109 protein-coding genes (1 of these 109 cut by a window edge) are annotated in these 113,107 nt (G+C 67.0%); 78 read left to right on the top strand and 31 right to left on the bottom strand.

The window, feature by feature from the left end; genetic code table 11:
- The 12 genes from dnaA to HEP74_RS00060 all read left to right on the top strand — a co-directional run bounded on the left by dnaA (window position 1) and on the right by HEP74_RS00060 (window position 13,257).
- A complete protein-coding gene (gene dnaA, locus HEP74_RS00005; protein WP_179570243.1) occupies window positions 1-1,341 on the top strand; it encodes a chromosomal replication initiator protein DnaA in 1,341 nt (446 codons plus the stop codon).
- Between the two features lie 324 nt (window positions 1,342-1,665).
- Entirely contained in the window at window positions 1,666-2,766 is a 1,101-nt protein-coding gene (gene dnaN / locus HEP74_RS00010) for a DNA polymerase III subunit beta (protein WP_179570245.1), read from the top strand.
- A 363-nt stretch (window positions 2,767-3,129) separates the two neighbouring features.
- Window positions 3,130-4,230 carry a DNA replication/repair protein RecF gene (gene recF / locus HEP74_RS00015; protein ID WP_185814641.1) on the top strand — a complete coding sequence of 367 codons (1,101 nt, stop codon included), beginning with the start codon at window positions 3,130-3,132 and terminating at the stop codon, window positions 4,228-4,230.
- 113 nt (window positions 4,231-4,343) lie between these two features.
- Complete coding sequence (gene gyrB / locus HEP74_RS00020) at window positions 4,344-6,791, top strand: DNA topoisomerase (ATP-hydrolyzing) subunit B (RefSeq protein ID WP_185814642.1); 2,448 nt, start codon at window positions 4,344-4,346, stop codon at window positions 6,789-6,791.
- 78 nt (window positions 6,792-6,869) lie between these two features.
- Entirely contained in the window at window positions 6,870-7,724 is an 855-nt protein-coding gene (locus HEP74_RS00025) for a CPBP family intramembrane glutamic endopeptidase (protein WP_524540758.1), read from the top strand.
- A gap of 67 nt (window positions 7,725-7,791) precedes the next feature.
- Window positions 7,792-8,598, top strand: a complete 807-nt coding sequence (locus HEP74_RS00030; protein ID WP_185814643.1) for a M48 family metallopeptidase — start codon at window positions 7,792-7,794, stop codon at window positions 8,596-8,598.
- Between the two features lie 157 nt (window positions 8,599-8,755).
- Window positions 8,756-9,949 (top strand): tetratricopeptide repeat protein, encoded by a 1,194-nt coding sequence (locus HEP74_RS00035; protein WP_185814644.1) that lies wholly within the window; start codon window positions 8,756-8,758, stop codon window positions 9,947-9,949.
- Between the two features lie 151 nt (window positions 9,950-10,100).
- Window positions 10,101-10,730 (top strand): energy transducer TonB, encoded by a 630-nt coding sequence (locus HEP74_RS00040; protein ID WP_185814645.1) that lies wholly within the window; start codon window positions 10,101-10,103, stop codon window positions 10,728-10,730.
- Between the two features lie 93 nt (window positions 10,731-10,823).
- On the top strand, window positions 10,824-11,588 hold the full coding sequence (exbB, locus tag HEP74_RS00045) for a TonB-system energizer ExbB (RefSeq protein ID WP_179570259.1): 765 nt from the start codon (window positions 10,824-10,826) through the stop codon (window positions 11,586-11,588).
- Window positions 11,589-11,630: 42 nt separating this feature from the next.
- A complete protein-coding gene (locus HEP74_RS00050) occupies window positions 11,631-12,056 on the top strand; it encodes an ExbD/TolR family protein (protein ID WP_184414452.1) in 426 nt (141 codons plus the stop codon).
- 3 nt (window positions 12,057-12,059) lie between these two features.
- On the top strand, window positions 12,060-12,473 hold the full coding sequence (locus HEP74_RS00055; protein ID WP_003470010.1) for an ExbD/TolR family protein: 414 nt from the start codon (window positions 12,060-12,062) through the stop codon (window positions 12,471-12,473).
- Between the two features lie 376 nt (window positions 12,474-12,849).
- Window positions 12,850-13,257 (top strand): ExbD/TolR family protein, encoded by a 408-nt coding sequence (locus tag HEP74_RS00060; RefSeq protein WP_179570263.1) that lies wholly within the window; start codon window positions 12,850-12,852, stop codon window positions 13,255-13,257.
- Window positions 13,258-13,762: 505 nt separating this feature from the next.
- Here the strand turns inward: HEP74_RS00060 and HEP74_RS00065 are convergent.
- From HEP74_RS00065 to cls, 3 genes are all read right to left on the bottom strand, one after another.
- On the bottom strand, window positions 13,763-14,515 hold the full coding sequence (locus HEP74_RS00065) for a pyridoxine 5'-phosphate synthase (RefSeq protein WP_185814646.1): 753 nt from the start codon (window positions 14,513-14,515) through the stop codon (window positions 13,763-13,765).
- A 13-nt stretch (window positions 14,516-14,528) separates the two neighbouring features.
- A complete protein-coding gene (locus HEP74_RS00070) occupies window positions 14,529-14,798 on the bottom strand; it encodes a hypothetical protein (protein ID WP_003470016.1) in 270 nt (89 codons plus the stop codon).
- Between the two features lie 208 nt (window positions 14,799-15,006).
- On the bottom strand, window positions 15,007-16,479 hold the full coding sequence (gene cls, locus HEP74_RS00075; protein ID WP_185814647.1) for a cardiolipin synthase: 1,473 nt from the start codon (window positions 16,477-16,479) through the stop codon (window positions 15,007-15,009).
- Window positions 16,480-16,587: 108 nt separating this feature from the next.
- On the opposite strand from cls, the gene HEP74_RS00080 reads away from it, so the two are divergent.
- The gene (locus tag HEP74_RS00080) at window positions 16,588-17,673 is read left to right on the top strand and encodes a PA0069 family radical SAM protein (protein ID WP_185814648.1); all 1,086 of its coding nucleotides are present in this window, start codon (window positions 16,588-16,590) and stop codon (window positions 17,671-17,673) included.
- Between the two features lie 209 nt (window positions 17,674-17,882).
- Here HEP74_RS00080 and HEP74_RS00085 read toward each other — a convergent pair whose 3' ends face one another.
- Complete coding sequence (locus HEP74_RS00085) at window positions 17,883-18,590, bottom strand: 2OG-Fe(II) oxygenase (protein WP_185814649.1); 708 nt, start codon at window positions 18,588-18,590, stop codon at window positions 17,883-17,885.
- A 103-nt stretch (window positions 18,591-18,693) separates the two neighbouring features.
- Between HEP74_RS00085 and HEP74_RS00090 the strand changes: the two genes are divergently transcribed.
- Window positions 18,694-18,951: a nucleoside 2-deoxyribosyltransferase gene (locus tag HEP74_RS00090; protein WP_185814650.1), complete on the top strand. Its 258-nt coding sequence runs from the start codon at window positions 18,694-18,696 to the stop codon at window positions 18,949-18,951.
- Between the two features lie 24 nt (window positions 18,952-18,975).
- On the opposite strand, the gene HEP74_RS21800 is transcribed toward HEP74_RS00090, so the two are convergent.
- The 6 genes from HEP74_RS21800 to HEP74_RS00120 form a co-directional block, all read right to left on the bottom strand.
- Entirely contained in the window at window positions 18,976-19,542 is a 567-nt protein-coding gene (locus tag HEP74_RS21800) for a hypothetical protein (protein WP_255427828.1), read from the bottom strand.
- An 83-nt stretch (window positions 19,543-19,625) separates the two neighbouring features.
- Window positions 19,626-20,258, bottom strand: coding sequence for a LysE family translocator (locus tag HEP74_RS00100; protein ID WP_185814651.1), 633 nt, complete (start codon window positions 20,256-20,258; stop codon window positions 19,626-19,628).
- A 193-nt stretch (window positions 20,259-20,451) separates the two neighbouring features.
- Complete coding sequence (locus tag HEP74_RS00105) at window positions 20,452-20,844, bottom strand: hypothetical protein (protein ID WP_185814652.1); 393 nt, start codon at window positions 20,842-20,844, stop codon at window positions 20,452-20,454.
- A 135-nt stretch (window positions 20,845-20,979) separates the two neighbouring features.
- Complete coding sequence (locus HEP74_RS00110) at window positions 20,980-21,405, bottom strand: hypothetical protein (RefSeq protein WP_185814653.1); 426 nt, start codon at window positions 21,403-21,405, stop codon at window positions 20,980-20,982.
- Window positions 21,406-21,586: 181 nt separating this feature from the next.
- Window positions 21,587-22,603 (bottom strand): class 1 fructose-bisphosphatase, encoded by a 1,017-nt coding sequence (locus HEP74_RS00115; protein ID WP_185814654.1) that lies wholly within the window; start codon window positions 22,601-22,603, stop codon window positions 21,587-21,589.
- Window positions 22,604-22,847: 244 nt separating this feature from the next.
- Window positions 22,848-24,050 (bottom strand): amino acid aminotransferase, encoded by a 1,203-nt coding sequence (locus HEP74_RS00120; RefSeq protein WP_179570288.1) that lies wholly within the window; start codon window positions 24,048-24,050, stop codon window positions 22,848-22,850.
- Between the two features lie 415 nt (window positions 24,051-24,465).
- Between HEP74_RS00120 and HEP74_RS00125 the strand changes: the two genes are divergently transcribed.
- The 4 genes from HEP74_RS00125 to HEP74_RS00140 all read left to right on the top strand — a co-directional run bounded on the left by HEP74_RS00125 (window position 24,466) and on the right by HEP74_RS00140 (window position 28,522).
- The gene (locus HEP74_RS00125; RefSeq protein ID WP_185814655.1) at window positions 24,466-26,592 is read left to right on the top strand and encodes a TonB-dependent receptor family protein; all 2,127 of its coding nucleotides are present in this window, start codon (window positions 24,466-24,468) and stop codon (window positions 26,590-26,592) included.
- A gap of 156 nt (window positions 26,593-26,748) precedes the next feature.
- Window positions 26,749-27,096 (top strand): hypothetical protein, encoded by a 348-nt coding sequence (locus HEP74_RS00130; RefSeq protein ID WP_185814656.1) that lies wholly within the window; start codon window positions 26,749-26,751, stop codon window positions 27,094-27,096.
- A 280-nt stretch (window positions 27,097-27,376) separates the two neighbouring features.
- Window positions 27,377-27,874 carry a hypothetical protein gene (locus HEP74_RS00135; protein WP_185814657.1) on the top strand — a complete coding sequence of 166 codons (498 nt, stop codon included), beginning with the start codon at window positions 27,377-27,379 and terminating at the stop codon, window positions 27,872-27,874.
- A gap of 258 nt (window positions 27,875-28,132) precedes the next feature.
- A complete protein-coding gene (locus HEP74_RS00140; RefSeq protein WP_185814658.1) occupies window positions 28,133-28,522 on the top strand; it encodes a hypothetical protein in 390 nt (129 codons plus the stop codon).
- A gap of 268 nt (window positions 28,523-28,790) precedes the next feature.
- On the opposite strand, the gene HEP74_RS00145 is transcribed toward HEP74_RS00140, so the two are convergent.
- The gene (locus tag HEP74_RS00145) at window positions 28,791-30,731 is read right to left on the bottom strand and encodes a sigma-54-dependent Fis family transcriptional regulator (RefSeq protein ID WP_185814659.1); all 1,941 of its coding nucleotides are present in this window, start codon (window positions 30,729-30,731) and stop codon (window positions 28,791-28,793) included.
- Window positions 30,732-30,975: 244 nt separating this feature from the next.
- Here HEP74_RS00145 and adh point away from each other — a divergent pair, with 244 nt between their 5' ends.
- The 3 genes from adh (at window position 30,976) to HEP74_RS00160 (ending at window position 34,063) form a co-directional block, all read left to right on the top strand.
- Window positions 30,976-32,505 carry an aldehyde dehydrogenase gene (gene adh, locus HEP74_RS00150; RefSeq protein ID WP_185814660.1) on the top strand — a complete coding sequence of 510 codons (1,530 nt, stop codon included), beginning with the start codon at window positions 30,976-30,978 and terminating at the stop codon, window positions 32,503-32,505.
- 134 nt (window positions 32,506-32,639) lie between these two features.
- On the top strand, window positions 32,640-33,668 hold the full coding sequence (adhP, locus tag HEP74_RS00155) for an alcohol dehydrogenase AdhP (protein ID WP_185814661.1): 1,029 nt from the start codon (window positions 32,640-32,642) through the stop codon (window positions 33,666-33,668).
- The gene (locus HEP74_RS00160; RefSeq protein ID WP_185814662.1) at window positions 33,668-34,063 is read left to right on the top strand and encodes a DUF779 domain-containing protein; all 396 of its coding nucleotides are present in this window, start codon (window positions 33,668-33,670) and stop codon (window positions 34,061-34,063) included. Before adhP ends, HEP74_RS00160 begins: the two co-directional genes overlap by 1 nt.
- A gap of 106 nt (window positions 34,064-34,169) precedes the next feature.
- On the opposite strand, the gene HEP74_RS00165 is transcribed toward HEP74_RS00160, so the two are convergent.
- Window positions 34,170-34,466: a hypothetical protein gene (locus HEP74_RS00165; protein ID WP_185814663.1), complete on the bottom strand. Its 297-nt coding sequence runs from the start codon at window positions 34,464-34,466 to the stop codon at window positions 34,170-34,172.
- Between the two features lie 165 nt (window positions 34,467-34,631).
- Between HEP74_RS00165 and HEP74_RS00170 the strand changes: the two genes are divergently transcribed.
- The 4 genes from HEP74_RS00170 (at window position 34,632) to HEP74_RS00185 (ending at window position 39,688) form a co-directional block, all read left to right on the top strand.
- Window positions 34,632-35,030, top strand: coding sequence for a hypothetical protein (locus HEP74_RS00170; protein ID WP_185814664.1), 399 nt, complete (start codon window positions 34,632-34,634; stop codon window positions 35,028-35,030).
- Window positions 35,030-36,004 (top strand): non-homologous end joining protein Ku, encoded by a 975-nt coding sequence (gene ku / locus HEP74_RS00175; protein WP_185814665.1) that lies wholly within the window; start codon window positions 35,030-35,032, stop codon window positions 36,002-36,004. Before HEP74_RS00170 ends, ku begins: the two co-directional genes overlap by 1 nt.
- Window positions 36,005-36,010: 6 nt before the next feature.
- Window positions 36,011-38,755 (top strand): DNA ligase D, encoded by a 2,745-nt coding sequence (ligD, locus tag HEP74_RS00180; RefSeq protein WP_185814666.1) that lies wholly within the window; start codon window positions 36,011-36,013, stop codon window positions 38,753-38,755.
- 120 nt (window positions 38,756-38,875) lie between these two features.
- Window positions 38,876-39,688 (top strand): hypothetical protein, encoded by an 813-nt coding sequence (locus HEP74_RS00185; RefSeq protein ID WP_185814667.1) that lies wholly within the window; start codon window positions 38,876-38,878, stop codon window positions 39,686-39,688.
- Window positions 39,689-39,736: 48 nt separating this feature from the next.
- Here HEP74_RS00185 and dld read toward each other — a convergent pair whose 3' ends face one another.
- The 5 genes from dld to HEP74_RS00210 are packed head-to-tail and all read right to left on the bottom strand — an operon-like array spanning window position 39,737 to window position 44,628.
- Entirely contained in the window at window positions 39,737-41,455 is a 1,719-nt protein-coding gene (dld, locus tag HEP74_RS00190; protein WP_185814668.1) for a D-lactate dehydrogenase, read from the bottom strand.
- 13 nt (window positions 41,456-41,468) lie between these two features.
- Entirely contained in the window at window positions 41,469-42,629 is a 1,161-nt protein-coding gene (gene lldD, locus HEP74_RS00195; protein ID WP_185814669.1) for an FMN-dependent L-lactate dehydrogenase LldD, read from the bottom strand.
- An 11-nt stretch (window positions 42,630-42,640) separates the two neighbouring features.
- A complete protein-coding gene (gene lldR, locus HEP74_RS00200; protein ID WP_255427829.1) occupies window positions 42,641-43,492 on the bottom strand; it encodes a transcriptional regulator LldR in 852 nt (283 codons plus the stop codon).
- Window positions 43,493-43,550: 58 nt separating this feature from the next.
- Window positions 43,551-44,036, bottom strand: coding sequence for a DUF2214 family protein (locus tag HEP74_RS00205; RefSeq protein ID WP_185814670.1), 486 nt, complete (start codon window positions 44,034-44,036; stop codon window positions 43,551-43,553).
- A gap of 10 nt (window positions 44,037-44,046) precedes the next feature.
- Window positions 44,047-44,628, bottom strand: a complete 582-nt coding sequence (locus tag HEP74_RS00210) for a methyltransferase family protein (RefSeq protein ID WP_185816427.1) — start codon at window positions 44,626-44,628, stop codon at window positions 44,047-44,049.
- 209 nt (window positions 44,629-44,837) lie between these two features.
- Between HEP74_RS00210 and HEP74_RS00215 the strand changes: the two genes are divergently transcribed.
- The 3 genes from HEP74_RS00215 (at window position 44,838) to fabV (ending at window position 48,107) form a co-directional block, all read left to right on the top strand.
- Window positions 44,838-45,938, top strand: a complete 1,101-nt coding sequence (locus tag HEP74_RS00215) for a sensor histidine kinase (RefSeq protein ID WP_185814671.1) — start codon at window positions 44,838-44,840, stop codon at window positions 45,936-45,938.
- Entirely contained in the window at window positions 45,935-46,567 is a 633-nt protein-coding gene (locus HEP74_RS00220; RefSeq protein ID WP_185814672.1) for a response regulator, read from the top strand. Before HEP74_RS00215 ends, HEP74_RS00220 begins: the two co-directional genes overlap by 4 nt.
- Before the next feature lie 334 nt (window positions 46,568-46,901).
- On the top strand, window positions 46,902-48,107 hold the full coding sequence (gene fabV, locus HEP74_RS00225; RefSeq protein WP_185814673.1) for an enoyl-ACP reductase FabV: 1,206 nt from the start codon (window positions 46,902-46,904) through the stop codon (window positions 48,105-48,107).
- A gap of 719 nt (window positions 48,108-48,826) precedes the next feature.
- Here the strand turns inward: fabV and HEP74_RS00230 are convergent.
- Window positions 48,827-49,849 (bottom strand): sugar kinase, encoded by a 1,023-nt coding sequence (locus HEP74_RS00230; protein WP_185814674.1) that lies wholly within the window; start codon window positions 49,847-49,849, stop codon window positions 48,827-48,829.
- 299 nt (window positions 49,850-50,148) lie between these two features.
- On the opposite strand from HEP74_RS00230, the gene HEP74_RS00235 reads away from it, so the two are divergent.
- From HEP74_RS00235 to HEP74_RS00285, 11 genes are all read left to right on the top strand, one after another.
- Window positions 50,149-52,920 carry a TonB-dependent receptor gene (locus HEP74_RS00235; RefSeq protein ID WP_185814675.1) on the top strand — a complete coding sequence of 924 codons (2,772 nt, stop codon included), beginning with the start codon at window positions 50,149-50,151 and terminating at the stop codon, window positions 52,918-52,920.
- A 132-nt stretch (window positions 52,921-53,052) separates the two neighbouring features.
- Entirely contained in the window at window positions 53,053-57,045 is a 3,993-nt protein-coding gene (locus tag HEP74_RS00240) for a LamG-like jellyroll fold domain-containing protein (RefSeq protein ID WP_255427830.1), read from the top strand.
- A gap of 242 nt (window positions 57,046-57,287) precedes the next feature.
- A complete protein-coding gene (locus tag HEP74_RS00245; RefSeq protein ID WP_185814676.1) occupies window positions 57,288-58,052 on the top strand; it encodes an AbiU2 domain-containing protein in 765 nt (254 codons plus the stop codon).
- A gap of 18 nt (window positions 58,053-58,070) precedes the next feature.
- The gene (locus tag HEP74_RS00250) at window positions 58,071-58,664 is read left to right on the top strand and encodes a hypothetical protein (RefSeq protein WP_185814677.1); all 594 of its coding nucleotides are present in this window, start codon (window positions 58,071-58,073) and stop codon (window positions 58,662-58,664) included.
- 631 nt (window positions 58,665-59,295) lie between these two features.
- Window positions 59,296-59,850 (top strand): hypothetical protein, encoded by a 555-nt coding sequence (locus HEP74_RS00255; RefSeq protein WP_221893145.1) that lies wholly within the window; start codon window positions 59,296-59,298, stop codon window positions 59,848-59,850.
- Window positions 59,851-60,496: 646 nt separating this feature from the next.
- Window positions 60,497-61,066: a hypothetical protein gene (locus HEP74_RS00260; RefSeq protein WP_185814679.1), complete on the top strand. Its 570-nt coding sequence runs from the start codon at window positions 60,497-60,499 to the stop codon at window positions 61,064-61,066.
- 94 nt (window positions 61,067-61,160) lie between these two features.
- Entirely contained in the window at window positions 61,161-61,613 is a 453-nt protein-coding gene (locus HEP74_RS00265; RefSeq protein WP_185814680.1) for a hypothetical protein, read from the top strand.
- Window positions 61,614-61,944: 331 nt separating this feature from the next.
- Window positions 61,945-62,379 carry a hypothetical protein gene (locus tag HEP74_RS00270; RefSeq protein ID WP_185814681.1) on the top strand — a complete coding sequence of 145 codons (435 nt, stop codon included), beginning with the start codon at window positions 61,945-61,947 and terminating at the stop codon, window positions 62,377-62,379.
- A 296-nt stretch (window positions 62,380-62,675) separates the two neighbouring features.
- A complete protein-coding gene (locus HEP74_RS00275) occupies window positions 62,676-62,966 on the top strand; it encodes a hypothetical protein (protein ID WP_185814682.1) in 291 nt (96 codons plus the stop codon).
- 909 nt (window positions 62,967-63,875) lie between these two features.
- Window positions 63,876-64,124: a SymE family type I addiction module toxin gene (locus HEP74_RS00280; RefSeq protein ID WP_343203495.1), complete on the top strand. Its 249-nt coding sequence runs from the start codon at window positions 63,876-63,878 to the stop codon at window positions 64,122-64,124.
- 152 nt (window positions 64,125-64,276) lie between these two features.
- A complete protein-coding gene (locus HEP74_RS00285) occupies window positions 64,277-64,720 on the top strand; it encodes a lysozyme inhibitor LprI family protein (RefSeq protein WP_185814684.1) in 444 nt (147 codons plus the stop codon).
- A 69-nt stretch (window positions 64,721-64,789) separates the two neighbouring features.
- Here the strand turns inward: HEP74_RS00285 and HEP74_RS00290 are convergent, their stop codons facing one another.
- Together HEP74_RS00290 and HEP74_RS00295 are read right to left on the bottom strand one after the other, a co-directional pair.
- Window positions 64,790-64,969 carry a hypothetical protein gene (locus HEP74_RS00290; RefSeq protein WP_221893146.1) on the bottom strand — a complete coding sequence of 60 codons (180 nt, stop codon included), beginning with the start codon at window positions 64,967-64,969 and terminating at the stop codon, window positions 64,790-64,792.
- Window positions 64,970-64,987: 18 nt separating this feature from the next.
- Window positions 64,988-65,416: a Dabb family protein gene (locus HEP74_RS00295; protein ID WP_185814686.1), complete on the bottom strand. Its 429-nt coding sequence runs from the start codon at window positions 65,414-65,416 to the stop codon at window positions 64,988-64,990.
- Window positions 65,417-65,571: 155 nt separating this feature from the next.
- Here HEP74_RS00295 and HEP74_RS00300 point away from each other — a divergent pair, with 155 nt between their 5' ends.
- The 4 genes from HEP74_RS00300 to HEP74_RS00315 all read left to right on the top strand — a co-directional run bounded on the left by HEP74_RS00300 (window position 65,572) and on the right by HEP74_RS00315 (window position 67,589).
- Entirely contained in the window at window positions 65,572-65,817 is a 246-nt protein-coding gene (locus HEP74_RS00300; RefSeq protein WP_185814687.1) for a hypothetical protein, read from the top strand.
- A 116-nt stretch (window positions 65,818-65,933) separates the two neighbouring features.
- A complete protein-coding gene (locus tag HEP74_RS00305) occupies window positions 65,934-66,332 on the top strand; it encodes a DUF4431 domain-containing protein (RefSeq protein WP_185814688.1) in 399 nt (132 codons plus the stop codon).
- A 176-nt stretch (window positions 66,333-66,508) separates the two neighbouring features.
- Window positions 66,509-66,919 (top strand): pentapeptide repeat-containing protein, encoded by a 411-nt coding sequence (locus HEP74_RS00310; protein WP_185814689.1) that lies wholly within the window; start codon window positions 66,509-66,511, stop codon window positions 66,917-66,919.
- A 283-nt stretch (window positions 66,920-67,202) separates the two neighbouring features.
- On the top strand, window positions 67,203-67,589 hold the full coding sequence (locus HEP74_RS00315; RefSeq protein ID WP_185814690.1) for a hypothetical protein: 387 nt from the start codon (window positions 67,203-67,205) through the stop codon (window positions 67,587-67,589).
- Between the two features lie 47 nt (window positions 67,590-67,636).
- Here the strand turns inward: HEP74_RS00315 and HEP74_RS00320 are convergent, their stop codons facing one another.
- Window positions 67,637-68,317, bottom strand: coding sequence for a hypothetical protein (locus HEP74_RS00320; RefSeq protein ID WP_185814691.1), 681 nt, complete (start codon window positions 68,315-68,317; stop codon window positions 67,637-67,639).
- A gap of 215 nt (window positions 68,318-68,532) precedes the next feature.
- On the opposite strand from HEP74_RS00320, the gene HEP74_RS00325 reads away from it, so the two are divergent.
- The 7 genes from HEP74_RS00325 (at window position 68,533) to HEP74_RS00355 (ending at window position 72,573) form a co-directional block, all read left to right on the top strand.
- Complete coding sequence (locus tag HEP74_RS00325; protein WP_185814692.1) at window positions 68,533-69,045, top strand: hypothetical protein; 513 nt, start codon at window positions 68,533-68,535, stop codon at window positions 69,043-69,045.
- Window positions 69,046-69,110: 65 nt separating this feature from the next.
- The gene (locus tag HEP74_RS00330) at window positions 69,111-69,548 is read left to right on the top strand and encodes a hypothetical protein (RefSeq protein WP_185816764.1); all 438 of its coding nucleotides are present in this window, start codon (window positions 69,111-69,113) and stop codon (window positions 69,546-69,548) included.
- Window positions 69,545-69,940: a VOC family protein gene (locus HEP74_RS00335; RefSeq protein ID WP_185814693.1), complete on the top strand. Its 396-nt coding sequence runs from the start codon at window positions 69,545-69,547 to the stop codon at window positions 69,938-69,940. Before HEP74_RS00330 ends, HEP74_RS00335 begins: the two co-directional genes overlap by 4 nt.
- A gap of 260 nt (window positions 69,941-70,200) precedes the next feature.
- Window positions 70,201-70,596 carry a hypothetical protein gene (locus HEP74_RS00340; protein ID WP_185814694.1) on the top strand — a complete coding sequence of 132 codons (396 nt, stop codon included), beginning with the start codon at window positions 70,201-70,203 and terminating at the stop codon, window positions 70,594-70,596.
- 231 nt (window positions 70,597-70,827) lie between these two features.
- The gene (locus HEP74_RS00345; protein WP_185814695.1) at window positions 70,828-71,109 is read left to right on the top strand and encodes a hypothetical protein; all 282 of its coding nucleotides are present in this window, start codon (window positions 70,828-70,830) and stop codon (window positions 71,107-71,109) included.
- 485 nt (window positions 71,110-71,594) lie between these two features.
- Window positions 71,595-71,999 (top strand): Na+:solute symporter, encoded by a 405-nt coding sequence (locus HEP74_RS00350; RefSeq protein ID WP_185814696.1) that lies wholly within the window; start codon window positions 71,595-71,597, stop codon window positions 71,997-71,999.
- A gap of 163 nt (window positions 72,000-72,162) precedes the next feature.
- Window positions 72,163-72,573: a hypothetical protein gene (locus tag HEP74_RS00355; RefSeq protein WP_185814697.1), complete on the top strand. Its 411-nt coding sequence runs from the start codon at window positions 72,163-72,165 to the stop codon at window positions 72,571-72,573.
- 86 nt (window positions 72,574-72,659) lie between these two features.
- On the opposite strand, the gene HEP74_RS00360 is transcribed toward HEP74_RS00355, so the two are convergent.
- Window positions 72,660-73,421 (bottom strand): OBAP family protein, encoded by a 762-nt coding sequence (locus HEP74_RS00360; RefSeq protein WP_185814698.1) that lies wholly within the window; start codon window positions 73,419-73,421, stop codon window positions 72,660-72,662.
- A 296-nt stretch (window positions 73,422-73,717) separates the two neighbouring features.
- Between HEP74_RS00360 and HEP74_RS00365 the strand changes: the two genes are divergently transcribed.
- The 7 genes from HEP74_RS00365 to HEP74_RS00395 all read left to right on the top strand — a co-directional run bounded on the left by HEP74_RS00365 (window position 73,718) and on the right by HEP74_RS00395 (window position 82,901).
- A complete protein-coding gene (locus HEP74_RS00365) occupies window positions 73,718-76,111 on the top strand; it encodes a TonB-dependent receptor (protein ID WP_524540811.1) in 2,394 nt (797 codons plus the stop codon).
- Between the two features lie 358 nt (window positions 76,112-76,469).
- Window positions 76,470-78,752 carry a TonB-dependent receptor gene (locus tag HEP74_RS00370; protein WP_255427831.1) on the top strand — a complete coding sequence of 761 codons (2,283 nt, stop codon included), beginning with the start codon at window positions 76,470-76,472 and terminating at the stop codon, window positions 78,750-78,752.
- A 6-nt stretch (window positions 78,753-78,758) separates the two neighbouring features.
- The gene (locus HEP74_RS00375; RefSeq protein WP_185814701.1) at window positions 78,759-79,055 is read left to right on the top strand and encodes a hypothetical protein; all 297 of its coding nucleotides are present in this window, start codon (window positions 78,759-78,761) and stop codon (window positions 79,053-79,055) included.
- Window positions 79,045-79,317 carry a hypothetical protein gene (locus tag HEP74_RS00380; protein WP_185814702.1) on the top strand — a complete coding sequence of 91 codons (273 nt, stop codon included), beginning with the start codon at window positions 79,045-79,047 and terminating at the stop codon, window positions 79,315-79,317. The genes HEP74_RS00375 and HEP74_RS00380 overlap by 11 nt, the downstream gene beginning before the upstream one ends.
- Window positions 79,314-80,861 carry a PepSY-associated TM helix domain-containing protein gene (locus HEP74_RS00385; protein ID WP_185814703.1) on the top strand — a complete coding sequence of 516 codons (1,548 nt, stop codon included), beginning with the start codon at window positions 79,314-79,316 and terminating at the stop codon, window positions 80,859-80,861. Before HEP74_RS00380 ends, HEP74_RS00385 begins: the two co-directional genes overlap by 4 nt.
- A 270-nt stretch (window positions 80,862-81,131) precedes the next feature.
- Window positions 81,132-82,313 (top strand): GGDEF domain-containing protein, encoded by a 1,182-nt coding sequence (locus tag HEP74_RS00390; protein ID WP_185814704.1) that lies wholly within the window; start codon window positions 81,132-81,134, stop codon window positions 82,311-82,313.
- 60 nt (window positions 82,314-82,373) lie between these two features.
- Complete coding sequence (locus HEP74_RS00395; RefSeq protein WP_185814705.1) at window positions 82,374-82,901, top strand: hypothetical protein; 528 nt, start codon at window positions 82,374-82,376, stop codon at window positions 82,899-82,901.
- 36 nt (window positions 82,902-82,937) lie between these two features.
- On the opposite strand, the gene HEP74_RS00400 is transcribed toward HEP74_RS00395, so the two are convergent.
- Both HEP74_RS00400 and HEP74_RS00405 read right to left on the bottom strand, forming a co-directional pair.
- Window positions 82,938-84,593 (bottom strand): carboxylesterase/lipase family protein, encoded by a 1,656-nt coding sequence (locus HEP74_RS00400; RefSeq protein WP_255427832.1) that lies wholly within the window; start codon window positions 84,591-84,593, stop codon window positions 82,938-82,940.
- Between the two features lie 187 nt (window positions 84,594-84,780).
- Window positions 84,781-85,833, bottom strand: coding sequence for an alpha/beta hydrolase (locus HEP74_RS00405; RefSeq protein ID WP_524540812.1), 1,053 nt, complete (start codon window positions 85,831-85,833; stop codon window positions 84,781-84,783).
- Between the two features lie 355 nt (window positions 85,834-86,188).
- Here HEP74_RS00405 and HEP74_RS00410 point away from each other — a divergent pair, with 355 nt between their 5' ends.
- The 11 genes from HEP74_RS00410 to HEP74_RS00460 all read left to right on the top strand — a co-directional run bounded on the left by HEP74_RS00410 (window position 86,189) and on the right by HEP74_RS00460 (window position 98,245).
- A complete protein-coding gene (locus HEP74_RS00410) occupies window positions 86,189-87,013 on the top strand; it encodes a 2-keto-4-pentenoate hydratase (RefSeq protein WP_185814706.1) in 825 nt (274 codons plus the stop codon).
- 36 nt (window positions 87,014-87,049) lie between these two features.
- A complete protein-coding gene (locus tag HEP74_RS00415) occupies window positions 87,050-88,042 on the top strand; it encodes a TRAP transporter substrate-binding protein (RefSeq protein ID WP_185814707.1) in 993 nt (330 codons plus the stop codon).
- A gap of 10 nt (window positions 88,043-88,052) precedes the next feature.
- The gene (locus tag HEP74_RS00420; protein WP_185814708.1) at window positions 88,053-88,571 is read left to right on the top strand and encodes a TRAP transporter small permease; all 519 of its coding nucleotides are present in this window, start codon (window positions 88,053-88,055) and stop codon (window positions 88,569-88,571) included.
- 3 nt (window positions 88,572-88,574) lie between these two features.
- Window positions 88,575-89,858, top strand: coding sequence for a TRAP transporter large permease (locus tag HEP74_RS00425; RefSeq protein WP_185814709.1), 1,284 nt, complete (start codon window positions 88,575-88,577; stop codon window positions 89,856-89,858).
- Between the two features lie 49 nt (window positions 89,859-89,907).
- Window positions 89,908-91,491 (top strand): family 43 glycosylhydrolase, encoded by a 1,584-nt coding sequence (locus tag HEP74_RS00430; RefSeq protein ID WP_185814710.1) that lies wholly within the window; start codon window positions 89,908-89,910, stop codon window positions 91,489-91,491.
- Between the two features lie 47 nt (window positions 91,492-91,538).
- Window positions 91,539-92,597, top strand: a complete 1,059-nt coding sequence (locus tag HEP74_RS00435; RefSeq protein WP_185816431.1) for a LacI family DNA-binding transcriptional regulator — start codon at window positions 91,539-91,541, stop codon at window positions 92,595-92,597.
- A 531-nt stretch (window positions 92,598-93,128) separates the two neighbouring features.
- Window positions 93,129-93,983, top strand: coding sequence for a 5-dehydro-4-deoxy-D-glucuronate isomerase (kduI, locus tag HEP74_RS00440; protein ID WP_185814711.1), 855 nt, complete (start codon window positions 93,129-93,131; stop codon window positions 93,981-93,983).
- 65 nt (window positions 93,984-94,048) lie between these two features.
- Window positions 94,049-94,804, top strand: a complete 756-nt coding sequence (kduD, locus tag HEP74_RS00445) for a 2-dehydro-3-deoxy-D-gluconate 5-dehydrogenase KduD (protein ID WP_179570402.1) — start codon at window positions 94,049-94,051, stop codon at window positions 94,802-94,804.
- Between the two features lie 164 nt (window positions 94,805-94,968).
- Window positions 94,969-95,625, top strand: coding sequence for an RpiB/LacA/LacB family sugar-phosphate isomerase (locus HEP74_RS00450; RefSeq protein WP_185814712.1), 657 nt, complete (start codon window positions 94,969-94,971; stop codon window positions 95,623-95,625).
- Window positions 95,626-95,774: 149 nt separating this feature from the next.
- Window positions 95,775-96,878: a GDSL-type esterase/lipase family protein gene (locus HEP74_RS00455; RefSeq protein WP_185814713.1), complete on the top strand. Its 1,104-nt coding sequence runs from the start codon at window positions 95,775-95,777 to the stop codon at window positions 96,876-96,878.
- Window positions 96,879-97,042: 164 nt separating this feature from the next.
- On the top strand, window positions 97,043-98,245 hold the full coding sequence (locus HEP74_RS00460) for a Fic family protein (protein WP_185814714.1): 1,203 nt from the start codon (window positions 97,043-97,045) through the stop codon (window positions 98,243-98,245).
- Between the two features lie 29 nt (window positions 98,246-98,274).
- Here HEP74_RS00460 and phhA read toward each other — a convergent pair whose 3' ends face one another.
- The gene (gene phhA / locus HEP74_RS00465) at window positions 98,275-99,165 is read right to left on the bottom strand and encodes a phenylalanine 4-monooxygenase (RefSeq protein ID WP_185814715.1); all 891 of its coding nucleotides are present in this window, start codon (window positions 99,163-99,165) and stop codon (window positions 98,275-98,277) included.
- Between the two features lie 127 nt (window positions 99,166-99,292).
- Between phhA and HEP74_RS00470 the strand changes: the two genes are divergently transcribed.
- The 3 genes from HEP74_RS00470 (at window position 99,293) to HEP74_RS00480 (ending at window position 102,344) form a co-directional block, all read left to right on the top strand.
- Window positions 99,293-99,772: an Lrp/AsnC family transcriptional regulator gene (locus HEP74_RS00470; protein WP_185814716.1), complete on the top strand. Its 480-nt coding sequence runs from the start codon at window positions 99,293-99,295 to the stop codon at window positions 99,770-99,772.
- Between the two features lie 362 nt (window positions 99,773-100,134).
- Complete coding sequence (locus tag HEP74_RS00475; protein WP_185814717.1) at window positions 100,135-100,992, top strand: hypothetical protein; 858 nt, start codon at window positions 100,135-100,137, stop codon at window positions 100,990-100,992.
- 20 nt (window positions 100,993-101,012) lie between these two features.
- On the top strand, window positions 101,013-102,344 hold the full coding sequence (locus tag HEP74_RS00480; RefSeq protein ID WP_255427833.1) for an XVIPCD domain-containing protein: 1,332 nt from the start codon (window positions 101,013-101,015) through the stop codon (window positions 102,342-102,344).
- A gap of 312 nt (window positions 102,345-102,656) precedes the next feature.
- On the opposite strand, the gene HEP74_RS00485 is transcribed toward HEP74_RS00480, so the two are convergent.
- From HEP74_RS00485 to HEP74_RS00495, 3 genes are all read right to left on the bottom strand, one after another.
- On the bottom strand, window positions 102,657-103,685 hold the full coding sequence (locus HEP74_RS00485; RefSeq protein WP_185814718.1) for a patatin-like phospholipase family protein: 1,029 nt from the start codon (window positions 103,683-103,685) through the stop codon (window positions 102,657-102,659).
- Between the two features lie 122 nt (window positions 103,686-103,807).
- Window positions 103,808-104,449, bottom strand: coding sequence for an NrsF family protein (locus tag HEP74_RS00490; protein WP_185814719.1), 642 nt, complete (start codon window positions 104,447-104,449; stop codon window positions 103,808-103,810).
- Entirely contained in the window at window positions 104,446-105,009 is a 564-nt protein-coding gene (locus HEP74_RS00495; protein WP_185814720.1) for a sigma-70 family RNA polymerase sigma factor, read from the bottom strand. Before HEP74_RS00495 ends, HEP74_RS00490 begins: the two co-directional genes overlap by 4 nt.
- Window positions 105,010-105,493: 484 nt before the next feature.
- Here HEP74_RS00495 and bufA1 point away from each other — a divergent pair, with 484 nt between their 5' ends.
- From bufA1 to HEP74_RS00530, 7 genes are all read left to right on the top strand, one after another.
- Window positions 105,494-105,781 carry a BufA1 family periplasmic bufferin-type metallophore gene (bufA1, locus tag HEP74_RS00500; protein ID WP_185814721.1) on the top strand — a complete coding sequence of 96 codons (288 nt, stop codon included), beginning with the start codon at window positions 105,494-105,496 and terminating at the stop codon, window positions 105,779-105,781.
- 16 nt (window positions 105,782-105,797) lie between these two features.
- Window positions 105,798-106,640, top strand: coding sequence for an MNIO family bufferin maturase (bufB, locus tag HEP74_RS00505; RefSeq protein ID WP_221893147.1), 843 nt, complete (start codon window positions 105,798-105,800; stop codon window positions 106,638-106,640).
- Window positions 106,637-107,398 (top strand): HvfC/BufC N-terminal domain-containing protein, encoded by a 762-nt coding sequence (locus tag HEP74_RS00510; protein ID WP_185814723.1) that lies wholly within the window; start codon window positions 106,637-106,639, stop codon window positions 107,396-107,398. Before bufB (HEP74_RS00505) ends, HEP74_RS00510 begins: the two co-directional genes overlap by 4 nt.
- On the top strand, window positions 107,395-107,853 hold the full coding sequence (locus HEP74_RS00515; RefSeq protein ID WP_185814724.1) for a DoxX family protein: 459 nt from the start codon (window positions 107,395-107,397) through the stop codon (window positions 107,851-107,853). Before HEP74_RS00510 ends, HEP74_RS00515 begins: the two co-directional genes overlap by 4 nt.
- Before the next feature lie 86 nt (window positions 107,854-107,939).
- Entirely contained in the window at window positions 107,940-108,215 is a 276-nt protein-coding gene (gene bufA2, locus HEP74_RS00520; RefSeq protein ID WP_185814725.1) for a BufA2 family periplasmic bufferin-type metallophore, read from the top strand.
- A 66-nt stretch (window positions 108,216-108,281) separates the two neighbouring features.
- A complete protein-coding gene (bufB, locus tag HEP74_RS00525) occupies window positions 108,282-109,115 on the top strand; it encodes an MNIO family bufferin maturase (protein WP_185814726.1) in 834 nt (277 codons plus the stop codon).
- A complete protein-coding gene (locus tag HEP74_RS00530; RefSeq protein WP_185814727.1) occupies window positions 109,112-109,849 on the top strand; it encodes an HvfC/BufC N-terminal domain-containing protein in 738 nt (245 codons plus the stop codon). The genes bufB (HEP74_RS00525) and HEP74_RS00530 overlap by 4 nt, the downstream gene beginning before the upstream one ends.
- Before the next feature lie 31 nt (window positions 109,850-109,880).
- Here the strand turns inward: HEP74_RS00530 and HEP74_RS00535 are convergent, their stop codons facing one another.
- The 3 genes from HEP74_RS00535 to HEP74_RS00545 all read right to left on the bottom strand — a co-directional run.
- Window positions 109,881-110,897 (bottom strand): TIGR00266 family protein, encoded by a 1,017-nt coding sequence (locus HEP74_RS00535; protein WP_185814728.1) that lies wholly within the window; start codon window positions 110,895-110,897, stop codon window positions 109,881-109,883.
- Window positions 110,898-111,159: 262 nt separating this feature from the next.
- Window positions 111,160-112,017 carry an acid phosphatase gene (locus tag HEP74_RS00540; RefSeq protein WP_185814729.1) on the bottom strand — a complete coding sequence of 286 codons (858 nt, stop codon included), beginning with the start codon at window positions 112,015-112,017 and terminating at the stop codon, window positions 111,160-111,162.
- Window positions 112,018-112,499: 482 nt separating this feature from the next.
- On the bottom strand, window positions 112,500-113,107 hold the 3' portion of the coding sequence (locus tag HEP74_RS00545) for a rhomboid family intramembrane serine protease (RefSeq protein ID WP_185814730.1). Its footprint extends 178 nt past the window's final position; the window shows 608 of its 786 coding nt (coding positions 179-786); its start codon lies off the right edge, out of view; its stop codon occupies window positions 112,500-112,502.

The raw sequence follows: 113,107 nt of genomic DNA on the forward strand, positions 1-113,107 counted from the left end.
ATGGATGCTTGGCCCCGTTGCCTGGAACGTCTGGAAGCTGAATTTCCAGCCGAGGACGTTCACACCTGGTTGAAACCGCTGCAAGCCGAACAGCGCCATGACAACAGCATGGTCCTGTACGCCCCGAACGCCTTCATCGTCGAACAGGTGCGCGAGCGCTATCTGGCGCGGATCCGCGAGCTGATGACCTATTTCGCCGGCAGCGGCGAAGTGGCGTTGCAGGTCGGCTCGCGTCCGCGCGCGCCGGAGCCGGTGGCCCCGGTCGCCAGCGATGCGGCCGCCGCGCGCACGCCGCCGGCGCCGTTGCTGGAACCGTTCGCCGGCAACCTCGATTCGCACTACACCTTCGCCAACTTCGTCGAAGGCCGCAGCAACCAGCTCGGCCTGGCCGCGGCCACGCAGGCGGCGCAGAAGCCCGGCGACCGCGCGCACAACCCGCTGCTGCTGTACGGCAGCACCGGCCTGGGCAAGACCCACCTGATGTTCGCCGCCGGCAACGCGATGCGCGAGCAGAACCCCAACGCGCGGGTCATGTACCTGCGCTCGGAACAGTTCTTCAGCGCGATGATCCGCGCGCTGCAGGACAAGACCATGGACCAGTTCAAGCGCCAGTTCCAGCAGGTGGACGCGCTGCTGATCGACGATATCCAGTTCTTCGCCGGCAAGGACCGCACCCAGGAAGAGTTCTTCCACACCTTCAACGCGCTGTTCGACGGCCGCCAGCAGATCATCCTGACCTGCGACCGCTACCCGCGCGAGGTCGAAGGCCTGGAGCCGCGGCTGAAGTCGCGCCTGGCCTGGGGCCTGTCGGTGGCGATCGACCCGCCCGATTTCGAGACCCGCGCGGCGATCGTGCTGGCCAAGGCGCGCGAGCGCGGCGCCGAGATCCCCGACGACGTGGCGTTCCTGATCGCCAAGAAGATGCGCTCCAACGTGCGCGACCTGGAAGGCGCGCTCAACACGCTGGCCGCCCGCGCCAACTTCACCGGCCGCGCGATCACCACCGAGTTCGCCCAGGAGACGCTGCGCGACCTGCTGCGCGCGCAGCAGCAGGCGATCGGCATCCCCAACATCCAGAAGACCGTGGCCGACTACTACGGCCTGCAGATCAAGGACCTGTTGTCCAAGCGCCGCACCCGCTCGCTGGCGCGGCCGCGGCAGGTGGCGATGGCGCTGACCAAGGAACTGACCGAACACAGCCTGCCGGAGATCGGCGATGCGTTCGCCGGCCGCGACCACACCACCGTGCTGCACGCCTGCCGGCAGATCAAGCACCTGATGGAGACCGACGGCAAGTTGCGCGAGGACTGGGACAAGCTGATCCGCAAGCTGAGCGAGTAGCGGGCCGGCACCGCGCCGGAAAGGCGCGGATCGGCACCCTCGCGAGCGCTCCGGTGCGGCATGCCGGACGCGACGGATAAATCGGTGCATGACTTCGCGACAAATCCGGTAGAAACTGTGGATAAAGTGCAGCGCGGCGGCGCCGGCAAAACTATCCACAGGTTTCCCCACCCCTACAGGGGTAGTAATACCCGGGATTGAAGGGCCGAAAAACCCTTTGAATCCAGATAGTTAAGCTACCTTTGCACCGAAAATCGCTCTACCATCACCACCAAGCTTTTGATTTATTCCATATCTTTTTAAAGCATAGGGGCACGGAACCACATGCGTTTCACACTGCAGCGCGAAGCCTTCCTCAAGCCATTGGCGCAAGTCGTCAATGTGGTCGAACGCCGCCAGACCTTGCCGGTTCTGGCCAACTTCCTGGTGCAGGTGCACGACGGGCAACTGTCGCTGACCGGTACCGACCTGGAAGTGGAAATGGTGTCGCGTATCGCGGTCGACGACGCGCAGGACGGCGAAACCACGATTCCGGCACGCAAGCTGTTCGAGATCATTCGGGCGCTGCCCGACGGCAGCAAGATCACCGTCTCGCAAACCGGCGACAAGATCACCGTGCAGGCCGGGCGTAGCCGCTTCACCCTGGCCACGCTGCCGGCCAACGATTTCCCGTCGGTCGACGAAGTGGAAGCCACCGAGCGGGTGCTGGTGCCGGAAGCGGCGCTGAAGGAACTGATCGAGCGTACCGCGTTCGCGATGGCCCAGCAGGACGTGCGCTATTACCTCAACGGCCTGCTGTTCGACCTGCGCGATCAGACTCTGCGCTGCGTGGCCACCGATGGCCATCGCCTGGCGCTGTGCGAGACCGAACTGGAAAACGCCGGCGGCGCCAAGCGCCAGATCATCGTGCCGCGCAAGGGCGTGACCGAGCTGCAGCGCCTGCTGGAAGGCGGCGATCGCGAGGTCGAGCTGGAAGTGGGCCGCAGCCACGTGCGGGTCAAACGCGACGATGTCACCTTCACCTCGAAGCTGATCGACGGCCGTTTCCCGGATTACGAAGCGGTGATCCCGATCGGTGCCGACCGCGAGGTCAAGCTGGATCGCGAGGCCCTGCGCGCCGCGCTGCAGCGTGCTGCGATCCTGTCCAACGAGAAGTACCGTGGCGTGCGCGTGGAAGTCTCGCCGGGCCAGCTGAAGATCAGCGCGCACAATCCCGAGCAGGAAGAAGCACAGGAAGAGATCGAGGCCGACACCAAGGTCAGCGACCTGGCGATCGGCTTCAACGTGAACTACCTGCTCGACGCGCTGTCTGCGCTTCGCGAGGAGTTCATCGTGATCCAGCTGCGCGACGCCAACTCTTCCGCGCTGGTACGCGAGGCCAGCAGCGCCCGCTCCCGCCATGTGGTGATGCCGCTGCGTCTCTGACGGCGATCAAAACATCGTGTTCCACGTGGAACACAGTTGAGAAACCCGGCCTTCGCGCCGGGTTTTCTTTTGCACGAGGCTCGCAGGCGCTTCCGAGCCCACGAAGCCTCCTGTGGGAGCGACTTCATTCGCGACGGGCCTAACCCCTGGCGATTGATGTCTTCCCGAGACGCACTGGGGTTCCCTGGATCGCCTCGCAGGAGCAGCTACACGCCCGCACCACCAACCGCATCGAACCCAATCCCCATTCCCCCAGCTGCACTCGCGACAGGACGTTCGCAGCCGCTTTGGGTATGCTGCCGCCCTACCCTGATGAGCCGACCCGCGTGCGCCCGGTGCGAGCGCCTCGCCCCGATTCCGCGTATGCACGTCTCCCGCCTCGATCTTCATCACCTGCGCCGCTTTGCCGCGTTGGAACTGGCGCCTGCGCCCGGCTTGAACCTGATCACCGGCGACAACGGGGCCGGCAAGACCACCATCCTCGAGGCCATGCACCTGATGGCCTACGGCCGCAGTTTCCGCGGGCGGGTGCGCGATGGCCTGGTCAGCCAAGGCCAGGACGCGCTGGACGTGTTCGTCGAATGGCAGGAACGCGGCCCGGAACCGCAGCAGCCACGCCGCCGCCGCGCCGGGCTGCGCCATAGCGGCCAGGACTGGCGTGGCCGGCTCGATGGCGAGGACGTGGCCTACCTGGGCACGCTCTGCGCCGCGCTGGCGGTGGTCACCTTCGAGCCAGGCAGCCATGTGCTGGTCAGCGGCGGTGGCGAACCGCGCCGCCGCTTCATCGATTGGGGCCTGTTCCACGTGGAACCTGACTTCCTGGCACTGTGGCGCCGCTACGCGCGGGCGCTCAAGCAGCGCAACGCCTTGCTGAAAAGCGGCGGCGGCGGCGCGGCTCTGGATGCCTGGGACCACGAGCTGGCCGAGGCCGGCGAACCGCTCACCTCGCGCCGCGAGCAGTATCTGGAGCGTCTGCTGCAGCGCCTGTTGGCGCTGGGTCCGGAGCTGGCGCCAGCACTGGGCATCCAGCACCTGCAGTTCGCACCGGGGTGGCGCCGCCACGAGGTGCCGCTGGCCGATGCGCTGTTGCTCAACCGCGAGCGCGACCGCCAGTACGGCTATACCTCGGTGGGGCCGCATCGCGCCGACTGGAGCCTGGAGTTCGCGACCATCCCCGGCCGCGACGCGCTGTCGCGCGGCCAGGCCAAGCTCACCGCCCTGGCTTGCCTGCTGGCCCAGGCCGAGGACTATGCCGAGCAACGCGGCGAGTGGCCGGTGATCGCCCTGGACGATCTGGCCTCGGAACTGGACCAGCACCACCAGCGGCGCGTGCTGCAGCGGCTGCAGGCCGGGCCGGCGCAGGTGTTCGTCACCGCGACGGAAACCCCACAGGCGCTGGCCGACATGGCGTTGCCGATTGCGCGGTTCCACGTGGAACATGGGCAGGCCGTGGCCCGTTCCTAGCCGCCGCGGGGCGGGAGGGCCGGGGCTGCTATAATTCGCCGCAATCCCCTATCCATCGGCGCGACCGGGCTCCTGCCCGCCGTCGTCCGACTCGTGGAGCCTACGGCAAGCGCATGACCGAAGAACAGAATCCGCCAACCTCGCCCGCCAACACCACCTACGACTCCAGCAAAATCACCGTGCTGCGTGGGCTGGAAGCGGTCCGCAAGCGTCCCGGCATGTACATCGGCGACGTGCACGACGGTACCGGCCTGCACCACATGGTGTTCGAGGTCGTCGACAACTCCATCGACGAAGCGCTAGCCGGCCATGCCGACAACGTGCTGGTCAAGATCATGGTCGATGGCTCGGTGCAGGTGTCCGACAACGGTCGCGGCATCCCGGTCGACATCCACAAGGAAGAAGGCGTGTCCGCGGCCGAGGTGATCCTCACCGTGCTGCATGCCGGCGGCAAGTTCGACGACAACAGCTACAAGGTTTCCGGCGGCCTGCACGGCGTCGGCGTGTCGGTGGTCAACGCCCTGTCCGAGCACCTGTGGCTGGACGTGTGGCGCGACGGCCACCACTACCAGCAGGAATACAAGCTGGGCGAGCCGCAATACCCGCTCAAGCAGCTGGAAGCGTCCGACAAGCGCGGCACCACGCTGCGCTTCAAGCCGGCGGTGGAGATCTTCAGCGACGTCGAGTTCCACTACGACATCCTGGCGCGGCGCCTGCGCGAGCTGTCCTTCCTCAACTCCGGGGTCAAGATCACCCTGCAGGACGAGCGCGGCGAAGGCCGCCAGGACGTGTTCGAGTACGAAGGCGGCATCCGCAGCTTCGTCGAGCACCTGGCGCAGCTGAAGACCCCGCTGCATCCGAACGTGATCTCGGTGACCGGCGAGCAGAACGGCATCGTGGTGGACGTGGCCCTGCAATGGACCGACGCCTACCAGGAAACGATGTTCTGCTTCACCAACAACATCCCGCAGAAGGACGGCGGCACCCATCTGGCCGGCTTCCGCGCCGCGTTGACCCGCACCCTGACCAATTACATCGAACAGAACGGCATCGCCAAGCAGGCCAAGATCACCCTGTCCGGCGACGACATGCGCGAAGGCATGATCGCGGTGCTGTCGGTCAAGGTGCCGGACCCGAGCTTCTCGTCGCAGACCAAGGAGAAATTGGTCAGTTCCGAGGTCAAGCCGGCCGTTGAGAACACGTTCGGCGCCCGTTTGCAGGAATTCCTGCAGGAAAACCCCAGCGAAGCCAAGGCCATCGCCGGCAAGATCGTCGATGCCGCGCGCGCCCGCGAGGCTGCGCGCAAGGCGCGCGACCTGACCCGGCGCAAGGGCGCGCTGGACATTGCCGGCCTGCCCGGCAAGCTGGCCGACTGCCAGGAGAAGGATCCGGCGCTGTCCGAACTGTTCATCGTCGAGGGCGATTCGGCCGGCGGCTCGGCCAAGCAGGGCCGCAACCGCAAGAACCAGGCGGTGCTGCCGCTGCGCGGCAAGATCCTCAACGTGGAACGCGCGCGCTTCGACCGCATGCTGGCCTCCGACCAGGTCGGCACGCTGATCACCGCGCTGGGCACCGGCATTGGCCGCGACGAATACAACCCGGACAAGCTGCGCTACCACCGCATCATCATCATGACCGACGCCGACGTCGACGGCGCGCACATCCGCACCCTGCTGCTGACGTTCTTCTACCGGCAGATGCCGGAGCTGATCGAGCGCGGCTACATCTACATCGGCCTGCCGCCGCTGTACCGGCTCAAACAGGGCAAGCAGGAGCTGTACCTGAAGGACGACAACGCGCTCAACGCCTACCTGGCCAACAGTGCGGTCGAAGGGGCGGCGCTGATTCCGGCCGCCGACGAGCCGCCGATCACCGGCAGCGCGCTGGAGAAGCTGCTGCTGCTGTTCGCCAGCGCCAACGACGCGGTGGCGCGCAACGCGCACCGCTACGATCCGGCGCTGTTGACCGCGCTGATCGACCTGCCGCCGCTGGACGTGGCGCAGCTGGAGGCCGAGGGCGAGCAGCATCCGACCCTGGACGCGCTGCAGGCCGTGCTCAATCGCGGCAGCCTGGGCACCGCCCGCTATCAGCTGCGCTTCGAGCCGGGCAGCGAACAGCGTCCGGCGACCCTGATCGCGGTGCGCCGCCACATGGGCGAAGAGCTGACCCAGGTGCTGCCGATGGCGGTGTTCGAGAGCGGCGAGCTGCGCCCGCTGCGCGAAGTCGCGCTGGCGTTGAACGGGCTGGTCCGCGAAGGCGCGCAGATCGTGCGCGGCAACAAGACCCAGTCGATCAGCAGCTTCGCCCAAGCGCATGCCTGGCTGTTCGACGAGGCCAAGAAGGGCCGGCAGATCCAGCGCTTCAAGGGCCTGGGCGAAATGAATGCCGAGCAGCTGTGGGAAACCACGGTGAACCCGGATTCGCGCCGCCTGTTGCAGGTACGCATCGAGGATGCGGTGGCCGCCGACCAGATCTTCAGCACCTTGATGGGCGACGTGGTCGAGCCGCGCCGCGATTTCATCGAGGAAAACGCGCTGAAGGTCGCCAACCTCGACATCTGACGCGGCATCGCCGCCCCCGGCGCGCGCCGGGGGCCGGCCTCGTTCCGCTCCCCTAGCCTGCTCTCGCCCAGGATCGCGATGACCTCGCTGCCGTCGCACATGCCCGCACCGCCCCCGCTGACCAATGCCGCGCCGCCGCCGTCCGGCTGGGGCAAGCCGGTGCTCGGTTTCGTCCTCGACGTGCTGCTGGCCGCGGTCGTGTTGCTGGCCGTCAGCGTGCTGTCCGGCTTGGTCTGGGGCGTGATGCGCGGCTTCCAGGTCACCATGGAATTGCGCGCGCAGGGTATTCCCGCCGATCGGCTGGCCACCGCCGTCGCCTCCCAGATCGGCCAGCCCGGGGCGCTGGCGCAGCTGCTGATCGCCCTGGTCAGCACCCTGTCCGCGGCCTTGCTGCTGTACTTCCTGCGCCGCCCGGCCAACGCCGCCGAGCGCCGTGCCTCCTGGCAGGCAGCGCGCGTGCCGGCGACCTGGGGCTGGGTGCTGCTGGTCGCGGTGGCGGTATTCGTGGGCAGCAGCGTGCTGTCCAACCTCGGCGCGCAGCTGGGGATCAAGCCGGTGCCGACCAACCTGCCGCTGATGCGCGAAGCGATGACGCAGATGCCGCTGTTCCTGGTCGTGTTCGCGGTGCTGATCGCCCCGGCCTACGAGGAACTGCTGTTCCGCCGCGTGCTGTTCGGGCGCCTGTGGGATGCCGGCCGGCCGCGCCTGGGCATGGCGCTCAGCGGCGCCGCCTTCGCGCTGGTGCACGAATTGCCCGGCACCACCGGCAATGGCGTGGCCGAAACCCTGCAGCTATGGTTGGTCTACGGCAGCATGGGCGCCGCGTTCGCATGGCTGTACAAGCGCACCGGCACCTTGTGGGCGCCGATCGCCGCACACGGGCTGAACAATGCCGTCGCTGTAGCGGCTTTGTACTGGTTTGGCACAACTTGAAGATTTGTTTGACGAAAAGTTAAGACGTGTGCCACCACACTGCGATGCGTGTCATAGGGGGACCCGTATGAAGAGTGTTGTACTGGGGGCATCGATCGCGGTGCTGCTGACAGCGTGTGCGACCACCACCTCGCCGACCGGGCGTACCCAGGTCGTGGGTGGCGTATCGCAGCAGGAACTGGATCAGCTTGGCCTGAAGGCCTTTGCCGAGACCAAGGCCAAGGAGCCGATCGACAACGATCCGAAGCGCAACGCCTACGTGCGCTGCGTGGTCAACACGCTGGTCGCGCAATTGCCGCCGCAGTGGCGCGGCACGGCGTGGGAAACCGCGCTGTTCGACGACAAGGAACCCAACGCGTTCGCGCTGCCCGGCGGCAAGGTCGGCGTCAACAGCGGCATCTTCACCGTGGCCAAGAACCAGGATCAGCTGGCGGCGGTGCTCGGCCACGAGATCGGCCACGTGATCTCGCGCCACCACGAAGAACGCATCACTCGCCAGATGGGCACCCAGACCGGCCTCAGCGTGCTCGGCGCGCTGGCCGGCGCGCGCTACGGCAGCGCCGCGGCCGACACGGTGGGCCAAGTCGGCGGCATGACCGCGCAGGCCGCGTTCCTGCTGCCGGGTTCGCGCACCCAGGAAAGCGAGGCCGACGTGGTCGGCCAGCGGCTGATGGCGCAGGCCGGTTTCGACCCGGCGCAGGCGGTGGATCTGTGGAAGAACATGATGGCCGCCGGCGGCCAGCGCCCGCCGCAATGGCTGTCCACCCACCCCGATCCCAGCGCCCGCATCGGCGAACTGCAACGCGATGTCGCTACGCTTGAGCCGGTGTATGCGCAGGCGCGCAGTGCCGGGCGGACGCCGAAGTGCGGTTGAGCGCATTGGCGCCGCCGCGCATGGGCGTGCGCCGTGCATGGCAATGCGTCCTAAAAACGTTTTCACCGCGTATAGGTTTCTGTTAGTTTTGCTGGCTCGGCCCAGGATGGCCGCTCCGTCTTCCGTGCCGCTCAGGGCGGTTCCACCGAGGTGATCCATGAAATTCAGTATCCGCAAGCAAGCGCTGTTGTCCCTGGTGATCACTGCTGCCCTCGGCGGCGCGGTGGTGACCGACGCTGTCGCGCAGTCCGATCGCTCCGAGCAGCGCTCCTCGCGCAAGTCCAAGAACGAAAAGGCCGCGGTGATGTTCCCCAACGCCACCCGCCAGGAGCCGACCGGCAAGCCGTCGGCCAAGCTCGGCAGCAAGCTGCAGAAGCTGATCGACACCTACAACAAGGGCGAGGACTACGCCGGCGTGCGCACCCAGGCCGACGAGATCCTGGCCAATAGCGCGGCCAACGAATACGACAAGTCCATCGCCGCGCAGCTGGCCGCGCAGGCCGCTTACAACCTGGACGACAGCAAGGCCGCCAAGCAGTACCTGCAGCAGGCGATCCAGTTCAACGGCCTGGACAACAACGGCCACTTCCAGTCGATGCTGATGCTGGCGCAGCTGCAGTTGCAGGACGACGAAACCGCCGCCGGCCTGGCCTCGCTGGACAAGTTCCTGGCCGAGTCCAAGTCGACCCGCCCGGAAGACCTGATCCTCAAGGGCCAGGCGCTGTATCAGACCGAGCGCTACCAGGAGGCGATCCCGGTGCTGCAGCAGGCCATCGCCGCCTCGCCCGAGCCCAAGGACAGCTGGAACCAGCTGCTGATGGCGTCCTACGCCGCCGCCGGCCAGACCGGCGAAGCGGTCAAGGCCGCCGAGACGCTGGCGGCGAAGACGCCGAACGACAAGAAGGCCCAGCTCAACCTGGCCAGCATGTACATGCAGGCCGACCAGATGGACAAGGCCGCCGCGGTGATGGACAAGCTGCGTGCCGCCGGGCAGTTGACCGACGAGAAGGAGTACAAGCAGCTGTACTCGATCTACGCCAACACCGACAAGAAGGAAAAGGACGTCATCTCGGTCATCAACGAAGGCCTGCAGAAGGGCATCCTCAAGCCTGACTACCAGACCTATCTGGCGCTGGCGCAGTCGTATTACTACACCGACCAGGTGCCGCAGGCGATCGAGAACTGGCAGAAGGCCGCGCCGATGTCCAAGGACGGCGAAACCTATCTGAACCTGGCCAAGGTGCTGCACCAGGAAGGCCGCACTGCGGAAGCCAAGCAGGCCGCGCAGCAAGCGCTCGCCAAGGGCGTCAAGAAGCCGGAAGACGCCAAGAAGATCATCAATCTGAAGTAAAAAGCAAAAAAAGCCCCCGAAAACCAGTGCTTAAAGTAGTGCAGGTCACAGGGATTGGTATAAGCTTGGAGGTTCCTGCGGTGTCAAGCCGCCTGAACTGGGATTCAGATTCTTCGCGAATCCCGGCCCCCCTAAATCGAGTCATTGGCGCATGACGGAACAATTGGTCATCAATCGGCATTACGACAGAGATGAAGCTTCCGGCCTCAGCTGGCCGCGCATCATCGGTATTGCCTTCGTAATCGCGCTGCATCTGGCAGCGCTGATGTTGTTGCTGATTCCAGCCGTTGCGCCGAAGGCGGCAGCGGAGAAGGAACGCAACATCGTCGTCACCCTGGTCGACGCCCCGCCGCCGCCGCCGCCGGTCAAGAACCTGGCGCCGCCGAAGCCGACCCCGTTGCCGCCGCCGCCGGAAGCCCCGGTGATCGACGTGCCGGAGCCGCGTCCGAGCGACATCGCCACGCCGCCGTCGCCGCCGTCGCCGCCTGCCGCCGCAACCGACATCGGCGCCAGCGTCGATATCTCGTCGAAGAACATGAACCCGCCGAAGTACCCGCCGTCCGCATTCCGGTCGGGCGCGGAAGGCGAGGTGATCCTGATCATCGACGTCGACGCAAACGGTAACGTCACCAACGTCGCCGTCGAGAAATCCAGCCGCAACCGCGACCTGGACCGCGCCGCCATGGAAGCAGCGCGCAAATGGCGGTTCAACGCCGCTACCGCCAATGGACAGAAGACCGCCGGCCGCGTACGCGTTCCGGTCAACTTCGCGCTGAACTGATACAAAGGCAGCAGGCCGGCGCACCCGCCGGTCTGCAGGCCCTGTCTACTCTTTGCACCACCCTCATCACCACACACAACAAAGGTAAGCGTCATGCTGCAGGAAATTTTCATCGCCGCTGCTGCGGGGGGCAACAACGCATCGAACGCCCTGTCGCAGATGGGCTTCGAGCACCTGATCACCGAGATGACCTCCAAGCCGGGTGACTTCGCCGTCTCCTGGGTGGTGCTCATCACCCTTATCATCATGTCGGCGTCGTCCTGGTACTGGACCGTCATCAACATCTTCCGCGCCACCCGTCTGAAGGGCCAGGCCGACCGCGTCACCAGCCTGTTCTGGGACACCCCGAACGCGCAGGACGCCATCCGTGCGATGGAAGAGCAGCCGGCCAGCGAGCCGTTCTCGAAGATCGCGCTCGACGCCGCTCAGGCCGCTGCGCACCACCAGCGCGCCGAAGCCGGTGCCGGCACCGGCCTGGGCGAGACCCTGAGCCGTTCGGAGTTCGTCGACCGCGCCCTGCGTCAGGCCGTGACCCGCGAAAGCACCAAGCTGCAGTCGGGCATGACCCTGCTGGCCACCGTCGGTGCGACCGCGCCGTTCGTCGGTCTGCTGGGTACGGTGTGGGGCATCTACGGCGCGCTGATCAAGATCGGTGCCACCGGCTCCGCCTCGATCGACGCCGTTGCCGGCCCGGTGGGTGAAGCGCTGATCATGACCGCGATCGGTCTGTTCGTCGCGATCCCGGCCGTGTTCGCGTTCAACTTCTTCAGCAAGGTCAACAGCTCGACGATCGCCAAGTTCGATACGTTCGCCCACGACCTGCATGACTTCTTCGCCACTGGTTCGCGCGTTCGCTGATCCGCGGTCGAGTAGTCCACGCAACGATTAACGGAGCCCGTTATGGCTTTCAGTAGTGGTAACAGCGGCGGCCCCATGGCCGACATCAATGTCACGCCCCTCGTGGACGTGATGTTGGTGCTGCTGATCATCTTCATCATCACGGCACCGCTGATGTCCCACAAGGTCAAGGTGGAGCTGCCCCAAGCCAACCTGAAGCAGGATCCGGACAAGGACGAAAAACGTTCCAATCCGATCACGCTGGCGGTCAAGGAAGACGGGTCGCTGTACTGGAACGACGAGCCGATTTCCAAGGAAGCCCTGGAATCGCGTTTCTCCACCGCTGCCCAGCAGACTCCGCAGCCGCCGCTCAACCTGCGTGGCGACCGCACGACCAAGATGCGTACGATCAACGAGATCACCAAGATCGCGCAGGGTCAGGGCATGCTGGACGTCGGCTTCGTTGCGACCAAAGAGAAGGGGAACTGAGCCATGGCATTTAGCTCAGGAGGCGGCCGTGGTCCCATGGCCGACATCAACGTCACGCCGCTGGTCGACGTGATGCTGGTGCTGTTGATCATCTTCATCGTGACCGCGCCGATCATGACCTATCCGATCGACGTGGACCTGCCGCAGCGAGTGATCAACCCGCCGCCGCAGTTGCGCGACCCGCCGCCGCCGATCGATCTGCGTATCGATGCGTCGAACCAGCTCTTCTGGAACAACAGCCCGGTGGCTGTGACGGCGCTTCCGCAAATGATGGAAAACGAAGTACAGCGCGATCCGACCAACCAGCCGGAACTGCGCATCGATGCCAATCCGGATTCCGAATACGAAGTGATGGCCAAGGTGCTGGCCGCCGCCAAGAATTCGGACATGAAAAAGATCGGCTTCGTGCAGCAATAAGCTCTACCGCAACACCTCAGTCATGACGCGACTGCAACGCCACCGGCAACGGTGGCGTTTTTTTTGGAGCCGCCGGTCCGATGCAGCGAAGTCGAAGTCGAAGTCGGAGTCGGCGCCGCGGTGGTGTCGGTCTGCCGATGACGACGTTCGCGAAAAACTCGCCTCCGATTGCCATCGCTTTAGTGCGCGCAGGTCGTGTCCAACGGGCCAGCCTCCAGCGGGCAGCCGCCGCCGAAGCGGCGCCAAAGTGCGGTGCCGCCAGGCTCGGCGGATCACCTTGGCCTCTCCGCTGGTCGCCAGTTGCCCCTCGCAAACCACCGCGGCGCGGGTGTAGGCTGGAGACGCGACACCACAACCACAGGACAGGAGGCACGCCATGGCTTTCAGTACCGCAGGGAACCGGGGACCGTTGTCGGAAATCAATGTCACGCCGCTGGTCGATGTCATGTTGGTGCTGTTGATCATCTTCATCGTGACTGTGCCGCTGGTGACGCGGCCGATCACCATGAACCTGCCGCAGCGTGTCGACACGCCGCAGCGGCCGCTCGAGCCGCCGCCGCCGATCCAGTTGCGCCTGGACGCCAGCGGCCAGCTGTTCTGGAACGCCAGTCCGCTGCCGTTAGCCGAGCTGCAGCCGCGGCTGCAGGAGGCGATGGCGCAGGCCGCCGGCAACACTCCGGAGCTGCGCATCGAGGCCAACCCCGATGCCGAATACGAGGTGATGGCCAAGGTGCTGGCTGCGGCCAAGAACGCGCAGGTGGACCGCATCGGCTTCGTGCAGTGATGCGCTTTTTTTAGCGCAACAGCTCGGTCATGACGGACCGCAAACGCCACCGGCAACGGTGGCGTTTTTGTGTTGGCGCCGGTGCGAAAAACACCAAAGCCCGCAGACCTGCGTCGGTTTGCTGTGGCGTCGGTCGCGCCGATGTAGCTTCTCGAGAAGAGCCAGCCTTCGATCGCCACGGTGCAGCGCATGTGCAGTTCATATCAAGTGGACTGGCTTGTGAGTCGGCGCGCTCGCTTCTACCGCGTAGCGACGCTACCGCGGGCTGGCAATGTCACTTGTGGGAGCGACTTCAGTCGCGACGCGCGTTACCGAGAAGGCCTGCCGCGAATGCAGTCGACTCCTAAAGGTCGCTCGACGCAACTGGCATGTCGATTTTGAAACCGGTTGGCCATGCGATCGGTTCCGACGGCATCAGGTTCGGCCAACTCGGCCGCTGCCGATGGCCGCCTCTCCCCAGAAGACTCCCGCACAAGTTCCCGCCTCTGCTCGAAACGCAGACGGGCTAACGCGCAGCATCCAGAATTGCCAGATACGCCTTCACCGTGGCATCCAACCCGGCATACAACGCCTCGCCGATCAGCGCGTGCCCGATCGACACCTCCAGCACCTGCGGCACCGCGGCCAGGAATGCGCCGAGGTTGCCCTGGGCCAGGTCGTGGCCGGCATTGACGCCGAGTCCGGCTGCCTGCGCGCGGCCCGCGGCTGCGGCGAAGGCGGCGGCCGCGGCGGTGTCGCCGCGGTCGAACGCTTCGGCATACGGTCCGGTGTACAGCTCGATGCGGTCGGCACCGAGTTCGGCGGCGCGTGCCAGGTCGGGGTTGCCGGCATCGACGAACAGGCTGACCCGGCTGCCCAGCGCCTTCAGCTCGGCGATCAGCGGACGCAGCCGTTCGCTGTCGCGAGCGAAGTCGAAGCCGTGGTCGGAGGTCAGCTGGCCGTCGCCGTCGGGAACCAGGGTGGCCTGCGCCGGGCGCACCTGCGCGCACAGCGGGATCAGCCCCGGATAGCCCGGCCGCGGCGGTGCGAACGGATTGCCTTCGATGTTGAATTCCACGCCGCGCGCGCGGGTCAGCTCGGCCAGCGCCAGCACGTCCTCGGCATGGATGTGGCGCCGGTCCGGGCGCGGGTGCACGGTGATGCCGTGCGCGCCGGCGTCCAGGCATGCGCGTGCCGCTTCGAGCACGCTCGGCAGCTCACCGCCGCGCGAATTGCGCAGCACCGCGATCTTGTTGACGTTGACGCTGAGGCGGGTCATCGGCGGACGACGCTTACGAGGAGAGCGCGTCGTCGCTGGCCGCGGCGGCCGCCGCGCGGCGCGCCTCGGCCTGTTCGCGCAGCCGGCGCAGCTCGGCCGGATCGATCATCGGCGCGGCATCGCGTTGGCTGGCGTCGCCGATCTTGGCCACGTACCAGCCGCGCGCCCAGGCCAGCAGGAATCCCAGCGCCGCCAGCAAGGCCAGCACCAGCAACGACATGTGCGGCGTGGAGAACGCCAGGACGAAGGCAGCGAGCGCGAGCAGCAGAAAAAGCCAGTACATGACGATCTCCCCAAGGATGCGCGCAGTGTAGCGCCGCCCGGGTGACCGGTTCCACGGCGAACCACCGGAACGGGCGCCGCGCGGCCATCCAAGCCAGACCCGCACACGCATACGGCCGAGGCCCATTCGTCGCCCGGGAGTGGACGGGACGTACCCGTTCGGTGGCACATGCAACCACGGCGCGACCTGTCGGGGAGCGACGGCGTGCCTACAGCAGCGGGGAGGTCAGCCGCGCCATCGCCTCGGGCAACCGGTAGCGCCACAGCGAGCGCTTGCGATCGTCGCGCACCTGCACCGCATCGGCGATCTCGCGGCCGATCAATGCGGCCAGTTCCTGGGTCATCTGCCGGTCGCGGAACATTGCCGAAACTTCGAAATTGAGGCGGAAACTGCGGTTGTCGAAGTTGGCGCTGCCGACGATGCACAGCTCGTCGTCGACGATCAGCGCCTTGCTGTGCAGCATGCGCGGACCGTACTCGTAGATCTTGACCCCGGCCTGCAGCAATTCGTCGAAATACGAGCGCGCGGCCAGCGTCACCAGCCGCGAATCGCTGCGCTTGGGCACCAGCAGGCGCACGTCGAGCCCGCCCAGCGCGGCCGAGGTCAGCGCCATGCGCGCGGCCTCGCCCGGGACGAAATACGGCGTCACCAGCCACACCCGCCGCTGCGCCTCGTAGATCGCCGCCACCTGCATGCGGTGGATGCTCTCCCACGACGAATCCGGACCGGACACCAGCACCTGCGCCTGGATCGCGCCGTCGTCGCGGCCGGGCATGTCGTGCGGCCAGATCTGCGCCATGTCGAACGCGTCGCGGCCCTGCCGGGTGGCGTACAGCCAGTCCTCGACGAACACCAGCTGCAGGCTGCGCACCACGTGGCCCTCGCACCGCACGTGCAGATCGCGGTAGGCGTCGGGGCGCAGCGCCTCGTTCTCTTCGTCGGTGACGTTGATGCCGCCGGTGAAGCCGATGCGCCCGTCGATCACCACGATCTTGCGGTGCGTGCGCAGGTTCACCCACGGCCGCTTGAACTTGAACGGGCGCAGCAGTTGGGTGGGATGGAACCACGCCGCCTCGCCGCCGGCGTCCAGCAGCGGCTGCAGGAAGCGCTTGCGTACCTGCGAGGAGCCCACCGCGTCCAGCAGCAGGCGCACCTTGACCCCGGCGCGGGCGCGTTCGACCAGCGCGTCGCGGATACGCGTGCCGCTGCGATCGGGGTTGAAGATGTAGTACTCCAGGTGCACGTGGTGCTGCGCGGCGGCGATGTCGCGCACGATCGCGTCGTAGGTGGCGGCGCCGTCCACCAGCCATTGCGCGGCGGTCGCCGAACTGGGCGCCAGGCCGGTGGTGGCCTGGGCGATCTTGGCCAGCTCGGTGCAATCGGCGTCGGGCGGGCAGACGCTACTGTAGTGCTCCATGCCCGAGCGCGAACGGCCGCGGCGCAGGCGTTGCCGCTTCACCTTCTGCGGCCCGAGCAGGTAGTAGATGACGAAGCCCAGGTACGGCAGCGCGGCCAGCGACAGCACCCAGCTCAGCGTCGCCGCCGGCTCGCGTTTCTGCAGCACGATCCAGCCGCTCAGCCACAGGATGTACAGCAGATACGCGGCGGTGAGGTAGGCGCCGAAATGCGGGATGCCGGTCAGCCAGTCCCAGGTGTTCTGCAGGGTCGCGAATACGAACATCGGCGGATTCTACGGGGCCGGCGCGGCTCCTGCGCGTGGCGCTGAAAGATTCAGCGTCGTCCGGGCGGCGTCGCAGTGGCTGAGACCGTGGCGGCGTACCCTGCGCCGATGAGCACGGCCATCAAGGGACGCGGCGCCGGCAGCCACCTGCCCGGCCGCTTCGAACGCACCATCAGCCAGGCCGAGGACGACGGCTGGCATCCCGACGACAGCGAGGAATTCGCCGCGCCGCGGCTGCGCACCGAGGTGCGCGAGGAGACCGCGCGCAGCATCATCAGCCGCAACCAGTCGCCGGACGTGGGCTTCTCGCAGTCGGTCAATCCGTACCGCGGCTGCGAGCACGGCTGCAGTTACTGCTTCGCCCGGCCCAGCCACGCCTACCTGAACCTGTCGCCGGGGCTGGACTTCGAGACCCGCCTGTTCGCCAAGACCAACGCTCCGGAGCTGCTGCGCCGCGAATTGGCCAAGCCCGGCTACGTGCCCAGCCCGATCGCGCTGGGCATCAACACCGACGCCTACCAGCCGATCGAGCGCAAGCTGCAGCTGACCCGCCGGCTGATCGAAGTGCTGTGGGAAACACGCCATCCGTTCTCGCTGATCACCAAGAACGCGCTGGTCGAGCGCGACCTGGACCTGCTGGTGCCGCTGGCGCGCGAGAACCTGGTCAGCGTGCATTTCTCGGTGACCTCGCTGGACCCGCGCCTGTCGGCGCGGCTGGAGCCGCGCGCCTCGGCGCCGCATGCGCGGCTGCGCGCGATGCGCACGCTGCACGAGGCCGGGGTGCCGGTGGGGGTGATGGTGGCGCCGGTGATCCCGTGGATCAACGACCACGAACTGGAAGCGGTGCTGGAGGCGGCGCATGCCGCCGGCGCCGACTCCGCCGGCTACGTGCTGCTGCGCCTGCCGCACGAGGTCGCGTCGCTGTTCCGCGACTGGCTGCAGGCGCACCATCCCGACCGCGCCGCGCACGTGATGAGCACGGTGCAGCAGCTGCGCGGCGGCAAGGACTACGACGCCACCTTCGGCAAGCGCATGCGCGGCGAAGGCGTCTATGCCGACCTGCTGACGCGGCGCTTCGCGCTGGCGCACAAGCGCCTGGGCTATGCCGAACGCGGGCGCCCGACGCTGGACTGCAGCCGCTTCGTCAGGCCGCTGCCGCCACGTGCGCCTTCGCCGCAGGGGGAATTGTTTTGAAGCCGGGATTGGGGATTGGGGATTCGTAAGAGCGCGCAAGGCTTGCTGCACTACCCACTGACTTTGTCCAGAATCCCGGCCGTAAGGCGGCCGTGTTGACCGAAACAGATCCGGCTGGCGACGAGAACGTGCGCCAACCGCTGCCAAACGAAGGCCGACAGACGAACAGCCACCGCATCCCGCTTTTGCGAATCCCCAATCCCGAATCCCTAATCCCGGCCGTACAACGCCTGCGCCGACTGGAACAGGATCCAGCTGGTGGCGATGAACTTGTCGCCGCCCTGCGGGCGGTTGCCTCGGTGGGTGTGGGTGAACGCGGTCGGCGCGATCAGCAGGCTGCCGGCGCGCGGCGCGATCTTGCGCTGCTGGAACAGGAACTCGGTTTCGCCGTCCTGGAAATCGTCGTTGAGGTACAGCGTCCACAGCAGATGCCGGTGCAGCGTTTCGCCGCCGGGATCGCGCGGGTATAGCTCGCAGTGCCAGTATGGATAGCCGCCCTCGCCCGCGGCGTACCACTGCAGGTTGATCGCGCCGGGACGCAGGCAGGTGCGGGCCAGGTTGGACAGCGCCGCGTCGTCGAGCAGCGCGAAATCGTCGGCGCCGAGCCGGTGCGGTTGGCCGTCGGCGCCGGGCACCTGCAGCATCAGCGGCGAGATCAGCGCCTGCGGGTACTTGCGCAGATAGCCGAGCAGGCCGGCGAACACCGCCTGCTGCAGCCGCTGTTCCACGTCGCGCCACGGCTCCAGGCCGCTGATGCGCAGGTCGCGGCTATGCTTGAGCTCGGGGAACACGCCGCTGCCCACCTCGCCGGGCTGCAACTGCGCACTGCCGCGCAGGCGGCGCATGATCGCGGCGCAGTCCTCGCGGGACATGGCGTCGTCGAAGACCTCGATGAAATCGGCATTGGGTTCGGACATCGCGCGACCTTACCAGCGATCCCGCGGCATCGCAGCTGTGGCGTTGGCATCCCTCCATGTGCGCGCCGACAATGAGAGCCCCTCTGCCCACCTGCCCGTGCCGATGATCCGCACGCTGTATATCGCCTGCCCCGACGTGTTCCGCCCCGATGCCGCCGCCCGCGGCGAGGCCTTGAAGGCGCTGTGCCGCGAATTCGGATTCGAAGGCCTGTTCCCGCTGGACCAGGCGCTGCCAGTGCAGATCGCCGATCCCGCCGCGCAGGCGCGCTCGATCTATGAGGTGGTCCCGGCGCCGCTGGTGGTCGGCGACGCGCGGCGCGCGTTGGCGCGGTTGCGGGAGGATCTGGGCGTGGACGTATAGGGGCAGGCAGGCTGAAGCTATATTTCAATGCTGGGACGCAAGGAACGCGTCCATTTGCGCCCATTGCATTTGAGCGTAGACCTGATCCTTGAAGCGGATATCCGCATCCGCCAGAAAGTGCCAGACCAGCTCGGGAACCTGATTGGCAAGCTTGCTGTGCGCGCCCAGGTGCCGCGACAAGGCACCGCAACGCTGCTGAAGATCCCGTAATTCGGAAACGTCGACGGGGCGTATGGCCGCAAGCTCCCTGAGCGTTTCCAGAATTTCGTCCCATGCCATCGGTAAGTTCATCGTTTGTGACGCCCGATCATTCGAACCAGCCGCAACCGGCTTTTTCGAAGCGTTGCCACGAATCGAATAGCCGAGCAACACCAGCCACGCGATCAGGGCCAGCAGCGTCGGCAACTGGAACTTGCTCGACGTGCCGAGGGTGAAACTCCTCGCCGCAAAAAAGATGAGCACCCACAGCGCCAGGTTGGCGATCACGATCGGCCGGCGCGAACGGTGCCGGGTGAGCCAGGAAATGACGCTCGGCATCAGCGCGACCGGCGCCGTGGCGAAGAAGAACATGAGAAAGACCGTCTGGTTCATCGCAATGCTGCTCCCTGCCGCCCTTCAACCAGGCCATCGACGGTGGGTTGCGGCATCCTCTCCCGTCGCCGCGATCCTACCCGCTACTGCGGCCGGAAGCGCAACAGCACGATGCCGAACCCGATGAAGATGGTCCCGACGACGCGGTCGAACAGCCGACGTAGGCCGGGCCGGGACAGATAGCGGCGGATGCCGTGCCCGCCGATGCCGTAGACCGCGTACCAGAACAGTTCGCACGCGGCGAAGGTGGCCACCAGGATCGCGAATTGCGGCCACTGCGGCTGGGTCTTGTCGACGAACTGCGGCAGGAACGCGGCGGCGAACAGCAGCAGCTTGGGATTGCTCAATCCGATCGCCAGCCCGCCACGGAACAGCTGCAGCGGCGACAGCGACGCCGCCAGGGGCGGCGCGCCTTGCGGGTCCAACGGTGCTTCCCCGCTGCGCCAGGCGGCGATTCCCAGCCACAGCAGATAGCCCACGCCGGCGTAGCGCAGCACCTCGAACATGCGCGGTGACGCGTCCAGCACCGCGCCCAGGCCTGCCGCCGACGCCAGCAGCACCAGCACCACCGCCAGCAGGCAGCCGGCCATCGCCAGCAGGCTGCGGCGCACGCCGAAACGCACGCTGCGCGTCATCACGTGCAGCATGTTCGGCCCCGGCGTGCCCGACAACACGAACACCGTCAGCAGGAACATCCACCAGACATGCAGGCTCATGGCGTAGCGGCTCGCGGGAAATGGCATTGCATCGTAGCAACGGCGCGGTACGTCCGCCATGTGGGGAGCGCTGTCGTCCGCCCGCTCACGTAGCGGCGCACGATTTCCGGCTATGGATGTCGCTGTCAGGTCGGCGCACTGCGACAGCGAAGTCGGGACCGGTGGCGGTCGAACCGGCGCGCAGGCGGCGGCGTTAGAAGTAACCGCCCTCAGCATCGCGCCATATGTCGTAACCGTCCAGCTCTTCTGCGGTCACCGTGGACGGCTGCACGAATCGTGCTGCCCAACCGGAAAAAGAGGCAGTGGAGATCGGCAGGTGGCCCATGCCCATCGGGACGTTGTCCGGCCGGTCCACGCCGGCCATGTACAGGGTGGATTCGTCGATGCGCGCAGGAGGTTCCGGGTACACATTGCTGTAGACACGGACATGGACGCCATGCGCGTCCAGCTTGAGGATCTTGAGCGGCACGAACCGGCCGTTCTCCCGCTCCGTTACGTACAGACCACCCTCCTGCCACTGCACAGCATCGGCTGGCGAAGCGGCAACTGCCTTTCCAAACAGGAGCGCACGCAATCTTTCGAGCATGTGGTTTCCTTTGCTGGTGACGTTGAATTGATCAGAAATTTAGGTCCGACTGGATTGCGCTTGCGCCAGCGCACGAACCGTGTCTATCGACGTTGAACAGGCAAGGCGCGACGTAGTCTTGCTCGAATTCGTTGCTCAGGTCGCCATCCGAGGCGGTGCGAATGGCGCCAGCACGCTGGTTCCACAAGAATGACAGGCGGCATTCGGCATGAAAACCGCTTCCGCAGTAGTAATCGGCAGCGGCGACCTGCAGTGCACGCACAAGAACTCGCTCACCGAATTCCTGTTGCCAGCGCGAACATACCTCACGCCAAGATCATCGAACTCCACGACCCACCACTTCCGACCGCGGTCATACTGGGCCGTCCCGTGTCCCTCCAGATCTTCGTCATCGTCTGATCCATCGACGGCGATGAGTGGCATGCCTTCTTCAAGAATCAGGCCGGCATTCGCCAGGTCGCGAAGCGACCCGAACGTGTCCAGCACGACGGCGGTCCTTTGCCGATTCCTGACGCCGCGAACGAGTCCATTGAAATCGGCATAGATGCGGGTCGTCGACATACTTGCCTGCCAAATACGCGTTGGACCGCGCGAGTGCGGCCTACCGCCATCGTCGCCTCGCGGCAGTCTGCGCGTCAATCCAGAACCCCGCCGGCGACATGGCCGCATGTAAAACGACGACACCCGCGCGCAAGTGGGTGTCGTCGATCGCAGCCGGCGCGCCGACAGCGGGAAGCGGCGCTCAGCCCTGCGCCTGGTCGTGCTCCACGTGGTACCGCACCGCCTCAGCCACTTCATTCTTCGAGCCCAGGAACACCGGCACGCGCTGGTGCAGCTGTTCGGGTTGCAGGCCGAGGATACGTTCGCGGCCGGTGCTGGCGGCGCCGCCGGCCTGTTCGACCAGCAGGCCCATCGGGTTGGCTTCGTACATCAGGCGCAGCTTGCCGGCCTTGCCCGGGTCCTTCTTGTCCCACGGGTAGATGAAGATGCCGCCGCGGGTCAGGATGCGGTGCACGTCGGCGACCATGCTGGCGATCCAGCGCATGTTGAAGTTCTTGCCGCGCGCGCCTTCGCTGCCGGCGAGCAGGTCGGCCACGTAGTGCTGCATCGGCGCTTCCCAGTGGCGCTGGTTGGACATGTTGATCGCGAACTCGGCGGTGTCCTCGGGAATGCGCATGTCGGCCTGGGTCAGCAGGAAGCTGCCTTCCTCGCGTTCCAGGGTGAAGGCGTGGGTGCCGTGGCCCAGGGTCAGCACCAGCATCGTGCTGGGGCCGTAGATGCAGTAGCCGGCGGCGACCTGGGCGGTGCCCGGCTGCAGGAAGTGTTCGTCGCCGGGCTTGTCGGTGCCGGGTGGCGCGCGCAGCACCGAGAAGATGGTGCCGACGGAGACGTTGACGTCGATGTTGGAGCTGCCGTCCAGCGGGTCGAACAGCAGCAGGAAATCGCCGCTGGGATACTTGTCCGGCACCGGCTGGCTGTGGTCCATCTCTTCCGATGCGCACGCGGCCAGATGCCCGCCCCAGGCGTTGGCTTCGAGCAGGATGTCGTTGCTGAGCACGTCCAGCTTCTTCTGCGCCTCGCCCTGCACGTTGCCGGTGCCGGCGTCGCCGAGCACGCCGCCCAGGGCGCCCTTGCTGACCGCGATGGAGATGCGCTTGCAGGCGCGCGAGACGATGGTGATGAGCTGGCGCAGTTCCGGGCCGATGCGGCCGGCGTGCTGTTCTTCGATCAGGAAGCGGGTCAGCGAGGTTCGCGACATGGGCGCAGGCAGCCTTTCGTGGGGGAAGGCGCCTATTGTCGCGGCTGTTGCATGAGATTTCGATTAGCGGCAGAGCGATGGCGTGCAGAAGCGCCGCATCGCCAAGGACCGAGGGGAGGTTGGTGCGTGCGGAGGGTGCCATGCGTCGGGGCTGCAGCCTCTCCCACACCAGGCGGGCAATCGCAGGCACAAAAAAGCCGGAAGCGCGCGCGCTTCCGGCTTGGTGTTGCGGTACCGCGTGCGATCAGCCCTTGTGCACGGTGGCCACGGCCTGGGTCACGTAGTCCAGGTTGGCCTGGCTCAGCGCGGCCACGCAGATGCGGCCGGTACCGACGGCGTAGATGCCGAACTCTTCACGCAGCCGGTCCACCTGCGCCTTGCTCAGGCCCGAGTAGGAGAACATGCCGGCCTGCTGCTGGATGAAGCCGAACTCCGGCGCGCCGAGGGCGGCCAGCTTCTGCACCATGCCGGCGCGCAATGCGTGGATGCGCTCGCGCATCTCGGTCAGCTCCTGCTCCCACATCGCGCGCAGCTCGGGGCTGGTGAGCACGCCGGCCACCAGCGCAGCGCCGTGCGTGGACGGGCTGGAGTAGATGGTGCGGATGATGCGCTTGACCTGCGACTGCACCGCCTTGCTCTCGGCCGCGGTGGCCGACACCACCGACAGCGCGCCGACGCGCTCGCCGTACAGCGAGAACGACTTGGAGTACGAGCTGGCGACCACGTAGCTGTCCACGCCGGCTTCGGCCAGCAGGCGCACCGCGTAGGCGTCTTCGTCGATGCCCTTGTCGAAACCCTGGTAGGCGATGTCGACGAACGGGAACAGGTTGCGTTCCTTCAGCAACGCGGCGACCGTACGCCACTGCTCCTGGGTCAGGTCGGCGCCGGTCGGGTTGTGGCAGCAGGCATGCAGCAGCACCACGGTGCCCGGCGCGAGCTTGTTCAGGTCGGCGAGCATGCCGTCGAAGTTCAGGCCGTGCGTGGCCGCATCGAAATAGGTGTAGTCGACCACGTCGAAACCGGCGGCCGAGAACACCGCGCGGTGGTTCTCCCAGCTCGGGTTGCTGATGGCGATGGTCGAGGTGGACAGCAGCTTCTTCAGCAGGTCCGCTCCCACGCGCAGCGCACCGCTGCCGCCGATGGTCTGCGAGGTGGCGACGCGGCCGGCGGCCAGCAGCGGCGACTCGGCGCCGAACAGCAGCTTCTGCGTGGCCAGGTCGTACGCCGGCAGGCCGTCGATCGGCAGGTAGCCGCGCGGTTTGGCGTCCTGCGCCAGCTGCCGCTCGATCTGCTGGACGGCGCGCAGCAGCGGGATGCGGCCGCTCTCGTCGTAATAGATGCCCACGCCCAGGTTGACCTTGGTCGGGCGGGAATCGGCGTTGTAGGCCTCGGTCAGGCCCAGGATCGGGTCGCCTGGGACCTGTTCCACGTTTGCAAAGAAGGACACGGCGGTACTCGTTTGGTGGCGAAAGGTGGGGGCCGGGAGGGACCGGAGCCGGCACGGTCAAACACCCCATCCTAGCAAACGCAGGCCTTGCGTGGCGGGGCTTTGCGCCAGGGCGCGTCACCAATCCCCAAGCAGATCGCGCCGCTCGTGTGCGTGCACGCGGCAAGCAATAGAAGGCGTGGAGGATGGTTCCACCCGGGCGATGACGTAGCGCTGAGGGCGCACAAGAGCGGCCCTGCGGGTTGGGCCTGTCAGGCCGCCAGCCGGCGCCGCGCGGCTTGACCTGACCACCAGTCAGGCGCTGCGCCACGCAGCACCGGCTGGCGGCCTGACAGGCCCAACGCGACCTACTTGAGAATCGATGACAGGCCCCAGGCGGCGTGCGGCCGGGCGGCGCATGCGCGATGATGCGCGCATGCCCAATCGCCATCCCCTCGCCCTGCTCTGCGGCCTCTGCGCCGCGGGGCTGTCGCCCGTCGTCTGCGCCGCCGAGGCCGATGCCGATCCCGCCACCCTGCCGGTCGTGCAGGTGCAGGCCGCACGGGTCAGCGGGGTGGACGATTTCGACCTGCCCGCCTCGCTGACCGCGATCAGCGTCGGCGACAGCAACCGCACCGGCGTGCAGGTCGCCGAGGCCTTGGCCGGCGTGCCCGGGCTGCTGGCGCGCGACCGCCAGAACTATGCGCAGGACACCCAGCTGTCGATCCGCGGCTTCGGCGCGCGCTCGGCGTTCGGCGTGCGCGGCGTGCGCCTGCTGCTGGACGGCATCCCGGCGACGATGCCGGACGGCCAGGGCCAGCTGTCGCACTTCAACATGTTGGGCGCCGAGCGCATCGAGGTGCTGCGCGGCCCGTTCTCGGCGCTGTACGGCAACTCCTCCGGCGGCGTGGTGCAGTTGTGGAGCGCCGACGGCGCGCCCGACGATCCGTGGCGGCTGCGCAGCACCGTCGGCAGCAACGGCACGTATAGCGCCGGGGCGCAGCTGCAGGGCCAGCAAGGCGACGTCCACTACAACGTGGCGGCCACCCATTTCCGCACCGACGGCTACCGCGACCACAGCCAGGCGCGGCGCGAATCGGTCAACGCCAAGTTCGGGTTCGACCTGGCCCCCGGCCGGCGCCTGGACCTGGTGCTGAACTACCTGGACGCGCCGTGGGCGCAGGATCCGCTGGGCCTGACCCGCGCCCAGTTCCATGCCGATCCGCAGCAGGCCACCGCCGTGGCGACCCAGTTCGATACGCGCAAGTCCACCCGCCAGGCGCAGGCCGGGGCGATCTTCACCCAGCAAGTGGACCAGCAGACCTGGCGGCTGATGGGCTACGCCGGGCGCCGCGACGTGCAGCAGTACCTGGCGGTGCCGGTGGCGGTGCAGGCCAATCCGCTGCATGCCGGCGGGCTGATCGACCTGGACGGCGACTACGGCGGCGTGGACGCGCGCTGGGCGTGGCAGGGCGAGCTCGGCGGGCGCCCGTTCCAGCTCACCGTCGGCGCCAATGCCGACCGCCAGAAACAGCACCGCACCGGCTACGAAAACTTCGTCGGCAGCACGCTGGGGGTGAAGGGCCGGCTGCGCCGCGACCAGGAGGACCAGGTGCAGAACGTGGACCAGTTCACCCAGGCCTGGTGGCAGTTCAGCGAGCGCTGGTCGCTGCTGGCCGGCCTGCGCCACAGCCAGGTGCGCTTCCGCTCCGACGACGCCTACATCGTTGGCCGCAATCCGGACGACAGCGGCCGCACCGACTATTCGGCGACCACGCCGGTGGCCGGGGTGGTGTTCCGCGCCAGCGACGACCTGCGCTTCTACGCCTCGGCCGGCCGCGGCTTCGAGACGCCGACCTTCAACGAGCTGGGCTACCGCAACGACGGTGGCGCCGGGCTGGCGCTGGACCTGTCCGCGGCCAAGAGCGAGAACCTGGAACTGGGCGCGAAATGGCGCGACCAGGCCGGCGCCGCGTGGGAAGCGGCGCTGTTCCGCGCCAATACCGACGACGAACTGGCGGTGGCCAGCAACACCAACGGCCGCAGCACCTACCGCAACATCGGCCGCACCCGCCGCCAGGGCGCCGAGGCCAGCTATCTGCTGCCGCTGGGCGACACCGTGCAGTTGCAGCTGTCCTACACCTGGCTGCAGGCGACCGTGCGCCAGACCTACCTGACCTGCGCGAGCAGCGGCTGCGCCACGCCCACCGCGCAGGTGGCGGCCGGTTCGCGCCTGCCCGGGGTGCCGCGCCAGCAGTTCTTCGCGCGCTGGCAGTGGCAGCCGCGCGCGTGGCAGTTCGCGGTCGAAGCGGTAGCCGCCGGCGACACCGTGGCCAACGACCTGGCCACCGAAACCGCACCCGGCTACGCGCTGCTGAACCTGGAGGCCTCGCGCCGCTGGAGCACCGCGCACGGCGCGCTGCGCACCTTCGCGCGCATCGACAACGCGCTCGATCACGCCTACATCGGCTCGGTCATCGTCAACGACGGCAATGGCCGCTACTACGAGCCGGGACCGGATCGCGGCTACACGGTCGGGCTGCAGTGGGATTTCGCGCATTGAGGCGGCTGTCGAAGTAACCCGGCCTTTCCCATCGGGACCATGGTCCCTTTTCCTGAAGGGGTTCCGCGGGGGCGGATGTGGTGCGGACGAAGCCTTCTGCAACCGAACGTCGCAAGCGCTTGGCGCGTGCCTCCCGCACTCCCTCGCCCACGCTTTTTGGAGACGCTGATGAAAATCGCATTGCTGCTGGCGCTCGCCGCCCTCGCACCGGCCACCGCGCTGGCCGCTTCCGTCACCGGCACGCTGGTCGGCGGGGGCGGCGTCGACGACATGACCATCGTCGTGCGCGCGGCCAATGGCCAGGAAATCGAAGCGTATTGCGCGACCCGCTGCGGCGACTGGTTCGTCGCCGAGCCGGAGAGCGATGTGTTCGCGTTGAAGAAATCGGTCAAGGGCAAGCGGGTCGCGCTGGATTACGCGACCGAAGCCAACGGCGACCGCATCGCGGGCCCGGGTCCGGACGACCGGCTGCTGTTCGTGAAGAGCGTCCGCATCGTTCCGTGAGGCCGCGCTGGCGCGACGCGGCGCGTTGCGCATGGCCGTGCTGTGCAGGTATCCAGATGACGCAGTCGCGATGGTCTGCGCGCCAGCGCCAGCCGCGCCGCATCGCGCATGCTGTTTCACAAACGGCCGCTAGCGACGCTTAGACGTCAGCACCGATCGCGAACGGCGCTCCACGTGCGGGCAGGCGCATCCACGACCTGCATGCCGCGTGGAATGCCGTCGCGACGGGTGCCGCTGCATGGATGGTCCATGCAGGCGCCGACCTCGCCGAGGCGTTGCCGTGGAAGACAAACTCGATCGGTTGCTGGCCGATATCGCTCGCCTCAAGCAGACGCTCGAGGCGGACAAGACCCCGGCCGAGCGCCTCTTCTGGATCATGGAGAAGACGCTGGCGCCGCTGGCGATCGCGGTACTGGCGTTCTACGGCAATGCCGCCGCCGACAAGATTTCCGCAGGCCAGCTGGCGCTGGCCAGGCTCAGCGTGCAGGACAAGCAGAACGAGTTCGCGCGCACGCTGCAGAGCAAGTACGTCGAGCTGTTCTATGCGGACATCACCTCGGGCGATCCTGATCGGCAAGGCAATGCGCTGGGCCTGCTGCGGCTGATGGATCCGCAGCTGGCGCTGCAACTGGCGACGTTCGTCGTGTCCAATCCCGCCGCGTCGCCGGCGATCAAGGCGCAGGCCGAAGCCACCGGCCGGCAGATCCAGCGTGAGCGCAGGCGTGGCGCGCTGGCGCCGAACACGTCGCTGCCATCGGCGCCGACGCGGCATCCATGAGACAGGCGGCCCGCGTTCGGCATGCGCACGACGCGGTACCGCGGCTGCATCCGACCGGATCTTCGCCGCCGCGCGGTATGCGCAGTGGCGTGAGGAAAATCAGAAAAACCACGCGGATGTGTCTACAAAATACTGTGGAGGTGTCTACCAGCGACGGCTGGTTCGCTGGCGGCCGCGGCGGCGCCGGCAGTAGCGTACGGCTGGGTCTCGAAGGCCCATTCCTACTACCTCAATCGCTTCACAGCCGGAGATCGCAGCATGGACGAGAAAGCCGACAAGCCCATCCTGGCCGAGGGCGTCAGCGCGACGCTTTACCAGGGTACGTTCGTCGTCAACAACGGCACCGGGCAGACCATCACCAACGTCAGCGTCAAACACACCTGCGGAAATTTCGTCAACACGTCGGTTGCCGTGTCGCTGGCGCCGGGCGAGTCGGCCCCGCCGGTGATACTGCAGGCGCAGACCGGTTCCAACGACAACTGGAGCCTGTCGTTCCAGATGGGCAACGTCTCGCGCAGCCGCAGCAGCAAGCAATGCAACTACGAGACCGAGGATGCGCCGAACACCTGCGTCATCGCCCTGTACGACGACAGCTTCAGCGTGATCACGCCGAAGAGTTCGCCTTGCCTCAACAACGCCTACGATTGAGCGCAGCCGGTAGCGCGTCGCCATCGCAGGCGACGCGCTACCGATGCCGCCTTGCGTGCGGCAAGCGCGGACGACGGCAGATCCCACGCACGGCGTCACGCGTGCAACCCGCAGGCGATCCCTGTAGGAGCGGCTTCAGCCGCGACAGGCCTTACCGGGAATCCCTGTCGTCACCGAAGTCGCTTCTACACGGATCACTTCTACGAATCGGAATGCGCTAGTGCCGCAGCAATGCAGGCACACGTGCAGTGCCTGCACACGCGCCCGCTCAGTGCGCGCCGAGCCCGAGCCGGCGGTACAGCGTGCTGCGGCTGACGCCGAGCTGGCGCGCGGCGCGGGCGACGTTGCCGCCGCAGGCATCCAGCGCCTGGCGCATCGCCGCCAGGGCGAGGCTGTCCAGATCGGTCGCGTGCGGTGAGGCGCTGGCAGGCGCCGCTGGCAGTTCGCCGTGCGCTCCGCCCTGCCCTGGCACCGCATCGCCGCCGCCCGCGCGCATGCCGCGCGCCGCGCCGGGCAGATAGGCCGGCAACGCATCGACGTCCACCACGGCGCCAGCGTCGCTCAGCGCGACCAGCGTACGCAGACAGGCCACCAGTTGGCGCAGGTTGCCCGGCCACGGATAGACGCTCAGCGTGGCCAGCGCCGCGTCGGTCAGGCGCCGGCCTTGCCCTACCCGCGCCCACAATTCCTGTACCAAGGCATGCCGATCCGGATGCGCGCTCAGCGCCGGAATCTGCACGCTGTGATGGGCGATGCGGTAATACAGGTCGGGACGGAAACGCCGCTCGGCCATCGCCTCGTCCAGGTCGCGATGGGTGGCGCAGATCAGCGCGAAATCCAGCTTCACCGGCTTGCCGCCGCCCAGCGGCAGCAGCTCGCGTTCCTGCAGGACGCGCAGCAGCCGCGGCTGCAGCGCCGGCGGCATGTCGCCGATTTCGTCCAGGAACAGCACGCCGCCGTCGGCCTGGCGCAGCAGGCCCGGGCTGCCGTGTTTGCGCGCGCCGGTGAAGGCGCCGTCTTCGTAGCCGAACAGTTCGGCTTCGATCAGGCCTTCCGGCAGCGCCGCGCAGTTGACCGCGACGAACGGCTTGCCGGCGCGCGCGCTGCGCCGATGCAGTTCGCGCGCGAACACTTCCTTGCCGGTGCCGGTCTCGCCCTGCACCAGCACCGGCAATTGCGCATCGAGCACGCGTCGCGCGCGTTCCAGCGCCAGTTCCTGTGCGGCATCGAACAGCGGCGCATCGGCGCCGTGCTGCGCGCGCGTGGCCGCGGACACGGTGATCGGCGGCTGCTGCGAACGCCGCCGCGGCCGCGCGTCGCCGATGCTGTCGACACGCCCATGCAGGGCGCGGCCCTGCAGGTCGAACACGCTGCCCTGCTGGCGCAGCCGCGACAGCGGCTCTTCGAACAAGGCCGCGTACGGCGCGCGGCCCAGGTCGTGCCGCTCCAGCCCGAACAGGCGCAGGCCGGCCTGGTTGGCCGCGACCAGCTTGCCGTTGCGGAACGCGAGCAGGCCTTCGCGTGCGGTGCCGAGCAGCGCCGGATCGTGATGCACACGCAGCAGTTCGCACTCGGCGATGCCGTCGTCGAAATAGCGGTGCTCGATGCTGGCCACTGCCATCCGCGCCAGGCCCAGCGCGTGCATGTGCTGCACGCTGGCGTCGCCGGAAATGTCCAGCACGCCGGCCAGCTGGCCATAGGGATCGAAGATCGGTACCGCGGCGCAGCTGAGGATCTGGTGCGGCGCGAAGTAATGCTCGCCGCCACGCACTTCCACCGAGCGGCTCTCGACGATGGCGGTGCCGATCGCATTGGTGCCGACCTGGGTCTCGCTCCAGCATGCGCCCGGCATCAGCGCCACGCGCCCGGCCTTGTCGAGGAAGCCCGGGCTGCCTTCGGCGTCGAGGATCCAGCCGGCCTCGTCGGTCAGCAGCACGATGCTGCCGGTGGCGGCGGCATCGCCGGCCAGGCCTTCCAGTTCGGCGCGGGCCAGCCGCCACAGGCGCTCGTGCGCCTCGCGCAGTTCGCGCAGGCGCGGCGCGCTGACCGGCTCGATCGGCGGCGTGCCCTGCGCCGCCAGGCCCAGGCGCTGGCAGCGCTGCCACGACTGCAGGATGGTGTCGGGCACCTGGCCGACCGGGGCGCCGCCACGCTCGAAGAAGATCCGGCGGGCGTGGCCGAGCTGGTGCTGCGATTGCTGTTGCGCCATGACGGCTCCGCTGTCGCAAATTGCGACAGGTGTTGGGACAGGTGTTCCGATAAACACCACATCCGCCGCCGCCGCGCAATCGTCACGCGTGACGCGCTGCAACAGGAATGCTGGCGCCGCGTCGACGGGCTGCGGCGCGCGGCCATGACGCAGCGCAACAGCCAAAACCTGGCATCGCTCTTGCGGTTACCGCCTACCTGGATGGGCCTGTCCCATTCCTTTCCCACCGCCGCAGGAGACACCGATGAACGCCGTCACCACCGCCAAGCCGCATGCCACCGATCCGCAATCCATCTTCAAGTCGCGCTACGGCAATTTCATCGGCGGGCAATGGGTGGAACCCAAGAGCGGCCAGTACTTCGAAAACACAACGCCGATCACCGGCAAGGTATTCACCTCGGTGGCGCGCTCCAACGCGCAGGACATCGAGGCCGCGCTGGACGCGGCGCACGCGGCCAAGGACGCCTGGGGCAAGACCTCGGCCACCGAGCGCAGTAATGCATTGCTGAAGATCGCCGACCGCATCGAGCAAAATCTCGAGCTGCTGGCCTATGCCGAGACCTGGGACAACGGCAAGCCGCTGCGCGAGACGCTCAACGCCGACGTACCGCTGTGCGCCGACCACTTCCGCTACTTCGCCGGCGCCATCCGCGCGCAGGAAGGCGGCATCTCCGAGATCGACAGCGACACCATCGCCTACCACTTCCACGAACCGCTGGGCGTGGTCGGGCAGATCATCCCGTGGAACTTCCCGCTGCTGATGGCGTGCTGGAAGCTGGCGCCGGCGATCGCCGCCGGCAACTGCGTGGTGATGAAGCCGGCCGAGCAGACCCCGGCCTCGATCCTGGTGCTGATGGAAGTGATCGGCGACCTGCTGCCGCCGGGCGTGCTCAACGTGGTCAACGGCTTCGGCCTGGAAGCGGGCAAGCCGCTGGCCAGCAGCCCGCGCATCGCCAAGATCGCCTTCACCGGCGAGACCACCACCGGCCGGTTGATCATGCAGTACGCCAGCCAGAACCTGATCCCGGTGACGCTGGAGCTGGGCGGCAAGTCGCCGAACATCTTCTTCGCCGACGTGATGGCCGAGGACGACGATTTCCTGGACAAGGCGATCGAAGGCTTCGTGCTGTTCGCCTTCAACCAGGGCGAGGTATGTACTTGCCCATCGCGCGCGCTGATCCAGGAGTCGATCTACGACAGGTTCATGGAGAAGGCGCTCAAGCGCGTGGCCGCGATCAAGCAGGGCAATCCGCTGGATCCCAACACCATGGTCGGCGCGCAGGCCTCCAGCGAGCAGCTGGAGAAGATCCTGTCCTACATCGACATCGGCAAGCAGGAAGGCGCCGAGGTGCTGATCGGCGGCGAGCGCAACGCCCTCGACGGCGAGCTGGCCGGCGGCTTCTACGTCAAGCCGACCGTGTTCAAGGGTCACAACAAGATGCGCGTGTTCCAGGAGGAGATCTTCGGGCCGGTGGTGTCGGTGACCACGTTCAAGGACGAGGCCGACGCATTGGCGATCGCCAACGACACCTTGTACGGATTGGGCGCCGGCGTGTGGAGCCGCGATGCGTCGCGGCTGTACCGCATGGGCCGCGCGATCCAGGCCGGACGGGTGTGGACCAACTGCTACCACGCCTATCCGGCGCATGCCGCGTTCGGCGGCTACAAGCAGTCGGGCATCGGCCGCGAGAACCACAAGATGATGCTCGACCACTACCAGCAGACCAAGAACCTGCTGGTCAGCTACTCGCCGAAGGCGCTGGGCTTCTTCTGAGCGCGGCGCGGGGCAGGGCGGCGGCGCGCTTGCAGCCGCCGCCCCGCCGCCGCGTGGCCCGACTGATCTGGATCAAGGCACCCCGTCGCCGGACGCGCGATGGTGACGTCATCGTTTTCCACAGGAGCGTTTCGATGGACAAGACAATGAAGGCCGCGGTGGTACGCGAATTCGGCAAGCCGCTGACGATCGAGGAAGTGCAGGTGCCGCGGCCGCAGGCCGGCGACATCCTGGTCAAGATCGAGGCCTGCGGCGTGTGCCATACCGACCTGCACGCGGCCGAGGGCGACTGGCCGGTGAAGCCGAACCCGCCGTTCATTCCCGGCCACGAGGGCGTGGGTCATGTGGTCGCGGTCGGCGCCGGCGTGGACCACGTCAAGGAAGGCGACCGGGTCGGCATTCCGTGGCTGTATTCGGCCTGCGGGCATTGCGAGCACTGCCTGGGCGGCTGGGAGACGCTGTGCGAGGCGCAGCAGAATTCCGGCTACTCGGTCAACGGCGGTTTCGCCGAATACGCGCTGGCCAACGCCAACTACATCGGCCATCTGCCGAAGAACATCGGCTTCGTCGAGATCGCGCCAATCCTGTGCGCGGGCGTCACCGTGTACAAGGGCCTGAAGGTCACCGATACCAAGCCCGGCAACTGGGTGGTGATCTCCGGCATCGGCGGGCTCGGCCACATGGCAGTGCAATACGCCAAGGCGATGGGCCTGAACGTGGCCGCGGTGGACGTGGACGACGCCAAGCTGGCGCTGGCCAGGCGGCTGGGCGCCACGGTGACGGTGAACGCGCTGACCACCGACCCGGTGGCCTACCTGAAGAAGGAGATCGGCGGCGCGCACGGCGCGCTGGTCACCGCGGTGTCGCCGAAGGCGTTCGAGCAAGCGATCGGCATGGTCCGCCGCGGCGGCACGGTGTCGCTGAACGGGTTGCCGCCGGGCCAGTTCCCGCTGGACATCTTCGGCATGGTGCTCAACGGCGTGACCGTGCGCGGCTCCATCGTCGGCACGCGCCTGGACCTGCAGGAATCGCTGGAATTCGCCGAGCAGGGCAAGGTCGCCGCGACCGTGGCCACCGCCACGCTGGAGAACATCAACGAGGTGTTCGCGCGCATGCGCGCCGGCCAGATCGAAGGCCGCATCGTGCTGGACATGGCCGCCTGATGGACGCCGCCGCGCCCGAATCCGGCGTGCCGCTGCAGGTGCTGGCGACGTTGCCGGCGCTGCAGCTGATCGACACGTTGCGCGGGCGGCACGGGCCGGTGCTGTTCCACCAGTCGGGCGGCTGTTGCGACGGGTCCTCGCCGATGTGCTATCCGCAGGACGATTTCATCGTCGGCGACCGCGACGTGCAACTGGGCGAGATCGGCGGCGCGCCGTTCTACATCAGCGCCTCGCAGTTCGAATACTGGAAGCACACCCAGCTGATCATCGACGTGGTGCCCGGGCGCGGCGGCATGTTCTCGCTGGAGAACGGCGAGGGCGTGCGCTTCCTGGTGCGCTCGCGGCTGTTCGGCGACGCGGAGTATGCGGCGTTGCAGGCGGCGGGGAAGGTCTAGCGGAACGCACCGCCCCTTGTAGGAGCGGCTTCAGCCGCGACAGGCTGCATGAATCGACAGATCCTGTCGCGGCTGAAGCCGCTCCTACAGGGGCGATGGCGCTGGCCTACGGCGCCTTGGATGGCACGAACGGCGAGACCGGATCGCTGGCCGGGAAGGTCTCTTCCAGCGCCTCGTCCTGATTGGCGTCGGCATGGTGCTTGTGCGCGTGCTCCTCGCTGGCGCTATCTGCCGCGTTGCCGTCGGGCGCAGGGCGGTCCGCGCCGGTGCGCGGCTCGTGTTCGACGATGGTATCGGGGCGGTCGCCGGCGCCGCGGTCCTCGCGGTCCTGGGCGTCGCGCTTGCCGCGTTGTTCGCCGGGAACCGGGTCGTTGCGACGCAGCGGGTCGGTGGGTGTGGACATGGCCGATTCCTCCGGTTGGGGTTGGGAACGTGCGTACAGTGCAGCGCGATGGCGGTGAAGCCGCTGCGAATCGCAATGCGTCCACATCGCTGTCACGAACGCCTAACGGCGCCGGCGCTACTGCTGCCCATCCCCATGCCGCCGATGCCGCCCGGAGCTTCCGCCATGTGCCCCAGCGCCCGCCCCGATCCACTGTTGTTCAATGCCCATCTGGATCCGTTGCCGGCCACGCTGCCGCACGGTCCCGACGACACTGCAGGTCCGCGCCCGCACGACGCCGCGGACTACCGCCAATACAGCCTGGCCGACTATCGCCAGCGCCGCGATCGCCACGGCACCCCGTGGCGCGACCTGTGCCCGGCCTATGCGTTCGCGCTGCGCACCCATGCCGGCGGCTGGCCGCGCGCGCCCATGGCCGACACCGACGGCGAACTGGCCGCGCACTGGGAGCAGGTCCGCGGCGAATCGCAGCTGGACTGGGGCCAGGCACGGCCGGTGATCGAGGATGCGTGGCAGGCGCTGGACCATCTGCCGGCGCCGGCATTGCACCTGGAGGCGCACTGATGGCGCGTCCGATCTGGACCGGCACCCTGTCCTTCGGCCTGCTCAATGTGCCGGTGGCGCTGATGTCCGGCGAACGCCGCGTCGACCTGCACTTCCGCATGCTCGATGCGCGCGACAAGCGGCCGATCCGCTTCGAGCGGGTCAATGCCGACACCGGCGAAGAGGTGCCGTGGAAGGACATCGTCAAGGCCTTCGAATACAGCAAGGGCAACTACGTGGTGGTCGAGCAGAAGGACATCGCCTCGGCCGCGCCGGAAAGCCACGAGACGGTGGAGGTCGAGGCCTTCGTCGACGCCGCCGACATCGACCTGCGCTACTTCGAAAAGCCCTACGTGCTGGTGCCGGGCAAGAAGGCGGAGAAGGGCTACGTGCTGCTGCGCGAGACGCTGCGCGCCACCGGCAAGGTCGGCATCGCGCGGGTGGTGATCCGCACCCGCGAATACCTGTCGGCAGTGCTGCCGCAGGAAGACGCGCTGGTGCTGATCCTGCTGCGCTATCCGCAGGAACTGGTCGCGCTGGACGACTACACGCTGCCCAGCGGCAAGGCCGCCGACTACCGGATCAGCGCCAAGGAAACCGAGATGGCCGCACAGCTGATCGACTCGATGTCCGGCAAGTGGGACCCGGCGTCCTATCACGACGAATTCCGCGAGCGCCTGCAGGCGGTGATCCAGAAGCGGATCAAGGCGCAGGAAGGCACCGCGCAGGTGGACGACGAGGCCGACACGCCGCAGCGCGAGGATGCCGCCACCAACGTGGTCGATTTCATGTCGCTGCTGCAGAAGAGCCTGGACGCCAAGCGCCGCACTCCGGCGAAGAAGGCGGAGGCGCTGCCGGTCAGCAAGACCGCGAAGAAGCCGACCAGGAAAGCGGCGAAGAAGGCCGCCAAGCCCGCCGCGAAATCCGCGAGCAAGGCCAAGCCGGCGAAGAAGACCGCCGCAAGCAAGGCGCCGGCGCGGCGCAAGGCGGGGTAGGGCGCGATGACGCTGCGCGAGTACGCCCGCAAACGCCGCTTCGGCGCGACCCCGGAACCGGCCGACGACAGCGTCGCGGCGCCGTCGCGGCGGCCGATCTTCGTGGTGCAGCTGCACCACGCCAGCTCGCGCCACTACGATTTCCGCCTGGAAGCCGACGGCGTGCTGAAGAGTTGGGCGGTGCCGAAGGGGCCGTCGCTGCGGGTCGGCGAAAAGCGGCTGGCGGTGCAGGTGGAAGACCATCCGCTGTCCTATGCCGGCTTCGCCGGCGATATTCCCGAGGGCCATTACGGTGCCGGCCATGTCGATGTGTTCGACCACGGCACCTGGTCGTGCGACGGCGAACCGCTGGCCGCGATCGCCGCCGGCAAGCTGGATTTCGTGCTGCACGGCGAGCGCCTCAACGGCAACTGGAAACTGGTACGCACTGCGTTGCGCGGCAAGCAGCCGCAGTGGCTGCTGATCAAGCGCGACGACGCGTTCGCCGCCGATCGCGATGCCGACGACCTGCTGCAGGAGCCGGTCTCCGCGCCTGCGCCGAAGCGCGCGGCCAAGGCCGCCAAGCCCACCAAGGCCGGCAAGGCCTCCAAGCGTGCGCGCGATGCAGCCACGGCCAAGCCTGCCGCCGCTGGCGCTGCGGCTCCGTCGGCCGCGCGGCCGCGGCGCAGCGATGCGGCCTGGCGCAAGCGCGCGCTGGCGCTGGACGGTGCGCGCGATCGGCCGTGTCCGCCAGGCGAGCGCGCGCAGCTGACGCTGCTGCGCGACCGCGCGCCCGACGGCGCGCAATGGCTGCACGAGATCAAGTGGGACGGCTACCGCCTGCTCGCCGATCTCGATGCCGGCCAGGCGACGCTGCGCTCGCGCAACGACCAGGCCTGGACCGAGACCTTCCCCGAGGTCGCGCACGCGGTGCAGGCCTTGCCGGTGAGCGAGGCGCGGCTGGATGGCGAACTGGTGGTGCTCGATGCCGACGGCCGCAGCGATTTCTCCGCCTTGCAACGGGTCATCGAGGGAAGTTCCAAGCAGCCGCTGCGCTACCTGGTGTTCGACCTGCTCGGCGTGGCCGGCGTGGACCTGCGCGAGGTGCCGCTGCTGCAGCGCAAGCAACTGCTGCGCGCGCTGCTCGGCGACACGCCGGGCGTGCTGGCCTACAGCGACCATGTGCTCGGCCATGGCCCGGAGGTGTTCGCCGCGGCGGCGGCGAAGGGCTACGAAGGCGTGGTCAGCAAGCGCGCGGACGCACGCTATCACGGCGGCCGCGGCGGCGACTGGGTCAAGACCAAGCACGAGAACAGCGACGATTTCGTCATTGTCGGCTATACCGATCCCAAGGGCGCGCGCAGCGGCTTCGGTTCCTTGCTGCTGGCGCAGCGCAGCGATGGCGGCTTGCGCTATGTCGGCCGGGTCGGCACCGGTTTCGACGAATCGGGGCTGCGGCGCTTGCTTGCGCAGCTGCAGGCGCTGCACAGCGAGCAGGCGGTGGTGGACATTCCCGCGCATGCGCCATTCCCGCGGCGCAGCGTGCACTGGGTGCGGCCGCAACTGGTAGCCGAAGTCGCCTTCCGTGGCTGGGCCAAGGAAGGGTTGTTGCGCCAGGCCGCATTCAAGCGCCTGCGCGAGGACAAGCCGCTGCAGGATCTCGGTGGCGATCGTGCGCCGCCACCGGCGGCAGCCCCAGGCAGCCATGTCGTGGCGGCTCGCGCTGCGGCATCGGCGAAGAAGACCGCGCCGGCCGCGCGCGGGCCAGCCACGCCGGCGAAACGCAGCACATCCAAAGGCGATGCTACGAAAAACGGTGCCGCCAAGCGCAAACCGGCAACTGCCAAGTCCGCGCCGCGCGCAAGCACCGCGGCGCGGAAGGTCGCTTCCTCCGCCAGCGCCGACGCCGATGCCGCGGCGGTCGTCATCACCCACCCCGAACGCGTGGTGTACCCGGGCGCCGGCATCAGCAAGGGCGAGGTCGCCGAGTACTACCGTGCCATCGCACCATGGTTGCTGCAGGAAGTCGCCGGGCGTCCGCTGTCGTTGCTGCGCTGCCCCGATGGGGCCGGCGGCGAATGCTTCTTCCAGAAGCACAACAACCGCGCGCTCGGCGAGCATGTACACGCGATCGCACTGAAGCAGAAGAGCGGCACCGAGGACTACCTGTACATCGACGATCTCGCCGGCCTGCTGGAACTGGTGCAGATGAACACCCTGGAGCTGCATCCCTGGGGGTCGACCGTGGACGATCCCGAGCATCCCGACCGGCTGGTGTTCGACCTGGACCCGGGCGAGGGCGTGAGCTGGACGCAGATCAAGGCCGCGGCGCGCGAGATCCGCACCCGCCTGCGCGAGACCGGGCTGGAAAGCTTCGTGCGCTTGTCCGGTGGCAAGGGCCTGCACGTGGTGGTGCCGATCGTGCCTGGCGCGGATTGGGAGCAGGCCCGCGATTTCTGCGAAGCCTTCGCCCAGGCGCTGGCCGGCTCTGCGCCCGAGCGCTACGTGGCCACGATGAGCAAGGCCAAGCGCAATGGAGTGATCTTCGTCGATTGGCTGCGCAACGGCCGCGGCAACACCAGCGTGTGCTCGTGGTCGCTGCGCGCGCGCGAGCACGCCACCGTGGCGGTGCCGCTGCGCTGGGAGGAACTGGCGCGGATCGCCTCGCCGCAGGCGTTCCCGCTGGCCAAGGCGCTGCAGCGCGCCGCTCGCCTGCGCGAGCATCCGTGGAAGGAGATGGAGACGCTGCAGCAGCGGCTGCCCGGAAGCTGATTCCTCCGGCCCCGCGGCCTCCGCCGCGCAGCGCCCCGTGCCGCAGCGCGCCCTGGTCGGCAGCGTGCGGCGGCCATGCTAGGCTGCGCCGCTTCTGGATAGCGACGAAAGGATTCGACCATGCTGCGGATGCGACTGTGCGTTTTCGTGCTGGCCTGGCTGTGCGCCGTGCCGGCCTTCGCTGCGGACCGCCTCGATGCGGTGCTGAAGGCGATCCAGGGCAGCGCCACCGACGCCGAGCAGGTGCGTGCCGCGGTGCAGGCCTCGCCGTCGCTGCGCGGGCAACTGCTGCAGCTGGCCGATGCCGGTCAATTGCAGCGCATCCGCATCGTCGCCGAGCAGCCGCTGGTCAAGGACCATGCGTTCGCCGCCGCGGCGCTCGACAACGACCTGGTGCTGACCAGCGGGCTGCTGCAGCAGCTGCGCGACGCGCCACGCCCGCATGCGCTGCGCAGCGGCGACGTGGCCGCCGACAACCTGGTGTTCGTGCTCGCGCACCTGGCGGTGCACCTGTCGGTCAGCGAGCGCCAGGCCCAGTTCGATCGCGCGCTGGCCGAAAAGGTCGCCGCCGGCATGCGCGAAGCGCAGGCCAAGGGCACCGACTTCGACGCCACGCCGGTGGCGCAGGAGGCGCTGAACCACAACATGGCGATCGAGGCCAACGCCTACATCGCCGGCTGGAATGCGGTGGTCGACGCCGCGCAGCAGCAACAGCGCGGCACCGCCGACACCGCGCCGGGCGAAGCGCAGCGCGCCATGCTGCTCGGCCCGCTGATCCTGAGCCTGCGCTACGGCAAGGTGCTGGAGCGGGCGATGGACGGTGCCGAGGACAAGCGCGTGGTGCTCGGCGCCGATGGCATCCGCCCCGACGCCCGCAACGTGTACGCCATCGCCACTGCGCTGATGGACGGCGGCATGCTCGAGATCGAATGACCGCAGCGCGCGTCGGCGTCCGGGTGCGCGCGGTGCATACCGGCGCGCTCAGTCGTGATCGCCGCCGCAGGCGTGCCAGTGCTTGCCCTTCGGCGTCTGCCCGATCCCCGGATTGAAGCTGTTGGTCGGGTCCAGCGCGCGGTAGAACGCGGCCAGCGCCGGCTTGGCGCGGTATAGGTGGCCGACGTTGTGCTCGGCCGGATATTCGGCGCCGCGCCGGTCCAGCAGCGCCCACATCGCATGCTCGATCGCCAGCGGATCGTGGCCCTTGCGCACCAGGTAGTCCTGGTGGAACACGTGGCAGAAGAAGTGGCCGTAGTAGAGCTTGCTCAGCAGCGCGCGCTCCAGCTCCGGCGGCAGCGTCTCCCGCCAGTCGCGGTCGTTGCGGCGCAGCGCCACGTCCAGCGCCACGATGTCCTCGACCGTGTCGCGATGCACCTGACGGTAGCGCACCGCCGCGCCGGCCACGGCGAAGCGGTGCAGGAACGCCTTGCGGCCCTCGTCGGCGTCGCAGCGGAAATAGGCGCCGCGGTCGCTGCCGGCGAAGTGGTCGGCAAGGAACGCGTCGGTCGCGGCGGCGTCCTGCGCGGACACGCGCAGCAGCAGGTGGTGTTCGAAGCGGTCGCGGTAGGCGCGCAGGCGCGGTGGCAGGTGCTCGGGCAGCCGGTCGGTCAGCGCCTGCAATGCGCGGTCGGCCAAGCCGGGCAGGCCCAGCGCCTCGCACCAGCCGTCCACGCGGCTCTTCAGCGCGAACGCCTTGGGCACCGCGCCGGTGCCGAAGCGGTCGATCAGCAGGAAGGTGTCCTTGCCGTAGCGCGCGCCGATGTCGAACGCGTCGCGGTGCAGGTATTCGCCGCTGATCGGCGGTTGCGCGAAGGCGGTGAGCAGGCCGCGGCGCAGCGTGGTCAGGTCGTCGGTGGCGTTGCTGCCGATGTAGAAGACCGTGCTGTCCTCGCGCGGGAACGTGTCCAGCCGCACCGCGAACACGCACAGCCGCCCGGCCGAGCCGGAGGCCTCGTAGTGCCGCGCCGGGTCGGCGTTGAAGCGGGCCGGCGTGTCCGCGTCCACGTCGCGCACGTGCGTGGCGTAGTCCGGGTCGGAGGCGGCGAGGGCAGGGTCGTCGTGGATGTCGGCGGGGCCGTAGTCGCCGGCCTGCAGCCGGGTCAGGATCTGCTCGGGCGTATCGCCCAGCGCGATGCCGAGATGGTTCACCAGGCGCAACTGGCCGTCGGCGTCGAGCTGCGCGAACAGCGCCAGTTGGGTATAGGCCGGGCCGCGCCGCACCAGCGCGCCGCCGGAGTTGTTGCACACCCCGCCCAGCACCGAGGCGCCGATGCACGAGGAGCCGATCACCGAATGCGGCTCGCGCTGCAGCGGCTGCAGCTGCCGTTCCAGTGCATCCAGCGTGGCGCCGGGCAGGCAGACGACCTGGCGGCCGTCGTGCAGCAGTTGCACGCCACGCAGGCGCAGCGTGCTGACCAGCACGATCTGCCGGTCGTAGCCGTCGCCGTCCGGAGTGGAGCCGCCGGTGAGGCCGGTGTTGGCGGCCTGCACGATGACGATGCGTTCCGCGGCCACCACGGCCTGCAGCACGTTCCACAGTTCCAGCAGCGTGCCCGGCCGCGCCACCGCCAGCACCCGGCCCTCGCCGAAGCGGTAGCCCTTGCGGAAGCGCCGCGTGGCGCGGTCGCCGACCAGCACGTGGCCGCGGCCCACCGCGTCGCGCAGCTGGCGCAGCAGGCGTGCTTCGGCGAGCGGCGCGTGCATGCGCTCAGCGACCCTACGGCGACACGGTGCTTTCGCGGGTGACCCGCGCCAGCGAATCGCGCGAGATCGCCGCGATCGACTTGGCCCCGGTCAGCGTCATCGCTACCCGCATTTCCTTCTCCACCAGGGTCAGCAGGTTCTCCACCCCGGCCTGGCCGGCCGCGGCCAGCGCATACACGAAGGCGCGGCCCAGCAGCACTGCATCGGCGCCCAGCGCCAGCATGCGCACCACGTCCAGGCCGCTGCGGATGCCGGAGTCGGCCAGGATCTTCAGCTCGCCCTTCACCGCGTCGGCGATCGCCGGCAGTGCGCGCGCGCTGGACAGCACGCCGTCGAGCTGGCGCCCGCCATGGTTGGAGACCACGATGCCGTCGGCGCCGAAGCGCACCGCGTCGCGCGCATCGTCCGGGTCGAGGATGCCCTTGATGACCATCGGCCCGGTCCAGAACTCGCGGATCCACTCCAGGTCCTTCCACGAGATCGACGGGTCGAAGTTCGCGCCGAGCCAGCCGATGTAGTCGGCCAACCCGGTTGGGCTGCCGCGGTAGGCGGAGATGTTGCCCAGGTCGTGCGGCCGCCCCAGCAGGCCCACGTCCCAGGCCCAGCGCGGATGGGTCGCGGCCTGCAGCATGCGCCGCAGCGGCGCGTTCGGCCCGCTCATGCCCGAATGCGCATCGCGGTAGCGCGCGCCGGGCGTGGGCATGTCCACGGTGAACACCAGCGTGGTCACGCCGGCGGCCTTGGCCCGCTCCAGCGCGTTGCGCATGAAGCCGCGGTCCTTGAGCACGTACAGCTGGAACCACATCGGCCGGTCGATCGCCGGCGCCACTTCCTCGATCGGGCACACCGACACCGTGGACAGGGTGAACGGCACGCCCTTGGCCGCCGCCGCGCGTGCGGCCTGCACCTCGCCGCGGCGCGCGTACATGCCGGTCAGCCCGACCGGGGCCAGCGCCAGCGGCAGCGCCAGGCGCTCGCCGAACAGCTCGGTCTCCAGGCTCAGCGCGGCCATGTCGCGCAGCACCCGCTGGCGCAGCGCGATGTCGGCCAAGTCGGTCACGTTGCGCCGCAGCGTGTGCTCGGCGTAGGCGCCGCCGTCGATGTAGTGGAACAGGAACGGCGGTAGCCGCGCCTGGGCGGCAGCGCGGTAGTCGGAAGCGGCGGAAATGATCATCGGCGCGGTCGTCAGGGAGAGGAGGGGAGGCGCGAGGCGCGCGCGCGGCGCGCGTCGTCTTCGTCGAGGCTGCGCAGGGCGGTGTGCACGAAGGCCAGGTGCGCGTGTGCGGCGTCGCGCGCACGTTCCGGCTCGCCGGCCAGGATCGCGTCGCGTAGCGCGCGGTGCTGGGCCAGCAGCGGGGCGAAGGTGCGCGGCGACTGGAACAGCTTGTGCCGGCTCTGCGAGATGTTGGCCTGCAGCAGGTCGAACAGCCCGCGCATCACCTGCAGCAGCACGCGGTTGTGCGCGGCCTCGGCGATGGCCAGGTGGAAGTCGGCGTCGGCGCGCGCCTCGGCGGCCGCATCGCCCTGCGCATGCGCCTGCAGCATCGCCTCGAACGCAGCGGCGATGCGCGCGCGGTCGGCGTCGGTGGCGCGCAGCGCGGCATGCCAGGCGGTGGCGCCTTCCAGCGCGTGGCGGGTCTCCAGCACGTCGAAGCGGTATTCCGGATCGCCCTGCAACAGCGGCAGGAACGGTTGCAGCGGCGCCACCACCCGTTCCTCGGGCGTGTGCGGGCGCTGTACATAGGTGCCGCCGCCGGCGCGGGCGCGCAGCAGCCCCTGGCTGGCGAGCTGGGCGATCGCCTCGCGCAGCGCGGTGCGCGACACGCCCAGTTCCAGCGCCAGCGCGCGCTCGGCCGGCAGGCGCTGCTCCGGCTGCAGCCCGCGTTCTGCGATCAGCGCACGCAGTTGCGCGGCAACGCGATCGCTGAGGCGGCCGCCGCCGGGAGACGACGCGACAGTCGGCGGCGGCGACGCATCGTGCGGGTCGCGGCGTGCCGCTGATGGGGCTGCCGTCGCGGACGTTGAGAGATTGGTCATACCACTTTCTGCGACGACGCACTGGGACAGCCATTAGATCGCCCGGGATTCCGCCAAGTCAAATACGGATGACGTTCCCCGCATATTTTTGGTAATACCAATTACAGCGTTGCATAACGTGCCATCGTCGCGGCAGCACGAACAGCAGTGCCAGCAGGGTCAGTTCGGCGCTGACGATGCGGTGCAACGCGGCCACCTGCGCCAGCGGCGGCACGAACCCCGGCTGCAGACGGGCCTGGCGTCGCCAGCGCAGCAGGCGCAGCTTGGGCAGCAGCGACAGCAGCCCGATCGCCGCGAACACTCCCAGCTTGGCCCAGAACCAGGGGTTGTGCAGGTAGTAGTCCGGGCACTTGAGGCCGTAGCGCACGCGCAGGCCGCCGACGACCAGAATCAGCAGCGCCGCCACCCCGTATGCGGCGTCCGTGCGCAGCCGCAGCGCGTGCAGCGGTTCGCGCAGCAGCGTCCATTCGACCACCAGCGCGGCGGTCAGCAACAGGAACGCGAGGTGGTGGAGGACGGCGAGCGTCAGGTCGAGCGCGAGCATCGGCCCCGCCTCACCAGACGAACGGCAGCAACCGCCAGCTGTGCGCGGCATAGTCGGGGTACTCGTGCGGGAACGCCTGGGTCAGCGCCGCTTCCTCCACGCGGATGCGGCGCAGGAACGCCCAGGTCACCGGCAGCACGATCGCCAGCAGCGACAGCACGTTGCCCAGGCCGATCGCCAGCCCGTAGAACGCCAGCAGCGCGCCGGTGTACGAAGGATGGCGCAGGTAGCGGTATGGCCCATGGCGGATCAGCCGGTGGTCGTCCTGGATGGTCACGTCCACCGTGAACCAGCGCGCCAGCACCCGGATCGCCCACAGCCGCAGCGCCAGGCCGCCGGCCAGCAGCGCGCAGCCCAGCCAGCGCGCCGGCTCCTGCAGCGCCGGCGCATAACGCCACACGCCGATGAAGGCCAGCAGCACGCCCACCGCCACCGCCGCGTACAGCACGCGCCACAGCAGCTGCAGCGTGCCCTGGTCGCGCGCGCCGCCATCGGCCGCGCGGCGGCGGTGGCTGAGCAGCATCTCGTAGACGCCCCAGCACACGCCCAGCACGGTGAACCACAGATCGGGATGTCGCAGGGTCAGGTGCATCGTCGTTTCCTCGTAGGGAGCAGTGTCGGTGTACGCCATCGCGCTGCAAGCTTGGTGAACATGCCGCCGCGGCATGAATGGCATGGCGTCAGTGTGGTCGCCATGCCGTGGCGGCACAGTGGCCGCTGGTCATCGATCCGACCTGCCGGAAGTCACTTTCTGCGCCAGCCCCATTGCCGGCGCCGCGCTGCGCGGTCAGCATCCGCGGCATGCACCGCGTCCTGCACGATCTGATCGACCCCAAGCGCCTGGCCGGCCTGGCCACCGTAGCCACCGTGCTGTGGTCGTTTCAGCTGCAGCACCAGGCACCGGCCGCCTTGCGTTGGCCGGCGGCCGGCCTGTTCGTGCTGCTGTTGCTCGGCTATCGCTACCTGCCCGCGCCGCGTCTGCGCGATGCCGCGCTGTGGCTGCAAGCCGCCGCGGCGCTGGTCCTGGTGTGGCTGGAACCGGGCGTCGGCACCGCGCCGGTGCTGCTGGTGGTGGTGGTGACGCAGGTGGCCTTGCTGTGGGAGCCGCGCCGGGTGTTGATGCTGGCGCTCCTGGTCAACTTGGGCACCTTCCTGTTGCTGTCCACGGCCGGTTTCAAGCGCGCGTTGCTGACCACCCTGATCTACGCCGGCTTCCACGCCTTCGCCGGGCTGTCCGCGCACTACGCGCGCACGGCCGAGCGCGCCCGCGAAGCGCTGGCCCGGGTCAACGCCGACCTGCTGGCCACGCGCGCGCTGCTGGCCGACAGCGCACGCGATGCCGAACGCCTGCGCCTGGCGCGCGAGCTGCACGACGTGGCCGGGCACAAGCTGACCGCGCTGCGGATCAACCTGCGCCTGCTGCTGACCGATCCGGACCTGGCGCGGCGCGAGGAACTCGGCGTGGTCGAGCGCCTGTCCGGCGAGCTGCTGGCCGATATCCGCAACGTGGTGCAGTCGCTGCGCGACGACCAAGGCCTGGACCTGGAGACCGCGCTGCGCGCGCTGGCCGCGCCTTTCCCGCGGCCGCAGCTGCGGCTGCAGATCGCGCCGGGCGTGCGCATCACCGATCCGCAGCTGGCCGAGACCCTGCTGCGGCTGGTGCAGGAAGCGCTGACCAACGCCGCGCGGCATGCCGATGCCGATGAGGTCCATGTACGTCTGCATCACCAGGAAGGGCACTTGCGCGTGGACATCGAGGACGACGGCCGCCGCGCCGAGCGCATCCAGGAAGGCAATGGCATCGCCGGCATGCGCGAGCGCCTGGCCGCGCTGCGCGGCCGGCTCGAGCTGGGCCGCACGCCGTTGGGCGGCATGCAACTGACCGCGCGGCTGCCGCTGTGAGCGCCTTGCGCATCGCCCTGGCCGACGACCAGATCCTGGTGCGCGCCGGCCTGCGCGCATTGCTGCAGACCCAGGGCATCGTCGTGGCCTGCGAGGCCGACGACGGCGAAGCGCTGCTGGCCGCGCTGGCGGCCACGTCGGTGGACGTGGTGCTCAGCGACATCCGCATGCCCGGCCTGGACGGCATCCAGGCGCTGCAGCAGCTGCGCGCGCGCGGCGACGCCACCCCGGTGCTGCTGCTGACCACCTTCGACGATGCCGACCTGCTGCTGCGCGCCACCGACGCCGGCGCGCAGGGCTTCCTGCTCAAGGACGCCGCACCCGAAGACCTGCGCGATGCGATCGTGCGCGTGGCCGCGGGCGAGACCCTGCTGCAGCCGGTCAGCACCGACCCGGTCCGCGCGCGCTACCGCTACCGCGACGAGGACGCGCCGCGCGACACCTTCAACGAACGCGAAGTGGCGATCCTGCGCCTGCTCGCCGGCGGCTACTCGAACAAGGAAATCGCGCGCAGCCTGTTCCTGGCCGAAGGCACGGTGAAGAACTACGTCTCCACGATCCTGGACAAGCTCGGCACCCGCGACCGCACCCGCGCGGTGCTCAAGGCGATCACGCTGCGGATCATCTGAGTGGCTGTGGGTGCCGGTCGCGGCTGAAGCCGCTCCTACAGTGGTGGCAGAGGCCGCGGCGTGCCTGTGGCAAGAGGCCGCGGCGTGCTCGCGGCACGCACGGCATCGTGTAGGAGCGGCTTCAGCCGCGACACAGACCAGACGAACGCAGCCAAGCCAGCACATCACGCGACACGCACCGCCAACGCCAGCCAGCCATGCTTCGTCGCACGCCCGCACCAGCATCGCCGGTGCATAACGCCTCCATACCCCGCCGTCTGCAGCCTTCGGCCCTTCTGCATGCGCGCCGCAGACATTAAGATGCCGCGGGGCATCTTGCCGAGAGGACACCACGTTGATCATCCACCCGAAAGTTCGCGGTTTCATCTGCACCACCACGCATCCGCTCGGCTGCGAGCGTAACGTGCTCGAACAGATCGAGGCCACGCGCGCGCGCGGCGTGCGCAGCGATGGGCCAAAGAAAGTCCTGGTGATCGGCGCCTCCAGCGGCTACGGCCTGGCCTCGCGGATCACCGCCGCGTTCGGCTTCGGCGCCGACACGCTGGGCGTGTTCTTCGAAAAGCCGGGCAGCGACAAGAAGGCCGGCACCGCCGGCTGGTACAACTCGGCCGCGTTCGACAAATTCGCCAAGGCGCAGGGCCTGTACAGCAAGTCGATCAACGGCGATGCGTTCTCCGACGAAGCGCGCGCGCAGGTGATCGACCTGATCAAGACCGAGATGGGCGGCCAGGTCGACCTGGTGGTGTATTCGCTGGCCTCGCCGGTGCGCAAGCTGCCCGGCACGGGCGAAGTGAAGCGCTCGGCGCTCAAGCCGATCGGCCAGACCTACACCGCCACCGCGATCGACACCAACAAGGATGCGATCATCGTGGCCTCGATCGAGCCGGCCACCGAGCAGGAGATCGAAGACACCATCACCGTGATGGGCGGCCAGGACTGGGAACTGTGGATCGACGCGCTGGCCGCCGCCGGCGTGCTCGCGCCGGGCGCGCGCAGCGTGGCCTTCAGCTACATCGGCACCGAGATCACCTGGCCGATTTACTGGCACGGCGCGCTGGGCAAGGCCAAGGTGGACCTGGACCAGACCGCGCAGCGCCTGCACGCGCGCCTGCAGCAAAGCGGCGGCAGCGCCAACGTGGCGGTGCTCAAGTCGGTGGTGACCCAGGCCAGCGCGGCGATCCCGGTGATGCCGCTGTACATCTCCATGGTCTACAAGATCATGAAGGAAAAGGGCCTGCACGAAGGCACCATCGACCAGCTCGACCGCCTGTTCCGCGAGCGCATGTACCGTGAAGACGGCCAGACCCCGGCCACCGATGAGCAGAACCGCTTGCGCCTGGACGACTGGGAACTGCGCGACGACGTGCAGGACGCCTGCAAGGCGCTGTGGCCGCAGGTCACCACCGAGAACCTGTTCCAGCTCACCGACTACGCCGGCTACAAGCACGAATTCCTCAAGCTGTTCGGCTTCGAGCGCAAGGACGTGGACTACGACGCCGACGTGAATCCGGACGTGCAGTTCGATTGCATCGAGCTGTAGAGAGCCGGGATTGGGGATTCGGGATTCGGGATTGGAAGAGCCGGGATTCGGGATTGGAGATGCGGCCGGCAGCGATGCCGGCCGTTTTGCGTTGGGTGTCTGTCGCGGCTGAAGCCGCCCCTACACAAGCGCGCATCTCCCCTGTAGGAGCGGCTTCAGCCGCGACCGGAACGATGAAATTACAGCGGTGCGCATCGGATTGAAGGTCCCGCCGACGCCTGGAATCAAGCGTGTTCGATGTCGTCCTGCGTCGCGACTGAAGTCGCTCCCACAGTGGCGACCTGCGCAATCTCCGCGGCGGCCGGCAACGCTCCTTGTGGGAGCGACTTCAGTCGCGACGCGGGAAATCAAGGCCACCACGGCGCCGGGCATTGCAGGAAGGTCTGCGCCACTTCGCACATGAAACCGCCCGCACCTAAGGCGTGTCACAGCTTGCGGCTGAAACCGCCCATGCAAAAAGGCGGGGATTGGAAATTTGGGATTCGTGGTGGCGTCGATGCCGCGTTTTCCATGGGCACGTTGGCATCGCGACCGTTTCATTTTTCTGTCGCGGCTGAAGCCGCTCCTACAAAAACCGCGCGCGCTGCCCTGTAGGAGCGGCTTCAGCCGCGACAGGAAAAACGAACCGCCAACAACGCTGCACCACGCACAAAAAAACACCGCACCCAGCACTCCTACGAATCCCCAATCCCCACTCCCAAATCCTAAATCCCGGCCCCTCACCGCTTCACATCGAACCGCGACGTCCCCACGCAGGCCTGCACGTCGGCCTCACCCAGCGGATGGAAATCGCCCGGCACCGAGTGCTTCAGGCAACCGGTGGCCAGGCCGAAGCGGATCGTGGCGGTGTCGTCCCAGCCCTGGCTCAGGCCGTGCAGCACGCCCGCGGCGAACGCATCGCCGCCGCCGATGCGGTCGACGATGCCGGTCAGCTCCTCGCTCGGCGCCTGCGCCACGCTGCCGTCGCGGCGCAGCAGCATCGCGCCCAGGCTGTGGTGGTCCACGCTGTGCGCCACGCGCTGGGTGCAGGCCATCGCCTGCAGCTGCGGGAACGCGGCGAAGGCGTCGCGCGCGCCGGCTTCCACCCGCGCCTGCGCGCTGTCCTGCGGATACTGGTGGCCCAGCACCACGCCCAGGTCGCGGTAGTCGGCGAACAGCACGTCGGCCTGCGCCAGCAGCTGGTGCAGGATGCCCGGCGCGTCGCCGTTCCAGGCCTCCCACAACTTGGGCCGGTAGTTGCCGTCGAACGACACGCGCACGCCGAGCGCGCGCGCGCTGCGCGCCGCCGCCAGCGCCGCGGCCGCGCCGCGTTCGCCCAGCGCCGGGGTCACCCCGGACAGGTGCAGCCACTGCGCACCCTGCAGCAGCGCCGGCCAGTCGTAGGTGTCCGCCTCGGCCAGCGCGAACGCCGAGCCGGCGCGGTCGTAGGTGACCTCGCTGGGGCGGTGCCCGGCGCCGGTGGTCAGGAAGTACAGACCCATGCGCCCGGGCACGAAGCGCACGCCGCGGGTGTCCACGCCGTGCCGGCGCAGTTCGCCGGCGGCCGCTTCGCCCAGCGGGTTGTCCGGCAGCACGCTGACCATCGCCACGTCGTGGCCGAAATGCGCCAGCGACACGCCGACGTTGGCCTCGGCGCCGCCGACATGCACGTCCAGCCGCGGCGATTGCAGCAGGCGTTCGTGGCCAGGGGCGCCCAGGCGCAGCAACAGTTCGCCGAAGCAGACGATGCGGGATGCGGTCATGGCGGGGAAGATCCTGATCGGTCGAAGAGGGCGCCCAGCATGCCGGGAACGGCGGCCCCGGCCAAGTCCATTGGCTATCGGTGTCATTTTTCGCGGCGTCCAATGTTCCGTTGTCGCAGCGGCCACGCCATGCCAGGCAAGGCTTTGTGTCGAAAGCCTGCAAATCCGCTGGATTTTCTGCTGCGCTGCAAGATGCCGCAATGTTTCGCAACTGTTAACGTCGGTTTTGACCAGCGGTGTCATCCGCGGCAACAGCCCGAAATATCACGCAGTTCATGTAACCCTTGGGAGGGGAGGACATGCAATCTCGTACCGAACGCCGGAAGACACCGGTTACCTTGCTCGCATTCTCGATCGGTCTGGCTCTGCAGGCCGGCGTGGTCCACGCCCAGGACGTTCCCGCGCAGGATCCTGCGCCCGCCGCCGGCTCCACTGAACCGGCCACCCAGCTCGACACGGTCACCGTCACCGGCTACCGCGCCAGCGTGGAGAAGGCGCTGGACCTCAAGCGCGGCGAGACCGGCATGGTCGACGCCATCGTGGCCGAGGACATCGCCGACTTCCCCGACCTCAACCTGGCCGAATCGCTGCAGCGCATCCCCGGCGTGGTCATCACCCGCGATGCCGGCGAAGGTCGCAGCATCTCGGTGCGCGGCCTGGGCCCGGACTTCACCCGCGTGCGGGTCAACGGCATGGAAGCGCTGACCACGGTCGGCGGCTCCGACCAGTCCGGCGGCTCCAACCGCAGCCGCGGTTTCGACTTCAACGTGTTCGCCTCGGACCTGTTCACCCAGCTGGTGGTGCGCAAGACCGCCTCGGCCGACGTCGAGGAAGGCTCGCTCGGCGCCACCGTGGACCTGAAGACCGCGCGCCCGTTCGACTACGACGGCTTCACCCTGGCCCTCAACGGCCAGGCCGGCTACAACGACATGGCCGACAAGGCCGACCCGCGCGTGGCCGGGCTGATCGCCAACACCTGGGCCGACGGCACCTTCGGCGCGCTGCTGTCGGTGGCGTACTCGGAGCGGCAGATCCTGGAAGAAGGCAGCAACAGCGGGCGCTGGGCCAACGGCCCGAGCAACGGCAACTTCAGCGCCACCTCGCCGTTCGCCGCCGCGCGCGGTGCCAACGTATTCCACCCGCGTTTCCCGCGCTACACGCTGATGGAGCACGAGCAGAAGCGCACCGGCGTGACCGGCTCGCTGCAGTGGAAGCCGAGCAAGGACACCCAGTTCTCGCTGGACGGCCTGTACTCCAAGATCGACGCCAAGCGCACCGAGAAGTACATCGAGGCGATCTCCTTCAGCCGTGGCGCCTCGCAGGGCGGCAAGCCGCAGACCATCGTCAAGGATGGCTACATCGACCCGAAGACCGGCGCGCTGCTGTACGGGCAGTTCGACGACGTGGACATCCGCTCCGAGCAGCGCTACGACGAGTGGAACACCGTCTTCAAGCAGCTCACCCTCAACGGCGAGCACAAGTTCAGCGACTCGTTCAAGATCGACGGCCAGATCGGTACCTCCAGCTCCAAGCACGAGAACCCGATCCAGACCACGATCATCATGGACAAGCTCAACGTCGATGGTTACTCGTACGACTACCGCGGCAACAGCCGTTCGCCGGTATTCAACTACGGCGTCGATCCCACCGACGGCAGCGGCTGGACCCTGGCGGAAATCCGCCTGCGTCCGCAGTACGTCGAGAACACCTTCGACACCGGCAGCCTGAACTTCGAGTGGACCCTGAGCCCGGGCTTCAGCCTGCGCGGCGGCGTGCTGGCCAAGGACTACACGTTCAAGACCAAGGAACTGCGCCGCGCCTCGGAAGTGTCGGTCCCGGCCTTCGCCGGCGGCACCCGCATCGTGCCGGTCAACATGACCGAGCTGGCGACCCTCGGCGGCGTCAGCGGCAGCCCGGGCAGCTGGGTGGTGCCCGACCTCAACGCGGTGGGCAATGCGCTGGACATCTACAGCGGCACCGGCACCTTCGCCCTGGCCGAGCGCGCGGTGAACTCGCGCAGCGTCGAAGAGAAGGACCGCGGCGCCTGGTTGATGGGCCAGTTCGGTTTCGACATCGGTTCGATACCGGTCAACGGCAACCTCGGCGTGCGTTACGTCAAGACCAAGCAGGAATCCACCGGCTATGCCACGGTCGGTACCGGAGTGGTGCAGACCACGGTCAACCGCGAGTACAACGACACGCTGCCGTCGTTGAACCTGGTCGCCGAACTCTCGCCGGACTTCCTGGTGCGCTTCGGCGCCGCCAAGGTGATGTCGCGTCCGGGTCTGGGTAGCCTCACCCCGGGCGTCACCGTCAACGTGTCCGGCGGTGCGCGCACGGTCAGCGGCGGCAATCCGGATCTGGAACCGATCCGCGCCAAGACCGCCGACCTCGGCTTCGAGTGGTACTTCCAGGACGGCGCGATGCTGGGCGCGGCGGTGTTCTACAAGGACATCGAGAGCTTCGTGCAGACCACCCGCGTGACCCAGCCGTACTCGGCCAGCGGCCTGCCGGCCAGCCTGCTCGACGGCACCGGCGCCAGCGTCAACGACGACTTCGTGTTCAGCGTGCCGCTCAACACTCCCGGCGGCGACCTGAAGGGCGTCGAGCTCAACTACACCCAGCCCTTCGCGTTCCTGCCGGGCAAGTGGAGCAACCTCGGCGTGCAGTTGAACTACACCTACGTCGATTCGAAGATCCAGTACCTGACCGCGACCGGTGCGGCCTCGCTGGAAACCGACCTGACCGGCCTGTCGAAGAACTCGTACAACGGCACCCTGTTCTACCAGGGCGAACAGCTCAGCGCGCGGGTGTCCTACACCCACCGCGACGACTACCTGACCCAGGTGCCGGCCACCGAAACCGGCTTCGACGTGCACGGCATGACCGCGGTCAACACGGTGGACGCCTCGATCAGCTGGAAGATCGACGACCACCTGGAGCTGAGCCTGGAAGGTATCAACCTGACCAACGAACCGTCCGACGAATGGGTCGGCTCCACCTCGCAGCTGCCGTTGCAGTACAGCGAGACGGGCCGCCAGTACCTGCTGGGCGTGCGCTACAAGTTCTGAAGTCTGCGCCCGCCGGTGTCGCGCCCCGTGCGCGGCACCGGCAGCGCGCCGCTGCCTGCATACTCGCCGGATCGGGGGTAGGGAGGATCGCCATGCGGCGGCACGCGCGCACGGCGATCGCAAAGGAGCGACATGAAAGAGGCAATCCGCCGCAGCGCTACGCGCGCTGCCGCAACGACGTTCCCCTGTAGGAGCGGCTTCAGCCGCGACAGGCACCCACCATCCCGCGACATCGCGCCGCACGCGCGCTGCTCCGCACGGACAGGTCAAACATCCCCCACCACCGGCAATCGCATCCTGGCCCACTGTCTGGCCCTGCTGTCCTGCCTGGCGCTCCCGGCCTTCGCCGCCCCCGCACCCACCACCGCCCCCGAACTCCTGTTCCGCGTCTCCGCCGACCAAGGTTTCGACGCCGACATCGCCCAGGGCGACGCCAAACCCAACTTCCGCGACAAGGTCGCCCTGGTCCCCACCGGCGTGAAAGGCAACGCCATCGAATGGGCCGACGACGGCGTCCTCGCCTGGAACGCGCCCGGCAACCTCTATACCCAACGCGGCACGCTGTCCTTCTTCTGGCGTTCGCGCTATCCCGTGGGCGAAGCGCCGTTCGTGATCTTCCGCGTCGGCTATGCCGACCACAGCAGCTGGGATATGGCCTGGCTGCGCATCGACTGGAACGGCCACGGCTTCGACGCCTTCGTCACCGACGCCAACCTGGCGCGCACGCGCGTGTCGTTCACCCTCGACAGGAACCCATCCGCCAGCGCCTGGACCCACCTCGCCTTCGCCTGGGACGAAACCCGCGGCGTGCGCCTGTACGTGGACGGCAAGGAAGCCGCGCGCGCCGACTGCGCGCAGGCCTGCGCCGACGGCGGCTCGCTCGACTTCGACGCCGCACTCGACCAGCTCGGCCTGGCTGGGCGGGTGATGGCCCCGCACCAGGTGCAGAGCCGCTACAACTTCCTGCGCGGCAGCGACTTCGACGAGATCCGCGTCTACGACCGCATGCTCGACGCCGCCGGCGCCGCAGCCCTTGCCCGCCAGCAGGAACCGCGCAGCACCGAACCGCCGCGCACCGACGCTGCGCGCAACGCCTGGCTGCATCGCTTCGGCTGGGACCACGGCCACGCACCACCCGCGCTGGACGCACCGTCCACCCGCATCCGCAAAGTCGAATTCGCCGACGCCAAGGACCTCAAGCAGTGGATGTGGAAGGCCACCGACGGCATCGCCGAGACCACCTGGCCTGGCGTCTACAACCGCTCGCGCCTGCCCGGCCGCAACGACTACTTCCAGCTGCCGGACTGGAACGTCTACGTCGAAGGCGGCAAGGCGCTGGACCTCACGCTGCCCGACGAACCGTTCAACCGCATCGAACTGCGCGGCGCCGCCTACGGCCAGGCCAGCTACGCCGCCGCCAGCGAAACGCCCGCGCCGCTGTTCCAGCGCAGCCAAGGCACCGTGCGCAGCGTCGATCAGTTCGAGCGCCGCCGCGGCGGCCACCTGCGCTTCGCCAACACCGCGCAGGAAACCCCGATCCAGGAAATCTGGGCCTACGACGTCAGCGCCGGCGCACCGCCATCCGACCCAAGCGCCACCCTCAGCTACACCGTGCGCAGCGACATCGCGCCGGACTACGCCAACCTCGCCGCGTTGCGCGGCTACATCGCCGGCCGCTACCCGCCGGCCGAACGCAGCACCGTGGTCGCGCTGCCGAGCAAGGCGCCGGCGCGCAAGCGCGGCGTCGAAAAACCCGCCACGCCCGCACTGCCGATCGTGCACGTGTTGATCCCCTCCAGCCTCGGCGACGCCCCGCCGGACCAACCGCTGATGCGCAGCTGGTCCTACGGCTGGGAGAACATGCACGACGGCCTGGACGGCATCGCCATCGACCTGCCGGCGCTGGACCTGCCGGCCACCCACGACGGCCTGATCCCGCTCAACATCCGCATCAAGGACCCGATCTGGCCGGCGCGCGACATGCTCGACGTGTCGGTGTCGGTCAAGCCCGGCCAGGCGCGCACGCTGTGGCTGGACCTGCGCGACCGCATCCTGAGCAACGACAGCCTGATGCTCAGCATCGCCTCCGCCGCGCCCGGTTTCGACGCGCGCGCGCTGGACGGCGCGCAGCTGCGCCTGCTGTTCAAGCCGCGCGACCAGGCCAAGGCCGAACACATCGCCGACCGCTTCAACCAGGTCAAGGACAACTGGGGCTTCCTGGTCGAGGAACACACCACCTCCAAGCGCCAGCTGCTGTATGCGCGTCTGGATGCGGACATCACCGACCTGCTGCGCGTGGACCCGGACAACGCGCTCGGCCGCGAATACTGGAACGACATCAGCTATGGCAACCAGGGTGCACTGCCGGTGGATCTGCCCACCCCGCCCAAGGGCGTGCCGGCCTGGGCGTTCTGGCAGCTGGAAGACCTCAAGGCCACGCGCCGCTACATCCGCTGGTGGATCGACGAGCGGCAAGTGGCCTACGGCGATTTCGGCGGCGGCATCTCCGACGATTCCGATCTCACCCAGCAATGGCCGGGAGTGGCCCTGATGGGTGTGGACCCGGACAAGCTCAATGCCTCGCTCACCGCGCTGTCCGACGCCAACTACCGCAACGGCATGTTCACCGACGGCCTGTCCACCATCGAGACCGACGAACTGCATTCCTACGAGGAAGGCATCAACATCAACAGCGCCATGCTCTACCTCAACTGGGGCGACCCGCTGACGGTGGAGCGGCTGATGCGCACGGTGAAGGCCTTCGACACCATCATCCAGGTCAACCCGCAAGGCCACCTGCTGTTCGCCAGCAACTGGTTCGGCGGGCGCAAGGTCTACCGCGAGCCGAACTGGCAGTGGCAGAAACCCTACTCGTTCCCGGTGCTGCACCCGGCCATGCTGCTCGGCGGCTACAACGCCGACCCCAACAGCCGCCGCATCGTCACCGGCCTGGCCGATGGCTACCTCGCCCACGCCTACACGAATGCCAAGGGCCAATGGGCGCTGCCCAACGAGATCAACTGGAAGACCGGCAAGACTCGCGGCGGCGAACTGTTCGAAGGCAGCGGCGGCGCCGACACCCTGCACACCTTCTGGGCCGCCTACCGCTGGACCGGCGACGACCGTTATCTAAAGCCCATCGACTACCGCGTCGCCAACGCCGGCCCGGCCGGCCTGTCGCTGCTCAATGAGAATTTCCTCGACCTGCTCGGCAAGCGCGACAGCTGGGGCGCCGACCTGGCCAAGGCCGCGGCCCAGCCCGATGCCGTCCCCGACTTCGCCCACCACGCCGCCTGGGAAGCCAGCGGCGACACCGCCTGGCTGGAAGCCCTGTACCGCGCCGAGACCCGCGACAAACTGCAGAGCTTCTACATGAACACCGAAGGCCACTGGTGGAGCGACCGCGTGGAATCGCCCACCGTGAACCTGCAGCGCGCCCGCCTGGGCGGCGTGGCACTCAAGCGCAACCAGACCTACCCCGGCCACACCGTCAGCTGGCGCTTCGCCGACCCCGACGGCGCCGTGCAGGTCGCCCTGCTGCTGCCCAAGCCGCGCCAGGACCGCTTCACCGTCATCGGCTACAACACCGGCGGCAAGCTGCAGCGGGCGCAGATGACCGGCTGGAACGTCGCCGCCGGGCAATGGCGCATGCGTTCGGGCCTCGATCGCGATGGCGACGGGCGCATCGACGGCAAGACTGCCACGCGCGAGTTCGCGTTCGAGAAGAGCGGGGCGGTGGACGTGGAGTTTCCCGCCGGCAAGACGGTGGTGATGGAGTTCGAACTCATCGCGCCTGCCGCGCTGCCGGTCGAGCAACGGCCGGATCTGGGGATTGGGCGCGGCGATGTGCGGGTGAGTGCGGATGCTATCGAAGTGACCGTGCACAGCCTCGGCCATGCGGATGCGCCGGCGGGGTTCTTGGTGCTGGAGGATGCACGTGGCCGGGAATTGGCGAGGGCGGCGTTTGCTGGGTTGGGGGCGCCGCGGGATTTGGAGCCGAGGACTACGAATGTGCGGTTGGCGTTGCCGGGTAGCGGAAGCGCCAAGGGCACGCGGTTGCGCTTAGTGACCGGAGGGAAGGTGGCCGAGGTCACCCAACGCAACAACATGCTGGAAGTGCGGTGAAATCCGAAAGCGGCGCGCAGCCTGGTGTGCTGACATCTCGGCAGGGCCTTCATTACACCCGTAAATAAGCGGCTGTAACGGTTACACCCGCAAAAACGCGGCATAACGTCCAGCGGTGAAGTTGGCACAACGCCGGCAGAGGCAAGGAACCAAAGATGTTTCGGCCAGATTGACGGCGTTCAACGACTCAGCGAGGATTGCGTTATTCCGCGTTTAGGCGGTCCAATAGTAGTTAGGTATCCATGAGCCATCGCGATTTCTCAAACCAGCTAGAGAGCTTTAGGCAAGAGTCCGAGGTAGTTGCGCAGCTAGTTTACGGAGATTTCGCCGTAAATCAGGCTGCTCTGGACTCTGATGAGGTCTTCGCAGCTATGAACGAGACCCCTCGTTTATGGAATCTTTGGGCGTACGCAACTCAGGCTGCAAGCTTTATGGCACTGGGCCGAGTATTCGATATCAAATCAAACTATTCTCTTGATGCTTTACTGGACTCTATGCAAAAGAACATCCAGGACTTTCAGGAGAATGGCCTTCGTGCTCGCAAAGATCCAAAGGGCGAGAACCCAGCATGGCTCGATAGCTATTTAGCAGAGGCCTATTACCCAACTCATGATGATGTGAAGCGGCTTCGAAAAATGGTCGATCGCCGCCGAGCGATCTACGACCGAATGATAAAGCCTGCCCGCCACAAGTACTTCGCTCACCGTGAGAAGCACGAAGCAAATGCGGTGCGGGATCTTTTCCAGCGCGGAACAATAGATGAGCTCTGGCTTCTCACATCCTTCCTACTTCAGCTTCACGACCAGCTATTCCAGCTCTATTTCAACGGCCGTAAGCCGGTGTTTCGTCGCACTCCGTACTCGATTCGCTCTGTACGCAAACGGGCAGCAAACAGTAGTCGTCCGCATCACAAGTTGATACTTGAGGTATCCGAGACTATGCGGCGCATAGTCGCTGGATCGCCTAACAATTCATTCAAGCCGAACCCGCTTCGCGGGTCGGCTTAATTCAGGCGTTAGGCCCCTATGAAAGAGTTCCGCCAACACATGGACGAAGCGTCGATCGAAGCGCTCAACGTGCTGCTTGGGAGCAGGATCCAGTCGCTCATCAGCCCAGACTGCGACCTTGACTTAGGTAGTACATTGATCACCGTCGCCTCGATCTCGATACCTATCGGGCCGGAAAGGTTCATAGTGCTGGAAAATGAATGGACTGACACCCCAGAAGAGTGGATTAACTACTTCTTCCTGTCTGCTCGCATTGCTACCGCCCCTAAAGATATTTTCTACGACCCCAATCCAGGACCGGGCGGCGCCAAGTACAAGGCTGATCACCTCAGGTTTCATTTAGGTCCAAGGGAAAACTTAGAGAGAGTTGACGTTCTTTGCGCAACTGAGGCGGGCTCAGTGGAATCTGTGAGCTACGACGCTGGACTCATCATCACAATGCGCGATGGCCTTAAGTTCGCAATCGTCCGTCAGCAGTCGATTGCCGCGCTCTTGCAGATCGCACATACAGAGCAGGACATTGCACGGGCTACAGCAGGTCTCGACGTTCGTTGTACCGTGGCGGGGCTTAACAATTCATTCAAGCCGATGCCGCTTCGCGGCTCGGCTTAATTCAGGCGTTAGGCCTCACACCCGATCCGATGGACGTCCTTCGCATCCCTGGCAAGTCTTGGTTCGTCCGGTTCGAGCAATCGCGGGGTTGGGGCTGCGCAACCCAAGACGGGCAACTTTGGTTCGCAGAGCGAGGGAACTTCATCCCACTGCTTCCACTACTTGAGCGGCCCTGGCCTGAAGCCTCGGCGTTCGTCAGTTATGCATGCCAAGCAGCGCAAGTCGAAGCTGAGTTCCCATTCGAGCAAGTTGTCCAAACGGCTCTAGCTTGGCCTACGGAGCATTGGCCGAGCCTAGCGGTTGCCTGGCTTGCCCAAGGCTTCCGAGTCTCTACCGAGGCTCGCCAAGCACTTGCTGCACTGGCCAAGAACCAGGCAATGTCGCAACGCCTTCGCCATCAAGCGTTCGCACAGTCCAGGGCACGTAGCGCCAGTGAGGCCTAAACCTTCGCTCGAGCCGCCCCGCTCCGGCAAGGCCCTCTGGCCGCCCAGCGCCGAGTACCATATTGCTCCGGTCGGCCAGTGGGCCTCGCCTCCGCAGTGGGGCCCAGCTCAAAAGTTGTGGCGCTATGAGACATTCGCTTGATCTGCCGTCAATCCAAGAGCTGCGTCGCGTTACGCAATCGCTTGCCATGCTTGATGCGATCCTTAGTCCGGAGTGGGATTACCGCTACTACAGCTTCAATGGCGCGTGGGGGCCGGGAGAGGAAATGGCATCAATGCGTAACGGATCTGGCGATGATTGGTTCTTGCTCCTAGATCATGCTGGCGCAGCCATAAAGGGCTTCGCCCATGAACTTGCAGATAGCTCGCTCCTCTCACAGAACATCCAGACCCAAGTTCCAGCGGATTTTTCGTCATTTCTCAATGAGCCGGCGTTCTCAATGAAGCACGCCACCTTCTGCTACTGGCGCAAAACAGGCGACAGTTCCTGGAGCAACGTTGACGGCGGCCCTGACGACGACGGAGCCGATGAAATGCTTGCACTTCTCCGCTCTGGTCCATCCGGCTACAAAGAGTGGGCTGAGGACTACTATGAGGTACCGGTAGCGATTGACGCAGTGACTGCGCTGTTCGCTCATCAGCCTCTCAGTGCCTCAGTAATTCTGGACCTCAACCCAAACGCTGACATTGACTTTATCTATGGGCAAGCACAAGAAATTGGGTATCCTCGTGCCACGCCCTAACAATTCATTCAAGCCGACGCCGCTTCGCGGCGCGGCCTAACTCAAGCGTTAGCTGCTTCTATGGTTCCATCGCTCATCGAGATCAACAAAGCAGAGCAAGGCTACTTGGGCCCTGACGGCAACCCAGTGCTTGGGGAGGCGTTTGGGATGCTCTTGGCACGTTGGGCCGCGGGCGAAAGGGACCGAGAGACTGCTCTTCGACTGTTCTTCTTAAGCTGGTACTGCAACGCTGAGCCAGCATTCCTCACCGGGCTGCCCACGGAGCACGCCGCCGCCGCTCTCTGCCTGGAAATCTTTGCGGCCCTTGGCGGCGCTGGCACTACCGACCCAGAGATCTGTTTTGTTGTTGGCCTTATGGCTGATCTCTTCCCATGGTGCTTAGGAGACGAGGGATATTGGGCGGAGGTAGGCCGCACCCTTACAAGTCGTGCCACTAAGCTCCAGCCAGGCAGGCCTCCCCGGGCAGTCTTTGAGGGTCGCGGCGCATATGGCCAGTACTTTTCCCACATGCTCTCTGCACGGGCAGGCAGCTAACAATTCATTCAAGCCGAACTTGCTTCGTTACGGCAAAAGCGTGGCGTAAAAAACCTGCCACGCTTTGCCTCCACTATGCAAGTCGGCCTAATTCAGGCGTTAGGCGCTACCCATGATCACCGCTGATCGAGCAAGAGAAACAGTTCTAAGACTCTGCGAGAGCGACTCTGAGGAAAGATTCGCCATTCAATCCTGCGAGCTATCTCCTCGCGGCGACTACTGGGTCGTCCGATGCAATAGTGAGGAGTACATTGTTCATGGATTTTTCGGTAGCTGCTATGTCGGCGTGAGCGCGTACCTTGTCAATGCCTCGTCGGGCCATGTTGAGATTGTAGGCAGTGGCCAATCTTGGCAACAGTATCTCCAAGATAAGTACGATCTTGAGGTAGCAAATGGCGCCCATTACATAATCAGGCCAACCTTTGATCGGACCGATAAGACTGCTTTTGTAAACTTGCGCAAGCGGCTAGAACGGTCGCTGCAGGAATCAATCCGCCTTGTCTCTCCCGAGAACAATCATTGGCTTACCGGAAGACTTCGACCTCTCGAGAATGCGCGAGAATTGCTGAAAGAGAAAGGCATTAGCGTAGATGTTGTACTACGCAAAGATACATCTGGCGCAATCGAGATCAATGAAAGCGATTTGCACTGGGATGCGCTCAAATCCACTATACGTGCCTAACAATTCATTCAGGCCGACCGCCGGAATCTGGTCGATTCAGTAGCTACCGCCGTCGGCCGGCGGCGGCTCAACTCAAGCGTTAGGCGCTCACCAAATGTCATCTCGTAGCGAGGTATATGAAGCAGCAGGCAGAGCCTTAGAATCCTCTCAACTTTTCGAATTTGAGTTGGGGACGGCACTGCTAGCTTTGGATGCGCTAGAGAGCAATGGGTTCATCAGGCAAAGCTCGGACGCATACTCCAGGCTGCGGACTGCTGTTGATGGACTTACGCTCGGGAAATCTCTTAAACGTATAAAAGGTCGTCTAGCACTTGATGAGGACCTTGAGTCCATCTTTCAAGAGGCGTTAGATGCTCGCAACTTTCTGGCGCATCACTTGTTCAAGCGCAATAGCTTGGCAATTCTTGAGCCCGATGGCCGTATGGAGCTTGTGTCTGAGATTGCAATCGTTTCGAGTAAGGTTAAATCCGCTTATGCCGCAGCTCAAGGCATTGCGCATGCGCTGGCCACTAAAGCAGTACAGGCTGCGAATGACGCACGTGCCTAACAATTCATTCAAGCCGAGCCCGCATCGTTACGGCAATGAGCGAACAGTTGATCGGGCGGACCGGCTTAATTCAGGCGTTAAAGGAACAAAGGGGACGGAGGGAATTAAGCGACAAGTCCCTATTGGTTGTCGCGCCAGTGTCTCGATACACTTCGTCCGGCTGGGAGGTTCGGCCGAATGTTGTGCGCGCGGGCAGCCAAGGGTGACGGGGACTAGAGAATTAATTTCCTCCGGCCCCTTTTAGGGATTGACGGCGTTCAACCACTCAGCGAGGATTGCATTATTCCGTGTTTAGGCGGTCCAATAGTAGTTTGGGATCAAAGGAGAGCTCATGGAAACTGCTGCGATGCGCCTCGTATTCGAGAAGGCTCTCGAGGTCATGGTCAAGTCCACCCCAATAATCGGCCCCGTCGCTGGCGTACTGATCGAGTCTGCTCGCGACACAGAAGCTGCGAGTCAGGGCAATGACATTGCCGCCCTAGTGAATGAGGCTAAGAGACAGGAACTGTCTTTACACATGGCGAAGATGCAAGCCCAAGTCGCGCAAGAGCTTGCCATTGCGCACCGCATCGAAAATGCCGTCGAGGTGGAAATCGAGGAGTACTACGAAGGCAGTGGTAAGGGCGGGCTATCCGGGGCCGCCAACGCCGAAGGGGGCTCAGTCTTTCTCGGCGGAGAGGGGCGCAAGGTTGTCAAACGGGTCTATCGGTTCACCGGCGCCACAGGGGCCGCGAGTCCGTCGAACAAAGGGGACGGAGGGAATTAAGCGACAAGTTTCTATTGGTTGTCGCGCCAGTGTCTCGATACACTTCGTCCGGCTGGAAGATTCGGCCGAATGTTGTGCGAGTGGGCAGCTAAAGGGGGAGGGGATAAGAGAATTAATTCCCTCCTTCCCCTTCTTGTTCCTTGGCATCCCCAGGCCAGCTTGGAGTTCCGTGCAGTCCAGCCGATACCCGGACAGGCTGTGAGCGGAGCTTCGGGTTTCACTGGGCTGAACGAACACGCTCGCGACTGACGCAAACACTGGCCGGAATCAAACAGTAAATCCAGGGCTATAACCCAATGAGCGCTCCCCGCAAGATCATTTTGCACTCAATACAAGGCTATCGAACCGATCTCGAACCGTTGGTTGCCGACTGGATTCGCGAGGGAGTTAAGTACGTCGGCGTTATTGGTGTAGATGCCACCCGGATCGAGGAAGCGATTGATGATCTGTGCACTGGCGACGGCTCGAACCCCTACTTCATGCTTACCGCCTCTCATGGCCAAGGCGAGACTCTCGCTGACGCCGTCTTTCTGGCTGAGCAGTTGTCGGACGGCTTTGACGGTCCTTTAACTGTGGTCGAATTCTAAGACACTTACACTACAGATTCCGGTAGCGGGGAAAGGTTCACTTTCACTTTTTCTCCAGCGCCTTTTGAACAACCAAAGTCAGGGTGCAAATTTCTTAGACGTAAGCCTGTGGGAGAAATTTAATGAGTCTTCATACAATCTTGCAAACTGCTAACCTCGGTGACGAGCCTCTCCATATTGATGACATCGGTGATCGAGTCCTAGCCATTTTGGATCGTGATGGCATACATCACGACCTGCTCTCTGATCTAAGGGAATCTTTCAACACAGGAGAGAGTGTTTGCGGTGTCCATTCGGAGTACCTGCTACGCCTACTTGAAGCTGTAGCAGCTATAGCACCTCAGTACCATTTTGAGGTTCGGTGCTTTGGTGAGGAGTTTAGACATACATGGATTCGTGAGTTCTCTGGAGGAAGGACCATTTTTGAGGCTGGCCCTTGGGAGTACGAGTAGGCGGGAACGCGGGGGGTCAGAGTGCAATTTTCTCCGTACCGGTAACCCTAGAAAGTTCACTCTGACCAAAATTCTTTAATCGCTCCGTTTTCTACTTGACATTCGGTGAAGCCAGTAGCAATCTTCAACTCAAGGAGCGTAGAAACTCCTCGAACAGCGGTACCCACCTCCGACAAACCGGTGGGTTTTTTGTGCCTGATACTTCAGGTACAACCGGCGCGATGCCTACGTCGGGAGGGCGGCTAATACAACACCCTTCGGGGAAATACGCCCGCCGTCTGTTCGCGGTTTCTAACCTCCCGACATCCCGTCGCCAGTCGGCGGCGGGTTTCTGGCCGTCAAGGAGGGCTTCGCCATGCATCCACCGTCATCCCGTCCCGCTCCTGCGCGCAAGCGTGCCACGCGCAAGGCAACCTGCTGCCCGAACTGGACCATCGTCGATTCGGAGCTCATTACCATGCTGACGCCCGAACAGATCGCCGCGGCCGACGCCGCCGATCTCGCCCGCCAGCAACGCGCCCCGCGCCGCACCCGCTCACCGCAGCACTGCACCGTCGGCTGCGGCCATGCCGCCAACGGCAAGCGCATGCCCGCGCTGCGCCTGGCCGGCCGCTGGATGGAGGAACTGGGCTTCGCCATCGGCAAGAAGCTGCACGTGCGCGTACGCGACGGCGAACTGGTGGTGAGTCTGGCCACCGAGGATTGAATCGGTACGCTTCCTGCAACCGACTTGCCTGGATACTATCTAAGGTACCCTCACCTGCATCCTGGCCGGCCGACGGCGGATGGGACGATCCAGCTCATCCATCCGATCAGACGCGTTCTTTAAACCCCTTGGCCCATCGAGGTTTGTACTGCATGAAAACAGCAACCAAGATACTCGTCCTCTGCCTTGCCCTTCTTGTTAACGGGCAAGCACTGGCCTATGAAAGCACCGCTCAGGTCATCAAACGTCAAGCGCCCAAGGGAATTACCAATGCGTTCTATGGATGCATTGAAAAAGCAGAATCAGACAATATTGCGCTTGCCGCATGCCAATCGGCGGAGAAGAAGAAACAAGACGCGCGATTGAATGCTGCGTATAAGTCGCTGCTCAGCAAGCTACGTGACACGTCCAAGGAAAACCTGGTTCGCGCCGAGCGCGCCTGGCTCGAGCTCCACGGCATCAGCGAGGCCTTTGAGTCGTCGCTGTATGGCAGCGAAAGCGTGAGCAGCTTTCAAGTCATGCAGAACGAAATTTTCCGTCTCTGCGAGCGCGCCAACACGCTTGAAGGATATCTGTCTGTCGCAGACGATCGGTAGCCACACCAGACCGCCTCGATCCGGTTGCCCCGACGCGCGCATCATCAAGCTTCCGAGCACAGGCTCCCGTCATTCAACCGCGAACCCCGCAATACGGCCTGTCTCGTCCAGCCGGACCGTATAGCCGATGAACGCAACCGGGCCGAACTCGGCCACGTAGCGGTACAGCGTTGCCTTTTCGCCCTGGCGTGTGCCCTTGAACACCATGGCGGTCGGTGCGCCATACCAAAGGATGGGGGCAGAGTGCACTTCCTAATTGCAAACGAGCTACGGCGCGGCGGCCTTGACGTCGTACACGACCACGCGCTGCCACAGATGCTCGCAATCGGCGACGAACTGCTTGTGGATGGGATGGACCTGATAGGCGTTCTGTCCGGCGACATCGTCGAAGAACAGGAGTTCCGAGGCGCTGTAGCTGCCATCGACGACGCCGCGCTGTTCGGTCTCCGCCGGCACGCCGATGTGGATGCCGCGCACGGTGTCGATGTCGGCCAACGTTCGCAAACCGGCTAGCAGCTTGGCTAGATCCTCTTTGGAATCCGGATTCTTCAGCCAGAAGAACACGTGGTGCACGACCGGCGGAAACGCTGCCTTGTTGGCTGACGTGGACGTGGCCGCGCGGGAGCCGGCGGCCACGACACCGGCGGCCAAGGCGGTGGCGGCAACGATGAGATCTCGGCGCGTGCGATCGGTCATGATCCAGGCCCTCCAGTTCATAGTCTGCTGGCCTGTGAGTATAGGATGGCAAGAACGTGCTCAGGTTCACTTGAGAGGAAGTCAGCCTGACACCGCTCCCTGCGTCTATCCTTGACGGCCCACAGCTGGTCGAGGATCGCTCCAATCAATCGCCCATGAGCACCTTCCAATTCCAACCGCGCTGGAAAGAAGAACTGGTCTGCACCGGCCCGGGTGGCGCGTTCGTGCTGGATTTCACGATGGGCGTGCCGACCGTGTTCGCGCCCACCGAGCACGCCTGGGCGCAGAGCGCGCCGGCGTGGGCGCACGCGCTATGGCCGGTGTTCAAGGCCGAGCTGGAGGCCTGGTGCCAGGCGCATGACGTGCAGTTCTTCCTGGACGGAACGGCGAAGTGCTACTGAACGGCGGCTGGAAGCGCCGATAGCAGGGTCCAGATCAGAAGCAACGCAGCAAGCGGACGTTGGCGGCTTGGTATCCTGGCCTTCCACTGCAGCCAAGTTACTAAGCGCGCACACTCATGCTTCGACATTTCGCTTGTCTGTTTGCCTTGCTCCTCGCGGCATCCACTGCTGCGAATGCCCAGTGCCTGCCAGGTCAGCCGTCGGTGGTTCGGCTCACCGGCGTACTTGAGCGCGTCACGTTCGCAGGCCCACCCAACTACGAGAGTGTCCAGAACGGCGACGCACCCGAAACCTATTTCGTCCTGCGACTGCCGGCGCCGGTATGCGTACTCGATTCGGATCAAAGCGCAATCTCGGCCAACCGCCTGCAACTGTTATTGGAGCCGGAGCAATACAAGCTATTCCGGCCTCGGCTCGGCAAGCGCATCACGCTGCCAGGCGAACTGTGGCCGGCTGAAACCGGTCACCACCACACGCCGCTGATGTTTACGCCGGCGCGTGGGAAGACGGACTGACGATTCGTCCAAATCGCCCTAGATACTATTTATATCTTGTCAGCCAACACTGAGGATCTATGGCCACTAGACAAAGCTATGAAGCATCTTGCCTACGCCTGCAGCCGAGCTACTTGGAACCCGGCGATGTTCCGCCCGTTCGCGACCATCTCCCGCAATACGATGACGAGGAGCCAATGGGCGTCAACTTCTTTCGGACGGCGATAGACGGGGAAGATCTCAGCAATCTGACCTTGCCGCGTACGTTCTTTGGTCGCTCCGAGATCAGCAACGTCTCTTTTCAGAACACCGATCTTTCGGAGTCTAACCTTTGCTGGAATGAGTTCATCCAGGTAGATTTTTCATCGGCACGGCTGACGCTGAGTGATCTGCGTGCATCCGTCTTTACCAACACGTCGTTTCAATCTACCGACCTGAGCGGATCGGATCTTCGCCGCTCCTCGTTTGAGAATTGCATCTTTACGGATGCCCTGATGGCCGGCACTGTCCTCACTCTCGCGCAAGGCAAAATTCTGCCGCTGTCGGATCGGCAGCGAGCGGAAATTGCCTGGGCAGACACGGACGGGGACGAGCCGGACGGTGGTTAAAGGTGAGCGGAGCTTCACTGCAGCCAGTCATCCCCTCGGACGAGCCGACATCGCCTTCCCGTAGGCGCGCTTCGCCGTGTCCCTTTTTGGTCGCTGCACGGAGACTGCCGCAACGGAGGCGCTGCGCTCGACCGCCATGACTAGGCCGATATGACTTGCGACCGGTCATGAGGCAGCCCTGGGCATTTCGATGATTGACGGCCGTCGGAGCCTCGGCGAGGATCGTGCCGTGCCGCGCTTGCTCGGCTGATAGAGGGTCAGGCGCCTCACGGGGGACGCATTCATGGACGTACGCACCGTTTGGGAAATCATCTCCTACGCTTGGACCGAGATCGGGATCGACGAGACCGAATGCCAGGCGCTGGTGCAAAAGGGTGGTATCGGCGTGGGTGATCTGGACGAGGTCGACCGGCTGTTCTACAGGGACATCTGCGCATCCTTCGCGGTGGACGCTTTTCTTGTCTTTCCATTGATGCTGTGGATGCTGATGCCAGACTGGGGCTACAGCGACAAGTACCTGCGAAACCGCATCGCCCGCTGGTATGGCCGCCCTTACTGGGTCCACTTCCTCAACCCCCTACGGGTGCTGGGTTATCCCGTGGCGCTATGCTTCGCCTGGAGCTACCGCGCGAAGCTTCGTCGCGCGGTGCACGTAACGACGGTGGCCTGACGGCGAATGTAAGGCGGTACGTCCGTGGTCACTACTTAGCCGCAACCTCACCGCCGAGCCGTCTCCCGCCAATAGACCCCACCGAAGCTGACCTTCGCGCCACCGCACTGCAGGTTGTCCGCGACCACCAGCAGGTCGCCGAGCAGGTGCAGGCGCACCGTGCACTCGTCCTCGCTGACTTCCACTCGGTTGCCTTCCGGATAACCGCGCGCGGCGACGGCGCCTATATGCGGGCCGCCAGGTACTTGCTCCGGATCCGGGTTGGCGCTGGGCCAGTAGGCATCGCCGGTGACGGTGACGCTGCCGTCGCCGTTGGCGGTCAATTGCAGTTCGTTGTCGCCATCGTGCCAGTGGCCGTTCCAGGCCCGCGGCGTCGGCTGGGCCGCGCTCGGCAACGGCTGCACGCTGGCCTGCGCGACCCAGCCAGTGCTGTCGCCGGCCTTGTTGGGATAGAACGCGCAGGCAAAGCCGCCGCGCCGCTGCGCCAGGACCAGGACATCGCCCTTGACCACATAGGCGCGCTGCCGGCAGGCGGCTTCGCCCTTGCCCGGGCAGCCGTCGCTGCCGTCGAGCAGGTACAACCGCGGCACTGCCACCTTGGCGAGCGCGAACCCGGCCTGGCTGTCGGTGAACAGGCTAACGCGGCAGGTGTCCGCATCGGCGTCGTCCGGCGCGGCATGCGCCAGTGCCGGTATCGCCAACAAGAGGAACAGCCAAGCTCTGTGCATCTCGATCACTCCAAGGGTGTGGCGATAGTGTGGGCCAATGGCGGCGACTTGGTGCGCGCGACGACCGCGCTCATGCGTTCCAGCGGCACGCCGGCCTGGGGCCTTCGGGCAAGAGACCTGAGAACCTATCGAAAGGTCCGAGCGCCCGCTCCCGTTCGGCGACCGAAGCCCCTACAATCCCGCCCATTCAATCCGCGCAGGCACGAGGAAACGTCATGGAAGAAGATCCCGGCGGCATCGACAAGGAACACGGCCATCCCCGCGCACTCCAGATCATTCCGGACGAATTCTTCTGGGATTGCACGGACGAGCTTGCTCCGTTCGGCTCCGACGAAGGAGATACCGCCCTTCACGAGTACCGCGAATGGCGCAAGCAACATCCGGGTGAACCGCTCGAGGCATGCATCATCTGGACGATCGAGTCGGTCGGCGAGATGGAGGTGTCCGAGTATTCCGACGCCATCTTCAACGAGTCCACGGTACGCCAGCAGATCGAAGATCCCGATTTCGACGATCAGCAGTACATCTTCACCACCGACGTTTCGGTACTGGCGACGGCATTCGGCCAACTCGCCGATGAGGGCACGATCGATGCTTCGGCCAAGCCTTACGCGGCCCGCGCGCTCAAGCGCCAAGCGGTCTGGGCCAGGCTCCAGGCCGATTGGGGGTACACGGACGAATATCTCCACAAGCTTTCGCGGCTGCAGGCAGCGCTGGATGCTGCCTGACGCCATGCCGGCCTAGGCCGCTTGCGGCTCGGTCAACCTCACGCATCGCAGCGAACGCATAGCCCATGACGACCGACGACACCTGCCTTGCCGCCCGCCAGACGATGGCCAGCATGCGCGACCGCATCGACGGCGATGCGGCGCTCAAGCTGACCCTGGAAGGGATGATCGCCGTCGAAGAAGCGCATTTCCCCGACCGCACGACATATGAGGCGATGGCGCATATCGAGGAGTGCGCGGCATGCCAGCGTTGGAGCGCCAGCTGGATGGACGCCCAGTTTCCCGAGCGCGTGACGCATCGCGAACGGCTGAGCAAGTACTGCTGCATCCACATGTTCTCAGCTGCGACGCATCCCGATGCCGAGGTGCGATTCGCGTTCGAGATGTTCAGGGGCGAGGATGCATGCTGGTCGATCAACGAGCAGTATGCGTTTGCGCGATTCTGCCCATGGTGCGGCCAGGAGCTGCCCAACCGAGCCTTCGAACCGGAGCCGACTGCATGAGTACCTCCCATCCCGTCCATGCCCTCACCGTGATCTACGCCCGGGACATCGAGCGGGTCGCCGAGTTCTACAGGAACACGCTCTCGCTCGCGCTTGTGGAACAGGACGACGCGTTCGTGGTGGTGGGGAATCCCCACTACGAAATCGCGGTGGTCCGCATGGCGAGCGACAGGGCACCCGCTCCCGCACCTGGGCCGCTCCACGTGAGAACCGGGACGCCAATCAAATGCTCGTTCCTGGTGGAGAATCTGGAGCATGCCCGGTCCGCCGCCGAGTCCAGCGGCGGCGCGTTCAAGCCGCTCGCCTCCGCGTGGCGCTGGCGCGATCAATTGCATTTGGATGGCCATGATCCGGAAGGCAATGTCGTGCAGGTGCGCGTCATCGCGACCTGACGATTTGCAGGGCGAGAAGCAGTGGGCAGCATGCCATGCCATCGTGGGGGGATGCGTCCATAATCGTGGTAATCCGTATGCAGCGCTGGCAAGTCTTTTCTCGGCCAAGGCATCAGCAACACCGTGATGCCTTGGCATACTGAGGCTTGCTGTCGTAAGTGGCTGTCCAGTACAGGATATTCTTGAGACCGCTCAATGAGATTGGGCAATGCGCTTAGCCAGCCAGCCGTGTGCCAACACTTAACTCCGGATTGAGCAACATGCAGCGACGCCTTCCTGTCCTTGGAGTAGCAACCCTCACGGCATGCGCTGCAGGATTTCTGCTGTTCGGCTATTCCCCGGCGCCCTGCGCTTGCGAGACGCCATGGCAACTTGTGTACGCCGCGTCTGGGCTGCCATTCGATCAGCCCTACACGGCCTATAGCGCACAGCAGGTGGAGCAAGGCCTGAACCGCCATCTTGCAGGATCAGCCGTGCTCGGTTCGGACGACTACTTCTTCGACGCTTGCAAAGAAACGGCTTCGCAGCATCTTCGGTGTGTCGTAGGCACGGAGCAATCGGTGCTGAGGCAATCAGGCTTCGTCATCGATATGGACGTGGACGCGCACGGAGGATTCGACCATGCCCATGTGACATCCTATTCCACGTGGCGCTAGACGACTTTTCTGGGCGATAGAGTCCAGTGCCAGAACGCCATCCATCCTCAGTCGAAAGGAGAGACCATGCGTGCGCTTGCAGGGACGCTTCTGGTATCGGCCGCACGTCTCCCGTTATCCACGGCATCGAGCCTGTCGTCGATGTCGCCACGCGCGAGGATCCGGTTCGAAGGCACGCCGCCCGATGGTTGGGGTGGATGATATCTACCACTCGACAACACAGGCAGTCACATGCCACGAAAGCGCGCATTGGCGGAAGCAGAGGCCGGAAAGCTCATTTCCTCCATCCAGAAGGAATGGGGAAAAGACACCGGGACCGCACAGGCCAAAATTTCCGAACACGTCATGGAATCCGCGCACACGCTGCTGCAGGCTGCGCATGGCGATCGTCTGGAAGAGGCGCTTGGGGGCAGGTCGGTCCTGGACTACTTGGGCGCGCTTTGGGTAAAGCGTCATCCGTCCGTGCTTCCCGCGATATATGCACTTGAGGCGGCGCGTTTCAAACGGTCATAGAAGATGGCCACGCCGAGTTCAGCAACCCCTTTTCGCAGAAAAACCTATTCAACAGCAGGCGAATGACCAATGCAGGCTCGGACAAAAACGCTGTGGAGCGCGCTGGGATGGAGTCTGATCGTCCTGGCCACTGCACTGGGGCTGCTAGCGACCTATTGGTGCTGGATTCTCAGGGATGGTCTCGGACCTGATGCGGTAGAGTCGACCGGTTATGCTGCCGTGGTCGCTGCGGCAACCGGCGGATGGCATCTGCTGGTGCCTGGACTGGTTGTCGGATGTGGGGGCATCCTGTGCTTGTGTAGAAGAGCGCCCTGAGATTGAATTGAAGTGGGCCGCTTCGCCGCTCCAAAAGGCAGGACCGACGCCTCTCAGTCGAGCCTGGCCGTAACGTAACCATGATCCAAAACCACGCTGGGTTTGCAGTTCCGAACTTCATCCCAAGCCGCTTCCACTTTGCGGATCGGCCCGCACCAGGCGTAACGTTCATGCTGATCAATCGCGGTCGCGCAGTGACTTATGGCCTCGTCGCCATCCTTGGCATCATGGCCCTGCAAGCTTTCAATAGCTTCGCCTGCTATCGGCACGGCTTGCGGGAATTTCTTGCCGCATTGGGGATGTTCCTGCTCGTTCCCTTGCTGCCGCCGATCATCGCGCTGGCGACGGCCAATCCGTTGCGGGCAGCCGGCGGCTGCCTTCTGTTTGCGCCATGGCTGGGGCTGGCGTACTACAGCGACTGCGTGCGCCCATACACCGGCGGTGGGGCGTCGATGATCTATGTCGCGGTCCTTTTCTGGGGGACGCCGAGCTCGATCCTTGGCGTGCTCGTGACCGGTCCCATCACGCGTATGCTTGGAATTTCCGTGGCGGACGCAGGCGCGAACGCACGCTAGCTCCTCGAGGTTTCGTATGTCGGACACCTTTACGCAGGTCGTCAAGCATCCACCGGCATGTCGCTAGGCGCACAGGCTCCTGAAGCCGCCGTTTCCCGGCAACGCGCGGCGGTCATGCAGCTCCCGTATCCTTGCCCGCCTCTGCCGTCCACGGATACACCCCATGTCGCTGCGCACCCTGTTCTTGTTCGCCTGCCTGTCGCTCGGCGCGGCGCCGTTGGCGCAGGCGCAGCCGCACTGCCTGCCCTATGGCCCGATCAAGGTCACGCTGTCCGGCAAGTTGGAGCGGCACGTAAAGGCAGCGCCGGCCAGCGCAGCTGCTGCGGCCGACGCTGACGGCGAGGTGCTCATGCTGCCGACGCCAGTGTGCGTAGCAGCTTCGGCCGCCGGACGGGCGCCGCGCCATGACGATGTGCGCCGCCTGCGCCTGGCGCTGAGCAAGCAGCAGGCGGCACATCTGGAAGAAGAAGGCGCCGGGCAGATCGTGCGCGTCACCGGCATGTTGTCTGAGGTGGCAGCCGGTCAGGAAGCGCCTGCGTTGTTGCTGACGGTGGTGGGTATCGATAGCGACTGAGCCGTTTGCTCATCCGCTGCATGCGATCGCGCAAGCCGCCCGTCTTCGACGTTCGCTGCAGCTCGGGAAGGGCGGATCGGGCACCGCTAGGGATGCTGCGTCCGCGCATCCGATACGCCGGGGATCGGTGTGGCCTCGGGAAATGCCGGGCGCAACAGGTCCACGCCTTCCTGCGGCTTTGCCAGCGTGGTGAGGTCCTTGCGATCGGCGCGCAGCTCGGCGGCGCTGTGTGCGGCGACCTGGTCGCGACGTGCCTGCAGTGACGGCTGCAGCTCGCCGTCGCGGTTGAACGACCAGGCCAGCATCGCCTCGCCGGTCGGCATCGCGTCGCCTGGACCGGCGCCGTCGCGGGTATGCCAGGTATGCCACGTCTTACCGTAGCTATTCATCTTGCTCCGCATCAGTTCCTTTTCCGCCGCCAGCGGCAAGCCGGGCGCAGACAGCTGGCCGGACAGGATCTCGCCGTTGTGCGGATGCCAGTAGCCGCGTTCTTCGGGAGACAGGCGCTGGAACAGGGTTTCGGAAATGATGTACTCCACGCCGGTCAGGTTGGCCTGCGCGCTGTCGCCGTCGAACAGGGCGCATTGCGCGAAGTCTTCGTTGACCTGGCGGCAGAAGTGGTGCGCTTCCATCTGCTGGTGCGGGTGCTCCTTCATCGGGTGGAAGCCGACCAGGTGGATGTCGAGTTTGGCCAGCGGGCCGTTGCCCTGCAGCGCCTTGGCGCCGGCTTCGAGCATGTCGGTCTTAGCAGTTTCTTCGGCGCCGGGCGGGTGCGTGGCCGGGCCGGTGTCGTCGCGCGAGCAGGCGGCGAGGGCGAGCAGCAGTGGGGCCAGCAGGGTGGTGCGCATGCGGGGTCTCCAGCGAGGCGGCACGATCGTGTACTGATCGAGCATCGGCCGGCGTGGGTGAAACGTCCGTCGCCGCCGTGTCGTCGCCAGGTCGCGAGCGCGTCCAGAGTCCGTAATAACACGCATGCTGCGGCCGTGCCGGCCACGCGGCGTCGATACCGCTCAACCGGCCGCCTTGCAACCGGGATGCAACACAGATGACATATCGTGCCGCGCTACGCCATCCAATGGCGGGCCGTCGCGAGCTGCTGCGCAAGCCGAACGGAATCGTCATCCAGCCCAAAGGAAGTGCCATGTTGCTGCATCCCTCTCTTTCCGCGTGCCGCTCGGCCGCGCGTTCGTCGCGTCTGCCTGGCGCGCTGGTCCGCAACCGCTTGGCCCAGGCCTGCGCCGGCCTGCTGCTGGCGTCGATCGCCGCCGCCGCCGCCGCGCAGGACATGGCACCGTCGCTGGCCGGTAGCGAGCAGCAGGCCATGCGCGGCGCCGCGGCCGGCGATGCGGCGACCTCGCTGGACACCGTCACCGTCACTGCCGAGCACCGCGAGCAGAACCTGCAGGAAGTGCCGGTGTCGGTGGGCGTGATGCAGGGCGATGCGATGCGCAACTACACCGCTGGCGGCGACGACACGCTGCTGGCGCTGTCCGGCCGCGTGCCCAGCTTCTATGCCGAGACCACCACCGGGCGCATCTTCCCGCGCTTCTACATCCGCGGCCTGGGCAACATCGATTTCTATCTCGGCGCCTCGCAGCCGGTGTCGATCATCCAGGACGACGTGGTGCTGGAGCATGTGGTGCTGAAGTCCAACCCGGTCTACGACCTGGACCAGGTGGAAGTGCTGCGCGGCCCGCAGGGCTCGCTGTTCGGCCGCAACACCACCGCCGGCATCGTCAAGTTCGACAGCATCAAGCCCAGCGACGACTACAGCGGCCGGCTCAGCGCCAGCTACGGTAGCTACGGCACCACCTCGCTCGACGGCGGCTTCGGCGGGCCGATCAACGATGTGCTGTCGTTCCGCGTGTCGGCGCTGTACCAGCACCGCGACGATTGGGTGGACAACACCTACAGCGGCCCCAGCGCCGATGGCACGGTGACGCCGAAGAAGGACGCGATGGGCGGCTACGACGACCGCAACGCGCGCCTGCAGCTGCTGCTCAAGCCGAGCGATAACTTCTCGCTGTTGGCCTCGGCGCATACCCGCGACTACGACGGCACCTCCACGCTGTTCCTGCGCAATGCGGTCACCAAGGGCTCCAACAAGGTCGATGTGCCGCGCGACCAGGTCGCCTACGACGAGGCGCACGACAATCCGCAGGCGTACAAGACCCACGGCGGTTCGCTCAAGGCGGTGTACGACTTCGGCGGCGTGTCGCTGACCTCGATCAGCGCCTACGAAACCACCTCCGGCTACAGCCGCGGCGATACCGACGGCGGCGCAGCGGCGAACTATCCGGTCAACGGCGTGGCCAACGGCTACGGCCAGTCGATGGGCCAGGTGCGCGACCTGGACCAATACACGCAGGAGCTGCGCCTGGCCAGCGAAGGCGACGCGCCGTTGCAGTGGCAGGCCGGCGCGTTCTACTTCGACGGCAAGGACACCACCGATTTCTACCAGCGCGCGTACTTCCTGCAGACCGCGGCGCGCAATCCGAACAACTGGGTGCGCCTGCGCAACAGCAACACCTCGTGGGCCGGTTTCGGCCAGCTGACCTACAAGGCCACCGACGCGCTGACCCTGACCGCGGGTGTGCGCCAGACCCGCGACAGCAAGGAAACCAAGCTGCTCAAGACCGCCGATACCGCCGCCGGCGTGGTCACCTACCGCGGCCGCCGCGACGTGCGCATGGCCGATACGCAGCCGAGCTGGGACTTCAGCGCGATGTACGCGATCGACGACAACGTCAGCGTGTACGCGAAGGTCGCCCGCGGTTTCCGCGGCCCCACCATCCAGGGCCGCTCGGCGGTGTTCAACTCCGACTTCACCACCGCCGATTCGGAAACCATCCTGTCGTGGGAAGCGGGCATCAAGAGCAGCCTGTTCGACAACCGCCTGCGCCTGAACGTCACCGGCTTTACCTACACGGTCGACGACATCCAGCTCAACGGCAACGACTCCAACGGCAACGGCGTGCTGTTCAATGCGGACAAGGCCAAGGCCTACGGCATGGAAGCCGATCTGGACTGGCGCCCGATCCCGAACCTGTCGCTGAGCGCTGGCCTGAGCCTGCTGCACAGCGAGATCCAGGACAAGCGCGTGTACGCGCAGGTGTGCGCGCTGAACGGCGTGGTGGTGTGCACGGTGAACGATCCGACGATCAAGCTCGGCGCCAACACCTTTGCCCAGATCGACGGCAATCCGCTGCCGAACGCGCCCACCTACAACGTGAACCTGGCCGCGCGCTACGACATCCCGGTCGCCGACGGCGGCGCGTTCTTCGTCGCCACCGACTGGAACAAGCAGGGCAAGACCAGCTTCGTGCTGTACGACTCGACCGAGTTCAATTCCAAGGGCAGCTTCGAAGGCGGCCTGAAGCTGGGCTACAGCGGCGACTACGGCGCGTGGGAAGTGGCGGCGTTCGCGCGCAACATCACCAACGAGAAGAACCTCAAGGGCGTGATCGAGAACTACATGGCGGCGGTGTACAACGAGCCGCGTATCGTCGGTCTGTCGGTCGACGTGCATTGGCATTGAACCGCGCAACGCCGGCGCTGCTGTAACGCGGCTCCGGTTCGCTCGGGTGACTAGCGGTCACGACGGCGCTGACGGGCTGCGCCGTCGCGACCGCTTGTGTAGGAGCGGCTTCAGCCGCGACAGGATCTATCGATAACGCGTGTCGCGGCTGAAGCCGCTCCTACAAAGGCCGCTCCGTCGTGGAGAGTGGGAGAACCCATGCCGGAGATCCACCATGGCAGCCCTTGATACACCGCACAAATTTGTGGCCGCCCTCTTCACACTCTGTTAAAGTCCGCGCCCAGCGCTGCCGGGTCCGGCAGTCAGGCACAGCCATCGCCATGCCTCCGTCCGATTTTCTTTTCACGGAGCGATGCGCGTGCGCGTCAATTTGTTGCCCTTGTCTGTTTCCGTCGCCGCGGTGTTGGCCTTGCATGTTTCAGCGCCTGCGCTGGCCGCCGAGGCGGATGTCGCCGATCCCACCACCCTGGACCGCATCGTCGTCACCGGCGAAAAGCGCGCACGCACGCTGCAGGACACCACCAGCAGCGTGGCGGTGACCACCCAGGCGCGGATCGAGCAGGAAAACCTGCAGAACCTCTACGAGGTGCTCAACCGCACCGCCAACGTGGCGCAGAGCTATGGCGATACCGGCTTCACCATCCGCGGCATCCGCGACATCGACGGCGGCGGCGATGCGCCGCTCGCCACCATCTACCTGGACGGCGCGGCGCTGCCGCGGAACGCGACCAGTTCGGCGCCGCTGAGCCTGTGGGACCTGCAGCAGGTGGAGATCCTGCGCGGACCGCAGTCCACGCTGCAGGGCGAGAACGCGCTGGCCGGCGCGGTGATCCTGCACACCGCCGAGCCGACCATGGACTGGGAAGGCAAGGTGCGCGTGCTGGCCTCCGATCCCTCCGACCGCACCCTGGCCGCAGCGTTCGGCGGCCCGTTGCTGGCCGACGAACTGGCGTTCCGCACCTCGGTCGAGCAGCGCAGCTTCGATGGCTACATGTGGAACGACACGCGCCAGGCCTCCGACGATGCGCAGCATGCGCTGACCTACCGCGGCAAGCTGCTGTGGACGCCGTCGGCGATCGAGGGCCTGCGAGTCCAGCTCGGCTACACCAAGGCGCACCGCACCGGGCCGTACATATACGTGTACCTGCCCACCGACGAAGCGGGCGCCCTCAAGCGCCGGGTCAATCACGACAACGTCCCCAACCGCAACCGCACCGACAGCGACATCGCCACCCTCAACGTCGACTACGCCTTCAACGCGGCCTGGTCGCTGTCGGCGGTGACGGCGTGGAACAAGGTGGACCTCGACAGCACCTGGGACGGCGATCGCAGCGCGGTGCAGATCGCCGACGCCAGGCGCGTGACTGGCACCCGCACCACCTCGCAGGAGCTGCGCCTGAACTACGACGGCCAGGCAGTGGAGGGTCTGTTCGGCGCGTACTGGGCCAAGCACGAGACCGAGGACGACCTGGTCAATCGGCTCAACGTGAACACCCCGCTCGCCACCATCACCCGGCTGTTGCGCGGCGCCGGCTTCCCGGCCGCCAACGCGGCGGCGATCTCGGCCGCGTATGGGCGGGCGCTGCCGGTGATCCCGGTGCTGTACGTCAGCGATGCGCCGACCACCTCGGAGAACCGCGCGCTGTTCGCCGACGGGCAGTGGCACGTCGGCGGCGGTTTCTCGCTGATCGGTGGCTTCCGCTACGACCGCCAGCGCTACGAGATGGCGTCCAGCACCGATGCGACCTTCGTCGGCACCTATCCGAGCCCCGCCAGCTTCGCCAGCCCGGGCACCGCGCTGTACCAGGCGATCGATGCGATCAACGCCGGCGTGGCCGGCATCGTCGCCTCGGCCAGCGGCGAGGTGCCGGACAACGCGCGCGACTTCAGCGCGTTCCTGCCCAAGCTCGGCGCGCGCTACGAATGGAGCCCGGACCTGGCCGCCAGCCTGGTGGTGCAGCGCGGCTACCGCTCCGGCGGTTCCAGCTTCAACACCGCGCGCAGCCAGGCCTTCGCCTACGACCCGGAATACACCTGGAACTACGAGGCCGCGCTGCGCTCGCAATGGCTGGACGGGCGCCTGAGCCTCAACGCCAACGCCTACTACATCGACTGGAAGGACAAGCAGGTCTTCGCCTTCTTCGGTCTCAACGACTACGACTCCAACACCGTCAACGCCGGGCGCGCACACCTGTATGGCTTCGAGCTGGAAGCCAGCCACCGGCTCGGCGAGGGCTTCGACTGGTATGCATCGCTGGGCTATTCGCGCACCCGCTTCGACGAGTTCAAGGCCGTGGCCGACGCCGAGATCACCGACTATGCCGGCCGCGAGTTCGCCTACGCGCCGCGCTGGACCGCGGCCGTGGGCGGCAACTGGCGTTTCGGCGGCGGCTGGGTCGCCAACCTCAACGCCAACTTCCGCGACAAGGTCTACACCGACATCGGCACCGATTCGCCGCAGCTTGCGTCGCGCACGCTGCTCAATGCCAAGTTCGGCTACGAAACCCTGGACTGGAGCGCCTGGGTGTTCGCCAACAACCTGCTGGACCGGCAATACATCCAGTACCGCTGGACCGATCAGCCGATCGCTGTCCTTGGCGCGCCGCGCGTGGTCGGCATCGGCTTCGAGATGCGCTGGTAACCCACGATGGCCATACACGCGCTGACCACCGCCCTGTACCTGCTCGCCGCGCCGCTGGCGGCGCTGGCGTTCTACCTGGCCACCGCGCACCAGCGCCTGCGCCCGGGCTGGCGCCCGCATGCGCGCGCGCTGCGCGTGGCGGGTGCGATGTTGAGCACGCTGGCGCTGGTCGCGGCGATCGCCGCGTTCGGGGTGTGGGCCGGCACATTCGCGGCGCTGAGCGCGCTGATGCTGGCCGCGGTCGCGCTGCCGTTCCTGGATGCGTGGCGGCAGCTGCGCGGAGGCCGCGCCGATGTGGGCTAGATGGCTGGCGGCGATCGTGCTCGGCCTGCCGTTGGCGGTGGGTGTGGTCGGGCTGTGCGTGCTGCTGTGGCCGGGCACGTTGCAGGTGCATACGTTGCCGTGGCTGCTGCTGATGTTCCCGCTGTGGATCGGCGCGATGTCGCTGGCGTTCGTGTTCCGCAGCGGTGCGCGCGCCTGGCTGTGGCTGGGCCTGGCGACGCTGCTGTGCCATGGCCTGCTGTACGCGTTGAAGGCCGCCGGCCTGGTGCAGGTGGCGGTATGAAGGCGGTGACCTTGCGCCAGTTCCTGTCGGCGCACAGCTGGATGGGCCTGCTGGCCGGCATGGCCTTGTTCATCGCCTTCTATGTCGGCGCGATCACCGTGTTCACCCACGAGCTCAACGACTGGCCGCGCGCGTCGGCGCTCGCCGCTCCGGCGACGCAGCCGCCGGAACAGGCGGCGCAGGCCCTGCTGGATACTGTGCTGTCGCGGCATCCGGTGTTGGCCGAATCGTTCTCGCTGATGCTGCCGGGCGAACACGGCGCGCAGCCGCGGCTGTATGCGTTCGGGCCGCCGGCGCAGGCGTTCGGCGGCACCGTGCAGTTCCAGCCCGGTGCCGACGGGCGACCGCTGCAGCTGCCGCAACGCACCGGTTTCGTCGACTTCCTGTACGACCTGCATTTCACCGCCGGCTTGCCGCGCACCTTCGGCACCTACCTGTTCGGCGTGGTGTGCATTCTCTATGGCCTGGCGTTGGTCAGCGGCGTGGTGCTGTACGCGCCGGTGTTCCTGAAGGACCTGTTCGCGCTGCGCATGGGGCGCAACGTCAAGCGCCTGTGGCAGGACGCGCACAACGTGGTCGGCATGCTGTCGCTGCCGTTCCACGTGATCTTCGCCTGGTCCGGCGCGGTGCTGGCGCTGGGCGTGCTGCTGCTGGCGCCATTCCAGTACCTGGTGTTCGACGGCAAGCTGATGCAGGTGCTGGAGCCGGATCTGGAGCTGACGCCGCATGTGCAGCCGGCGCACATCAAGGCGCCGTTGCTGCCGGTGGCCGAGCTGCTGGCGCGGGCGCGCGCGGCCAGTCCGGGCTTCGAGCCGGAAAGCCTGTCCTTCCACGACGCAGGCGATGCCAATGCGCGCGTGGAAATCTACGGCCAGCACCCGCAGCGTCGGCTCAACACGATGGCCGGCGTGGCCATGGAAGCGGCCACCGGCAAGGTGCTGCGGGTGCTGGCGCCGCAGGACATGTCGCCCGGCGTGGCGTCGCTGCGCGGGCTGCAGGCGCTGCATTACGCCAACTTCGGCGGGGCGCCGCTGCGGTGGCTGTATTTCCTGCTCGGCCTGGGCGGCGCGTTCCTGTTCTACAGCGGCAACCTGCTATGGGTGGAGGCGCGGCGCAAGCGGCGCCAGCAGGCGCAGCCGTGGCGCACGCATGCGCTGGCGCGGCTCACGGTGGGCCTCTGCCTGGGCTGCGTGGCCGGGGTGTCGGCGCTGTTCGTCGCCGCGCGGCTGTTGCCGCCGGGGCAGGAGCGTTACGTGTACTACGCCGTGTTCGTGCTGAGCGTGACCTGGGCGCTGCTGCGCCCCACCGCGCGCGGCGCGTACGAACTGCTGTTGGCCTGCGCGGTGCTGACCGCGCTGGTGCCGTTGGCCGCGCTGCGCGGCGCCGACGGCTGGGTGGCGCCGTGGAGCAGTTCGCTGCTGCTGGCGGTGGATGGCTGTGCCTTGGCCCTGGCCTGGGCGTATTGGCAGATGGCGCGCGCCACTCTTCGCCGCGGCCGTCACGGCGATCCGAATAGCGTGTGGGCGCTGCCGGCGAAGGCCTGAGCGGCTATAAATCGGCCGTCGCTCGGGCCGCTGCGGCCACCGGCCGCACGCGCTGTCGCATGCCAGTCGCGGCGCGTCCACGCTGCATCCTGCCGCTGACATGCGCTGCGCATCGCATGCATGCATGGCGGACAAAAGTGGACAATCGTGCGCCAGTGATTTCTCATGTACGCGGAAGTCGAAGTCTGCAGCGTTGGCGCTGGGCGTCGTACGGTGAATTGTGTGACAGCCGCCGCGTTCTGTTCCACGCTGCCGTGTACAGGGGATCGCATGCACCACCGCTACGAAGGACCGCCGGACGCGCCGTCCGGCGAGGACTACGCCAGGCAACTGCATCACGGCTTTGCCGCTCTGCGCTTCGACCCGCCGCTGGAACGGGCGTATCGCCGCTACACCGCATCGACCATGGGCTTCGCGCAACGCGTGGCGGCCTCGCTCGGGGTGCTGATCGCGCTGGCGTTGCTGGCCTGGGACGCGTTGCATTTCGGTTGGTCGGGCAGCACCGGGCTGCTCGGCTATGCGGTGGCGGTGCGCGCGGCCACCTTGCTGGCGTTGCTGTGGGTGGCGGTGGCGATCCATCGCGCGGATGCGCACGGGCCAGGCCGGGCGGCGCTGTTGTTGCTGGTCGGCGGCACCGGGCTAGTGCTGTCGAGCATCGGCTATCCACCGCAGGAACTGCGCTATGCCGCCGCGGTGATGACCCTGGTGATTGTCGCCGGTTTCTTTCCGCTGGGCCTGGCGCTGTGGCAGAGCGTGGCGGTGGCGCTGGTGCTGTGCGCGATGAGCGCCGCGGCCGCGCACCTGTTGCTGGACGGCGCGGCGCGCGACGCCTATCTGCGCCTGCAATGGTTGCTGTGGGCGGCGGTGCCGATCGGCGCGGTCGGCGGCTATCTGCGCGAGCATTCGCGCCGCGAGGGATTCCTGCAGCGTCGGGTACGCGACGACGAGGCCTTGCGCGACGCGCTTACCGGTCTTGGCGATCGCCGCCGTTTCGACGAACACCTGGCGGTGGCGCTGGCCGAGACCCGACGCCTGCAGCGCGGGTTGGCGTTGATCCTGGTCGAACTGGATGGATACGCCGCCTTCGTGCAGCGCTACGGCGCGCGCGAGGCGGATCGCGCGGTGGTGGACGTGGCCGAGGTGCTGCAATGCCTGCTGCGGCCGATGGACGTGACCATGCGCATCGATGCGGGCCACTTCGCGCTGGTGCTGTACGACGCCAGCGGCGCGCACCTGCGCCAGGTGGCGCCGGCCTTGCGCGACATGGTCGAACTGCTGGCGATCGCGCACGCCGACATGGCCAACGAACAGCTCGGCGTCAGCGTCGGCGCCTTGCTCGCCGTGCCAACCGACACCGCCGCCACGCTGATGCAACGTGCCGAAGCGTTGCTGCAGCGCGCGCGCATCGGCGGCGGCAACCAGGTGGTGCTGGCCGAGGACACGGGTTGGTAGCGCGGGCCGGCATGGCATGTGACGCTACGGGGTGTGCATAGCCCTTCGCCGAGGTGATCGATGCGTCTGGTCAAGACGTTGCGGGTTCTCGCACTGTGGCTGGTGATCCCCGTGGGGGCGCTCGTGCAGCTGCAGATGGTGTCCACGATGATGCGCACCTATATCGCCGTCGGCGTGATGCGCGATCAACTGCAACGCAGCGGACTCGGTCATGTCACCTCCCTGCGCGGGATACCGCAATTCTGCCGGGAAGAAGGATTTCTCGACGGCATCGACTACACCTATGCCGTGGATGTAGCGAAGATTCCCGATGCCTACTGGGCCAGCGAAGATGCGCGGCAACGACACTGGCACCATGCTCCATTCGACGACTCGCAGAGCGAAACGTTCGATGATTTTATCGAGTACAACGCGCGCAAGCCGGGATGTCCGCAACTTCCTGCGCTGCGGTCCCCGCACGTCGTGATCACCGTCCTGTACAGCGAGGCGGGCTATCTTGGTCCGAGAACCGTGTCCTCCAATGGAGATGGTTTCATGGCCTACGATACCCGGACGTCCAGGCTCTACTGGGCCTACTCCGGCAACTGACCTGCCGCGCGCTGCGGCTCGGCTGGTTGCGCTGCCTCAGAACGTCCCGCGCTGCACGAACGGCACCTGCTGGTAGAGCCGCCGTTCGCCGCCGCGCGGGTCGTGCGCCAGGCGACTGTCGGCGTCGAACAGCATGGTCTCGCGCCGGGCCAGCGAATACGGTTCCCAGCGCGGCAGCCCGGCGTGGTTGGGATCGCCGTGGCGGGCGAAGGCGAGCAGCGCTTCGCTCATCGCATCGGCCACGCGCTGCGCCTGCGCGCCGTCGCCGGTGCGCGAACCGGGCTGGCGGATGTTGTCGAACACCAGCGGGATGTCCAGGGTGTGGAATGCGCCGAACTTGCCGCCGTCCAGCGGCGAACCCCAATCGAGTTGATAGGCCCAGGTCGGCGCGCCCTGCCGCGCGCGCGCTTCGGCTTCCTCGATCGCGCCGCGCCACGAGCGCCCGGCGGTGGTCGCGGCGAAGAACACTTCGCTCGGCGTGTAGTGCGGATACAGACGCCGGTACTCGGCGATCACCACCTGCGGCAGCAGGTCCACGAATTGTTCCTGCTCCAGCTTGGCCGGCAGCGTGTCCCAACTCAGCGCGAAGTTGGCCGGATCGTTGCCGAGGAAGGCGCGGGTCTCGTCGTGGGTGTTGCCGATCACCATCGGGATCTGCGCCGACTGCGGCGGTGCGTCCGGCCAGAACGGATGCCGGTGCAGCACCTGCGCATCCAGCACCGGGCCCAGGTACAGGGAGGTGTTCTCCACCCGCGACGGATCGCGCGTGCGCGTGGCCTCGAGCAGGCGTTGCATCGGCAGCGTGCGCAGCGCCGCCAGTTGCGTGGCATCGAGCTGCAAGGCCTGCAGCAGCAATTGCGCGCGCTGCGTGGCCGCGCGCGGCCCGGCGGCGGTGACCTGCTGGCCGCTCATGGTCCAGGCGCGGTGGAACAGGCCCTGCGCGGCCGGCATCGCCATCAGCGTGGCGATCTTGGCGCCACCGCCGGACTGGCCGAACACGGTGACGTTGCCGGCATCGCCGCCGAACTCGGCCGCGTGCGCGCGCACCCACTGCAGCGCCTGCACTAGGTCGAGCTGGCCGACGTTGCCGGACGCCGCGAACGCGGCGCCGCCGAGCTGCGCCAGGTACAGGTAGCCGAAGGCGTTGAGGCGATGGTTGACGCTGATCACCACCGCGTCGCCGCGCCGGCACAGGCGCGCGCCGTCGTACTGCGGATCGCTGCCGGAGCCGTTGTTGTAGGCGCCGCCGTGGATGTAGAACAGGATCGGCCGCTTTGCGCCGTCGCGCAGGGCGGGCGTCCACACGTTGAGGAACAGGCAGTCCTCGCTGACCGGGTCGAGCTTGAGCTGCGGTGCGGACGCGGCGTAGCTGCTGCAGTCGCGCACGCCGCGCCAAGGCTGCTCCTGCAGCGCCGGCTGGAAACGGCGTTGTGCGGTGTCGGCGCCATAGGGAATGCCCTTGAACACTTGCACGTCCTGGTCGCGATAGCCGCGGATGCGACCGCTGCGGGTGCGCGCCAGCGGCGCTTGCGGGTCGGCGGGCGCGGGCGCGGCGCCGGCGCTACCGCCAGGCAGGGCACCGCTCACTGCCAGTGTGGCGAGCGCGCTGCCGTGCAGGAAGCGGCGCCGGCCGTGGTCGTCGGGTGCGATGGCCGCGGTGGCGGCAGGCGGGATGACGGCGGGCGTGGTCATGCGTGGCGGAGTCCGTGGGCAAGCGCCGGCCATGGGCGAGGGCCCGGGCCGGCAGCGGAAAGGGTCGGGTGGGTGCAAGGCGGCACGCGGCTGGCGAGGGCCGCACAAGGCAGCCCGCTGCAGGCGGCGTTCGCGCGCTGGGTCATGGCAAGGTGGCGCATGGCAATGCGGCAGTGCCCAGTGCCTGCTACTGCTTCGGCGCGGCAGGCGGGATCGGCGCCAGCGCGGCTGGGTCGCCCTGCACGCTGCGCATCCATTCCAGCGCCTGGGTCGGCCATGCCGCCAGCGGCAGGCCGGCGATGCCGCGAGTGCCGAAGCCATGGCCGCCGTGCGCGAACAGGTGCAGTTCCGCCGGCACGCCGGCCTGGCGCAGCGCCTGGTAGAACAGCAGGCTGTTCTCCACCGGTACCACCCGGTCGTCCTGTGCGTGCACCAGGAACGTCGGCGGCATCGCAGGAATCACGCGGTTCTGCAGCGAATAGGCACTCATCGTGGCGGCATCGAGATGGTGGCCAAGCAGCCGCAGGCGCGAGCCTGTGTGCGCCGCGGTGCCGCTGCCCATGTCGATGACCGGGTACAGCAGCAGCAGGAAGTCCGGCCGGGCGCTGAGCCGGTCGATCGCGTCGCGCTCTGGGTACACGCGGTCGTCGTAGCGGGTGCCGAGGCTGGCGGCGACGTGGCCGCCGGCGGAGAAGCCGATCGCGCCGATCCGGTGCGGGTCCACGCCGTAGTCGGCGGCGCGTGCGCGGATCAGGCGCAGCGCGCGCTGCGCATCGGCCAGCGGCAGGTCGCGCTGCGCTGCGGCGTCGGCGCCCGCCGCTTCCGCGTCGGGCAGCCGATAACGCAGCACGAACAGGGTGATGCCTGCCTGTTCGGCGAAGATCGGCAGCAAGGCGCTGCCTTCCTTGTCCAGCACGATGCGCGCGTAGCCGCCGCCGGGCGCGGCCAGCAGCGCGCTGCCGTTCGGCGTCTTGGGCCGGTACACCACTAGGTAGGGCTGATAGCGGCCGCTGATGGCGCGATCGGGCAGAGCCGGGTCGTCGCTGCGGTCGACGATGCGCGCTTGGTCGGGGCCGGGCGCAGCGCCGGGCGCCGGATCCGGCCACAGCGGGATCCGCGCCGCCTGCTCGGCAGCGGTTTCGCTGCTCGGGTGCTCGGCCGCGAGCGCGGGGCCGGCAAGCGCCAGTGCCAGCAAAACGCCCAGGACGCCCTGTCGGCGCTGGCGCCACGCCAGCGCCAGCGCGCCGGCCGCATGCCTCAGGACCGGGCGCGAGGCCAGGCGCCGCAGGCCGTTGTCGTCGGCAGCATCCACCAGCGCCAAATCAGCGCCTTGCGTCGTCGTCGTGTTCCGCATCCGTCGCCCTCCCAGGTCAAGGATGTGCAGCTAATCCGCTCGCACGGCGCCGCGCAAGCGGTGGGTTTCGCATTCGGGATCAGGTCGCAATGCCGCGGCGAATCCCCAATCCCCACTACCGAATCCCCGCTTTTTGCCGCACCGCACATTGCCAATGACACCGGTTTACCATATACAACTGCGCAACGCGCTGTCGATGAGCGGCGCAGCAATTCTTCCGACCCCCCACATTCTTGCGGAGATGCCCTTGAGCACTCATTCCGGTCCTTCGGACACGCCACCGCCCGCGCTGGCCGACATCGCGGCGCGCTTCGTCCAGGCCCGCCAGCAGGGCCGTTCGTTGCCCGATTTCCCGGGGATCATCCCCGACGACCTGGAAACCGCCTACCGCGTGCAGGACCTGGCGATCGCGCAATGGCCGGACCGCGTGGTCGGCTGGAAGGTCGGCTACATCGCCGCCGAGCGCCGCGACCATTCCGGCGACGAGCGCCTGCTCGGCCCGATCTTCGCCCGCAACCTGTGGAATGCTACCGGTGGAACAACGGACATCCCGGTGTTCGACGGCGGCTTCGGCGCTGTCGAGGCCGAGTACGTGATGCGCCTGGACGCGGACGTGCCGGCCGACCAGTTGCACTGGACCCCGGAGCAGGCCGCGCAGGTGCCGTCCACGCTGTTCATCGGCGTGGAAGTGGCCAGCAGCCCGCTGGCCACGATCAACCAGTTGGGGCCGCGCGTGGTGATCTCCGATTTCGGCAACAACAACGGCCTGATCCTGGGGCCGCAGGTCGCCGACTGGACCACGTTGGACGAATCCGCGCTGTTGGCGGAAACCTTGATCGAGGGCCAACGCGTCGGCAGCGGCGGTGCCACCCTGTTGCCGGGCGGGCTGCGCGCCGCGTTCGCGTTCGCGCTGGCGCGTTCGGCGCGGCGCGGCCGGCCGCTCAAGCGCGGCGAGCTGATCGCCACCGGCAATGCCACCGGCATCCACGACATCGCCATCGGCCAGCACGCGACGATCCGTTTCGACGGCTACGGCGAACTTCACTGCAGGGCGGTCGCGGCGTAAGCCGCGGCATGCCGACGACGCGCGGGAGGGCGCAGCATGATCACTCGTAGAGGTTTTCTGGGCGCAGGACTCGCCGCGGCCGCGGCAGCGCCGCTGGGCACGCTGGCCCAGGCCGGCGGCGGCAGCCAGTTGCTCACTGCCACCGACGTGCACGTGGCCGACTATCCCACTGTGGAGGCGGTGCGCTGGTTCGGGCAGACCCTGGAACGGCAGACCGGCGGCCGGCTGAAGCTTCGCCAGTACCACTCCGGCCAGCTCGGCCGCGAAGCGGAAGCGATCGACATGGCCCGCTTCGGCGCCATCGACATCACCCGCGTCTACTCCGGCGCGCTCAACAACACCTTCCCGCTGACCCAGGCGCTGTGCCTGCCGTACGTGTTCGACTCGGTGGCGCACCTGCGCCGCGCGATCGACGGCCATGTCGGCGACAGCATCCTGCGCAGCTTCGAGCAGCGCGACCTGGTCGGCCTGGCCATCTACGATTCCGGCGCGCGCTGCTTCTACAACACCAAGCACCCGCTGCATCGTCCCGAAGACCTGCATGGCCTGAAGCTGCGCGTGGCCTCGTCTGACATCTTCCTCAAGCTGATGCACATGCTCGGCGCCAATCCGACGCCGATGTCGCTGGGCGAGACCTTCTCGGCGATGGAGACGCACATGATCGACGGCGCCGAGAACAACATGCGCAGCTTCCAGTCCAGCCGCCATTTCGAGGCCGCACACTACTGGTCGCAGAGCGAGCATTCCTATGCGCCGGACGTGCTGGTGATGTCGCAGCGCAGCTTCCAGGCGCTGGCGCCGGGCGACCGCGCGCTGGTGATGGAGACCGCGCGGCAATCGGTGGCGGTGATGCGCAAGCTGTGGGACGCCTCCGAATCGAAGGCGCGCCAGGAAGTGCTCGATTACGGCGTGCTGATCAACGAGGTGGACATGCCCGCCTTCCGCAAGGCCGCCGCGCCACTGCTGGCCGACTACCGGCGGCAGCCGGAGATCGAAGCCCTGTACCGCCGCATCCGCGATTTCGCCTGAGGCCATGCCGATGACCGACCACGCCATTGCCGTCCCGGTGGCGCCGCTGCAGCGGCTGCTCGACCGGGTTTCCAACCTCGCCATCGGCATCGCCGCCGCCGCCCTGCTCGGGCTGGTGGTGGTGCAGGGCTGGCAGGTGTTCACCCGCTACGTGCTCAACGATTCGCCGAGCTGGACCGAGCCGGTGACGCTGCTGCTGCTGAGCACCGCGATGAGCCTGGCCGCCGCCGCCGGCGTGCACACCCGCCGCCATTTCGGTTTCTTCCTGCTGGCGGAAAAGATGCACGCTCGCGTGCGCCGCGCGATCGACCTGATCCGTCCGTTGATGATCGTCGCCATCGGCGCGGTGATCGCCTGGTGGGGCGGGGTGCTGTTGCTGGACGGGCTGGACATCAAGATGGCCGGCGCCTCGCTGCCGCAGAGCATCAATTACCTGCCGCTGTCGATCGGCGGTGCGCTGATGAGCGTGTTCGCGCTGTACCAGGCGTGGCAGGCGCTGCGTCCGGCCACCGCTGAAGGAGTGAACTGAGCCATGGCCATTGCAATCCTGCTCGGGCTGTTCGTACTGTTGCTGTTGATCGGCGTGCCGGTGGCCTATGCGCTGGGCGCCGCGGCGCTGGCGACGATCCTGTACCTGGACCTGCCGGCGATCGTGCTGGTGCAGCAGATCTCCGCCGGCAGCGGCTCGGCCTCGTTGATCGCCATTCCGTTGTTCATCTTTGCCGGTGAGTTGATGTTGCGCGGCGGCATTTCCGAACGCCTGATCGCGCTGGCCTCGTCGCTGGTGGGGCGCATGCGCGGCGGCCTGGGCCAGGTCAGCGTACTGTCCTCGCTGTTCTTCGGCGGCGTGTCGGGCTCGGCCATCGCCGACGTGTCGGCGGTCGGCGGCACCATGATTCCGCAGATGATCAAGCGCGGCTACGACCGCGACTACGCGGTCAACGTGAGCATGACCGCGGCGCTGGTCGCGCTGCTGGTGCCGCCCTCGCACAACCTGATCCTGTTCTCGGCCGCGGCCGGCGGCGGGCTGTCGATCGCCGATCTGTTCGCGGCCGGCATCTTCCCGGCGCTGCTGATGACCGCGGCGATGATGATCACCGGCTACGCGGTGGCGCGCCATCGCGGCTACGGCACCGAGCCGTTCCCGGGCTGGCGCGCGGTGGCGCTGCGCCTGGTCGGTGCGCTGCCCGGGCTGGGCCTGGTCGCGCTGATCTTCGTCGGCATTCGCGCCGGCATCTTCACCGCGGTGGAGAGTGCCGCCATCGCAGTGGTGTACGCGTTGATCGTCACCGCGCTGCTGTACCGGCAATTGCGCTGGGCCGAGTTCTTCGCCGCGGTCACGCATGCGGCGCGCACCACCGGCGTGATCCTGTTCGTGATCGCCACCGCGGCCGTGTTCGGCTGGCTGCTGGCCTACCTGCAGGTGCCGGCGGCAGCGGTGAAGTTGCTGCAGTCGATCGCCGACGGCAAGAACACCGTGCTGCTGATGATCGTGGTGATGCTGTTGCTGCTGGGCATGTTCATGGACCTGGCGCCGAAGATCCTGATCTGCACGCCGATCTTCCTGCCGGTGGTGAAGGCCTACGGCATCGACCCGATCCATTTCGGGCTGGTGATGGTGCTGGCCGGCGGCATTGGCCTGATCACCCCGCCGATCGGCTCGGTGCTGTTCATCGGCACCTCGATCGGCCAGATCACCGTAGCCCAGAGCATGCGCACGATCTGGCCGTTCTGGCTGGCGGCGCTGTGCGTGCTGCTGATCGTGGCGTTCTTCCCGGAACTGTCGCTGTGGTTGCCGCGCGCGCTGCGCGCCTGATGCGCCGCGCCGCACGCAAGCGCTGCGGCGCCAACCAAGGAGTGCACGCATGACCTCGCCTACCGCCTCGTCCTCGCTGCGCTGGCTGTTGCTGGCCGGCCTGCTCGCCGCCAGCACGCTGGCCGCGGCGGCCGACTGGAAGCGCGGCATCGAGCAGCAGCGCATCGCCGACCAGGGCGACGGCACCTTTCTCAATCCGGTGCTGGCCGGCGACCATCCCGATCCGTCAGTGCTCAAGGACGGCGACGACTACTACCTCACCCTGTCCTCGTTCGACGCCTACCCCGGCCTGCCGATCTGGCACTCGCGCGACCTGGTCAACTGGCAGCCGCTGGGCCACGCCATCAGCGAGAACGTCGGCGCGATCTGGGCGCCGGACCTGATCAAGCACGGCACGCGTTACTACATCTATTTTCCGGCGCGGCGTGGCGAGCAGGGCCAGCGCAGCAACTTCGTGGTCTGGGCCGACGACATCAAGGGCCCGTGGAGCGCGCCGATCGACATCGGCCTGGGCAAGTACATCGATCCCGGCCACGCGGTCGGCGAGGACGGCAAGCGTTACCTGTTCCTGAGCGGCGGCGACTACGTGCAGTTGTCCGACGACGGGTTGAAGGTCGTCGGCACGCCCAAGCATGTCTACGACGGCTGGAAGTACCCGGAAAGCTGGGACGTGGAAGCCTATGCGCAAGAAGGGCCGAAGATCACCCGCCACAACGGCTGGTACTACATGACCACCGCGGTCGGCGGCACCGCCGGCCCGCCGACCGGGCACATGGTGATCACCGCGCGCTCGCGCTCGATCCACGGGCCGTGGCGCAACGCGCCGAACAACCCGATCACCCGCACCAAGAGTGCGGCCGAGCCGTGGTGGTCGCGCGGCCATGCGACCCTGGTCAAAGGCACCGACGGACGCTGGTGGATGCTCTATCACGGTTACGAGAACGGCTACTGGACGCTGGGCCGGCAGGCGCTGCTGGACCCGATCGAGTGGACCGCCGACGGCTGGTTCGTGGCCAAGGGCGGCGATCTCGGCACGCCGCTGAAAAAGCCCAGCGGACAGGCGTTGCCGCACGGGCTGGCGTTGTCGGACGATTTCCGCGACGGCCGGCTCGGCCCGCAGTGGTCGTTCTTCAACCCTGGCCGCGACGAATACCAGCGGCTGTCCTTCGGCGACGGCACGCTGAGCGTGCAGGGCAAGGGCCGCGCGCCGCGCGACAGTTCGCCGCTGACCGTGATCGCGCCCGACCCCGCCTACGAGTTCGAAGTGCAGATGGAGATCGAACCCGGTGCGCAGGGCGGCGCGCTGCTGTTCTATAGCGAGCGCCTGTACGCCGGGGTGGGCAGCAACGGCGAGGCCTTCGTCATGCACCGTTACGGCGAGGAGCGCCCGGCGCAGCTGGCGCCCAGCGCCAAGGGCGGCCGCCTGTGGCTGCGGGTGCGCAACGACCGCCACATCGTCACCATCCACAGCAGCCGTGACGGCACCAGCTGGACCAAGTATCCGGTGCAGATGGAGGTGTCCGGCTATCACCACAACGTCGCCGGCAAGTTCCTGGCCCTGAAGCCGGCGCTGTATGCGGCCGGAAATGGAAAGGTGCATTTCCGCCAATTCCGCTACCGCGCGCTGGAGTGAACATGACTACCGGTAGAATCCGTCCTCTTCCGTCCGGTTTTCCGTCCATGGCGCCGAGCAAACCTCCTTCCGCCGATCTCCACGCGTCCGTCCACGGCAAGGCGGCGACGATCAACGACATCGCGCGCCTGTCCGGGGTTTCGAAAAAAACGGTGTCGCGGATCATCAACAACTCGCCGCTGGTGCGCAAGGATACGCGCGAGAAGGTCGAGGCGCTGATGCGCGAAGTCGGCTACGCGCCGGATCCGCTGGCGCGCGGGCTGGCGTTCCGGCGCTCGTTCCTGATCGGCATGGTCTACGACAACCCGACCGCGCAGTACATCGTGGACATGCAGTACGGCGCGCTGGACGCGCTGCGCGGCTCCAGCTTCGAACTGGTGGTGCATCCTTGCGACAGCCGCAGCCCGGGCTACATCGAGGGCGTGCGCCGCTTCGTGCAGCAGCAGAAACTGCACGGCGTGATCCTGGTGCCGCGCGCCTCGGAAGACCAGGCGCTGGCCGACATGCTGGCCAGCATCGGCGTGCGCTACACCCGCATCGCCTCGCTGCCGCTGGACGAGACCTCGCAGATGGTGGTCACCCACGACCGCGACGGCGCCGCCGAAGCCGCCGACTACCTGCTGTCGCTGGGCCACCGCGAGATCGCCCTGATCACCGGCCCCAGCGCCTACCGCTCCGCGCACGAGCGCACCGCCGGCTTCATCGAAGCGCTGACCCGGCGCGGCATCGAACTGCCGCCGGAGCGCATCGTGGAGGCCGGCTACACCTTCGAATCCGGCGTGGCCGCGGCCGAGAAACTGCTGCTCGGCAAGCAGCGCCCGAGCGCGATCTTCACCGGCAACGACGAGATGGCCGCCGGCGTGTACAAGGTCGCGCTGCGCGCCAGCATCAACATCCCGCGCCAACTGTCGATCATCGGCTACGACGACAGCCCGCTGGCCTCGCGCCTGTGGCCGTCGCTGACCTCGGTACGCCGTCACACCCGCGACACCGGCCGCACCGCCGCAGCGATGCTGATCCAGCCCGAAGGTACCCCGGCACTGGCGATCGCCAGCGTGCGCCCGCACCTGATCGTGCGCGACTCCTGCCAGCCGCCGGAGGATTGATGAAGCCGCTGAGCCCCTCTCCCTCCGGGAGAGGGGTTGGGGTGAGGGTCCGACGCGAAAGCGGCTCGCGGAGTTTGGCGCACGAGGCTGCGCCCGTACCCTCATTCGCCCCTGCGGGGCACCTTCTCCCGAGGGGAGAAGGGAACAGCCGCTAGCCTCTCTCCCCTCGGGAGAGGGGTTGGGGTGAGGGTCCGGCGCGAAGCGTCTCGCGGAGTTTGGGTGCACGAAGCTTCGCCCGGACCCTCATCCGGCCCTGCGGGCCACCTTCTCCCGGTGGGAGAAGGAACGGCCGCTAGCCCCTCTCCCCCCTCGGGAGAGGGGTTGGGGTGAGGGTCCGGCGCGCAGCGACTCGCGGAGTTTGGGTGCACGAAGCTTCGCCCGCACCCTCATCCGCCCCTTCGGGGCACCTTCTCCCGGTGGGAGAAGGAAACATCGGCCTTTCGTGCACTGCGCAATGACACCGGTTTACCAGAGCCGCTAGAATGCCCTCATGCGGGCTGCCGCGTGTCCCTGCTTGCCCCGGAGATCCCCATGTCCCTGTACTGCAAGACCCACTACGCCACCCATCCCGACGCCATCAAGGGCGCCAGCAACGACCAGTTGCGCGAGCTGTACCTGCTCGATGGCCTATTCGTCGCCGATGCGGTCACGCTGAAGTACACCCACTACGAGCGCTTCGTGCTCGGCGGTGCCGCACCAGTCAGCAAGCCGGTGCAGTTGCCTAAACAGACCGAACCGGCCTCCGCCGCCGGCCATCCGTTCCTGGAGCGCCGCGAGTTGGGCGTGATCAACGTCGGTGCCGGCAGCGGCACGGTCACCGTGGACGGCACCGCCTACGCGCTGGGGCCGAAGGACGGGCTGTACGTGGCGATGGGCAGCAGCGAGGTCAGCTTCGCCTCCGACGACGCGGCCAACCCAGCCCGGTTCTATCTGGCCTCGACCCCGGCGCATGCGCGCTTCGAGACCAAGCAACTGTCGATCAAGGATGCGGTGGCGCTGGACCGCGGCGCGTTGGAGACCAGCAACGAGCGCACCATCTACCAGTACATCGTGCCGGCCACCTGCCAGTCCTCGCAGCTGCTGCTGGGCCTGACCGTGCTCAAGCCGGGCAGCGTCTGGAACACCATGCCGCCGCATCTGCACGACCGCCGCAGCGAGGTCTATTTCTACTTCGACCTGGGCGCCGACGACCGCGTCTACCACTTCATGGGCGAGCCCGACGCGCAGCGCCACATCGTGATCCAGAACGACGAGGCGGTGGTCTCGCCGCCGTGGTCGATCCACATGGGCGCCGGGACCAGCAACTACGCCTTCATCTGGGCGATGGGCGGCGAAAACCTGGATTACACCGACATGCACGTGCTGGACATCTGCCAGCTCAAGTAAGCGCCGCGCGCGCCACCTGCGCCGCCGCCCGCCACCGTATCCGCATCACTCTAGGAGCACCCGCAATGACGAATCCGTTCAGTCTCGAAGGCAAGGTCGCACTGGTCACCGGCGCCAATACCGGCCTCGGCCAGGGCATCGCGCTGGCACTGGCGCAGGCCGGCGCCGACATCGCCGCCGCCGGCATCCAGGCGCCTACCGAGACGGAGGAAAAGGTCAAGGCGCTGGGTCGCCGCTTCGTCGCGATCGAGGCCAACCTGATCAGCATCGAGCCGGTGCAGCGCGTGCTCGACGAGACCCTGGCCGGCCTCGGCCGCCTCGACATCCTGGTCAACAACGCCGGCCTGATCCGCCGCGCCGATGCGGTGGATTTCAGCGAGCAGGACTGGGACGACGTGATGAACGTCAACATCAAGTCCGCGTTCTTCATGTCGCAGGCCGCCGGCCGCCACTTCATCGCCCAGGGCAGCGGCAAGATCATCAACATCGCCTCGATGCTGTCGTTCCAGGGTGGCATCCGCGTGCCCTCGTACACCGCCAGCAAGTCCGGCATCGCTGGCATCACCCGCCTGCTTGCCAACGAGTGGGGCGCCAAGGGCCTGAACATCAACGCCATCGCGCCCGGCTACATGGCCACCGACAACACCGCGCAGCTGCGTGCCGACGCCGCGCGCAACCAGTCGATCCTGGAGCGCATCCCGGCCGGGCGCTGGGGCGTGCCGGAAGACCTGGGCGGCACCGCGGTGTTCCTGGCCAGCAGCGCCTCGGACTACGTCAACGGCACCGTCATCCCGGTCGACGGCGGCTGGCTGGCGCGCTGAGCCAAGCACGCAGCGTGCGCTGCTCCCTTCTCCCCCGGGAGAAGGTGCCCGCAGGGCGGATGAGGGTTGGCCCGCACGCACACCATCCAGATGCAGACGGCGGTCGGCACCACACGCGCCACATCGATCACACGCAACATCTTCCCCCGCAATCGGAGACACCCATGAAAATCGCACTGATGAATGAGTTCAGCCAGGCCGGCAAGAACCCGGTGATCCTGCAGCAGCTCACCGACGTGGCCGGCGAACAGGGCCACAGCGTGTTCAACGTCGGCATGGACGGCGACAACGACCACCGCCTGACCTACATCCACCTGGGCATCGTCGCCAGCCTGCTGCTGAATTCCAAGGCGGTCGATTTCGTCGTCGCCGGCTGCGGCACCGGCCAGGGCGCGATGATGTCGCTCAACGCTTACCCGGGCGTGTTCTGCGGCTACTGCATCGAGCCGACCGACGCCTACCTGTTCGCCCAGGTCAACAACGGCAACGCGCTGGCGCTGGCCTTCGCCAAGGGCTACGGCTGGGGCGCGGAGATCAACGTGCGCTACATCTTCGAGAAGGCCTTCAGCGGCGAGCGCGGCATGGGCTATCCGGCCGAGCGCCGCGAATCGCAGCAGGCCAACGCCGGCATCCTGGCGCAGGTCAAGCAGGCCACCGGCAAGTCCTACCTGGACGGCCTGCGCGCGCTGGACCCGGAATTGGTCAAGCAGGCGGTCGGCGGCGAGCGTTTCCAGCAGTGCTTCTTCGACAACGCGCAGGACGCCGAGATCCGCGCCTTCGTCGCTGGCGTGCTGGGCAAGCCGGAAGCCGCAGCGGCCTGACCCGCAAGACGCCCCTCTCCCGCGGGAGAGGGGTTGGGGTGAGGGCCGAATGGTTCGACCAACCCGCACCGCGCTTGCCTAACGCCTCGCCACACCCGCCGTGACAGCGGCGGCGGCGCAAGCGCAGACATCGCGCACCGGAGCCCGCCATGCGCCTGTTCTTGTCCGTCTTGCTGTCGCTCTGCGCAGGGATCGCCTGTGCAGAGCCGCAGCGCGTATTCATCGCCGGCGATTCCACCGCGGCCGACTACGGCCCCGAGCGCGCGCCGCAGGCCGGTTGGGGCCAGGCCTTGCAGAGCTATCTGGATCCGGCCGCCTGGCAGGTGCGCAACCACGCCAAGGGTGGGCGCAGCGCGCGCAGCTTCATCGTCGAGGGCCGCCTCGACGCGATCGCCAAGGACCTGCGTCGCGGCGACGTGCTGCTGATCCAGTTCGGGCACAACGACGCCAAGGTCGAAGACCCTGCGCGTTACGACGACCCGGACACCGCTTACCCGCAGTATCTGATGCGCTACGTGCATTTGGCCCGCGACAAGCGCGCCACGCCGGTGTTGATCACTCCGGTCGCGCGGCTGCTGTACGACTTCGGTTCCCTGCTCGACACCCACGGGCTGTACACCCAGGCGGTGAAACAGCTGGCCACGCGCGAGCAGGTCGCGCTGATCGACCTCAACGCCAGTTCCACCCGCTGGATCCGCGCGCTGGGCGAGCAGGGCGCCAAGCCGTACTTCATGTTCGTGCCCGAGCAGAACAAGGCCGACGGCACCCACTTCAGCACCGCCGGCGCCACCGCCGTGGCTTGCCTGGTGCTGCGCGACTGGGTGGCGTCGACGCCCGAGCTGAAGCCGGCCTTGAAGCGCGACATCGACTGCGACGTAAGTCAGCCCGCAGGGCAGGGCAGCGAGCCGGCCAAGCCCTCGCGCGTGGTCCACGAGCGCGATATCGGCATCAGTCAGCCCGGCCCGCACGGCGGCGCCGGGCCGACCACCGCGTATCCCTTCTTCGCCGACGACAAGGACCTGCCCTTCGTGCTGCGCAAGCGCGTGCTGCACAAGGGCGCGGGCATCGGCCTGCACCCGCAGCACAAGGACGAGATCTATTACATCGTCAGCGGGCAGGGCAGCTACGTGCTGGATGGCAAGCAGTACGACGTGGCGGCAGGCGATGCGCTTCTGACCCGGGTGGGCAGCCTGCATGCGCTGCAGCAGCGGGGGGAGCAGGATCTGGTGGTGCTGCTGGCGTATCCGCGGTGAAGCCAGCCGGGCAGGGCCCGGCTCTACCGGCGCCAACTTTCAAAAGCGGTGGGAGATTTTGAAGTTTAATGAAGTAAACTTCAAAAATCTTTGCTGCTTTTGAAGGATGGCACGCTAAACTTCAGAAGCGTAGAGTGCTTTTGAAGTTTAGGGCGGAGGGTTCCATGCGACGAGAAGACATAGCGGTCCCACTGCGCCAGTACCTGGTGCCGGTCGAAGGTCGCCCGGACCTGGTGGCCATGACAGCCCCGCCAACGCCGCGCAGGCTACCCGCTGGGCAGTCGGGCAACCGCGAACTGTTCGCTGGCGCCAACGCGGCGCTGGCCCGGCTGGAACAGGCAATGCGCCACTGGCCTGCCCCGGATTTGGTCACCCGTACCTTGGCGCGACGCGAAGCCGTGCAGAGCTCCCAGATAGAAGGGACCCAGACCGATCTGGACCAGTTGCTGGTGTATGAAGCTACCCTTGGCCTCGACGGCCTGCCCGCCGACGTGATGGTCACCGAGCGTTACGTACAGGCGCTGCAGGACGGCCTTGAAGCGGTCAGGGAGCGGGGTAGGTCCGCCATCGACCTTGCGCTGGTCAACCACCTGCACGCAGTGCTGATGCAGGACACGCCCGAGCATTTCCCAAAGGGCAGCTATCGTCAGGAACAGGCCGTTATCGGCCCGTTGGGAGGACGCCCTGAAGACGCACGCTTCGTTCCTTCGCCGCCGGATCGGATCGGCGAGGCGATGCAGGAACTGGAACGGCAGATGCTGCAATACCAGGCGGCAGAAGACGAACAGTTCGAACTGAACATCCTTGCCCAGCTCGCCATCACGCACGCCCAGTTCGAAACCATCCATCCATACAAGGATGGCAATGGACGCACCGGTCGGCTGCTGATGCCGCTGATACTGGCGGCAGAAGGATATCCACCGCTGTACCTGTCTGGCGCATTGCTCCGAAGCAAGGACACCTACTACGAAGCGCTCAACCAGGTGCAGATCAAAGGCAACTGGGTACCGTGGATGGATATGGTCTCCAAGGTCGTGGTGGAGTCGGCGAACGATGCGATCGCCATCGCCGAGGACATGCAGCAGCTTGTAGCAGAGTGGTCGGTGAAGGTAAGCCGCTATCGCGGCGATTCTGTCGCGCGTCGACTTCCCGCGCTGCTGGTCGGCCATCCGGTGGTCACGGCGTCACAGGTTGCTTCGCTGCTGGATGTGTCTGACCGGTCAGCGCTTACCGGCATCTATGCGCTCGAGGAGGCCGGAATCCTGTCGAAGGGCAACGAGAAGAAGTGGGGCAGGACGTACCACGCCCACGCCGTCCTCAAGCGACTCAACCAGCCACCAGCGCGCGTGGCTACGCGGCCGCGTTGAAAGCAGCCGGGCAGGGCCCGGCTCTACGGTTAAACGTCGCCGCCTTCCGCCCAGCCTTCGCCGGTGCCCTTCTGGTACACGCGGTCGCCTTCCTGAACCTCGCCGGCCGGCAGGTGCTCCTGGGTTTCCAGCGCCACATAGAGCGGAGTGAAGTCCGGCGCAGTCGCCTGCATCAGCTGTTCGAAGCTGTCGATGACGAAGTAGGTCTTCTGGAAGGTGTCGATGCGGTAGCGGGTGCGCATGATCCGCGCCAGGTCGAAGCCGATGCGGTTGGGCGCGGCCGATTCCAGCGCGTACAGCGATTCGCCCTTGGACGAGACGATGCCGGCGCCGAAGATGCGCAGGCCGTCGGTGCTGGCGATCAGTCCGAACTCCACCGTGTACCAGTACAGGCGGGTGAGGTTCTGCAGCGCGTCCGGGCCGATGCCGTGCGCCTTGACCCCACCGCGGCCATAGGCCTGCATGTAGTCGGCGAACAGCGGGTTCATCAGCAGCGGCACGTGGCCGAACAGGTCGTGGAACAGGTCCGGCTCGGCGATGTAGTCGATCTGTTCGGGGCGGCGGATCCACCAGGTCACCGGGAAGCGGCGGTTGGCCAGGTGATCGAAGAAATCCAGTTCCGGCAGCAGGCCTTCGACCCCGACCAGGGTCCAGCCGGTGGCGGCGCCCAGCACCTCGTTGAGCTGCTCGAAGCGCGGGATCGCCTGCGGACTCATGCCCATCGCGTCCTGCGCCTGCAGGAATTCGTCGCAGGCGCGGCCGACCAGCAATTCGCGCTGGCGCTGGTACAGCGTGCCCCAGGTGGCATGGTCGTCGGCGCTGTAGCTGTCCCACGGTTGCGCGACCACGGCGGTGGTGTAGACCGGCACATAGCCCTTGTCGGTCTGCTGGTGTTCGACGCGGCGCGGTGCAGTGTCCATGGGCGGCGGCTCCGGTGGGGATAGCGACGATGCTAGGCGACAAGCCACGCAATGAGCTTGCGAAGTTGCGCGATTCCGGCCCCTGAGCGCAAGATTGTTGCAGCGAATCCATGTTGCAGAGCAATAAATGACCGAATCGGCCCTGTTCGACCGCACCGACCTGCGCCTGCTGGCGCTGCTGCAACGGCAGGGACGGGCCAGCAACGCCGAACTGGCCGCGCAGGTGAACCTGTCGCCGTCGGCCTGCCTGCGCCGGGTGCAACGGCTGGAGGCCGACGGCGTGGTCGCCGGCTACGCCGCACGGCTGGTGCCTGGCGCGATCGGCCTGGGCCTGCAGGCGTTCGTGCGCGTGCAGCTGGAAAAGCACGGGCAAACCGGCATCGCCCATTTCGCCGACAGCGTGCGGGGCTGGGACGAGGTCGTCGCCTGCCACGCGCTGACCGGCGACATGGACTACCTGTTGCACGTCTACGTACGCGACCTGACCCATTTCTCCGCGTTCCTGCTGGACAAGCTGCTCAACGCCGCCGGCGTGGCCGACGTCAATTCCAGCTTCGTGCTGCGCACGGTCAAGGACTTCACCGGGTTGCCGCTGCCGCGCGGCTGAAAGGGCGCGCGTCGAGCCGCCACACTATCGCGGCCGGGCAATTGCGACTTCGATGACATGCTCTGCGACCGCTCGGGCACAGCAGCGGCGCCACGGTTGCTGTCACTGCCGTGCAGATCGCCTACATACCTATCGCCTCAATACGAATGGCCGGCTCATCGCGTAGTGACGCGGCGTTGACCGTACGCTATGCGCCGGATGGAAAGTACGGGCCACTGTGGACTGCCAGAACCACAGCGAAACGCGCTTCGCCAGCCTGACGCCACGTTGGTGATATCGAAATCGATGCAGGCGTGGCCCATTCGGCTCCAGGGCGTATGCGCGAACTATAATTGTGTCCCGCGCATCACCGGAGGATGCAGATGAGACGTGCCCCATGCCGCGCCCATTGGCTGTTGCTGGCCATCGGGCTGCCATTGGCCGGCTGCGCCAACCCGGCCGACAAACCGTCGCGCACCACCACCAACGAACAGGGATGTGTCATGAAGCATCACGATGGCCCTCAGGATCCATTCAAGACGCCGCCGCCGCTGATGGATACGTGCCTGGGTCCGTACACGTTGCGGATTCCGGCCAACTATTTCGGCGACCAGATGGGGCCGAACTTCGACGGCAGCTTCGGCCTGTACCTGGAATATCCGACGCTGGAGCCGTTCGCGCCTGGCGAGCGCAGTCATCTGAGCCTGGATGTGGCAACGCGCACGGTCAACATCGGCTACAGCTATCTGGATCGGGTGGACACGCATGAATATCTGCGCAGGGAGTACACGCCCGATCCGGGTGAAGAGGAAAATCCAGAAGAACGACTCGATGATCGCATTGAGGGCGAACCGGCTTACGGCTTGACGCCGTACTACGCGGATCTGCCGAAGTTCATGGAGTACTACAGAGCAAAGGGATACAGAGAATCCGCTCCCGTGATGCAGGCCGAGCATCATGAGGATTGGTATGTAAAGCGAAATGGCAACGGTGAGATTGAAACGCTGATCAAGTGCACCTCGCGCGAGGTCACGCAGTCCGGGGTGGCCTATGTCGATGGCAAACTCGTTCGCAGCAAAGAAGATGCGCTACCCGTTTGCAAGCACTTCTTCATCATTCCCGAGTTGAAGGTTGCTGTCGACATTCGCTACGTGCGTTTCGCACTTGCGGACTGGAAGAGGATCGAGGACAGGGCGCGTAGTGCGGCGCGTCAATTCATGGTCGAAAAGGCTGACAAGTAGGTCAATACACGGAGGTTCGAATGGCTGGTATCACGCAACAAGACATCAATGTGCTGCGTCACTACGCAGACAGCGGCAATCGTGAACTCTATTGGAATTATCTGGCCCACAAGGACGGCAATGATGGCTATGGTCTCCTCGCATTAGGCGTAGTCCGAAACGACAATGCGCCCGGCGCGACCGCCAACGTGTTTGCCGACAGCCAGGCACGGCGCGATGGCGTCAGCATGAGCGAGCGCGAGTGGAACAGTTTCGGTGTCGACCTGATGCGCTCCGATCTTGAACGGCGCCAGCACTACGAAAGGAGCGGCCGCCCGGAACTCGCCCTCAATCTGCCGGTGAGGGATGTCGAAGACGTTCACGACGCAAGCTTCCAGAAAAGGCACATCAACCCCGACGCCTGGACCCCGCGCCAGCTGCTCGATGCCGCGCGCCGCCACGGCGGTGAAGCCGAGGCGGAGAAGGTCTGGTCGATGATGCTCGACAACTCCGCACTTGGAGTGAGCCGGGCCAGTGAAACCATGGTGGACGTTGGCAAGTACGACGATGCGCAACTCAATGCGCTTTCCTATACGTGGCGGATGACGGCCGCGCGCATCGGGGCGAGCCATACGCTGCCCATCACCGACCCGGACCGGATTGGTGCGCCGAATTTTTCCTACATGTACGACCAACAGACGCGCGGCTGGAACACGTGGGTCAGCGATGGTGAGCAGACCGTGGTGCAGCCAGTGCGCGACCCGCAGCAACTCCTCGAACTCGACGACACGCGCGCGCTACGCCTGGAGCGCCAGCAGCTGCGGCAGCAGTTCCATCCCGACGATCCGTACCGGCAGCAGCCGGTCCTGCGTAGTCCGCAGACATTGGCCGAGGCCGATCCGATGGAGCCTGCACGTGGCGGCGAGTCGCTGGCGGCGCGCGCTGCCGATCCTACGCAAGCGGCTCACCCGCGCAATGCGTTGCATCAGCAATGCGTCGCCGGCACGCACGCGCTGGACCAGCAGCTCGGGCGCAGCCCCGACGCGGACAGCGCCTGCATGGCCGCCAGCCTGACCGATCTGGCCGCGCGCAGCGGCCTGGAGCGGGTGGATCATGTGTTGTTGAGCGAGCGCGGACGCACTGCGCAAGCGGGCGAACTGGTGTTCGTGGTGCAGGGCGACCCGAAGGATCCGGCGCACCTGCGCGCGCAGATGCCGAGCGAAGAAGCGGTGCGCACGCCGGTCGCGCAGTCGTTCGAGCGGCTGGCCGAGTTCGATCGGCAGCAGGCGCTCGCACAAACGCAGGTAGCCATGCAGCAGGATGTGCAGCAGCAGGATGCGCAGCGCCAGAGCACGGCGCCAATCCGGATCTGAGCGAAGCCGCGGGAGAGGGGCTATGGACGCCCGGCTATTCCTTCTCCCATCGGGAGAAGGTGCCCCGCAGGGGCGGATGAGGGTACGGGCGAAGCCTCTTGCACCCAACTCCGCGAGACGCTGCACCCTCACCCCAACCCCTCTCCCGGTGGGAGAGGGGCTATGGGCGCTCGGCTATTCCTTCTCCCCTCGGGAGAAGGTGCCCCGAAGGGGCGGATGAGGGTACGGGCGAAGCCTCGCATACCCAAATCCGCGAGACGCTTCGCGCCGTACCCTCACCCCAACCCCTCTCCCGATGGGAGAGGGGCTAGCTCAGTCCTGCTTCTTGCACGGATCGTCGCGGCCGATCAGGCGGCCCAGGCGCGAGCGCGGTTCGCATGGCGCGGGCGCCGGAAGCGCCGCCTTGGCTGCGGCGGCCGCGGCCGCCGCGCGCTGTTGCTGCAGTTGCGCCAGCTTGGCCTTGATCTGCGGCATCGCCGCCAGCGCGGCCTTCTCGCCTTCCAGGATGGCGGCGTTGCGCTGGGCGAAATCGGCGGCGCCGATGTCGTTGACCTTGGGCCGGATCACGATGTCCGCGCGCGCCAGCTCCTGCTGGCCGAGGCGCTGGCCCATGATCGCGATCGACTGGTTGACGATGCCGAGCATGCCGGCCGGGTTCTTGCCGCTGGCCTTGCTGGAGATGTCCACCGCGACCACGAAGTCGGCGCCGAGCTGGCGCGCGGCGTCCACCGGCACCGGGCTGACCACGCCGCCGTCCACGTAATGGAACTTGCCGATGGTCACCGGTTCGAACACGCCGGGAATGCTGCTGGAGGCGCGCACCGCCTGGCCGGCGTTGCCGCGCACGAACACGGTGCGCTCGCCGTCTTCCAGGCGCGTGGACACCGCGGCGAAGGGCTTGGCGAGCTTCTCGATCGGCCGGTTCTTGAGCTGGGCGTTGACGTAGTCCTGCAGCGCCTGGCCTTGCACCAGGCCGCCGGAGAACAGGCGCATGTCGCGGATGCTGGTCTCGTCCAGCGCCACCGCGGCCTGCTGCATCTGGAATGCGTCCATGCCGCTGGCGTACAGCGCGCCAACCACGCTGCCGGCACTGGTGCCGGACACCACCACCGGCTCCAGTCCGTTGGCCTGCAGCATCTTGATCACGCCGATATGGGCGAAGCCTTTGGCCGCACCGCCGCCCAGGGCGATGCCGATGCGCAGCGGCTTGGCCGCTGCGGTCGGCGCCGGCCCCACCACCACCGGTGCCGGCGTCGCCGGCTTGGGTTCGCCGCCGCACGCAGCGAGCAGGCCGAACAGGGACAGGGACAGGAGCAGGCGCGGGGAACGGAAGGCGGTCATGGATGCGGCGTCGAGGAAGGAGAGGGCGGAGCCGGCGCGAGCATACCGGGATCGGCCTGCACCGCCCACGACCGGAGGTCATGCCAGCTGGCGCACGCGGCGCCGAGCGAACGCGCCGCCGGCTACCAGCGCAGCAGGCGCGGGCCGAGGGCGGCGCCGAGCGCGGTCGGCAGCGCCATCCCCAGCACGTACCACAGCGCCCAGAACGGGACCGCCATCTCCGGGCAATGCAGGCAATAGGCCGTGGTCGCCAGGGCGCCGCCGAGCAGTCCGCCGGCCGCGCCGGCCGCGCGCAGGCGGGTCGGCGCCAGTCCGCGCAAGGCCCAGAACACGCTGGCGAAGGTCGGAATCGACAGCAGCGCGATGTTGAACGGGCAACTGTGCCAACTCTGGCCCTGCAGCAACGGCAGGCGCAGTTCCGCCGGCGCCGCCCACAGCGCGGCGATGGCCGCGATCCACAACGTGACGACCGGGACGCCGATCGCGATGGCGGCGGCGCCGACCCGCCTCCCCGGCGTGGCCAGGCGCCAGGTCGCCAAGCCGGCACCGGCGGCCATGCAGGTGGCGAAGCTCAGCTTCGCCCAGAACGCCGGATGCGCAGCGGCGACCGTCAGGTCCGGGCGGAGACCGAAGACGGCTGCCGCCAACAGCAGCGCACCCAGCAGCCCGCATGGCAGCGCCAACGCGAATCGCCGGGCGGAGGCATGCCGGTCCACGCGCAGCGGTTCCTGCGCCAGCAGCGCAATCAATTCATCGGTCTTCATGTCGTACTCCTGATCTTCAGCGCCAGCGCCTTGAGTCCGCGATGCACGCCGACCTTGACCGCGGATTCGGACATGCCGGTCAGCCGGGCGGTCTCGCTGACCGACAGGCCCTGCAGCTTCACGTGCACGATCGGCAGGCGGTGCCGGTCCGGCAATTGCTGCAGCAGCCGGCCGATCTCATGGCGGGCGTGCGCCGGCGCGTCGTCGGCATGCGCGAACAGATCGTCCGCGGCGTCCAGTGGCAACTGCAGCGGGCGCTTGCGCGCGTGCGCCCGGTAGAAGTCCAGCAGCTTGTAGCGGGCGACCGCATACACCCACGCGGTCAGCGGTTCGCTGCGGCGGTAGGTGTGGCGGCTGTTGTGGATGGCCAGCAGGGTCTCTTGCAAGATGTCCTCGACGTCATCGGGCGCGTGGTGCAGGCGGCGGCGCAGGAAAGCGCGCAAGTGGGCGCTGAGTTCGTCCAGGAACGTGCGGTAGTCGCGCGCGTCGCCCTCCAGGCCGGCCACGAACAACAGGCGCAGACGCACTTCCACCGCCTGCAGCGCGTCCAGCCGGCTCATCGCGCCACGCGGCCGGCGGCCTGGGACGGGACGCGGCGGGAACGGCGGATCGGCATGCAGCGTTCTCCAAGGCGGCCTGGCGCACGCCGGACAGGCAGGATACGACGGCAATGGCCTTGCCGCTGGAGTCGCACCGGACGTCGGCCCGTTGGTGCCGACGCCACCCTGGCCGCGCCTGGTGCCGCACTCGGCCGTGCCAGGCGCGCCACGCACGCGCCCACCGCCGCGACGCATGGCGCCGCGGGCGCAGGCCATGCGGTCACGGCCGCCACCGGTGTCTGGCTGTTCACTGTCGCTTCTTGTCTCTGGTCATGACCGCGGTAGTTCGTCGCATGCGCGGTGGCGGTTACAGCCGTCGGCCGAATATTTTTTCCGCGCATGGGCGGCCGGCTGTAACCGCTGCGGCGTTCGCCGCGAATGCAGGAGGAACCGGGCCGCAGCGTGCGCCCGGCCCGTCCATTCCCTTTTCCGCAGGAGCATTCCCATGAACGTACGCAACGCCGCCGCGGCAACCCTGACCCTGGCCGCCCTCGTCGCCGGAGCCGCGATGGCACAGGGCGCCAATCCCTCCGCGCCGCCCAAGCCGATGGAGAAGTGCTACGGCATCGCCAAGGCCGGCCAGAACGATTGCAAAGCCGGTGCGGGCACCAGTTGCGCGGGCACGTCGAAGCGCGACTACCAAGGCAATGCCTGGAAGAACGTGCCGGCCGGCACCTGCGTCGGCATCAAGACACCGAAAGGCCACGGCACGCTCACCCCGGTCGACGGCTGAGCGCGGCGCCACGGCCGTGCAGCTCGGCGCCGGCATCGGCCTGAAGCCGCAGCACTACGCGCAGGCGCTGGACTGCCCTGCGCCGGGGCTGTGGTTCGAGGTGCACCCGGAGAACTACCTGGTCCAGGGCGGGCCGCGGCTGGCCTGGCTCGCCGCGATCGCCGCGCGCCACCCGCTGTCGCTGCACGGCGTGTCGCTGTCGCTGGCGGCCGATGCCGATCCGGATGCGCGGCACCTGCGCCGCCTGGCCGCGCTCGCCGAGCGGGTCCAGCCGTGGCAGGTGTCCGAGCACCTGGCCTGGTCGGCCTGGCGCGGCCGCTACCATCCGGACCTGTTGCCGGTACCGCGCAGCGCCGCGGCGCTGGCCCGCGTGGTGGCCAATGTGCAGCGGGCGCAGGAGGCGCTCGGCCGCCTCTTGGCGATCGAGAATCCTAGCCACTATCTGGAGCTGCCCGGGCACACCTGGAGCGAACCGGATTTCCTGGCCGAACTGGTGCGGCGCAGCGGTTGCCGGCTATTGCTGGACATCAACAATGTCCATGTCAGCGCGCACAACCTGGGGTTCGACGCCTACGCCTACCTGCATGCCTTCCCCGCCGATGCGGTGGTGGAAGTGCATGTGGCCGGCCATGCCGAGGATGCGGCGGACGCGCGGACGCTGCTGATCGATTCGCACGACGCGCCGGTGGATGCCGCCGTCTGGGACCTGTACGCGCATTTCCTGGACATCGCCGGGCCGCGACCGACCTTGATCGAGCGCGATGGCAACGTACCCGCATTCGATGCGCTGCTGCTGGAGCGCGATCGTGCGCAGCGGCTGCTGGAGCGGGCCGCGACGCGGCGGCGGTGGGCGGCATGAGCGCATTGGCGCAGTTCCAGGACGGGTTCGTGCGCGCGCTGTACGGCGATGGCGATGCCGCCGGGCTGGCAGCGCAACCGGGATTCCGCATCTACCGCAACACCGTGCTGCGCGCCTGCATCGAGGCGTTGCAGGCGAATTTTCCGAGCGTGGAGCGGCTGGTGGGAGCGGCATGGTTCGAGGACGCGGCGCGTGCCTATGCCCGGCGCAGCCCGCCCGACGATGTGCGCCTGCTGCACTACGGCGGCGACTTCGATGCGTTTCTCGCCGCGCTTCCCGAGGCCGGGCAGTTGCCTTATCTGCCGGGTGTGGCGCAACTGGATCGCAGCTGGCGCGAGGCGCATGTCGCGGCCGACGCCGCCGTCCTCGATCCGCAGGCCGTGGCCGCCTTGCCTGGCGAACAACTGGCGGCCGCGCGCCTGACCGTGCATCCGAGCGCGCGCTGGCATTGGTTCGAGGCGTTGCCGGTGTACTCGATCTGGTGTGCGCAGCGCGATGCGGCGCCGGTGCCCGAGCTTGCGTGGCGCGGCGAAGGCGCACTGCTGCTGCGGCATGGCGGTCAGGTGCATCGGCATGCGCTGGGCCTGGGTGGTTGCGTGCTGCTGCAGGCCTGCCGCGGCGGCGCCACGCTGCAGGCCGCGGCAGCGCAGGCGCAGCAGGCCGAGCCCACGCTGGCGCTGGCCGACACCTTCGCGGCGCTGCTGGGTGCCGGCGCGTTTTCTTCCCTCGACCTCTCTTCCATGCAAGGAATTCCATGACGTCTCTTCTCGCTTCCGCGGACCCGCGTGCCGCGTGGAATCGTCTTGCCGCCGCGGTGTCGCAGCGGGTCGGCCATTCGGCGCTGGCACTGCTGTTCCGGCTGTCGATCGCCGCGATCTTCTTCCTGTCCGGACGCACCAAGGTCAGCGGCGTGCTGACCATCACCGACAGCACCTACGCGCTGTTCCGCGAGGACTACCGCGTGCCGCTGCTTGCGCCGGAACTGGCCGCGCACCTGGCCGCCTACTCGGAGCACCTGTTCCCGTTGCTGCTGGTGTTGGGCCTGTGCACGCGGCTGTCGGCGCTGGCGTTGCTGGGCATGACCGCGGTGATCGAGATCTTCGTCTATCCCGATGCCTGGCCCACGCACCTGAGCTGGGCCGCGCTGCTGTCGTACCTGATCTTTCGCGGTGCCGGCCGCGTATCGCTGGACCGGCTGCTGCGCATCGCATGATTGTCGTATCGCGCTGTAACCGCGGCGACGCTTGCGCCGAAGTACCTGCTGCCAATTCGGCATCCGTCCATCACCGAGGAACGTCCATGATCGCTACCCGTACCGTTACCGGCTTCGCCGCCACCGCCGCCCTGCTTGCCGTCGCCGCGGCCAGCGTTCCGGCCACCGCCAGCGCCGCCGCCAAGGGCGATGCCAAGCTCGTCGCCTGCTATGGCATCAACAGCTGCAAGGGCCAGTCCGATTGCAAATCCGGCAGCCACGAGTGCAAGGGTCAGAACGCGTGCAAGGGCCAGGGCTTCAAGGATGTGACGGTGAAGCAGTGCAAGTCGGCCGGCGGCTCGCTGACCGCGCCCGCCGCCTGAGGCGACACCTCTGTTCCGGCCGGCGCCACGCGTCCGGCCGGGACGACCAACGAGACCTTGCGCCAGATGGACACGATCGCGCCTTTCCACGGCTTCGGGTTGGGCCTGCGCCCGCCGCACTATCCGCTGTATCTCGAGGAGCCGCCCGCACTGGATTTCGTCGAGGCGATCTCGGAGAACTTCATGGTTGCCGGCGGCCGGCCGCTGCACGTACTGGACCGGGTGCGCGAGCGCTACCCGGTGGCGCTGCACGGCGTGTCCATGTCGCTGGGCTCGGCCGATGGACTCGATCGCGACTATCTGCTGCGGCTCAAGCACCTCACGCGGCGCGTGCGCCCGCTGTGGGTCTCCGACCATCTGAGCTGGAGCGCGGTCGCAGGATTCAATTCGCACGATCTGCTGCCGCTGCCCTACGACGGCGAAGCGCTGGACGTCGTTTGCGCCAACATCGCCCACGCCCAGGACGTGCTGGAGCGGCCATTGCTGCTTGAGAACCCGTCCACCTATCTGGCCTTCGCAGGCGCAATGAGCGAAGCGGCGTTCCTGCGCGAGGTGTGCGCACGCACCGGCTGCTATCTGCTGCTCGACGTCAACAATGTCTACGTCAGCGCCGTCAACCATGGTGCCGATCCGCAGGCCTATCTGGACGCGCTGCCCTGGGACCGGATACGCCAGGTGCACCTGGCCGGACATAGCCAGGGCCGCGAGCTGTTGATCGATACCCACGACCACCCCGTCTGCGACCCGGTGTGGGCGCTGTACGCGACGGTGTGCCGGCGTATCGGCGCGATGGCGACCATGATCGAGCGCGACGACCGGATCCCGCCGCTGTCCGAGTTGCTGGACGAGCTGCAGATCGCCCGGCGCATCGCCGCCAACGCGGCACGCGCGGCCGCATGAGCCTGCTCGACCTGCAGCGCCGCTTCTCGGGTTGGCTGCGCGACCCCGCGGCCGATGCGGATACCTGCCTGGATGCGCGCCAGCGCCCGGGCCTGCGCGTGTATCGGCATGCCTACCGCGCGCAGCTCGGCGACGCGTTGCGCGACACCTACGCCACCACCCTGGCCTGGCTGGGCGAGGTCGCGTTCGACGCGGCCGCGGCCGGCTACGTGGCGCGGCATCCTCCTTCTGCCTGGAACCTTGGCGCCTACGGCGACCGCTTCGGTGCCTACCTGCGCGTGTGCCATCCCGAGCGCCCGGAACTTGCCGACCTGGCCTGGCTCGACCTGGCCCTGCGCCGCGCTTTCGATGGGGTCGACGCGGCGCCGGTGACGCTGGCGGCACTGGCCGGCGTGGACTGGGAGCAGGCGCGCCTGCGCTTCGTGCCGACCCTGCGCCGTCGCCGCATGCGCAGCAACGCCGCTGCGATCTGGCTGGCACTGTCGGAGGGGCGTGCGCCGCCTGCGGCGGTACGCCTGTCCGAAGCTGTGACGATCCGGGTCTGGCGCAAGGGCTTGTCGCCCTATTTCCAGAGCATGTCGCCGCTGGAGGCGCGCATGCTGCGCGATGGCCTGGCCGGATTGCGCTTCGGTGCGTTGTGCCGGCATGCGCCTGACGACGATCCGGCGCTGGTCGGGCGGGTGCTGGAACAGTGGTTGCGCGACGAACTGCTGGAGGCGGTCGTGCCGGGGTGAGCGGTGCACGCATGCGCCGCTCACCCGCAACTCAGAAGTTGTTGTCGCCGTCCAGCATCCGGCCCAGGCCGCCGAGCACCGAGCCTTCGCCGCGGTTCTGCCCGCCGCCCTGCGGCGCGGCGGCGAACATGCGTCCGGCCAGGCGCGAGAACGGCAGCGATTGCAGCCACACCTTGCCCGGGCCGGTCAGCGTGGCCAGGAACATGCCTTCGCCGCCGAAGAACATGCTCTTGATGCCGCTGACCGGGCGCACGTCCATGTCCACCGTGGAATGGAACGCGACCACGCAGCCGGTGTCCACGTCCAGGCGTTCGCCGGCGGTCAGCTCGCGCTCGACCACGCAGCCGCCGGCATGCACGAACACCCAGCCGTCGCCTTCCAGCTTCTGCATGATGAAGCCCTCGCCGCCGAACAGGCCGGTCATGATCTTGCGCTGGAAGTGGATGCCCAGCGACACGCCGCGCGCGCCGGCCAGGAAGCTGTCCTTCTGGCAGATCAGGCGGCCGCCGTGCTGGTCCAGCTTCATCGCCAGCACCGTGCCGGGATACGGCGCGGCGAAGGCGACCTTGGCCTTGCCCTGGCCCTGGTGGGTGAACACGGTGGTGAACAGGCTCTCGCCGGTGACCAGGCGCTTGCCGGCCGAGAACAGCTTGCCCATCAGCCCGCCGCCCTGGTTGTTGGAGCCATCGCCGAACACGGTGTCCATCTGCACCACGGCGTCCTTGAACATCAGCGCGCCGGCCTCGGCGACCGCGCTCTCGCCCGGATCCAGCTCGATCTCCACGAACTGCATCTCGTGGCCGACGATGCGGAAATCGATGTCGTCGGCGCGACCGCTGCCGCCGGGCGGGGGCGGCAGGTCCGGCGGCAGGCTGGCCGCGCTCGCGCCGCGCAGGTCGTCGATCTGGTTGGCCGGTTTCCAGCCGCTCTGGCCCTGGCGCCAGGCCATGGCGGCGGGGTTGGTGCGGGCGAAGGCGATGGCATCGGCGTCGTCGAACGGGCCGGAGCGGGTCTGCTCGCTGCCGGTCAGGAAATACCACTGGGTCATGGCTGCAGGTCCTTGGCGGAAATCTGCGGCGAGTCTAGCCCGCCGTCCCGGTCGGTTCGCATCTGCCCAAAGGCATGGGTGGGATGTTCGCCGAATGGAGCAACGTCAATCACGACGAAACGAAGCGGCGCTATCCCGGATCGAAAAGCGTCGCGGCTGAAGCCGCTCCTACAGAAAAGCGAGCCTGGACAAGTACAAGCGGCACGCACGCCTTTGTAGGAGCGGCTTCAGCCGCGACCGATCGATCAATCACCGCAGCGCCCTACAGCGCGCTCTCCGGCCGCACCTGCAGGGTCGCGGCTTCCGCGGCGCAGTCCTGGGCCGGCGTCAGGCCCTGCGCGCGCGCGGCGGCAATCTCCTTGCGCGCGTCCTCCAGATCGGCGCGGAACGCCGGGTCGGCATGCAGGCGGGCCACCGTCGCCGCGCCCATGAAGCGGCCGGCCAGCACGTCGCTCTGCCAGTGTACGTTGCACACCAGCCGGCTTTCGCCGTAGTTGCGGCCGCGCGCGATCAAGGCGTCGGCGCGGTCGGGCGCGAGCTCGCCGAGGATCAGTGCCCAGGCCCAGCCGATGGCGCTGTGCCCGGAAGGATAGGCGCCGCTGTGGCGCAGCCCGTCCTCGTCGTCCGGGGTGCAGACCGGTTGCTGGTTGAGCATGAACGGGCGCGGCCGCCGGTAGTGGTTCTTGGCCGCCTTGGTCGCGGCGCTGGCGTCGATGCGGCTGCGTTCCAGCAAGGTGTACAGGTGCGGGGTGCGCTGCGCATCGATGGACACGCCCAGCGCGCAGGCGAACTGGCCGGCGCCGGCCGGGAAGCTCAGATCCGCGTCGCGTGCGGCCTGTTGCCAGCGCGCACTGCCGCGCAGCGCCAGCGCCTCGCGGTTCACCGCCTGGTCCAGCGCCTGCCCGGGCGAATTCTCGGCCGGCGGCGCCGGCACCAGCTGCAGGCTGGCCGGGACCGCGGCAGGCGCGAGGTAGCCGACCGCCTTGCCCGGCTCGGCCGCGGCCATCGCCTGGTCCGGTGCCGCCGGCGCACGCGCGGGCGACGTGCTGCAGCCGGCGAGCGCGAGCGCCAGCAGGGCGAGGGCGGCAGAACGGGAACGGAAGGCAGGGGATGCGGGCATGCGATCTGGGGCGGGCGGCGAGGGATCGGCCAGTGTACGGCCGGTGCCGTGGCGCGGCAGGCCGCCATGGCGCAGGTCGGCGGGTCTGGAGCGGTACTGCCTGCAGCAGCCAGGTCGATGCAGCCAGCGTGCGCGCGAGGCGGTATTGGACCGGGACGGCAGCAATCATGCCGAGCGGGCGGCGAACTTGTGGAGCGACTTCAGGGCACCTCTAATAACCTCGATTCCGAGAATTGCACGCTAGGCACATCAATCACTTGCGAACGCTTAGGCCGAGCTCTTTGGGGTCATTAGAGGTGCCCTTCAGTCGCGACGGGCCTTATCGGTAATGCGTCGCGACCGAAGTCGCTCCCACAAAAAGCCCGCGCCAACCGCAAACACCTGGGCGCATGCTCCAGCGCTTGCCTCCCACGGCGAAGCGCAGCAGGCAGGCAGCGGCTGTCGTACTGCGCAGCGGGGTCGCCACGTCCGCTGCGGAGGCCTCAGCCCTCGTCGCGCTCCTGCCGCGGCGGGAAGCGCAACACCACCCCGCGCGGCACCGAGGGCGGTTGCCACAGCACCGGCACCTGCGCCGGCGGAGGCGGCTCCAACTCGTCGTGCAAGGGCGCCAGGGTTTCTTCGTCCTCGTCTTCCCAGCTGTAGCGCTTGCGCGGCGGCAGCGGGTCGCGGTGGCGCAGCAGCAGGGCCGCGACCGCGCCGCCCAGTGCGCCGCCCAGGTGCGACTGCCAGGACACGCCGGCCTCATGCGGCAGCACCGTCACCAGCATGCCGCCGTAGAACAGGAACGCGATCATGCTGGCGGCGATCGCGGCGCGGTCGCGGCGCAGCAGTCCCAGCACGAACACCAGGAACAGCAGGCCGTGGGTGACGCCGCTGGCGCCCAGATGGTGGCTGCCGGGTTCGCCGAGCAGCCATGCGCCCAGGCCCGAGCCCAGCCACAGCAGCGGCAGCGCCGCCAGGGTGGCACGCGGGTACACGCTGCCGGCCAGGGTGCCCAGGATCAGCAGCGCGCCGGCATTGGCGGCCAGGTGTTCCAGCGACCCGTGCAGCAAGGGCGCGGTCAGCAGCCCGAGCAGGCCGCTGGCCTGCT

It is taken from the genome of Xanthomonas sp. SS (genome assembly GCF_014236835.1).
In the GTDB taxonomy this organism is placed as follows: domain Bacteria; phylum Pseudomonadota; class Gammaproteobacteria; order Xanthomonadales; family Xanthomonadaceae; genus Xanthomonas_A.

Coding starts and splice junctions, on each gene's coding strand:
- HEP74_RS00185 (WP_185814667.1), top strand. CDS start 38,876: ATGCTGCGGATGCGACTGTGCGTTTTCGTGCTGGCCTGGCTGTGCGCC.
- HEP74_RS00430 (WP_185814710.1), top strand. CDS start 89,908: ATGACCTCGCCTACCGCCTCGTCCTCGCTGCGCTGGCTGTTGCTGGCC.
- HEP74_RS00400 (WP_255427832.1), bottom strand. CDS start 84,593: ATGACCACGCCCGCCGTCATCCCGCCTGCCGCCACCGCGGCCATCGCA.
- HEP74_RS00360 (WP_185814698.1), bottom strand. CDS start 73,421: ATGCGCACCACCCTGCTGGCCCCACTGCTGCTCGCCCTCGCCGCCTGC.
- HEP74_RS00470 (WP_185814716.1), top strand. CDS start 99,293: ATGACCGAATCGGCCCTGTTCGACCGCACCGACCTGCGCCTGCTGGCG.
- HEP74_RS00215 (WP_185814671.1), top strand. CDS start 44,838: ATGCACCGCGTCCTGCACGATCTGATCGACCCCAAGCGCCTGGCCGGC.
- ligD (WP_185814666.1), top strand. CDS start 36,011: ATGACGCTGCGCGAGTACGCCCGCAAACGCCGCTTCGGCGCGACCCCG.
- HEP74_RS00320 (WP_185814691.1), bottom strand. CDS start 68,317: ATGCACAGAGCTTGGCTGTTCCTCTTGTTGGCGATACCGGCACTGGCG.
- HEP74_RS00330 (WP_185816764.1), top strand. CDS start 69,111: ATGACGACCGACGACACCTGCCTTGCCGCCCGCCAGACGATGGCCAGC.
- cls (WP_185814647.1), bottom strand. CDS start 16,479: ATGTTCGTATTCGCGACCCTGCAGAACACCTGGGACTGGCTGACCGGC.
- HEP74_RS00380 (WP_185814702.1), top strand. CDS start 79,045: ATGTGGGCTAGATGGCTGGCGGCGATCGTGCTCGGCCTGCCGTTGGCG.
- HEP74_RS00100 (WP_185814651.1), bottom strand. CDS start 20,258: ATGAGCCTGCATGTCTGGTGGATGTTCCTGCTGACGGTGTTCGTGTTG.
- ku (WP_185814665.1), top strand. CDS start 35,030: ATGGCGCGTCCGATCTGGACCGGCACCCTGTCCTTCGGCCTGCTCAAT.
- HEP74_RS00205 (WP_185814670.1), bottom strand. CDS start 44,036: ATGCTCGCGCTCGACCTGACGCTCGCCGTCCTCCACCACCTCGCGTTC.
- HEP74_RS00270 (WP_185814681.1), top strand. CDS start 61,945: ATGGAAACTGCTGCGATGCGCCTCGTATTCGAGAAGGCTCTCGAGGTC.
- HEP74_RS00335 (WP_185814693.1), top strand. CDS start 69,545: ATGAGTACCTCCCATCCCGTCCATGCCCTCACCGTGATCTACGCCCGG.
- HEP74_RS00060 (WP_179570263.1), top strand. CDS start 12,850: ATGGCTTTCAGTACCGCAGGGAACCGGGGACCGTTGTCGGAAATCAAT.
- HEP74_RS00260 (WP_185814679.1), top strand. CDS start 60,497: ATGATCACCGCTGATCGAGCAAGAGAAACAGTTCTAAGACTCTGCGAG.
- HEP74_RS00395 (WP_185814705.1), top strand. CDS start 82,374: ATGCGTCTGGTCAAGACGTTGCGGGTTCTCGCACTGTGGCTGGTGATC.
- HEP74_RS00235 (WP_185814675.1), top strand. CDS start 50,149: ATGCAATCTCGTACCGAACGCCGGAAGACACCGGTTACCTTGCTCGCA.
- HEP74_RS00040 (WP_185814645.1), top strand. CDS start 10,101: ATGACGGAACAATTGGTCATCAATCGGCATTACGACAGAGATGAAGCT.
- HEP74_RS00230 (WP_185814674.1), bottom strand. CDS start 49,849: ATGACCGCATCCCGCATCGTCTGCTTCGGCGAACTGTTGCTGCGCCTG.
- HEP74_RS00085 (WP_185814649.1), bottom strand. CDS start 18,590: ATGTCCGAACCCAATGCCGATTTCATCGAGGTCTTCGACGACGCCATG.
- HEP74_RS00090 (WP_185814650.1), top strand. CDS start 18,694: ATGATCCGCACGCTGTATATCGCCTGCCCCGACGTGTTCCGCCCCGAT.
- HEP74_RS00300 (WP_185814687.1), top strand. CDS start 65,572: ATGAGCACCTTCCAATTCCAACCGCGCTGGAAAGAAGAACTGGTCTGC.
- HEP74_RS00495 (WP_185814720.1), bottom strand. CDS start 105,009: ATGAGCCGGCTGGACGCGCTGCAGGCGGTGGAAGTGCGTCTGCGCCTG.
- HEP74_RS00345 (WP_185814695.1), top strand. CDS start 70,828: ATGCCACGAAAGCGCGCATTGGCGGAAGCAGAGGCCGGAAAGCTCATT.
- HEP74_RS00540 (WP_185814729.1), bottom strand. CDS start 112,017: ATGCCCGCATCCCCTGCCTTCCGTTCCCGTTCTGCCGCCCTCGCCCTG.
- HEP74_RS00530 (WP_185814727.1), top strand. CDS start 109,112: ATGAGCCTGCTCGACCTGCAGCGCCGCTTCTCGGGTTGGCTGCGCGAC.
- HEP74_RS00475 (WP_185814717.1), top strand. CDS start 100,135: ATGAGACGTGCCCCATGCCGCGCCCATTGGCTGTTGCTGGCCATCGGG.
- HEP74_RS00035 (WP_185814644.1), top strand. CDS start 8,756: ATGAAATTCAGTATCCGCAAGCAAGCGCTGTTGTCCCTGGTGATCACT.
- HEP74_RS00480 (WP_255427833.1), top strand. CDS start 101,013: ATGGCTGGTATCACGCAACAAGACATCAATGTGCTGCGTCACTACGCA.
- HEP74_RS00485 (WP_185814718.1), bottom strand. CDS start 103,685: ATGACCGCCTTCCGTTCCCCGCGCCTGCTCCTGTCCCTGTCCCTGTTC.
- HEP74_RS00250 (WP_185814677.1), top strand. CDS start 58,071: ATGAAAGAGTTCCGCCAACACATGGACGAAGCGTCGATCGAAGCGCTC.
- HEP74_RS00510 (WP_185814723.1), top strand. CDS start 106,637: ATGAGCGCATTGGCGCAGTTCCAGGACGGGTTCGTGCGCGCGCTGTAC.
- HEP74_RS00080 (WP_185814648.1), top strand. CDS start 16,588: ATGAGCACGGCCATCAAGGGACGCGGCGCCGGCAGCCACCTGCCCGGC.
- HEP74_RS00025 (WP_524540758.1), top strand. CDS start 6,870: ATGACCTCGCTGCCGTCGCACATGCCCGCACCGCCCCCGCTGACCAAT.
- bufB (WP_185814726.1), top strand. CDS start 108,282: ATGGACACGATCGCGCCTTTCCACGGCTTCGGGTTGGGCCTGCGCCCG.
- HEP74_RS00170 (WP_185814664.1), top strand. CDS start 34,632: ATGTGCCCCAGCGCCCGCCCCGATCCACTGTTGTTCAATGCCCATCTG.
- kduD (WP_179570402.1), top strand. CDS start 94,049: ATGACGAATCCGTTCAGTCTCGAAGGCAAGGTCGCACTGGTCACCGGC.
- lldR (WP_255427829.1), bottom strand. CDS start 43,492: ATGACCAATCTCTCAACGTCCGCGACGGCAGCCCCATCAGCGGCACGC.
- HEP74_RS00240 (WP_255427830.1), top strand. CDS start 53,053: ATGAAAGAGGCAATCCGCCGCAGCGCTACGCGCGCTGCCGCAACGACG.
- HEP74_RS00325 (WP_185814692.1), top strand. CDS start 68,533: ATGGAAGAAGATCCCGGCGGCATCGACAAGGAACACGGCCATCCCCGC.
- HEP74_RS00420 (WP_185814708.1), top strand. CDS start 88,053: ATGACCGACCACGCCATTGCCGTCCCGGTGGCGCCGCTGCAGCGGCTG.
- HEP74_RS00050 (WP_184414452.1), top strand. CDS start 11,631: ATGGCTTTCAGTAGTGGTAACAGCGGCGGCCCCATGGCCGACATCAAT.
- HEP74_RS00435 (WP_185816431.1), top strand. CDS start 91,539: ATGGCGCCGAGCAAACCTCCTTCCGCCGATCTCCACGCGTCCGTCCAC.
- HEP74_RS00285 (WP_185814684.1), top strand. CDS start 64,277: ATGAAAACAGCAACCAAGATACTCGTCCTCTGCCTTGCCCTTCTTGTT.
- HEP74_RS00310 (WP_185814689.1), top strand. CDS start 66,509: ATGGGCGTCAACTTCTTTCGGACGGCGATAGACGGGGAAGATCTCAGC.
- adhP (WP_185814661.1), top strand. CDS start 32,640: ATGGACAAGACAATGAAGGCCGCGGTGGTACGCGAATTCGGCAAGCCG.
- HEP74_RS00460 (WP_185814714.1), top strand. CDS start 97,043: ATGCGACGAGAAGACATAGCGGTCCCACTGCGCCAGTACCTGGTGCCG.
- HEP74_RS00305 (WP_185814688.1), top strand. CDS start 65,934: ATGCTTCGACATTTCGCTTGTCTGTTTGCCTTGCTCCTCGCGGCATCC.
- HEP74_RS00070 (WP_003470016.1), bottom strand. CDS start 14,798: ATGTACTGGCTTTTTCTGCTGCTCGCGCTCGCTGCCTTCGTCCTGGCG.
- HEP74_RS00425 (WP_185814709.1), top strand. CDS start 88,575: ATGGCCATTGCAATCCTGCTCGGGCTGTTCGTACTGTTGCTGTTGATC.
- HEP74_RS00265 (WP_185814680.1), top strand. CDS start 61,161: ATGTCATCTCGTAGCGAGGTATATGAAGCAGCAGGCAGAGCCTTAGAA.
- HEP74_RS00165 (WP_185814663.1), bottom strand. CDS start 34,466: ATGTCCACACCCACCGACCCGCTGCGTCGCAACGACCCGGTTCCCGGC.
- HEP74_RS00105 (WP_185814652.1), bottom strand. CDS start 20,844: ATGCTCGAAAGATTGCGTGCGCTCCTGTTTGGAAAGGCAGTTGCCGCT.
- HEP74_RS00450 (WP_185814712.1), top strand. CDS start 94,969: ATGAAAATCGCACTGATGAATGAGTTCAGCCAGGCCGGCAAGAACCCG.
- HEP74_RS00535 (WP_185814728.1), bottom strand. CDS start 110,897: ATGACCCAGTGGTATTTCCTGACCGGCAGCGAGCAGACCCGCTCCGGC.
- HEP74_RS00410 (WP_185814706.1), top strand. CDS start 86,189: ATGCCCTTGAGCACTCATTCCGGTCCTTCGGACACGCCACCGCCCGCG.
- gyrB (WP_185814642.1), top strand. CDS start 4,344: ATGACCGAAGAACAGAATCCGCCAACCTCGCCCGCCAACACCACCTAC.
- bufA1 (WP_185814721.1), top strand. CDS start 105,494: ATGAACGTACGCAACGCCGCCGCGGCAACCCTGACCCTGGCCGCCCTC.
- HEP74_RS00375 (WP_185814701.1), top strand. CDS start 78,759: ATGGCCATACACGCGCTGACCACCGCCCTGTACCTGCTCGCCGCGCCG.
- HEP74_RS00315 (WP_185814690.1), top strand. CDS start 67,203: ATGGACGTACGCACCGTTTGGGAAATCATCTCCTACGCTTGGACCGAG.
- HEP74_RS00455 (WP_185814713.1), top strand. CDS start 95,775: ATGCGCCTGTTCTTGTCCGTCTTGCTGTCGCTCTGCGCAGGGATCGCC.
- HEP74_RS00295 (WP_185814686.1), bottom strand. CDS start 65,416: ATGACCGATCGCACGCGCCGAGATCTCATCGTTGCCGCCACCGCCTTG.
- HEP74_RS00340 (WP_185814694.1), top strand. CDS start 70,201: ATGCAGCGACGCCTTCCTGTCCTTGGAGTAGCAACCCTCACGGCATGC.
- lldD (WP_185814669.1), bottom strand. CDS start 42,629: ATGATCATTTCCGCCGCTTCCGACTACCGCGCTGCCGCCCAGGCGCGG.
- HEP74_RS00145 (WP_185814659.1), bottom strand. CDS start 30,731: ATGGCGCAACAGCAATCGCAGCACCAGCTCGGCCACGCCCGCCGGATC.
- HEP74_RS00275 (WP_185814682.1), top strand. CDS start 62,676: ATGAGCGCTCCCCGCAAGATCATTTTGCACTCAATACAAGGCTATCGA.
- dnaA (WP_179570243.1), top strand. CDS start 1: ATGGATGCTTGGCCCCGTTGCCTGGAACGTCTGGAAGCTGAATTTCCA.
- HEP74_RS00160 (WP_185814662.1), top strand. CDS start 33,668: ATGGACGCCGCCGCGCCCGAATCCGGCGTGCCGCTGCAGGTGCTGGCG.
- HEP74_RS00125 (WP_185814655.1), top strand. CDS start 24,466: ATGCCCAATCGCCATCCCCTCGCCCTGCTCTGCGGCCTCTGCGCCGCG.
- HEP74_RS21800 (WP_255427828.1), bottom strand. CDS start 19,542: ATGAACCAGACGGTCTTTCTCATGTTCTTCTTCGCCACGGCGCCGGTC.
- bufA2 (WP_185814725.1), top strand. CDS start 107,940: ATGATCGCTACCCGTACCGTTACCGGCTTCGCCGCCACCGCCGCCCTG.
- HEP74_RS00350 (WP_185814696.1), top strand. CDS start 71,595: ATGCTGATCAATCGCGGTCGCGCAGTGACTTATGGCCTCGTCGCCATC.
- HEP74_RS00030 (WP_185814643.1), top strand. CDS start 7,792: ATGAAGAGTGTTGTACTGGGGGCATCGATCGCGGTGCTGCTGACAGCG.
- HEP74_RS00245 (WP_185814676.1), top strand. CDS start 57,288: ATGAGCCATCGCGATTTCTCAAACCAGCTAGAGAGCTTTAGGCAAGAG.
- dnaN (WP_179570245.1), top strand. CDS start 1,666: ATGCGTTTCACACTGCAGCGCGAAGCCTTCCTCAAGCCATTGGCGCAA.
- HEP74_RS00110 (WP_185814653.1), bottom strand. CDS start 21,405: ATGTCGACGACCCGCATCTATGCCGATTTCAATGGACTCGTTCGCGGC.
- HEP74_RS00280 (WP_343203495.1), top strand. CDS start 63,876: ATGCTGACGCCCGAACAGATCGCCGCGGCCGACGCCGCCGATCTCGCC.
- phhA (WP_185814715.1), bottom strand. CDS start 99,165: ATGGACACTGCACCGCGCCGCGTCGAACACCAGCAGACCGACAAGGGC.
- HEP74_RS00385 (WP_185814703.1), top strand. CDS start 79,314: ATGAAGGCGGTGACCTTGCGCCAGTTCCTGTCGGCGCACAGCTGGATG.
- HEP74_RS00390 (WP_185814704.1), top strand. CDS start 81,132: ATGCACCACCGCTACGAAGGACCGCCGGACGCGCCGTCCGGCGAGGAC.
- HEP74_RS00115 (WP_185814654.1), bottom strand. CDS start 22,603: ATGTCGCGAACCTCGCTGACCCGCTTCCTGATCGAAGAACAGCACGCC.
- HEP74_RS00210 (WP_185816427.1), bottom strand. CDS start 44,628: ATGCACCTGACCCTGCGACATCCCGATCTGTGGTTCACCGTGCTGGGC.
- HEP74_RS00490 (WP_185814719.1), bottom strand. CDS start 104,449: ATGAAGACCGATGAATTGATTGCGCTGCTGGCGCAGGAACCGCTGCGC.
- HEP74_RS00055 (WP_003470010.1), top strand. CDS start 12,060: ATGGCATTTAGCTCAGGAGGCGGCCGTGGTCCCATGGCCGACATCAAC.
- HEP74_RS00255 (WP_221893145.1), top strand. CDS start 59,296: ATGCTTGATGCGATCCTTAGTCCGGAGTGGGATTACCGCTACTACAGC.
- HEP74_RS00065 (WP_185814646.1), bottom strand. CDS start 14,515: ATGACCCGCCTCAGCGTCAACGTCAACAAGATCGCGGTGCTGCGCAAT.
- HEP74_RS00355 (WP_185814697.1), top strand. CDS start 72,163: ATGTCGCTGCGCACCCTGTTCTTGTTCGCCTGCCTGTCGCTCGGCGCG.
- adh (WP_185814660.1), top strand. CDS start 30,976: ATGAACGCCGTCACCACCGCCAAGCCGCATGCCACCGATCCGCAATCC.
- HEP74_RS00140 (WP_185814658.1), top strand. CDS start 28,133: ATGGACGAGAAAGCCGACAAGCCCATCCTGGCCGAGGGCGTCAGCGCG.
- recF (WP_185814641.1), top strand. CDS start 3,130: ATGCACGTCTCCCGCCTCGATCTTCATCACCTGCGCCGCTTTGCCGCG.
- HEP74_RS00515 (WP_185814724.1), top strand. CDS start 107,395: ATGACGTCTCTTCTCGCTTCCGCGGACCCGCGTGCCGCGTGGAATCGT.
- dld (WP_185814668.1), bottom strand. CDS start 41,455: ATGCACGCGCCGCTCGCCGAAGCACGCCTGCTGCGCCAGCTGCGCGAC.
- HEP74_RS00415 (WP_185814707.1), top strand. CDS start 87,050: ATGATCACTCGTAGAGGTTTTCTGGGCGCAGGACTCGCCGCGGCCGCG.
- exbB (WP_179570259.1), top strand. CDS start 10,824: ATGCTGCAGGAAATTTTCATCGCCGCTGCTGCGGGGGGCAACAACGCA.
- kduI (WP_185814711.1), top strand. CDS start 93,129: ATGTCCCTGTACTGCAAGACCCACTACGCCACCCATCCCGACGCCATC.